The sequence below is a fragment of the Litorivivens lipolytica genome, from assembly GCF_014191715.1.
Lineage (GTDB): Bacteria > Pseudomonadota > Gammaproteobacteria > Pseudomonadales > Spongiibacteraceae > Litorivivens > Litorivivens lipolytica.
Map to the genome: position 1 here is coordinate 1 of NZ_JACHWY010000002.1, position 113719 is coordinate 113719.

The 113719-nt window shown below is 55.6% G+C and carries 116 protein-coding genes and 2 tRNA genes (1 of these 118 cut by a window edge); 89 read left to right on the forward strand and 29 right to left on the reverse strand.

Translation table 11 applies throughout. The features are described 5' to 3' along the window. The 31 genes from FHR99_RS08415 to FHR99_RS08565 all read left to right on the forward strand — a co-directional run. Positions 1-651: EF-Tu C-terminal domain-related protein (locus FHR99_RS08415; RefSeq protein WP_183410217.1), on the forward strand; the 651-nt coding region annotated here is incomplete at its 5' end. 228 nt (positions 652-879) lie between these two features. Further along, entirely contained in the window at positions 880-1191 is a 312-nt protein-coding gene (gene rpsJ, locus FHR99_RS08420) for a 30S ribosomal protein S10 (RefSeq protein ID WP_183410218.1), read from the forward strand. Between the two features lie 126 nt (positions 1192-1317). Next, positions 1318-1959, forward strand: a complete 642-nt coding sequence (gene rplC / locus FHR99_RS08425) for a 50S ribosomal protein L3 (protein WP_183410219.1) — start codon at positions 1318-1320, stop codon at positions 1957-1959. A gap of 11 nt (positions 1960-1970) precedes the next feature. Continuing rightward, the gene (gene rplD, locus FHR99_RS08430) at positions 1971-2591 is read left to right on the forward strand and encodes a 50S ribosomal protein L4 (RefSeq protein WP_183410220.1); all 621 of its coding nucleotides are present in this window, start codon (positions 1971-1973) and stop codon (positions 2589-2591) included. Next, complete coding sequence (gene rplW, locus FHR99_RS08435) at positions 2588-2884, forward strand: 50S ribosomal protein L23 (protein ID WP_183410221.1); 297 nt, start codon at positions 2588-2590, stop codon at positions 2882-2884. The genes rplD and rplW overlap by 4 nt, the downstream gene beginning before the upstream one ends. A gap of 15 nt (positions 2885-2899) precedes the next feature. Beyond that, a complete protein-coding gene (gene rplB, locus FHR99_RS08440) occupies positions 2900-3727 on the forward strand; it encodes a 50S ribosomal protein L2 (protein ID WP_183410222.1) in 828 nt (275 codons plus the stop codon). Between the two features lie 33 nt (positions 3728-3760). Further along, positions 3761-4036: a 30S ribosomal protein S19 gene (rpsS, locus tag FHR99_RS08445; RefSeq protein WP_183410223.1), complete on the forward strand. Its 276-nt coding sequence runs from the start codon at positions 3761-3763 to the stop codon at positions 4034-4036. A 25-nt stretch (positions 4037-4061) separates the two neighbouring features. Beyond that, positions 4062-4400, forward strand: a complete 339-nt coding sequence (rplV, locus tag FHR99_RS08450; protein WP_183410224.1) for a 50S ribosomal protein L22 — start codon at positions 4062-4064, stop codon at positions 4398-4400. 14 nt (positions 4401-4414) lie between these two features. Further along, the gene (rpsC, locus tag FHR99_RS08455) at positions 4415-5080 is read left to right on the forward strand and encodes a 30S ribosomal protein S3 (protein WP_183410225.1); all 666 of its coding nucleotides are present in this window, start codon (positions 4415-4417) and stop codon (positions 5078-5080) included. Between the two features lie 23 nt (positions 5081-5103). Further along, entirely contained in the window at positions 5104-5517 is a 414-nt protein-coding gene (gene rplP / locus FHR99_RS08460) for a 50S ribosomal protein L16 (protein WP_183410226.1), read from the forward strand. Next, positions 5517-5708, forward strand: coding sequence for a 50S ribosomal protein L29 (gene rpmC / locus FHR99_RS08465; RefSeq protein ID WP_183410227.1), 192 nt, complete (start codon positions 5517-5519; stop codon positions 5706-5708). Before rplP ends, rpmC begins: the two co-directional genes overlap by 1 nt. A 2-nt stretch (positions 5709-5710) precedes the next feature. Beyond that, positions 5711-5977, forward strand: coding sequence for a 30S ribosomal protein S17 (rpsQ, locus tag FHR99_RS08470; RefSeq protein WP_183410228.1), 267 nt, complete (start codon positions 5711-5713; stop codon positions 5975-5977). A 52-nt stretch (positions 5978-6029) separates the two neighbouring features. After that, on the forward strand, positions 6030-6398 hold the full coding sequence (gene rplN, locus FHR99_RS08475) for a 50S ribosomal protein L14 (protein WP_183410229.1): 369 nt from the start codon (positions 6030-6032) through the stop codon (positions 6396-6398). A 29-nt stretch (positions 6399-6427) separates the two neighbouring features. Beyond that, entirely contained in the window at positions 6428-6739 is a 312-nt protein-coding gene (gene rplX / locus FHR99_RS08480) for a 50S ribosomal protein L24 (RefSeq protein ID WP_183410230.1), read from the forward strand. A 17-nt stretch (positions 6740-6756) separates the two neighbouring features. Beyond that, a complete protein-coding gene (rplE, locus tag FHR99_RS08485) occupies positions 6757-7296 on the forward strand; it encodes a 50S ribosomal protein L5 (RefSeq protein WP_183410231.1) in 540 nt (179 codons plus the stop codon). Positions 7297-7308: 12 nt separating this feature from the next. Further along, positions 7309-7614: a 30S ribosomal protein S14 gene (rpsN, locus tag FHR99_RS08490; RefSeq protein WP_183410232.1), complete on the forward strand. Its 306-nt coding sequence runs from the start codon at positions 7309-7311 to the stop codon at positions 7612-7614. Between the two features lie 50 nt (positions 7615-7664). Then, the gene (gene rpsH, locus FHR99_RS08495; protein ID WP_183410233.1) at positions 7665-8060 is read left to right on the forward strand and encodes a 30S ribosomal protein S8; all 396 of its coding nucleotides are present in this window, start codon (positions 7665-7667) and stop codon (positions 8058-8060) included. Positions 8061-8085: 25 nt separating this feature from the next. Further along, the gene (gene rplF, locus FHR99_RS08500; RefSeq protein WP_183410234.1) at positions 8086-8616 is read left to right on the forward strand and encodes a 50S ribosomal protein L6; all 531 of its coding nucleotides are present in this window, start codon (positions 8086-8088) and stop codon (positions 8614-8616) included. Between the two features lie 11 nt (positions 8617-8627). Further along, positions 8628-8978: a 50S ribosomal protein L18 gene (gene rplR / locus FHR99_RS08505; RefSeq protein WP_183410235.1), complete on the forward strand. Its 351-nt coding sequence runs from the start codon at positions 8628-8630 to the stop codon at positions 8976-8978. Between the two features lie 10 nt (positions 8979-8988). Next, entirely contained in the window at positions 8989-9498 is a 510-nt protein-coding gene (rpsE, locus tag FHR99_RS08510) for a 30S ribosomal protein S5 (RefSeq protein WP_183410236.1), read from the forward strand. Positions 9499-9518: 20 nt separating this feature from the next. Next, the gene (gene rpmD, locus FHR99_RS08515) at positions 9519-9698 is read left to right on the forward strand and encodes a 50S ribosomal protein L30 (protein WP_183410237.1); all 180 of its coding nucleotides are present in this window, start codon (positions 9519-9521) and stop codon (positions 9696-9698) included. A gap of 15 nt (positions 9699-9713) precedes the next feature. Next, the gene (gene rplO, locus FHR99_RS08520) at positions 9714-10148 is read left to right on the forward strand and encodes a 50S ribosomal protein L15 (protein ID WP_183410935.1); all 435 of its coding nucleotides are present in this window, start codon (positions 9714-9716) and stop codon (positions 10146-10148) included. A gap of 12 nt (positions 10149-10160) precedes the next feature. Beyond that, positions 10161-11489, forward strand: coding sequence for a preprotein translocase subunit SecY (gene secY / locus FHR99_RS08525; RefSeq protein ID WP_183410238.1), 1329 nt, complete (start codon positions 10161-10163; stop codon positions 11487-11489). 30 nt (positions 11490-11519) lie between these two features. After that, a complete protein-coding gene (gene rpmJ, locus FHR99_RS08530) occupies positions 11520-11636 on the forward strand; it encodes a 50S ribosomal protein L36 (protein ID WP_183410239.1) in 117 nt (38 codons plus the stop codon). Positions 11637-11745: 109 nt separating this feature from the next. After that, positions 11746-12102: a 30S ribosomal protein S13 gene (gene rpsM, locus FHR99_RS08535; RefSeq protein ID WP_183410240.1), complete on the forward strand. Its 357-nt coding sequence runs from the start codon at positions 11746-11748 to the stop codon at positions 12100-12102. Between the two features lie 84 nt (positions 12103-12186). Next, positions 12187-12573 carry a 30S ribosomal protein S11 gene (gene rpsK / locus FHR99_RS08540; RefSeq protein ID WP_183410241.1) on the forward strand — a complete coding sequence of 129 codons (387 nt, stop codon included), beginning with the start codon at positions 12187-12189 and terminating at the stop codon, positions 12571-12573. A 26-nt stretch (positions 12574-12599) separates the two neighbouring features. Next, positions 12600-13220, forward strand: a complete 621-nt coding sequence (gene rpsD, locus FHR99_RS08545; protein WP_183410242.1) for a 30S ribosomal protein S4 — start codon at positions 12600-12602, stop codon at positions 13218-13220. Between the two features lie 36 nt (positions 13221-13256). Next, on the forward strand, positions 13257-14258 hold the full coding sequence (locus FHR99_RS08550; protein WP_183410243.1) for a DNA-directed RNA polymerase subunit alpha: 1002 nt from the start codon (positions 13257-13259) through the stop codon (positions 14256-14258). A gap of 56 nt (positions 14259-14314) precedes the next feature. Beyond that, entirely contained in the window at positions 14315-14707 is a 393-nt protein-coding gene (rplQ, locus tag FHR99_RS08555; protein WP_183410244.1) for a 50S ribosomal protein L17, read from the forward strand. 184 nt (positions 14708-14891) lie between these two features. After that, positions 14892-15899, forward strand: coding sequence for an LLM class F420-dependent oxidoreductase (locus FHR99_RS08560; protein ID WP_183410245.1), 1008 nt, complete (start codon positions 14892-14894; stop codon positions 15897-15899). 104 nt (positions 15900-16003) lie between these two features. Then, the gene (locus FHR99_RS08565) at positions 16004-17110 is read left to right on the forward strand and encodes a diguanylate cyclase (protein WP_183410246.1); all 1107 of its coding nucleotides are present in this window, start codon (positions 16004-16006) and stop codon (positions 17108-17110) included. 2 nt (positions 17111-17112) lie between these two features. On the opposite strand, the gene uvrA is transcribed toward FHR99_RS08565, so the two are convergent. Then, positions 17113-19965 carry an excinuclease ABC subunit UvrA gene (gene uvrA, locus FHR99_RS08570; RefSeq protein ID WP_183410247.1) on the reverse strand — a complete coding sequence of 951 codons (2853 nt, stop codon included), beginning with the start codon at positions 19963-19965 and terminating at the stop codon, positions 17113-17115. A 196-nt stretch (positions 19966-20161) separates the two neighbouring features. Between uvrA and FHR99_RS08575 the strand changes: the two genes are divergently transcribed. The 5 genes from FHR99_RS08575 (at position 20162) to FHR99_RS08595 (ending at position 25150) form a co-directional block, all read left to right on the forward strand. Then, positions 20162-21523, forward strand: coding sequence for an MFS transporter (locus tag FHR99_RS08575; RefSeq protein WP_246386683.1), 1362 nt, complete (start codon positions 20162-20164; stop codon positions 21521-21523). A gap of 81 nt (positions 21524-21604) precedes the next feature. Then, positions 21605-22114 carry a single-stranded DNA-binding protein gene (ssb, locus tag FHR99_RS08580; protein ID WP_183410248.1) on the forward strand — a complete coding sequence of 170 codons (510 nt, stop codon included), beginning with the start codon at positions 21605-21607 and terminating at the stop codon, positions 22112-22114. Between the two features lie 118 nt (positions 22115-22232). After that, entirely contained in the window at positions 22233-23498 is a 1266-nt protein-coding gene (locus FHR99_RS08585; RefSeq protein WP_183410249.1) for a sterol desaturase family protein, read from the forward strand. A 96-nt stretch (positions 23499-23594) separates the two neighbouring features. Beyond that, positions 23595-24353, forward strand: a complete 759-nt coding sequence (locus FHR99_RS08590; protein ID WP_183410250.1) for a glutathione S-transferase N-terminal domain-containing protein — start codon at positions 23595-23597, stop codon at positions 24351-24353. A gap of 401 nt (positions 24354-24754) precedes the next feature. Continuing rightward, positions 24755-25150, forward strand: coding sequence for a nuclear transport factor 2 family protein (locus FHR99_RS08595; RefSeq protein ID WP_183410251.1), 396 nt, complete (start codon positions 24755-24757; stop codon positions 25148-25150). A 1-nt stretch (position 25151) separates the two neighbouring features. Here the strand turns inward: FHR99_RS08595 and FHR99_RS08600 are convergent, their stop codons facing one another. Both FHR99_RS08600 and FHR99_RS08605 read right to left on the reverse strand, forming a co-directional pair. Further along, on the reverse strand, positions 25152-25907 hold the full coding sequence (locus FHR99_RS08600; protein WP_183410252.1) for a Crp/Fnr family transcriptional regulator: 756 nt from the start codon (positions 25905-25907) through the stop codon (positions 25152-25154). A 75-nt stretch (positions 25908-25982) separates the two neighbouring features. Then, complete coding sequence (locus tag FHR99_RS08605) at positions 25983-29024, reverse strand: chemotaxis protein CheB (protein WP_183410253.1); 3042 nt, start codon at positions 29022-29024, stop codon at positions 25983-25985. A 532-nt stretch (positions 29025-29556) separates the two neighbouring features. Between FHR99_RS08605 and FHR99_RS08610 the strand changes: the two genes are divergently transcribed. From FHR99_RS08610 to FHR99_RS08635, 6 genes are all read left to right on the forward strand, one after another. Beyond that, complete coding sequence (locus tag FHR99_RS08610; protein ID WP_183410254.1) at positions 29557-30936, forward strand: sensor domain-containing diguanylate cyclase; 1380 nt, start codon at positions 29557-29559, stop codon at positions 30934-30936. A gap of 307 nt (positions 30937-31243) precedes the next feature. Further along, positions 31244-32044, forward strand: a complete 801-nt coding sequence (locus tag FHR99_RS08615) for a hypothetical protein (protein WP_183410255.1) — start codon at positions 31244-31246, stop codon at positions 32042-32044. Between the two features lie 3 nt (positions 32045-32047). Continuing rightward, positions 32048-32491 carry a helix-turn-helix domain-containing protein gene (locus FHR99_RS08620; protein ID WP_183410256.1) on the forward strand — a complete coding sequence of 148 codons (444 nt, stop codon included), beginning with the start codon at positions 32048-32050 and terminating at the stop codon, positions 32489-32491. A gap of 316 nt (positions 32492-32807) precedes the next feature. Beyond that, the gene (locus tag FHR99_RS08625; RefSeq protein ID WP_183410257.1) at positions 32808-33656 is read left to right on the forward strand and encodes a sugar nucleotide-binding protein; all 849 of its coding nucleotides are present in this window, start codon (positions 32808-32810) and stop codon (positions 33654-33656) included. After that, positions 33653-34180 carry a molybdenum cofactor biosynthesis protein B gene (moaB, locus tag FHR99_RS08630; protein WP_183410258.1) on the forward strand — a complete coding sequence of 176 codons (528 nt, stop codon included), beginning with the start codon at positions 33653-33655 and terminating at the stop codon, positions 34178-34180. The genes FHR99_RS08625 and moaB overlap by 4 nt, the downstream gene beginning before the upstream one ends. After that, positions 34180-35382, forward strand: a complete 1203-nt coding sequence (locus tag FHR99_RS08635) for a molybdopterin molybdotransferase MoeA (RefSeq protein WP_183410259.1) — start codon at positions 34180-34182, stop codon at positions 35380-35382. The genes moaB and FHR99_RS08635 overlap by 1 nt, the downstream gene beginning before the upstream one ends. 112 nt (positions 35383-35494) lie before the next feature. On the opposite strand, the gene fabB is transcribed toward FHR99_RS08635, so the two are convergent. Continuing rightward, on the reverse strand, positions 35495-36715 hold the full coding sequence (gene fabB, locus FHR99_RS08640) for a beta-ketoacyl-ACP synthase I (RefSeq protein ID WP_183410260.1): 1221 nt from the start codon (positions 36713-36715) through the stop codon (positions 35495-35497). 18 nt (positions 36716-36733) lie between these two features. Then, positions 36734-37261, reverse strand: a complete 528-nt coding sequence (gene fabA, locus FHR99_RS08645; protein WP_183410261.1) for a 3-hydroxyacyl-[acyl-carrier-protein] dehydratase FabA — start codon at positions 37259-37261, stop codon at positions 36734-36736. 170 nt (positions 37262-37431) lie between these two features. Between fabA and FHR99_RS08650 the strand changes: the two genes are divergently transcribed. Genes FHR99_RS08650 through FHR99_RS08665 form a run of 4 tightly spaced genes read left to right on the forward strand, consistent with a single transcriptional unit; the run spans position 37432 to position 42448 of the window. Then, positions 37432-38805 (forward strand): UDP-glucose dehydrogenase family protein, encoded by a 1374-nt coding sequence (locus FHR99_RS08650; RefSeq protein ID WP_183410262.1) that lies wholly within the window; start codon positions 37432-37434, stop codon positions 38803-38805. 24 nt (positions 38806-38829) lie between these two features. After that, positions 38830-40242, forward strand: a complete 1413-nt coding sequence (locus FHR99_RS08655; RefSeq protein WP_183410263.1) for a mannose-1-phosphate guanylyltransferase/mannose-6-phosphate isomerase — start codon at positions 38830-38832, stop codon at positions 40240-40242. A gap of 13 nt (positions 40243-40255) precedes the next feature. Next, entirely contained in the window at positions 40256-41086 is an 831-nt protein-coding gene (gene galU / locus FHR99_RS08660) for a UTP--glucose-1-phosphate uridylyltransferase GalU (protein WP_183410937.1), read from the forward strand. A gap of 9 nt (positions 41087-41095) precedes the next feature. Then, positions 41096-42448, forward strand: coding sequence for a phosphohexomutase domain-containing protein (locus FHR99_RS08665; RefSeq protein WP_183410264.1), 1353 nt, complete (start codon positions 41096-41098; stop codon positions 42446-42448). A 356-nt stretch (positions 42449-42804) separates the two neighbouring features. Here the strand turns inward: FHR99_RS08665 and FHR99_RS08670 are convergent, their stop codons facing one another. Next, positions 42805-43764, reverse strand: a complete 960-nt coding sequence (locus FHR99_RS08670) for a polyprenyl synthetase family protein (protein ID WP_183410265.1) — start codon at positions 43762-43764, stop codon at positions 42805-42807. A 294-nt stretch (positions 43765-44058) separates the two neighbouring features. On the opposite strand from FHR99_RS08670, the gene rplU reads away from it, so the two are divergent. From rplU to proB, 4 genes are all read left to right on the forward strand, one after another. After that, the gene (gene rplU, locus FHR99_RS08675; RefSeq protein ID WP_183410266.1) at positions 44059-44370 is read left to right on the forward strand and encodes a 50S ribosomal protein L21; all 312 of its coding nucleotides are present in this window, start codon (positions 44059-44061) and stop codon (positions 44368-44370) included. A gap of 33 nt (positions 44371-44403) precedes the next feature. Then, the gene (gene rpmA / locus FHR99_RS08680; protein WP_183410267.1) at positions 44404-44661 is read left to right on the forward strand and encodes a 50S ribosomal protein L27; all 258 of its coding nucleotides are present in this window, start codon (positions 44404-44406) and stop codon (positions 44659-44661) included. A 113-nt stretch (positions 44662-44774) separates the two neighbouring features. After that, on the forward strand, positions 44775-45968 hold the full coding sequence (cgtA, locus tag FHR99_RS08685; RefSeq protein WP_183410268.1) for an Obg family GTPase CgtA: 1194 nt from the start codon (positions 44775-44777) through the stop codon (positions 45966-45968). 21 nt (positions 45969-45989) lie between these two features. Next, on the forward strand, positions 45990-47102 hold the full coding sequence (gene proB, locus FHR99_RS08690; RefSeq protein ID WP_183410269.1) for a glutamate 5-kinase: 1113 nt from the start codon (positions 45990-45992) through the stop codon (positions 47100-47102). A 74-nt stretch (positions 47103-47176) separates the two neighbouring features. Here the strand turns inward: proB and rpsT are convergent, their stop codons facing one another. The 3 genes from rpsT to FHR99_RS08705 all read right to left on the reverse strand — a co-directional run bounded on the left by rpsT (position 47177) and on the right by FHR99_RS08705 (position 48391). Further along, positions 47177-47443 (reverse strand): 30S ribosomal protein S20, encoded by a 267-nt coding sequence (rpsT, locus tag FHR99_RS08695; RefSeq protein WP_183410270.1) that lies wholly within the window; start codon positions 47441-47443, stop codon positions 47177-47179. A 109-nt stretch (positions 47444-47552) separates the two neighbouring features. Then, positions 47553-47933: a diacylglycerol kinase gene (locus FHR99_RS08700; RefSeq protein WP_183410271.1), complete on the reverse strand. Its 381-nt coding sequence runs from the start codon at positions 47931-47933 to the stop codon at positions 47553-47555. A gap of 14 nt (positions 47934-47947) precedes the next feature. Then, positions 47948-48391 carry a nuclear transport factor 2 family protein gene (locus FHR99_RS08705; RefSeq protein WP_183410272.1) on the reverse strand — a complete coding sequence of 148 codons (444 nt, stop codon included), beginning with the start codon at positions 48389-48391 and terminating at the stop codon, positions 47948-47950. A 145-nt stretch (positions 48392-48536) separates the two neighbouring features. Between FHR99_RS08705 and FHR99_RS16460 the strand changes: the two genes are divergently transcribed. Further along, a complete protein-coding gene (locus FHR99_RS16460) occupies positions 48537-49142 on the forward strand; it encodes a TetR/AcrR family transcriptional regulator (protein WP_183410273.1) in 606 nt (201 codons plus the stop codon). Positions 49143-49203: 61 nt separating this feature from the next. Here FHR99_RS16460 and FHR99_RS08715 read toward each other — a convergent pair whose 3' ends face one another. Next, positions 49204-49479 carry a hypothetical protein gene (locus FHR99_RS08715; protein WP_183410274.1) on the reverse strand — a complete coding sequence of 92 codons (276 nt, stop codon included), beginning with the start codon at positions 49477-49479 and terminating at the stop codon, positions 49204-49206. Between the two features lie 417 nt (positions 49480-49896). On the opposite strand from FHR99_RS08715, the gene FHR99_RS08720 reads away from it, so the two are divergent. The 20 genes from FHR99_RS08720 to FHR99_RS08815 all read left to right on the forward strand — a co-directional run bounded on the left by FHR99_RS08720 (position 49897) and on the right by FHR99_RS08815 (position 72019). After that, the gene (locus tag FHR99_RS08720; RefSeq protein WP_183410275.1) at positions 49897-51327 is read left to right on the forward strand and encodes a tetratricopeptide repeat protein; all 1431 of its coding nucleotides are present in this window, start codon (positions 49897-49899) and stop codon (positions 51325-51327) included. A 29-nt stretch (positions 51328-51356) separates the two neighbouring features. Continuing rightward, a complete protein-coding gene (locus tag FHR99_RS08725; protein ID WP_183410276.1) occupies positions 51357-52283 on the forward strand; it encodes a hypothetical protein in 927 nt (308 codons plus the stop codon). Then, a complete protein-coding gene (locus FHR99_RS08730) occupies positions 52258-53490 on the forward strand; it encodes a hypothetical protein (protein ID WP_183410277.1) in 1233 nt (410 codons plus the stop codon). Before FHR99_RS08725 ends, FHR99_RS08730 begins: the two co-directional genes overlap by 26 nt. Positions 53491-53493: 3 nt before the next feature. Then, complete coding sequence (locus tag FHR99_RS08735; protein ID WP_183410278.1) at positions 53494-55038, forward strand: tetratricopeptide repeat protein; 1545 nt, start codon at positions 53494-53496, stop codon at positions 55036-55038. 49 nt (positions 55039-55087) lie between these two features. Next, a complete protein-coding gene (locus tag FHR99_RS08740) occupies positions 55088-57160 on the forward strand; it encodes a PEGA domain-containing protein (RefSeq protein WP_183410279.1) in 2073 nt (690 codons plus the stop codon). After that, positions 57138-57374 carry a hypothetical protein gene (locus tag FHR99_RS08745; RefSeq protein ID WP_183410280.1) on the forward strand — a complete coding sequence of 79 codons (237 nt, stop codon included), beginning with the start codon at positions 57138-57140 and terminating at the stop codon, positions 57372-57374. The genes FHR99_RS08740 and FHR99_RS08745 overlap by 23 nt, the downstream gene beginning before the upstream one ends. Positions 57375-57410: 36 nt before the next feature. Beyond that, positions 57411-58208 (forward strand): MotA/TolQ/ExbB proton channel family protein, encoded by a 798-nt coding sequence (locus tag FHR99_RS08750; protein WP_183410281.1) that lies wholly within the window; start codon positions 57411-57413, stop codon positions 58206-58208. Further along, positions 58208-59488 (forward strand): hypothetical protein, encoded by a 1281-nt coding sequence (locus tag FHR99_RS08755; protein WP_183410282.1) that lies wholly within the window; start codon positions 58208-58210, stop codon positions 59486-59488. Before FHR99_RS08750 ends, FHR99_RS08755 begins: the two co-directional genes overlap by 1 nt. After that, entirely contained in the window at positions 59488-60558 is a 1071-nt protein-coding gene (locus FHR99_RS08760) for a vWA domain-containing protein (RefSeq protein ID WP_183410283.1), read from the forward strand. The genes FHR99_RS08755 and FHR99_RS08760 overlap by 1 nt, the downstream gene beginning before the upstream one ends. Next, on the forward strand, positions 60555-61556 hold the full coding sequence (locus tag FHR99_RS08765; RefSeq protein WP_183410284.1) for a vWA domain-containing protein: 1002 nt from the start codon (positions 60555-60557) through the stop codon (positions 61554-61556). Before FHR99_RS08760 ends, FHR99_RS08765 begins: the two co-directional genes overlap by 4 nt. Beyond that, the gene (locus FHR99_RS08770) at positions 61556-62164 is read left to right on the forward strand and encodes a hypothetical protein (protein ID WP_183410285.1); all 609 of its coding nucleotides are present in this window, start codon (positions 61556-61558) and stop codon (positions 62162-62164) included. Before FHR99_RS08765 ends, FHR99_RS08770 begins: the two co-directional genes overlap by 1 nt. Then, positions 62161-62823: a hypothetical protein gene (locus FHR99_RS08775; protein ID WP_183410286.1), complete on the forward strand. Its 663-nt coding sequence runs from the start codon at positions 62161-62163 to the stop codon at positions 62821-62823. Before FHR99_RS08770 ends, FHR99_RS08775 begins: the two co-directional genes overlap by 4 nt. 78 nt (positions 62824-62901) lie before the next feature. Beyond that, positions 62902-63369: a type IV pilin protein gene (locus FHR99_RS08780; protein ID WP_343067488.1), complete on the forward strand. Its 468-nt coding sequence runs from the start codon at positions 62902-62904 to the stop codon at positions 63367-63369. After that, positions 63357-63824, forward strand: coding sequence for a GspH/FimT family pseudopilin (locus FHR99_RS08785; RefSeq protein ID WP_183410287.1), 468 nt, complete (start codon positions 63357-63359; stop codon positions 63822-63824). The genes FHR99_RS08780 and FHR99_RS08785 overlap by 13 nt, the downstream gene beginning before the upstream one ends. Continuing rightward, entirely contained in the window at positions 63824-64396 is a 573-nt protein-coding gene (pilV, locus tag FHR99_RS08790) for a type IV pilus modification protein PilV (protein WP_246386686.1), read from the forward strand. Before FHR99_RS08785 ends, pilV begins: the two co-directional genes overlap by 1 nt. Continuing rightward, complete coding sequence (locus FHR99_RS08795; RefSeq protein WP_183410288.1) at positions 64393-65457, forward strand: PilW family protein; 1065 nt, start codon at positions 64393-64395, stop codon at positions 65455-65457. Before pilV ends, FHR99_RS08795 begins: the two co-directional genes overlap by 4 nt. Then, a complete protein-coding gene (locus FHR99_RS08800; RefSeq protein ID WP_183410289.1) occupies positions 65454-66002 on the forward strand; it encodes a pilus assembly PilX N-terminal domain-containing protein in 549 nt (182 codons plus the stop codon). The genes FHR99_RS08795 and FHR99_RS08800 overlap by 4 nt, the downstream gene beginning before the upstream one ends. 19 nt (positions 66003-66021) lie before the next feature. Next, positions 66022-70152, forward strand: coding sequence for a pilus assembly protein (locus tag FHR99_RS08805; RefSeq protein ID WP_183410290.1), 4131 nt, complete (start codon positions 66022-66024; stop codon positions 70150-70152). A gap of 65 nt (positions 70153-70217) precedes the next feature. Continuing rightward, entirely contained in the window at positions 70218-71282 is a 1065-nt protein-coding gene (locus FHR99_RS08810) for a sensor histidine kinase (protein WP_343067489.1), read from the forward strand. A gap of 8 nt (positions 71283-71290) precedes the next feature. Next, positions 71291-72019: a LytR/AlgR family response regulator transcription factor gene (locus tag FHR99_RS08815; RefSeq protein ID WP_183410291.1), complete on the forward strand. Its 729-nt coding sequence runs from the start codon at positions 71291-71293 to the stop codon at positions 72017-72019. A gap of 6 nt (positions 72020-72025) precedes the next feature. Here FHR99_RS08815 and FHR99_RS08820 read toward each other — a convergent pair whose 3' ends face one another. Beyond that, positions 72026-72451, reverse strand: a complete 426-nt coding sequence (locus FHR99_RS08820; RefSeq protein WP_183410292.1) for a type IV pilin protein — start codon at positions 72449-72451, stop codon at positions 72026-72028. A 251-nt stretch (positions 72452-72702) separates the two neighbouring features. On the opposite strand from FHR99_RS08820, the gene lon reads away from it, so the two are divergent. Beyond that, a complete protein-coding gene (lon, locus tag FHR99_RS08825; protein ID WP_183410293.1) occupies positions 72703-75096 on the forward strand; it encodes an endopeptidase La in 2394 nt (797 codons plus the stop codon). Positions 75097-75102: 6 nt separating this feature from the next. Here the strand turns inward: lon and FHR99_RS08830 are convergent, their stop codons facing one another. Then, on the reverse strand, positions 75103-75549 hold the full coding sequence (locus FHR99_RS08830; RefSeq protein ID WP_183410294.1) for a YchJ family protein: 447 nt from the start codon (positions 75547-75549) through the stop codon (positions 75103-75105). A gap of 263 nt (positions 75550-75812) precedes the next feature. Here FHR99_RS08830 and FHR99_RS08835 point away from each other — a divergent pair, with 263 nt between their 5' ends. Further along, positions 75813-76391, forward strand: a complete 579-nt coding sequence (locus FHR99_RS08835; protein ID WP_183410295.1) for a hypothetical protein — start codon at positions 75813-75815, stop codon at positions 76389-76391. 78 nt (positions 76392-76469) lie between these two features. Here the strand turns inward: FHR99_RS08835 and FHR99_RS08840 are convergent. Continuing rightward, positions 76470-76546: transfer RNA gene (locus FHR99_RS08840), tRNA-Arg, on the reverse strand. A gap of 244 nt (positions 76547-76790) precedes the next feature. Between FHR99_RS08840 and pomA the strand changes: the two genes are divergently transcribed. The 4 genes from pomA (at position 76791) to FHR99_RS08860 (ending at position 81866) form a co-directional block, all read left to right on the forward strand. Continuing rightward, positions 76791-77579: a flagellar motor protein PomA gene (gene pomA, locus FHR99_RS08845; RefSeq protein WP_183410296.1), complete on the forward strand. Its 789-nt coding sequence runs from the start codon at positions 76791-76793 to the stop codon at positions 77577-77579. Continuing rightward, entirely contained in the window at positions 77579-78442 is an 864-nt protein-coding gene (locus FHR99_RS08850) for a flagellar motor protein MotB (protein WP_183410297.1), read from the forward strand. The genes pomA and FHR99_RS08850 overlap by 1 nt, the downstream gene beginning before the upstream one ends. A gap of 120 nt (positions 78443-78562) precedes the next feature. After that, positions 78563-80032, forward strand: coding sequence for a flavin-containing monooxygenase (locus tag FHR99_RS08855; RefSeq protein ID WP_183410298.1), 1470 nt, complete (start codon positions 78563-78565; stop codon positions 80030-80032). Between the two features lie 25 nt (positions 80033-80057). Continuing rightward, positions 80058-81866 carry an SDR family NAD(P)-dependent oxidoreductase gene (locus tag FHR99_RS08860; protein ID WP_183410299.1) on the forward strand — a complete coding sequence of 603 codons (1809 nt, stop codon included), beginning with the start codon at positions 80058-80060 and terminating at the stop codon, positions 81864-81866. A gap of 24 nt (positions 81867-81890) precedes the next feature. On the opposite strand, the gene FHR99_RS08865 is transcribed toward FHR99_RS08860, so the two are convergent. From FHR99_RS08865 to FHR99_RS08885, 5 genes are all read right to left on the reverse strand, one after another. After that, positions 81891-82346, reverse strand: a complete 456-nt coding sequence (locus FHR99_RS08865) for a Csu type fimbrial protein (RefSeq protein WP_343067490.1) — start codon at positions 82344-82346, stop codon at positions 81891-81893. Continuing rightward, complete coding sequence (locus FHR99_RS08870; protein WP_183410300.1) at positions 82337-85228, reverse strand: fimbria/pilus outer membrane usher protein; 2892 nt, start codon at positions 85226-85228, stop codon at positions 82337-82339. The genes FHR99_RS08865 and FHR99_RS08870 overlap by 10 nt, the downstream gene beginning before the upstream one ends. An 18-nt stretch (positions 85229-85246) precedes the next feature. After that, positions 85247-85954, reverse strand: coding sequence for a fimbrial biogenesis chaperone (locus FHR99_RS08875; RefSeq protein ID WP_183410301.1), 708 nt, complete (start codon positions 85952-85954; stop codon positions 85247-85249). 13 nt (positions 85955-85967) lie between these two features. After that, on the reverse strand, positions 85968-86468 hold the full coding sequence (locus FHR99_RS08880) for a Csu type fimbrial protein (RefSeq protein ID WP_183410302.1): 501 nt from the start codon (positions 86466-86468) through the stop codon (positions 85968-85970). 412 nt (positions 86469-86880) lie between these two features. After that, a tRNA-Arg gene (locus FHR99_RS08885) sits at positions 86881-86957 on the reverse strand. 451 nt (positions 86958-87408) lie between these two features. Here FHR99_RS08885 and FHR99_RS08890 point away from each other — a divergent pair. Beyond that, positions 87409-90735, forward strand: coding sequence for an OmpA family protein (locus FHR99_RS08890; protein WP_183410303.1), 3327 nt, complete (start codon positions 87409-87411; stop codon positions 90733-90735). 45 nt (positions 90736-90780) lie between these two features. Further along, positions 90781-92445: a ShlB/FhaC/HecB family hemolysin secretion/activation protein gene (locus FHR99_RS08895; protein WP_183410304.1), complete on the forward strand. Its 1665-nt coding sequence runs from the start codon at positions 90781-90783 to the stop codon at positions 92443-92445. A 74-nt stretch (positions 92446-92519) separates the two neighbouring features. Here the strand turns inward: FHR99_RS08895 and FHR99_RS08900 are convergent, their stop codons facing one another. Further along, entirely contained in the window at positions 92520-93449 is a 930-nt protein-coding gene (locus tag FHR99_RS08900) for a mechanosensitive ion channel family protein (RefSeq protein WP_246386690.1), read from the reverse strand. A 145-nt stretch (positions 93450-93594) separates the two neighbouring features. Between FHR99_RS08900 and FHR99_RS08905 the strand changes: the two genes are divergently transcribed. Next, positions 93595-95043, forward strand: a complete 1449-nt coding sequence (locus FHR99_RS08905) for a transglutaminase-like domain-containing protein (protein ID WP_183410305.1) — start codon at positions 93595-93597, stop codon at positions 95041-95043. Next, positions 95040-95378, forward strand: a complete 339-nt coding sequence (locus FHR99_RS08910) for a DUF3301 domain-containing protein (RefSeq protein ID WP_183410306.1) — start codon at positions 95040-95042, stop codon at positions 95376-95378. The genes FHR99_RS08905 and FHR99_RS08910 overlap by 4 nt, the downstream gene beginning before the upstream one ends. Positions 95379-95385: 7 nt before the next feature. Here the strand turns inward: FHR99_RS08910 and FHR99_RS08915 are convergent, their stop codons facing one another. Beyond that, the gene (locus FHR99_RS08915) at positions 95386-96615 is read right to left on the reverse strand and encodes a saccharopine dehydrogenase family protein (protein ID WP_183410307.1); all 1230 of its coding nucleotides are present in this window, start codon (positions 96613-96615) and stop codon (positions 95386-95388) included. Between the two features lie 85 nt (positions 96616-96700). Here FHR99_RS08915 and FHR99_RS08920 point away from each other — a divergent pair, with 85 nt between their 5' ends. Genes FHR99_RS08920 through arfB form a run of 3 tightly spaced genes read left to right on the forward strand, consistent with a single transcriptional unit; the run spans position 96701 to position 98036 of the window. Beyond that, positions 96701-97135 (forward strand): hypothetical protein, encoded by a 435-nt coding sequence (locus FHR99_RS08920; RefSeq protein ID WP_183410308.1) that lies wholly within the window; start codon positions 96701-96703, stop codon positions 97133-97135. A 9-nt stretch (positions 97136-97144) separates the two neighbouring features. After that, the gene (locus tag FHR99_RS08925; RefSeq protein ID WP_183410309.1) at positions 97145-97615 is read left to right on the forward strand and encodes a hypothetical protein; all 471 of its coding nucleotides are present in this window, start codon (positions 97145-97147) and stop codon (positions 97613-97615) included. Then, the gene (gene arfB / locus FHR99_RS08930; RefSeq protein ID WP_183410310.1) at positions 97605-98036 is read left to right on the forward strand and encodes an alternative ribosome rescue aminoacyl-tRNA hydrolase ArfB; all 432 of its coding nucleotides are present in this window, start codon (positions 97605-97607) and stop codon (positions 98034-98036) included. The genes FHR99_RS08925 and arfB overlap by 11 nt, the downstream gene beginning before the upstream one ends. Here arfB and FHR99_RS08935 read toward each other — a convergent pair. Together FHR99_RS08935 and FHR99_RS08940 are read right to left on the reverse strand one after the other, a co-directional pair. Next, entirely contained in the window at positions 98030-99274 is a 1245-nt protein-coding gene (locus tag FHR99_RS08935) for an NADH:flavin oxidoreductase (protein WP_183410311.1), read from the reverse strand. The two genes, arfB and FHR99_RS08935, sit on opposite strands and share 7 nt — an antisense overlap. A gap of 77 nt (positions 99275-99351) precedes the next feature. Beyond that, on the reverse strand, positions 99352-100248 hold the full coding sequence (locus FHR99_RS08940; RefSeq protein WP_183410312.1) for a phosphatase PAP2 family protein: 897 nt from the start codon (positions 100246-100248) through the stop codon (positions 99352-99354). Positions 100249-100353: 105 nt separating this feature from the next. On the opposite strand from FHR99_RS08940, the gene FHR99_RS08945 reads away from it, so the two are divergent. Continuing rightward, positions 100354-101442, forward strand: a complete 1089-nt coding sequence (locus FHR99_RS08945) for a TauD/TfdA family dioxygenase (RefSeq protein ID WP_183410313.1) — start codon at positions 100354-100356, stop codon at positions 101440-101442. Positions 101443-101562: 120 nt separating this feature from the next. Then, on the forward strand, positions 101563-101685 hold the full coding sequence (locus FHR99_RS16465) for a hypothetical protein (RefSeq protein WP_281388647.1): 123 nt from the start codon (positions 101563-101565) through the stop codon (positions 101683-101685). Between the two features lie 212 nt (positions 101686-101897). Here FHR99_RS16465 and FHR99_RS08950 read toward each other — a convergent pair whose 3' ends face one another. The 3 genes from FHR99_RS08950 to FHR99_RS08960 all read right to left on the reverse strand — a co-directional run bounded on the left by FHR99_RS08950 (position 101898) and on the right by FHR99_RS08960 (position 105208). Further along, entirely contained in the window at positions 101898-102749 is an 852-nt protein-coding gene (locus FHR99_RS08950; protein WP_246386693.1) for a mechanosensitive ion channel family protein, read from the reverse strand. Positions 102750-102840: 91 nt separating this feature from the next. Continuing rightward, complete coding sequence (gene phrB / locus FHR99_RS08955; RefSeq protein WP_183410314.1) at positions 102841-104220, reverse strand: deoxyribodipyrimidine photo-lyase; 1380 nt, start codon at positions 104218-104220, stop codon at positions 102841-102843. Between the two features lie 31 nt (positions 104221-104251). Beyond that, positions 104252-105208, reverse strand: a complete 957-nt coding sequence (locus tag FHR99_RS08960) for a DUF523 and DUF1722 domain-containing protein (protein WP_183410315.1) — start codon at positions 105206-105208, stop codon at positions 104252-104254. Between the two features lie 119 nt (positions 105209-105327). Between FHR99_RS08960 and FHR99_RS08965 the strand changes: the two genes are divergently transcribed. Then, positions 105328-106599, forward strand: coding sequence for a spinster family MFS transporter (locus tag FHR99_RS08965; protein ID WP_183410316.1), 1272 nt, complete (start codon positions 105328-105330; stop codon positions 106597-106599). Between the two features lie 26 nt (positions 106600-106625). Here the strand turns inward: FHR99_RS08965 and FHR99_RS08970 are convergent, their stop codons facing one another. From FHR99_RS08970 to FHR99_RS08985, 4 genes are all read right to left on the reverse strand, one after another. Beyond that, a complete protein-coding gene (locus FHR99_RS08970; protein WP_183410317.1) occupies positions 106626-106892 on the reverse strand; it encodes a hypothetical protein in 267 nt (88 codons plus the stop codon). 132 nt (positions 106893-107024) lie between these two features. Further along, entirely contained in the window at positions 107025-108314 is a 1290-nt protein-coding gene (locus FHR99_RS08975; protein WP_183410318.1) for an alanine racemase, read from the reverse strand. Continuing rightward, entirely contained in the window at positions 108304-109665 is a 1362-nt protein-coding gene (locus FHR99_RS08980; RefSeq protein WP_183410319.1) for a D-arabinono-1,4-lactone oxidase, read from the reverse strand. Before FHR99_RS08980 ends, FHR99_RS08975 begins: the two co-directional genes overlap by 11 nt. A 2-nt stretch (positions 109666-109667) precedes the next feature. Further along, the gene (locus FHR99_RS08985) at positions 109668-110042 is read right to left on the reverse strand and encodes a c-type cytochrome (RefSeq protein WP_183410320.1); all 375 of its coding nucleotides are present in this window, start codon (positions 110040-110042) and stop codon (positions 109668-109670) included. 133 nt (positions 110043-110175) lie between these two features. Between FHR99_RS08985 and FHR99_RS08990 the strand changes: the two genes are divergently transcribed. Continuing rightward, positions 110176-112494, forward strand: coding sequence for a TonB-dependent receptor (locus FHR99_RS08990; protein ID WP_183410321.1), 2319 nt, complete (start codon positions 110176-110178; stop codon positions 112492-112494). Positions 112495-112582: 88 nt separating this feature from the next. Then, positions 112583-113719: the 5' portion of a vWA domain-containing protein gene (locus FHR99_RS08995; protein WP_183410322.1), read on the forward strand. It continues 528 nt past the right edge of the window; 1137 of the gene's 1665 nt are visible here — the first part of the coding sequence; the start codon lies at positions 112583-112585; its stop codon lies off the right edge, out of view.

The window sequence follows — 113719 nt, forward strand, 5'->3', positions numbered from 1 at the left end:
GAAGACGACAACGAAATGGGTACTTCTGCGGTTAAGAAGCTGGTAGAGACTCTGGATGAGTACATTCCTGAGCCCGAGCGTGCGATTGACCAGCCGTTCCTGATGCCGATTGAAGACGTTTTCTCAATCTCAGGTCGCGGTACCGTTGTAACTGGTCGTGTTGAGCGCGGTATTGTTAAGACTGGCGACGAAGTTGAAATCGTTGGTATCCGTGACACCACCAAGACCACCGTTACCGGTGTAGAAATGTTTCGCAAGCTGCTGGACGAAGGCCGTGCCGGTGAGAACGTTGGTGTTCTGCTGCGTGGTACCAAGCGTGATGAAGTTGAGCGTGGTCAGGTTCTGTCCAAGCCCGGTTCTATCACCCCGCACACTCGCTTCGAGGGTGAGGTTTACGTGCTGTCTAAAGAAGAAGGTGGTCGTCACACCCCGTTCTTCAAAGGCTACCGTCCGCAGTTCTACTTCCGTACCACGGACGTAACGGGTGCGTGTGAGCTGCCGGAAGGCGTAGAGATGGTAATGCCTGGCGACAACGTGAAGATGGACGTGACTCTGATCGCACCGATTGCGATGGAAGAAGGTCTGCGCTTCGCGATTCGCGAAGGTGGCCGTACCGTAGGTGCGGGTGTTGTTGCCAAGATCGTTGAGTAATCGGCGTCTGGCGGCGGCCTGAGAGGGTCGCTGAGAAAGGGAGGCTGCTGCCTCCCTTTTTAGTCTGTTTGTAATGAGCGGCAGTCCGGAAAAACCCTGTCAGCACGGCAAAATAGTTGTTGACACTTTTTCGGGCCATCTATAGAATGCCGCTTCCATTTTTCGGGTTAGTCCGCGCAACCAAATTGCCGGGATCCGAAGAATATTCGGGATGGGAGTGTTGGTCAGGTGCAAAATCAACGGATTCGAATTCGTTTAAAAGCTTTTGACCACCGTCTGATCGATGCGTCAACGCAAGAGATTGTAGACACTGCCAAGCGCACTGGCGCCCAGGTACGCGGACCCATTCCGCTGCCTACGCGCAAAGAGCGCTACACAGTGCTGGTCTCGCCGCACGTGAATAAGGATGCTCGTGATCAATACGAGATCCGCACTCACAAGCGGTTGCTGGATATCGTAGAGCCTACAGAAAAAACTGTAGATGCGTTGATGAAGTTGGATTTGGCGGCTGGTGTGGAAGTTCAGATTAGTCTCGGCTAATCGAGGTTTTAAACAAACAATTTAAAACCCGCCCGGGTTTTTGAAGGCAAGAACGCCGGGTTGTGTAACACGCTCACAAGCGTGGCCATAGAGGGTGCAAGCCCCGTACACTGAGAGGTTAAGGAAATGGCTATTGGATTGGTCGGCCGCAAGAGCGGTATGACCCGCGTTTTTACAGACGACGGCGTTTCAATTCCGGTTACTGTGATTGAGGTTTCTCCTAATCGCGTAACTCGAGTCAAAGATAGCGATAGCGATGGCTATCGTGCCATTCAGGTTACCGCAGGTACTCGCAAGGCCTCGCGTGTCAAAAAGTCCCAAGCTGGTGAGTTCGCAAAAGCGGGCGTCGAAGCCGGTCGGGGTTTCTGGGAATTTCGTCTTGAGGGTGAAGAAGCTCCGGAGCTTGGCTCTGAGCTGACTGTTGCCCTGTTCGAGGCGGGTCAAAAAGTTGATGTTACCGGGCAGTCTAAAGGTAAGGGCTTTCAGGGCGGTGTAAAGCGCTGGAACTTCCGCATGCAAGACGCTACCCACGGTAACTCTCTGTCGCACCGTGCGCCTGGCTCTATCGGTCAGTGTCAAACCCCCGGTCGCGTATTCAAGGGTAAGAAGATGGCTGGCCATATGGGTGCCGAGCGCGTAACCGTGCAGACGCTGGAAGTTGTTCGCGTCGATGCGGAGCGCAACCTGATTCTGGTTAAGGGTGCCGTACCTGGTGCGCCTGGTGGTGACGTGTTAGTGCGTCCCGCTGTCAAGGTTAAGAATTCCTAAGGGGGTAAGCAATGGAGCTTAGTATTGCGAAACCCGGTAACGGGGCGGCAGCAGGGACAGTTCAGGTATCTGACGTCGCTTTTGCTCGTGAGTTTAACGAAGATCTCGTTCATCAGGTTGTAACGGCCTATCTGGCCGGTGCCCGTCAGGGTACTCGTGCGCAGAAGACTCGCTCTGAAGTGAGTGGTGGCGGCAAGAAGCCCTGGCGTCAAAAGGGCACTGGTCGTGCACGTGCCGGTACTACTCGCTCGCCAATCTGGCGCAGCGGCGGTGTGACTTTTGCGGCCAAACCGCAGGATCACAGCCAGAAAGTTAACCGCAAGATGTATCGTGCCGCGCTGCGCTCAATTCTGTCTGAGCTGGCTCGTCAGGATCGTCTGGTGGTCGTTGAAGATTTCGAGTTGGAAGCACCGAAAACTAAGGCGCTGATCAAGTCTCTGGCCGACTACGGCATGAATGGTGGTCTGATCGTTTCTCACGAAGTCAGTGAGAATCTGTATCTGGCGGCCCGCAACCTGCACAAGGTTGATGTTCGTGACGTGCAGGGCGTTGATCCGGTAAGTCTGGTGGCTTTTGAGAAGGTTCTGGTCACTGTGCCGGCGCTGAAAAAGCTTGAGGAGATGTTGGCATGAATGCAGAGCGCATCTACAAGATTCTGAAAGGGCCGCACATCTCTGAGAAGGCGGCGATGAGCGCAGACAGCGGCAACCAGGTGGTATTCAAGGTTGCTACTGACGCGAACAAGCTGGAAATCAAGGCTGCAGTTGAAAAACTGTTCAAGGTCAAGGTTACCGACGTTCGCACGCTTAACGTGAAAGGCAAGGTCAAGCGCAACCGTTTTGGCCTGGCCAAGAAGCCGAACTGGAAAAAGGCTTATGTAAGCCTGGCGCAGGGTCACGACATCGACTTTGCGGTTGTGGAATAAGCTGGAGCAGGATAGATGGCAATCGTAAAAAGCAAACCGACATCGCCTGGTCGCCGCTTTGTAGTTCGGGTGGTTAACCCGGAACTGCACAAGGGCGCTCCGCACAAGGCGCTGATCGAGAAGCAAGGTAGAAATGGCGGCCGTAACAACAATGGTCGTATCACAACCCGTCACGTGGGTGGTGGTCACAAGCAGCACTACCGTCTGATCGACTTCAAGCGCAACAAAGACAACATTCTGGGTAAGGTAGAGCGCCTGGAATACGATCCGAACCGCACTGCGAATATTGCACTGGTTCTGTATGCGGATGGTGAGCGTCGCTACATCATCGCGCCGAAAGGCCTGAAAGCCGGTGACGAAGTGCTGTCTGGTCAGAGCGCGCCGATTAAAGTTGGCTCCGCACTGCCGCTGCGCAACATTCCGGTGGGTTCAACGGTTCACTGTATTGAAATGAAGCCCGGCAAGGGTGCTCAACTGGCGCGTAGCGCCGGCACCTCTGCTCAGCTGGTAGCGCGTGAAGGTCAATACGCAACGCTGCGTCTGCGCAGCGGTGAAACTCGCAAGGTTCTGTCCGAGTGTCGGGCAACCCTGGGCGAAGTTTCCAACAGCGAGCACAGTCTGCGCAAACTGGGTAAGGCTGGTGCCAAGCGCTGGCGTGGTGTGCGCCCGACCGTTCGCGGTGTGGCCATGAACCCGGTAGATCACCCGCACGGTGGTGGTGAAGGTCGTACCTCTGGTGGCCGTCATCCGGTTACCCCATGGGGTGTGCCCACCAAGGGTTACAAGACGCGCAAGAACAAGCGCACTAATGATCTGATTGTACGCCGTCGCGGTCGCAAGTAAGACTGCCGGTATTAGGATAGAGAGGAAAAGCTTGTGCCACGTTCTCTAAAAAAAGGTCCGTTTATCGATCTTCACCTGATGAAGAAGGTCGAGGCGGCTGCGGAAAAGAATGATCGTCGTCCGATCAAGACCTGGTCGCGTCGCTCGATGATTTCGCCGGAGATGGTTGGTTTGACGCTTGCCGTTCACAACGGTCGTCAACATGTGCCGGTGCTTGTCTCTGAGGACATGGTCGGGCACAAACTGGGTGAATTTGCTGCAACTCGTACCTACAAAGGTCACGTTGCAGACAAGAAAGCCAAGCGCTAAGCGCGGCTGAAAAGAGGCTAATACGATGGAAGTTGCAGCACGTTTAAGCGGTGCACGTATTTCTGCCCAGAAGGCACGACTGGTTGCTGACCAGATCCGCGGCAAGGGCGTTGAAGAAGCACTGGACATTTTGTCTTTCAGCACGAAGAAGGCTGCTGGCCTCGTCAAGAAAGTGCTGAACTCTGCGATTGCAAATGCAGAGCATAATGAAGGCGCTGATGTTGATGAGCTGAAGGTGTCGACGATCTTTGTGGACGAAGGCATGACGATGAAACGTCTGCGTCCCCGCGCGAAAGGCCGCGCAGATCGCATCCTGAAGAGAACTTGTCACATCACTGTAAAAGTCGCCGATAGCGAAGGCTAGGTAGGAGAGACCACATGGGTCAGAAAGTACACCCGACTGGAATTCGTCTGGGGATCGTAAAAGAGCATAACTCGATCTGGTATGCCGGTAACAAGAACTATGCAAAGCAGCTTGTTACTGACCTTCAGGTTCGCGAACTGATCGAGAAAAAACTGGCAAACGCATCGGTCAGCCGCGTGGTTATCGAGCGTCCTGCACAGACTGCTCGTATCACGATTCACACCGCTCGTCCCGGTATTGTTATCGGTAAGAAAGGTGAAGACGTTGAACTGCTGCGCAAGGAACTGACTGCGCGTATGGGTGTGCCCGTGCACATCAATATCGAAGAAGTGCGCAAGCCTGACCTGGACGCCAAACTGGTTGCTCAGAACGTTTGTCAGCAGCTGGAGCGTCGTGTCATGTTCCGCCGCGCCATGAAGCGTGTTGTGCAGAACGCCATGCGCCAAGGTGCTGAAGGCATCAAGATTCAGGTGAGTGGTCGTGTTGGCGGTGCTGAAATTGCTCGCACCGAGTGGTACCGCGAAGGCCGTGTACCGCTGCACACACTGCGCGCCGATATCGACTACGCCACTGCTGAAGCCGCGACTACTTACGGCATCATCGGTGTGAAAGTCTGGATCTTCAAAGGCGAGATCCTGGACGCCGGCACCGCTCAGGTTGCCGAGACTAAAGCGAAGTAAGAACAGTTTAAGGGTTACGCAAAATGTTACAGCCGAAGCGTACTAAATTTCGCAAGCAGATGAAAAACCGCAACCGCGGTTTGGCGCACCGTGGTAGCAAAGTCAGCTTCGGTGAGTTCGGCTTGAAAGCAACCGGTCGCGGCCGCATCACTGCGCGCCAGATCGAGGCTGCTCGTCGGGCCATGACTCGCCACATCAAGCGGGGCGGAAAAATCTGGATTCGGGTTTTCCCGGATAAGCCTATTACTCAGAAGCCTCTGGAAGTTCGTCAGGGTAAAGGTAAGGGTAATGTTGAATACTGGGTTGCCCAGATTCAGCCCGGCAAAGTGTTGTATGAAGTGCAGGGTGTTTCTGAAGAGCTGGCGCGTGAGGCCTTTACTCTGGCCGCAGCCAAGCTGCCAATTGCAACCACATTTGTTAAACGGTCGGTGATGTGATGAAAGCAGCAGAATTACGTGAAAAGTCTGTTGACGAGCTGAACGGCGAACTGCTGAAGCTGCTGGAAGAGCAGTTCAAGCTGCGCATTCAGAAATCAACAGGCCAACTGGCACAAACTCATCTGTTGACGCAGACTCGTAAAGATATTGCGCGAGTGAAGACAGTGCTGAAACAAAAGGCAGGTAACTGATAATGGCGGAAGCAGCAAGCAATGCACGTACTGCCACCGGTAAAGTGGTCAGTAACAAGATGGATAAAACCATCACTGTCCTCGTTGAGCGTCGAGTGAAGCACCCGGTGTATGGCAAGTACATCACCAAGTCTTCAAAGATTCATGCGCACGATGAAAACAACGAGTGCAAGAGTGGCGACACGGTAACCATCAGCGAGACTCGTCCGCTGTCCAAGACCAAGTCCTGGACACTGTTGCGAATTGATGAAAGTGCGGCCGAAGTTTGATCGGCGGTTGTGTAATCGCAAGTGATACACAGTTAAGGGTTTGGGGTAGGACATGATTCAGACACAAACGTATTTGGATGTAGCAGATAACAGCGGTGCCCGTCGCGTTATGTGTATCAAAGTGCTGGGCGGTTCGCACCGTCGTTACGCGCATGTTGGCGACCTGATCAAGGTTTCCGTCAAGGAAGCAATTCCGCGCGGTAAGGTCAAGAAAGGCCAGGTCATGACAGCAGTTGTTGTTCGTACCAAGAAAGGTGTTCGTCGTGGTGACGGTTCTCTGATCCGTTTCGACGATAACGCTGCGGTACTGTTGAATAACAACCTGGCGCCGATCGGCACCCGTATTTTTGGGCCGGTGACTCGCGAACTGCGTAGTGAGCGATTCATGAAAATTATCTCTCTGGCACCGGAAGTGCTGTAAAGCACGGTAACGGAAAGGGTTGAAGCAGAATGCGTAAGATCAAAAAAGATGACGAAGTAATCGTCATCACCGGTAAAGACAAAGGCAAGCGCGGCAAGGTACGTAAAGTACTGGGCGAGCGCGTACTGGTCGCTGGCGTGAACATGGTCAAAAAGCACCAGCGCGCCAATCCGCAGGCAGGCGTTGCCGGCGGTATCGTCGAGAAAGAAGCGGCGATCCAGATTTCTAATATCGCCATCTTCAATCCGAAGACCAGCAAGGCAGACCGTGTTGGCTTTAAGGTAGAAGAAGGCAAGAAAGTACGCATTTTTAAATCCAGCGGCGAAGTAATCGACGCGTAAGTTGGTTGGAAACGAACATGGCGAATCTGAAAGAGCTCTACGACACAGAATTGCGCGGCAAGCTGAAAGAAGAGCTGGGCTTGGCGAATGCAATGGAAGTCCCGCGCATCACTAAAATCACTCTGAACATGGGTGTTGGCGAAGCCGTTGGCGACAAGAAAGTCCTGGACAATGCTGTGGCCGATCTGGAGCGTATTGCCGGTCAGAAGCCTGTCGTCACCAAAGCGCGTAAGTCTATCGCTGGTTTCAAGATCCGCGACGGCTGGCCCATCGGTGCCAAGGTGACCCTGCGCGGTGAGCGTATGTACGACTTCCTGGAGCGCCTGATCGTTATTGCGATCCCGCGTATCCGCGACTTCCGTGGTATCAGTCCGAAGTCATTTGACGGCCGGGGCAACTTTGCCATGGGCGTTACAGAACAGATCATTTTTCCGGAAATTGAGTACGACAAGGTCGACAAGCTGCGTGGTCTGGATATCACCATTACCACCACAGCGCGCAACAACGACGAAGGTCGCGCCCTGTTGAAAGCATTCAATTTCCCGTTCAAGAACTAAAGGGTAGAGATTATGGCCAAGCAGTCAATGAAAGCCCGTGAAGCCAAGCGAGCTAAAACTGTAGCGAAATACGCGGCGAAGCGTGCTGAATTGAAAGCAATCATCGCAAGTCAGACTGCGTCTGACGATGAAAAGTGGGATGCGCAGATCGCTCTGCAAAAGCTGCCCCGCAATGCCAGCCCTATCCGCCAGCAGCGTCGCTGCCAGCTGACCGGTCGTCCGCACGCGGTTTACCGCAAGTTCGGTCTGTGCCGTAACCAGCTGCGCGAAGCAGCAATGCGCGGTGACGTTCCGGGTCTGGTTAAGGCCAGTTGGTAATTTAAGAGTATTGTGGTGCCGGGTGAGCCGGCCAGAGTTGGGAGCAGAACATGAGCATGCAAGACCCGTTGGCGGATATGTTGACCCGCATCCGCAACGCTCAGATGGCAGGTAAAGCCAGTGTGTCCATTCCGTCATCGAATTTGAAAAAGGCGGTTGCGGCGGTATTGCTGGAAGAAGGTTACATTGCCGGGCACCGCGTTGAGCAGCAAGGTGCGAAATCAGATCTGATCGTTGATCTGAAGTATTTCCAGGGTAAACCGGTTATCGCTGAAATTCAGCGTGCCAGCCGCCCTGGTCTGCGCACCTACGCAGGCAAAGACGAGCTGCCGCAAGTACGCGCAGGACTGGGTGTTGCCATCATCTCCACCAGCAAAGGTGTGATGACTGACCGTGCAGCACGTGCTGCCGGTGTAGGTGGCGAAGTACTCTGTACTGTCTTCTAAAGATTGATATTGGCGAGTTTACAAAATGTCTAGAGTAGCTAAAGACCCGGTAAGCATCCCCAAGGGCGTCGAGGTCAAGCTTAACGGCAGCGATATCGCGGTGAAGGGTTCCAATGGCAACCTGACCATGGTTATCAACGACGCTGTTGAAGTTAAGCAGGAAGACGACACGCTGGTGTTTGCTCCGCGTGACGAGAAAACCAGCTGGGCGATGGCGGGCACAACCCGTGCACTGGTCAACAACATGGTCGTTGGTGTGAGTCAGGGCTTCGAGCGCAAGCTGGAGCTGAACGGTGTTGGTTACCGTGCGAAAGCATCGGGTAAAACCGTTAACCTGACATTGGGTTTTTCACACCCGATTGATTATCAGCTGCCCGAAGGTGTCACTGCAGACACCCCGACTCAGACTGAAATCGTGCTGAAGTCAGCTGACAAGCAGTTGTTGGGTCAGGTCGCTTCAGAAATTCGCGCCTTCCGTCCGCCCGAGCCGTACAAGGGCAAAGGTGTGCGCTACGCGGATGAATACGTCCGTCGTAAAGAAGCGAAGAAGAAGTAAGGGCTGAGATTATGAGCGAAAAGAGAGATTCAAGATTACGTCGGGCCCGTCGCTCTCGCGTTAAAATGCGCGAACTGCGTGCTGTTCGCCTGACCGTACACCGCACTCCGCGTCACATGTACGCCCAGGTGATCACTGCCGAGGGTGACAAAGTTCTGGCCAGCGCTTCCACGCTGGACAAAGAGCTGCGCAGTGGTGCGACTGGCAATGCTGATGCAGCGGCCAGCGTAGGTAAACTGATTGCCGAGCGCGCCAAAGCTGCCGGTGTAACTGAGGTGGCGTTTGACCGTAGCGGTTTCCGCTACCACGGCCGTGTGAAAGCACTGGCAGACGCTGCACGTGAAGGCGGCTTGGAATTCTAAGAGGCGAGCAATGGCATACGATCAGAAAGGCAAAGACAACACCGAAGGCCTGCAGGAAAAGCTGGTTCAGGTTAACCGTGTAGCGAAAGTGGTCAAAGGTGGTCGCATCTTCGGCTTCACTGCACTGACTGTAGTTGGCGACGGCAATGGCAAAGTTGGCTTCGGTCGTGGCAAAGCGCGTGAAGTGCCTGTTGCGATCCAGAAAGCAATGGAAGCAGCACGTCGCAACATGATCCAGGTAGATCTGAACGGTCACACCATTCAGTACCCGGTCAAGGCTCGCCACGGTGCCTCCAAGGTATACATGCAGCCGGCCTCTGAAGGTACCGGTGTAATCGCCGGTGGTGCGATGCGTGCGGTTCTTGAAATCGCTGGCGTTCACAACGTACTGGCCAAGTGTTACGGGTCTACCAACCCGGTCAACGTGGTTCGCGCTACGATCAATGGCCTGAAAGCAATCTCTTCTCCGGAAGAAGTTGCCGCCAAGCGCGGTAAGACTGTTGAAGAAATTACAAGCTAAACGAGCTGGAATTTAGAGCCATGGCGAAAACGATTAAAGTTACCCAGACCCGGTCTACTGCGGGCCGTTTGCAAGCTCACAAAGCCTGCGTGGCTGGATTGGGTCTGCGCCGGATTGGTCACACCGTTGAAGTGGAAGATACACCTTCTGTTCGCGGCATGATCAATAAAGTTAATTACCTGGTTCGGGTAGAGGATTAAGTGATGAGCTCAGATATGCGTTTGAATACATTGAGCCCAGCGCCCGGTCGCACGAAAGATGCAAAACGTCGCGGTCGCGGCATTGGCAGCGGCTTGGGCAAGACCGGTGGTCGCGGCCACAAGGGTTTGAAATCCCGCTCCGGTGGTAAAGTGCGTCCAGGTTTCGAGGGTGGTCAAATGCCCTTGCAGAAACGTCTGCCCAAGTACGGTTTTACTTCCCGTCTGGCGCGCGTTACTGCCCAGATTCGCACCAGCGAACTGGCGAAAGTCGACGCAGACGTGATTGATCTGGAAGCGCTGAAGCGTGCCGATATCGTTGGCACCAACATTGAGCGCGCCAAGGTCTTCCTGTCTGGCGAGCTGAACAAAGCCGTTACCATTAAAGGTCTGGCGGTGACCAAGGGTGCGCGCGAGCTGATCGAAAAAGCTGGCGGCAAGGTCGAAGACTAATCGGGGTAAAACATGGCGAAGCCAGGACCGGGTTCCAATAATCAGGCGGGATTAGGCGAGCTGTTTGCTCGCCTTCGTTTTGTACTGCTGGCGATAATTGTTTATCGCATCGGTACCCATATTCCGGTGCCTGGAATTAACCCGGATCAGCTGGCGGCGCTGTTCAACCAGAACCAGGGTACGATCCTCGGTCTGTTTAACATGTTCTCCGGTGGTGCCCTTGAGCGCATGAGTATTCTGGCGCTGGGCATTATGCCTTACATCTCTGCATCGATCATCATGCAGCTGATGTCGGCGGTTAGCCCGCAGCTGGAAGCGCTGAAGAAAGAAGGTGAAGCGGGGCGTCGCAAGATTACCCAATACACGCGCTACCTTACGGTGGCACTGGCGACCCTGCAGGGTACCGGTATGGCCGTGGGTATGGGCAACCAGGGTTTGGCGTTTGATCCCGGGTTTTCGTTTTACTTTGTCGCGGTCGTGTCTCTGGTTACCGGCGCAGTCTTCATGATGTGGCTGGGCGAGCAGATCACTGAGCGCGGTATCGGCAACGGTATTTCACTGCTGATTTTCGCTGGTATCGTAGCCGGTCTGCCAGCGGCGGTTGTGCAGTCGCTGGAACAGGCGCGCCAGGGCGAGATCAACATTCTGGTGCTGCTGGGTATTCTGGCACTGGCGATTGCGGTGATTTATCTGGTGGTGTTTATCGAGCGCGGTCAGCGTCGCATCACTGTGAACTACGCCAAGCAACAGCGCGGCCGCAAGATGTATCAGGCGCAGAGCAGTCACCTGCCCCTGAAAGTGAACATGGCCGGTGTTATCCCGGCGATTTTCGCCAGCTCTATTCTGCTGTTCCCGGCGTCTATCGCCCAGTGGTTCGGTCAGAGCGGCGACGAAAGTATGGAATGGCTGCAGGAAGTCGCGCTGGCGATCGGTCCCGGCCAACCGCTGAACATCCTGTTGTTCACGGCATTGATTGTATTCTTCTGCTTCTTCTACACCGCGTTGATGTTCAACCCGAGTGAAGTGGCAGATAACCTGAAGAAGTCCGGCGCGTTTTTGCCGGGTATTCGCCCGGGTGCGCAGACTGCGAACTACATCGACGGCGTACTGACCCGCCTGACCATGTTCGGTTCTCTGTATATCGCGCTGGTGTGTTTGCTGCCTCAGTTTCTGGTAGTGATGTGGAACGTGCCCTTCTATCTGGGCGGTACCTCACTGCTGATTGTGGTGGTAGTGGTAATGGATTTCATGGCACAGGTTCAGTCTCATCTCATGTCTCATCAGTATGAGTCAGTGATGAAGAAAGCGAACCTCAAAAATTACGGTGGCGGCCTGCGGTAATAGCCGGCCCGGTTCTCAGGAGAGTTAGAGATGAAAGTGCGTGCATCAGTCAAAAAGATCTGCCGCAACTGCAAAATGGTTCGCCGCAAGGGTGTGGTACGGGTGATCTGCTCTGCCGAGCCGCGTCACAAGCAGCGTCAGGGTTGATTTGTCCTGGTCTTGCGTATAGACTATCGCGCCTTTCGCGTGCGGTAGCCTGATATAGCAAGGCTACGTGCCGGGTTCAGGCCCGGAAATTTAGTTTGGAGTGTTATAAATGGCTCGTATCGCTGGTGTAAACATACCAGATAACAAACATGCCGTGATTTCGTTGACTTACATCTACGGAATCGGTCGCACGACTGCCAAAAGTCTGTGTGCGACAACGGGTGTCGCGGAAGATGCCAAGATTGGTGATCTGAGCGAAGAGCAACTGGATTCGCTGCGTAATGAAATCGGCAAAATCCAGGTAGAAGGTGACCTTCGTCGTGAAGTGTCCATGAACATCAAGCGTCTTCTGGACCTGGGTTGCTACCGCGGCCTGCGTCACCGTAAGAGCTTGCCGGTTCGTGGTCAGCGCACCAAAACCAATGCCCGCACTCGTAAAGGCCCGCGTAAACCGATTCGCAAGTAAGCAGATCGTTTTCCGCTTTAGTGTAGCTACACCCCGCAGCCTCGCTGCACTGTGTAGTGTTGATATTAGAGATAGGATGTAAACATGGCTAAGCCCGGTTCTACCCGTAAAAAGGTAAAGAAAACCGTAGTGGATGGCGTTGCCCATATCCACGCTTCTTTCAATAACACGATCGTTACCATCACCGACCGTCAGGGCAACACCCTGAGCTGGGCGACTGCCGGTGGTAGCGGCTTCCGTGGTTCGCGTAAAAGCACCCCGTTCGCAGCCCAGGTTGCTGCCGAGCGCGCTGGTGAAGCCGCGAAAGACTACGGCCTGAAAAACCTGGACGTTGAAGTTAAAGGTCCTGGCCCGGGTCGTGAATCCGCTGTTCGAGCTCTGAACAACTGCGGATACAAGATCACCAACATTACCGACGTGACGCCCATCCCGCACAATGGATGCCGTCCGCCGAAAAAACGTCGCGTGTAATTAACAGATAAACAGGAATACTTGGTATGGCTCGTTACATAGGCCCTAGCTGCAAACTCTCCAGACGGGAAGGCACTGACCTGTTTCTCAAGAGCGGCGTTCGCCCCCTGGAATCAAAATGTAAAGCTGAAGCTGCTCCCGGCATGCACGGTGCACGTCGTGGCCGTCTGTCTGACTACGGTGTCCAGCTGCGTGAAAAGCAGAAGGTTCGTCGCATGTACGGCGTTCTGGAAAAGCAGTTCCGCAACTACTACAAAGAAGCTGCACGCCTGAAAGGTGCAACCGGTGAAAACCTGCTGTGCCTGCTGGAATCGCGTCTCGACAACGTGGTTTACCGCATTGGCTTCGGTGCTACTCGTGCGGAAGCACGTCAGCTGGTTTCGCACAAAGCGATTCAAGTTAACGGTCAGACTGTTAACATCGCTTCTTATCAGGTGAAGCCCGGTGACGTGATCACTGTCCGTGAAAAGGCCAAGAACCAGCTGCGCATCAAGTCTGCGATGGCTCTGGCTGCCCAGCGTGGCGACATCAGCTGGATCGACGTGAACACCGACAAGATGGAAGGCACTTACAAAGCCAACCCGGATCGTACTGACCTCTCTTCAGAGATCAACGAACATTTGATTGTTGAGCTTTACTCTAAGTAAGTTGTCAGTCCAGTTAATCTCACTACAGGTGAAACTATGCAGAGTGCAGTGAACGAATTTCTCACACCCCGCGTGATTCAGGTGGATGAGCAAAGCGAAACCCGCGCCAAGGTAACCCTTGAGCCGCTGGAGCGTGGTTTTGGCCACACTCTGGGCAATGCTCTGCGTCGCATCCTGCTGTCTTCCATGCCGGGTTGTGCCATCACAGAAGTAGAGATCGATGGCGTTCAGCACGAATACAGCGCAATGGAAGGTGTTCAGGAAGACGTTATCGAAGTCCTGCTGAACCTGAAAGGCGTTGCAGTAACCATGAACGGCAAAGATCAGGCCGTTCTGAACCTGAGCAAGAAAGGCCCCGGCATCGTTACCGCTGGCGACATTCAGGTTGATCATGACATCGAGATCAAAAATCCTGAGCATGTCATCGCGACTTTGAACGAAGCTGGTGAGCTGAACATGCGTCTGACCGTTGCCCGCGGTCGTGGCTATGTTCCTGCTGATGCCCGCGAAACTGGCGAAGAAGAGACCCGCAGCATCGGTCGTCTGAGCCTGGATGCGACCTTCAGCCCGATTGCTCGCGTAGCCTACGTGGTTGAGAGCGCTCGTGTTGAACAGCGCACTGATCTGGACAAGCTGGTTCTGGATCTGGAAACCAACGGCACCATCGACCCCGAAGAGGCGATCCGTCGTGCGGCGACCATCCTGCAACAGCAGCTGGCCGTGTTTGTTGATCTGGAAAGCGAAGGCGATGCCGAGCCTGCGCGCGAAGAAGATGAAGTTGATCCGATTCTGCTGCGCCCGGTAGACGACCTGGAGCTGACCGTACGCTCTGCGAACTGTCTGAAAGCCGAGAACATCTACTACATCGGTGATCTGGTACAGCGCACTGAGGTCGAGCTGCTGAAGACCCCGAACCTGGGTAAGAAGTCGCTGACTGAAATCAAGGACGTACTGGCGTCTCGCGGACTGTCTCTGGGCCTGCGCCTGGACAACTGGCCGCCTGCCAGCCTGAAGAATGACGACCGCGTTCTGGTTTAAGAACAGGTCTTGAAGTATTAGCTTGCTGAGATAGCACAACGTAAAGGAATCAAGCCATGCGTCACCGTCAAAGTGGACGTCAACTGAACCGGAACAGCTCTCACCGTAAAGCCATGTTCCGCAACATGACTGCGTCATTGGTTGAGCACGAACTTATCAAAACTACTGTGCCGAAAGCGAAAGAGCTGCGTCGTCACGCTGAGCCGCTGATCACTCTGGCTAAGCAAGACAGTGTTGCCAATCGCCGTCTGGCCTTCGACCGTCTGCGCAACAAGGCAGCCGTTGGTAAGCTCTTCAGCGAGCTGGGCCCGCGCTACCAGGAGCGTCCCGGTGGTTACATCCGCATCATGAAGTGTGGCTTCCGCGATGGCGACAGCGCGCCGATGGCCTATGTTGAACTGGTTGACCGCCCCGTTGCGGAAGAGCAGGACGACGACACTGAAGAGTAAGGTGTTGCGGTTTTAGCCGCAAAACGACTCGAAAAAGCCGGCTAAGTGTCGGCTTTTTTGTGTCTGCCCTTAGCGAAAGTATGATCAGAAAGGCCAGTATTTTGACTGATTCGCCCATGGCTGGTGTCGCGTACTTGAATTACTCTGTGGGTCTGTCAGAACACCACCAAAAGGGGATAGGGTCATGAAACTGGGTTTGCAGCTGGGTTATTGGGGTGCGCTTGCGCCGGGAAACTCACACGTTGAACTGGCTCAGGAAGCCGAGAAACTAGGCTACGACTCCGTTTGGACCGCCGAATCCTGGGGTAATGATGCCTTTACGCCATTGGCATGGATCGGCGCGCATACGTCAAAGATCCGGCTCGGCACCTCGGTCGCCCAGCTTTCTGCGCGCACGCCCACGGCCTGTGCAATGTCTGCTCTGGCGCTGGACCACCTGTCCGGCGGCCGCATGATTCTGGGTCTCGGTGTCTCGGGGCCGCAGGTTGTCGAGGGCTGGTATGGGCAACCCTTCAGCAAGCCGGTTTCTCGCACCCGCGAATATGTCAACATTATCCGGCAGGTGATGGCTCGTGAAGCTCCTGTGACCAACGATGGCGAGCACTATCCTCTGCCCTACAAGGGTCCCGGTGCTTGGGGTATGGGTAAGCCGCTTAAGCCCATCACTCACCCTTTGCGCAAAGACCTGCCCATCTTCCTCGGCGCAGAAGGTCCGAAGAATGTGGCGCAGACAGCAGAGATTGCCGACGGCTGGTTGCCCCTGTACTACTCTCCCTATCGTCAGGAGGTCTACGCCGATCAGCTGAAGGGGGCAAAGGAAGGCTTCGAAATTTCCGCTATGGCGATGGTCAATATCAACGACGATCTCGAGCAGGCGCTGTACCCGGTTAAGGCTATGCTGGCGTTCTATATCGGCGGCATGGGCTCGAAAAAGCGTAACTTCCACAAAGAGCTGATGTCCCGCATGGGCTTTGAAGCTGAGGCCGATCGCATTCAAGAACTATTTTTTGAAGGCAAACAGGAAGAAGCGATTCACGTGGTGCCGGATCAATTTGCCGATGAGATTTCGCTGTCCGGATCCAAAGCCCGGGTGAAAGAGCGCCTGGAAGCCTGGAAGGATTCACCCGTGACCTCCCTGCTCGTGATGGGCGATACCAGCCTACTGCGCGATATGGCGGAAATGGTGTTGTAGCGGGGCGCTGCAACTGCTGTTGAAAAAATAAACAGCGCGTGCTAGTTATAGTCGGATAATCAACTATAATGAGAAGCGGGTCACATTTTCCCGCGGACGCGCTAATGAAAGGATCTCTCAGCCGGGCTGTCGGGCACCTAGTGCCTGCCGAGCTGGCCAAGCAAAAGGCCGAACTCCACCGTTACCAACTGTTCGTGGCCGTCAACTTGTCCCTAGTTGTGGTCATATTGCTGGCGCAAATCTACAGTGTGTTGTTTAGCGGGATACCCAGCCATACCTATGGCTGGACCTTTGGTTTCACGATACCCCTGCAAATTGCGCTTATCGTCGGTGTGCTGATCTTTCGGCACGCCAAGCGTTTTGTGCTGGCGGTTAATCTGTCTCTGGCGGTGATGTTTATTACCGTCTCCGTGGTCGTCGGATTTTTAGGCGGGCCCTTGGGCAGTATTTCGGCCAGTATGATGGTCGCACCGCCGGTATTCGCCTTTGTTCTGCTGGGCTTAAAGCCCGGTATTATTTGGGCCGTGATTACCTACGCGGTGATATTTGGCGCGAGTTTATTACAGATCAGCGGCTTCGAATTCCCCAATATCGCGCAGGGCCCGATGGTTCAGGTTAACGAATTGGTTCATGCATCTGTTGCCTTCGGTGCCTTGATTCTGATGATCGTGTTTTACGAGCTCAACAATCAGCGCTACCGGAAACAATTGGTGGAAGTGGCGCGGCGGGATGATCTAACGCTGTTACCTAATCGCACCGCGTTTTATCGCGAGTTGCAGGGAGCCATTGATCGCTACGAGGCAAAGCGCGAGCGTTTTTCACTGGTCTATATCGATCTCGATAACTTCAAGCCGGTGAACGATGAGCACGGACACTCTGCGGGGGATCGGGTGTTACAGGCTTTTGCCGGCCGTCTGCGGCGGGCAGTGCGGTCCCAGGATTTTGTCTGTCGGCTGGCCGGGGATGAGTTTGCGATTCTGTTACATGGGACTGTCGATCATCGAATTACCCAGCTGGTGCTGGACCGCCTGCAGCGGCAACTGGAGCGGCCCATCAATCTGCGCAACGGCAACACTGTGCGCCTGTCTGCCAGCACCGGCCTCGCGCTCTATCCTGACGATGCGAGAACGCTGGAGGAGATACTGCACGCGGCCGACGAGCGCATGTATCGCAACAAGCGCAGCGCGCAGACCGAGTCTACCGTCAGCTAGATTCAGGCTGATTTCGCTTTCTTTCTCGCAGGTTTAACGATGTCGGCCAGGAATCGCCCGGTGTGAGATTCACGGCATTCGGCAACGTCTTCTGGCGTTCCTTCCGCAATGATCTCGCCGCCCCCGCTGCCGCCTTCCGGGCCGAGGTCAACAATCCAGTCCGCGGTTTTGATGACATCCAGATTGTGTTCTATGACAACCACGGTGTTGCCGTGATCGCGCAGACGGTGCAGCACGTTCAGTAGTTGTTGAATATCGTGGAAGTGCAAGCCTGTCGTCGGTTCGTCGAGAATGTATAGGGTTTTACCCGTGTCTCGCTTGGAGAGCTCACGAGCGAGTTTTACGCGCTGGGCTTCGCCCCCTGACAAGGTGGTTGCCGCCTGGCCCAGTCGGATGTACGACAGGCCGACATCCACCAGTGTATCCAATTTCTTTTTAATAGCGGGTACGTTCTGGAAGAACTCGGCGGCATCTTCTACCGTCATCTCCAGCACTTCGTGAATGTTTTTACCCTTGTAGTGTATCTCCAGCGTCTCGCGGTTATAGCGCTTGCCGGTGCAGACATCGCAGGGCACGTAGACGTCGGGTAGAAAGTGCATTTCCACCTTGGTGACACCATCGCCCTGACAGGCTTCGCAGCGTCCACCCTTCACGTTAAAGCTGAAGCGGCCCGCTTTATAGCCACGGGAGCGGGCTTCCTGCGTGCCGGCGAACAGTTCCCGCACCGGCGTGAAAATGCCGGTATAAGTGGCGGGGTTTGAACGGGGAGTGCGCCCAATCGGGCTTTGATCGATATCGATACATTTGTCGATCAGATTGAGCCCTTCAATGCTTTCATACGGGGCCGGCGTTAAGGTGCTTGCGCCGTTCAGGTCGGTGGCAGCAATCGGGTAGAGCGTGTGGTTGATCAGTGTCGATTTGCCAGATCCGGAAACGCCAGTAACACAGGTCATGAGGCCGAGCGGAATCCGCAGCGTGACATCCTGCAGGTTATTGCCACTGGCGCCATTCAGCACCAGCTGACGCTCAGGGTCAGGCGTGTGCCGTTTCTTGGGGATGGCGATGGTTTTCTTGCCGCTTAAGTATTGCCCGGTGAGGGACTGGGGGCTTTTCAAAATATCTTTCAGGGTGCCCTTGGCAACCACCTGGCCGCCGTGAACGCCTGCGCCGGGACCGATATCCAGCACAAAATCCGCCGCGCGAATCGCGTCTTCGTCGTGTTCTACCACAATCACCGTGTTGCCCAGATCGCGCAGGTGAATCAGAGTATTCAGCAGGCGCTCGTTATCGCGCTGGTGCAGGCCGATAGAGGGCTCATCGAGAATGTACATCACGCCGACCAGTCCGGCGCCAATCTGGCTGGCCAGGCGAATGCGCTGGGCCTCGCCGCCGGACAGGGTGTCTGCGCTGCGATCCAGCGTCAGATAGTTCAGGCCGACATCAACCAGAAAGGTGAGCCGCTCACGAAGTTCTTTCAGGATTTTCTCGGCGATCTTGCCACGCCGTCCGGACAGCTCCAGCGATTCAAAATATTCCCGTGCGTCTGCGACCGGCAGGGCTGCGATAGAGGGCAGGGTATGATCGTCGAGAAACACATTGCGCGCTTCGCGGCGCAGACGGGTGCCTTCGCAATCAGGGCAATGCTGGGTGCTGAGAAACTTCGCGAGCTCCTCGCGCACCGACATGGATTCGGTCTCGCGGTAACGGCGTTCCATATTCGGAATAACGCCTTCAAAGCGGTGTTTGCGTTTGAAGCTGTCGCCGCGATCGTTGATGTAGGTGAACTGAATTTCTTCGTCACCGCTGCCGTGTAGAATTTTTTTCTGATGGCTTTTTGACAGCTCCTCAAAAGGCGTATCAACGTCAAAGCCATAGTGTTCAGCGAGCGAGGTCAGCAGATGAAAGTAGTACACGCTGCGTCGATCCCAGCCGCGAATGGCGCCTTGTGAAAGGCTCGCTTCCGGGTGCTGAACGACGCGGCTTTCATCGAAGAACTGGCGCAAACCAAGACCGTCACAGCTGCTGCAGGCACCCATGGGGCTGTTAAAGGAGAACAGTCGCGGTTCCAGCTCCGACAGGGAGTAACCGCACTCGGTGCAAGCGAACAGTGACGAGAAAACAATATCGGCGCCGGACGGATCGTCCATCGGGCTGATCACAGCGATACCACCGGTCAGGTTCAGCGCCGTTTCAAAGGATTCGGCAAGACGCAGCTTCAGGTCGTCGCGCACCTTGAAGCGATCCACTACCACTTCAATGGTATGCTTCTTTTTCTTGTCCAGCTTGGGCGCTTCGTCCAGATCACAGACGATGCCATCCACTCGCACCCGTACAAAACCGTCTCGGCGAAGCTGTTCGAACACATGCAGGTGTTCGCCCTTGCGGTTGCTGATCATCGGCGCCAGCAGCATCAATTTGCTGCCTTCCGGTTGCGCCAGCACGGTGTCGACCATCTGGCTGATGGTCTGAGCTTCAAGCGCCTGACCGTGGGTGGGGCAGCGTGGCTCGCCCACGCGAGCAAACAAGAGGCGCAGATAATCGTAAATTTCGGTGATGGTGCCGACGGTCGAGCGCGGATTGTGGGAGGTGGATTTCTGCTCAATGGAGATGGCCGGCGACAGACCCTCGATATGGTCCACATCGGGCTTGTCCATCATCGACAGGAACTGGCGGGCGTAGGTGGACAGTGATTCCACGTAGCGGCGCTGCCCCTCGGCGTACAGGGTGTCAAAGGCCAGCGATGACTTGCCGGAACCGGACAGGCCGGTAATCACCACCAGCTTGTCGCGGGGAATATCCAGATCAATGTTTTTCAGGTTGTGGGTGCGGGCACCCCGGACAAGTATTCGATCCATGCTCTCTCTCGGTGGTTGCCGCCGCTATAATCGCAAATGCAGCAGGCTGAACCGGACAAGTATAAAGTTTCACCACCGTCGGGTGCAAAGTGGCGGCTTTCACCTGACAGCCTCGAGCTGCTAAAATTGCGCTCTTTACCGGATCGCCCTGTTACGCGGGCGGCCGCCATCTCAGATCAATCACGCAGGGTTTCCTTTGACTCACCCGGACAGAATGACCGGTATCGAGAAACGGGCTGTTTTCTCGCTGTCGCTGTTGTACATCTTCCGTATGCTCGGGCTCTTTCTGGTGTTGCCGGTTCTAGCCGTCTATGGTCCGGATTACGCCGGCAGTACCGGCACGCTGGTGGGCTTGGCGGTCGGCATTTATGGGCTAAGTCAGGCCGTTCTGCAAATTCCCCTCGGTCTGCTGTCGGATCGCTTTGGCCGTAAGCCGATAATTTTTGCGGGCCTCTTGCTGTTTGCGCTGGGTAGCATTGTTGCAGCCTCGGCAGATACGATCTGGGGGCTCATTGCCGGGCGCTTTTTGCAGGGCGCCGGTGCGATTGCCAGCACCCTCACGGCACTGATGGCCGATCTGACCCGCGAGCAGCATCGCAGCAAGGCCATGGCGGGTATCGGCGCCAGTATCGGTATGTCTTTCGCGGTGGCCTTGGTGTTGGGCCCGGTGATCAGCGCGCAAATGGGGCTGTCCGGGCTGTTCTGGCTGACGGGAGTCTTGGCCCTGATCGGCATGATCCTGCTGTGGACCACGGTGCCTACCGCAACGTGTGTCAGCAATAACGCCGAGGTGCGTTCGGTGCCGGATATGATGCGGCGCTGCCTGGCTGATGCGGATTTGATGCGCCTCAATGCCGGGGTATTTGCCCTCCATCTGATGATCACCGCTCAGTTTGTGGCGGTGCCCGCCTATCTGGAAAGCATGGGGCTGGATGTGGCCCGCCATTGGCAGATTTACCTGCCGATGCTGTTTCTGGCCTTTCTGATTATGGTGCCGGCGATGGTGGCGGCCGAGCGCCGAGGGAAGGTCAAGGCCATGATCTTGATTGCGGTAGCCTTGCTTGGTGGCTCGACCCTGAGTATGGCGCTGCTGGGACACAGCCTGGTGTTGTTTCTGGCTGGGCTGCTGGTGTTTTTTGTGGTGTTCAACCTGCTGGAAGCCAACTTGCCGTCCCTGCTTAGCCGGACGGTCTATCCCGGCGGTCGTGGCACGGCGATGGGGATTTTCTCCAGCTTTCAATTCTTTGGCGCCTTCTGTGGCGGTAGCCTCGGGGGTCTTTTGATGGCGAACTGGGGCGTGACCGGCGTGTTTGGTCTGTGTGCAGGGGTCGGATTGGTTTGGCTGCTGATCGCGCTGAAACTGCGGGTGCCGGCGCCGGCACCGAATCTGGCGGTGGAAATTGGCCGCGACGAGCAGCAGCGTAAAACGGTGTTGGAGCGCCTGCGCGAGTGGCCGGACGTGCTCGATATTACCGTGATTGCCGGTGAGCCGGTGATCTACATCAAGGTGGCTAGCGACTTCGACCGTCGCCGTCTGGACGAACTGATCTCCGCCTAGTGAGGTTGGGGTATTTTGGTTATAGTGGGCGTTTGGTGTCGGCCCACACAATAATTCAGGGAATCATTTAGGGAGTGCTGCATGGCGCGTGGAATCAATAAAGTCATTCTGATCGGAAACCTCGGTCAGGATCCGGAAACCCGCTATATGCCCTCGGGCGGCGCGGTCACCAATGTCACCCTGGCCACCAGTGAAAGCTGGAAGGACAAAAATACCGGTCAGCCGCAAGAGCGTACCGAGTGGCACCGGGTGGTTTTCTTCAATCGTCTGGGCGAAATCGCCGGTGAATACCTGAAGAAGGGCTCCAAGGTTTACGTGGAAGGCTCGCTGCGCACCCGCAAGTGGCAGGGGCAGGACGGTCAGGATCGCTACACGACCGAAATCGTCGCCAGCGAAATGCAAATGCTGGATTCCCGTGGTGGCTCCGGTATGGGTGGCGGCATGGGCGGTGGTATGGACGACTATAATCAAGCGCCGCCGCAACAGCAGCAACGCCGTCAGCCCCAGCAGTCAGCGCCGCCGCAGCAGAATCAACCTCCCCAGCAACCGGCTGGCAACTTCGATGATTTTGATGACGACATTCCGTTTTAGGTTTTCACTGTCGGTATGAGTAAGACATTGTGGAATGGAGGCCTGTATCAACAGGCCTTTTTCGTTTCTGACTTCTGTGAATCCGTGCGGATACCGCGGCGGGTGTTGGAGGAGCAACATGAGCGCCTTTGAGAATGCGGTGTTGTTCGCCATCCCGGGTTTTCTGCTGTTGATGCTGCTCGAGTTTGCGTGGAGCAAATGGAATGGGCCGGACACCTGGCACCACCACGCGGATGCGGTATCCAGTATCAGTTCCGGTCTCACCTATCTGGTATTGCGCACCCTGGGTTTTGGGGTGTTGGTCATCAGTTACGATTGGGTGGCTGAGCGTATTGCAGTGAGCGAACCCATCATCACCGGATTTTGGCTGTATGCGCTGGTGTTCCTATGGAAGGATTTTACCAGCTACTGGATGCACCGTTGGGCCCACGCCAACAGCTTTTTGTGGGCCATGCACCTGATTCATCACAGCAGCGAAGAATTTAATCTGGCCGTCGCGCTGCGTCAGAATGCCTTTAACTGGTTTTCTTATGGCGGGCTGATGCTGCTGCCTCTGGCCTTGCTTGGGGTGCCGACCGAAGTTGTCGCCGTTGTATTGCCCGTGCAATTCTTTATGCAATTCTGGTATCACACCCAGCACGTGGGCAAGCTCGGCCCGTTTGAATATTTTCTGGTAACGCCGTCCCAGCATCGGGTGCACCACGCGATTAACCCACAGTATATCGACAAAAATTTTGGTCAGATTTTTTGTTGGGATCGCCTGTTTGGCACCTTTCAGGAAGAGTTGCGCGACGAGCCGCCGGCCTATGGCATCACTACACCCGTGCGTCACTACAACCCGGTGATGATAGAACTGAACTACATGGGGCGCCTTCTGCGCGATGCCCTGACGACCAGAAAATGGCGCGATAAGGCGTCAGTATTTTTATCGCGCACGGGATGGCGGCCGGAGGATGTTAAGCGTCGTTGGCCCGATGAGAAGTTAGACTACCGAGATCCAGGTCAGAAGTTTCAACGGCCTCAGCCGCGGTGGTTGATTCTATGGGCTTGGGTGCAGTTTGCGGTTCTGTTATTGGCGACCGCTTATACGCTGGCGAATATCGGAGAGCTGTCCGTTCTGACCAAAACGGCATTGTTACTGTTTGTTCTCTCTGGTGTTGTAGCGAATAGTCAGCAGCTAATGCTCACGCCCTCGCTTGTCGCCGAGGCCTTGCGTTTCGTTATGCTGACGGCGGTTGCAGTGATAGAGGGGGCGGCGTTTGCTCATTGGGGCGTCTGGCTGCTTCCCCTGCTTGCGTTAGTATGCGGCCTCTCTGTCTGGGTTGGCGGGCGGGTTTGCGCGCCGAGCGGGCAACTTGCCGCGGATATAAGTCACGGAGGATAGATCTCATCGACACTTGAACCCTGCGCTGTTAGGTGCAATTGCGAGTAGCGGCCGGCGACCGTATGATGCGGGTTTTCCCGCGACAGGACAGCTACCATGCCGTCAAACTTGAACCTGCTCAATTCACTGGCCACGTCTTCGGCTGCTCTCTGGCGCGGCACTATGAGCCGCCCGGCAGTGCGGCAGCCCGCGAAAATGCTGGAGTTGTATGATATTGAGAACTGCCCTTACTGCCGGCTGGTTCGCGAGCTACTGACCGAGCTGGAGCTTGAGGTGTTGGTCTATCCCTGTCCGAAGCGGGGTGAGCGATACCGGGCTGAAGCCAAGCGGCTCGGCGGTAAGGCCCAGTTTCCGTTGCTGATCGACCCGAATACCGGTCAGCAGCTCTATGAATCGGCGGATATTATCCGCTATCTCTGCACCACCTACGGTGAGCGCAGTGCGCCCTCCACACTGCGCCTTAAGGTAATCAATACCGCTTCCTCCATGTTGGCTTCCGGCTTGCGCACGCGCCACGGCATGTTCGCGCGGCCTTCACACGCTGCCGCCAAGCCGCTGATTTTATGGGGTTTTGAATCCAGTCCTTATGCCCGTTTGGTGCGTGAGCGCCTGTGCGAGCTGGAACTCCCCTACATTTTGCGCCCCATCGGTAAAGCCCAGTGGCAAGACTTTGCTTTGACGCCCTTGCGCAACCGGCTCTGGCCGGAGTTGGAGCACAGTAGTGCACCACGGCGTGCGCTCAAAGCCAAAACGGGGCAGGTTATGGCGCCCTATCTGGAAGATCCCAATTCCGGAGTGGCCTTGTTTGAGTCTGAGGATATTCTCGACTACTTGCACGAGACCTATAGCCGTTAGATCTTTTATTTCTATAGAGTTTTTGCCTGCGATGTGATTGCTCGAGCGAGTAAGCCTCGTTTTGTATGACTTAAATCAACAAATTTTCGATTTCCCAGTTGATTATTTGCCGGGCGAAACGCTGCGGTGCATAGTAAATCTGCGGTAGAAGCCGTTGACGAGTTGGTGTTATTCCTACTCGCGTGTAGGGAGGCTCGGGCGATAGAATGGATGGTCTATCGCTGTTGCGCGCGCCGACACGGACATGGAGTCCGCAGGCGTGAAAGCAACTCGCTCTTGTTCCGTACAAGAGCAATGGAATTCTTGTGTTCCGGCTATTGTCTGAGCGCAAGGCGAATGGATTCCCTGTCTCGTGGTTGAAGTGAGCCCGGTGGCAGGAAAAGCTATACGGTGAGTTATTCATGGATAGAGAAAAGGCACTGGAGTTTGCCTGGGAATGGATTTTTGCAGTCAATTCCCACGATGTTGAGAAAATTTTAACGCTTTACAGCGATGATGTAGTACTTGATTCGCCAGTCATTGTTGGGCGCTTTGGAATTGAGGAGGGCATGCTTCAGGGTAAGCAGCATCTCCGGCATTATTGGGAGATGGCGATGGAGGTTCGCCCCTATATTTACTTCCGGCTTATCGACGTTTTTGTCGGTGTTAGAACAGTGATTGTCTACTACGAAAACCTAGGGCGTACCATGGTTTGCGAAACGTTCGATTTCGACCATGATGGCAAAGTCATTTGCTCAAGTTCCCTTCCCGGTGAGCCGCTCTCAGATGTGCCGTGCCTGTATTACGTCAACCGCTGAATCAGTCGGCTTCGCTTAGCATTTTGCTTAGCGCATCGTAGTTCATTAGCGTCACTCTACGGTTGAAAACTTTGATGAGGCGCTTTTTGCTCAGCGAGGTCAGGGTGCGGCTGAGTGATTCTGGAGAGACCCCCAAAAAGTTGCTGATGTCGGTTCTGCCCATGGGCAAAACCATATCAAGAAAGGCTTGGCCGCGACGCTTTTGCTGCTCGGAGATGAAAAGCAAAAAGGCCGCTACTCGCTGCTGCACGGAGCCAGAGCGAATAATGGCGAACAGGCGCAGGCTTTCCAGGTGTTGGAGGCTGATTGTTTCGATAAAGTGTTTTTTGACCTGATTTAAACGGTTGAGCAAATCCAACAGTTTGTCGTAGTCGACTGCGCATATGACGCTGCGCTCCAGCGCGATAATGCGTGAATCAAACTGTCTCTGGCCGATAGCTTCGAGTCCAATAAGATTGCCGGAGAAGTAAAAGGCCTGGATATTGGCTTCGTTGATCCGGTTGATCGCTTTAAAGGTGCCAGACTTCACTATGAACAATAGGCTGAATTTGGTCTCATCACTCAGCAGATCTTCGCCGGCATCAATAGCAAAATTTCCGCTTACCGCACTTTCGAAGATTGGTAGCAGGTTGGTGTCTGCAAGTGAACGCGGCAGACAGCGATTCAGCAGGGCGCATTCGGAACATTTGCTCTCGCCGCGCAAGCGCATCAGCGAGATATAGTTCTCTACCGGATCGGGGCTGTGTTTATCCGCCATGATTTTGCCTGCGAAGTGCGCCTTTCTGCCTCCCTGGCGTTCGGGGGCGGCTTGCCCCCGGGTCGCACTTCAGTCCTATTTTGGCTGTAAATTAATTAGAATTTTTTCAGCCTGTCCGTTTTTGTCGTTGACCTCTAGGACGGCGTGGTTTGCAACTACGTTTACAGCGTCTCCTTTTTGTGAGCAGATGGCATACTCGCCTTCCAGCGATGCGCCCAATTCAGAATGAGTCAGTTCGTTCAGTATGCCGCGCAGGATCTCACGGTCGCTAGCCGGTAGCAGGGTGTAGAGTTCATCGCCCATATAGTTACTGAGTTTGGATTCCTTTAGGCCGGTCAGGTCAAGGAAGGCTTTGTTCGCAGCATCAATTTCTTCCAGCTCAAGGTCGAGCAAAACACAGGGGGTTAAGCTGGCTTTCACGACCGCTTCCAGGCGTTTCTGGGATTGCTCTGCTTCGCGCTCAAAGCTCAGCTTTTCGGTCATATCGGTGATGCTGCCCATGACCTTGACGGCCTGTTTCAGGTCGTTGAATGAGACTACGGCTTCCATTGATACGATGATCGTGTTGCGATCACTGTCCTGTGCCTTGAAAACAAAAGGCTGGGAGGCTTTATTGACCAGCAAGTCAGTCAAGTGGCGTTCCAGTCGATTGCGGTCGTCGGGGTGGGCAACGCCTATAAAGGCTTCGTAGGACGGGTGAAATACTTTCTCGTCGAGACCAAATACACGGTAACACCCGCGGCTCCAGGTAAATTTGCGGGTCGCTACATCCCACATCCACGAGCCGGTCCGGCCGATACGTTCGGCTTCGTCGCGCAGTGTGTTGGCTTGCTCCAGTTCAGAGCGCAGTCGCAATAGTTCGCGTTGTTGTTGCTCTTTGTCTTCGTAGGCCACTTTCAGTTCGGAATAGGCAGTCTGTAATTCTTCGTTGGTCGACTGCAGCTCCTCGTTAGTGGTTTCCAGTTCCTCGTTTGAGCTCTGCAGTTCTTCATTTGAACTCTGCAGTTCCTCGTTCATGGATTGCATTTCTTCATTCGAGGCTTCTAATTCCTCGATAACATTTTGCAGTTGCTCTTTGGTGCGTGCCAATAAGCGGTGCTGTTCCAATACCACCGCCTCGGTGGTCGATTCGCTTTCGCCGCTATGCACGGGCATGCTGTCGGCGCGTTCTATCTGACAATAAATGATTGTCATGGTGCCGGCCGGTTTGGCGAGTACTGCCTTGGCGAAAATCAGCTTAACCCAGCAATCTTCGCCGTTGAGTTCAAGATTGATGTAGCCCGTGTCGGTAACGTTGTCCTGGCTTTCCAGCTGGTGCAGCGCCGAGCGCACATCGACAGCGAGACGCGGATGCAGGTTTTTATAGATATTGTTACTGGGTTTGCCTTCGGGGCGTACAAGAATCGGATTGGTGCCCTCGGTAAACATGATGTCCTGGTTGTCATTAATGACAATGGCGTTGGGCAGCAGAAGATCCTTCATCTTCGCTGTGATCAACTCCTGGTAGACCTCGTCCGAGCTTGATGCGGTGCGCGAGCTTTTTTCCAGTTTGCGATCGCCGACATCCTCGCGGTTGCGGTCGCTGTACTGACCGGCACGCACTTGACGCTCCGGTGGCAGCTGCTTGCCGATAAAGACACTCTCGTAAAGTTTTGCCGTTTTTGACAGCGGGCGGTAATGTTCCTGAAAAATACCGATGGATTCCGATTGCCCCAGCATTAACAGGCCGCGCGGGTTCAGCGCGTAGTGGAAGGTCGGTAGCAGTTGCCGCTGCAGTTCCATAGTGAAATAAATCATCAGGTTGCGGCAGCTCACCAGGTCGAGCCGCAAGAAGGGCGGATCGCGGTTAACGTCGTGCAGTGAGAAGATCAGTTTGGATTTGATGCTTTTAACAACTTCATACTGGTCGTTATTTATCGACAGGTATTTCTGCCGCATGGATTTCGGCAGATTCTGGATGGCAATTTCCGGGTAGATGCCGTTGCGTGCGTAGGTAATAGCACGCTTGTCGATGTCCGTTGCGAATATCTGCACCTTCCAATCGCTGATTTCGTCGCCGAGTATGTCGGAAACAATCATCGCCATGGAGTAGGCTTCTTCACCGGTGGAGCAGCCTACCGACCAGATGCGCAGTGTCTTGGTTTCTTTTTCCTGTATGTACTTCGCGAGTTCTCCGCGGAGTACCTCATAGGCGCGAGCATCCCTGAAGAACGACGTTACCCCGATCAGCATATCGTTGAACAGGAAGGAGGCTTCCTCCTTGTGATCGCGCATGTACTTTAGATATTGCTCGGGTGTGCTGATCTTGAGTGTTGCCATGCGGCGCTCAATGCGGCGCACAATGGTGTTCTCTTTGTAGAGCCGGAAGTCGACATCGCAGTTCACCCGTAACTGGTGAATGATGCCGTCGTACACCGGGCGGGAAATGACTTCCGCGTCGGAGTTGCGAACCCGCGGAAAGGACAGCAGGTTGATGAGCTCTTGGCCGATATTGGCGGGAGGGATGATCAGGTCGATATTCCCTGAATTGATCGCCGCGTTTGGCATACCGTCAAATTTGGCCGTTTCCGGGTCTTGCACCACGCCGATGCCATTCTCCGCTTTGATGGCGCGGATGCCTCGGGAGCCGTCACTGCCGGTGCCAGACAGGATGATACCAATACTGTGCTCGCCTTTTTCGGTGGCGATGGACTCCAGCAGCATATCCACAGACGGGCGCGGAGTATGTCGCATGTCAGGGTAGCTGGTAAGCCGGATGTGGTCGTTGGGGGCGAGCTCGATATTATGATTGGGTGGGCAGATATACAGCTCGTTGGGCTGGAGTACGGCACCGTCGATGGCGGCCCGCACAGGGATGGTTGAGTCCTTCTCTAGCAGGTCGACCATCATGCTTCGATACGAGGGCGATAAGTGCTGGGCAACTAGGAAGCTGAAACCTGAGTCTACCGGCAAATTCGATACCAGCGATTGCATGGCCTCAAGCCCGCCGGCGCTCGCACCAATACCAACAACGATCAATTCATCTTTATAGGGCTTTCCTGTCTTCTTTTTGCTTTCTGATGTGCTTTTTTCAGTGTTGTTTTCTTCGGCGGCTGAGCTGCCTTTCTCGTCTGCCATTGGCGGAGCCTCGTTGTGATCGCATCGTACTGAGTTGTGGGGCGGGCGCGCTAGGGCGCGCCGAAGCCTTATTAACTCAGAGTCTACACCATCCTTCGGGCGGCCGCTGAATCAACCCGTATTGTCAGATGTTATTTCTAAGTTTCTGTTTCATCAGCGAATATCAGAGCTGGTGATTATAAGTCAGTGCGAGGGTGCTTGTAGCGCAAGATTTTGACTTTTATCAAGCCAGCAGCCCGTGACGGCGAGGGTTTCTTGTGGCTCCTTTGTTGCTGGCTCAGTATGGCAATCGCCATATTGCCCCCTGTCGTCGTGCAGGAGTGGGTGGCAAGCAGAGCACAGATTCATCACAGGGAGTGTCGAGTCTGGTCTATAACCGGCTGGCGCGGAGTCGCCAGAATCGTGCAGTTGTTGTCCGTTGCGTCGGTATAGCGCCTCGGAACTGCGCTCTAATCGTTGCGGTTGGGGCCGTTAACGGAATGGAATTCCGCCGTGTGTTTGTTTGAAGCGCACGGAGCCAATCAGGTGATGAATGTTGGATAATGACAGGGCAGGTGTTGCGCGAGCATGTAAAACCTTGCCCGCGAAGCCACAAATCGACGATTCCAAACCCCAGCCGTTGCTGACCGGCGTCGCCGGGGGCGGTAACCGAGCTCTACTGAGCAACGCATTTCAGTCCAATCCGGTGCCCTCTCTGGTTATTGATGTTGGCTTGGGTATCCGCTACGCCAATGACGCGGCCGCGCGGGTATTCGGCTTTCAAGAGCGCAGTGGGCGCATGCACCTGCGCAGCACGTTTCGGCACTTTGTCGGCAGCCGGGCCCTGTTATTTTGTGACTGGCTGCGAGATAGCGAGTCAACCAAGGGGTTTGAGCTCCTTCTTTATGGCCGTGAGCTCGGTCGCTATATGCTTTTCAAGAATAATGTAACTATTGCCGGGGTGCCGCACTTTGTTCTCAATATGGTGCCGCGAGAAGAATTTGAACCCCTCGACCTCGATCAGCTTATTACCCAGACCATTTTTTGTTATTCTCAATTGCCAATCTATGTCACCGACGCATCGGGTGCAGTGGTCGAGGCTAGCACCGGTTTGATGAACCTGATTGGTCGCGAGGAATGGCAACTGTCGGATAGCAAGGATGTGATCCGCTTTGATGAGTTCCAGGGCCGATATCTGCCCGGTGCTGTGCTCGAGTCGATTCGTGGTGGTCAGCCTTGGAGTGGCGAGGTGACCGGGCGCGTCTTGTCCGGTCGTCGCTTCAAAGCACAGTTGACGGTGACAAGTGCTGAGAATGTTGCTGGCGGTGGCAACAACGCGGAGCTGTATGTCCATATTCTTGAAAAAGTGGAAGTCGAGTCCGAGGAGGGCCAGCCTCTGCAGTCGGTAGCGGAACAGGATCTCACGACCGGCATGTTGAATCGCGTTGGCTTTGCCAGAGCATTCGACACGGTGCTCGCGGAAGCCACCCGAACGGGTGAGCCGCTGCATGTGGTATTTGTCGATTTGGATCGGTTTCCTCAAATTGATCGGCAATTCGGTAGCGCGCTGAGTGATCGCGTGTTGACCAATGCCGCACTTCGTCTCAAAGGCGCAGTGCGCGAATCTGACATTCTGGCCCGGTTGGCACCCTTGGAGTTTGTTGTGGTGCTGCAGAGTGACAATGTGGGGGCGGTTGCCAGCAAGTTGGTAGAGTTGCTGGCCAAGCCCTACGGTATTGATGGGCAGATCATAGAGTCTGCAGCAAGTATCGGCGTTGCCAGTTACCCGGATGATGGGCTTAACGCCAAAGAGTTGATGGTGCGTGCAGACTGCGCTAAGTACGCCAGCAAGCGCAAAGGTGGAAACGGCTACACCTTCTATGCTGACTGTGATCAGCAATTGCGCGACATCTTTAGCCCGCTGAGCCCCTAACGCGGGCTGCACCCTCCGCAAACCGATAGCTAAGCCCTTGAAAGGCGGCTCGATTGCGGCGTTATTTCATCCCGAATGGGGCTGTCTTCCCGAAAATACGGTTACAAAGCAGTGGCTTAGCCCTAAAAACCGTAATATGTCAATTTTCCAATCGCTATTTTAAGCATTTCATCACACCTCCCCCGGTATTCACGTATTGTAAATGTGAATCGATGCCGCCCATGGCTTAAGGGGCGGCGCATCAAAATCCAATAACGGAGGCCTTATCAGGCCGACCTACCGCGGGGTGGTGACAATGGATAGGCCCATGCTGCAAAGCCCGTTTGCAACGGGAATCAACCTGACGCCGGACAAGGGCGTGCTGGTTGGCTTACTGCTAGACGGCGCACGCCGCAACACTGGTGGCGATGAATCCGGTATGGAGTGCCTTGCGCGTCTTTGCATTGAAGAGGCGGTGGACGAGGTTTGTGACAGTGCTGGTCTTGTTATCAAGCGCTGCCGCGTGCGCCACGAGCTGCTGGCGCTGCTTAACAATACGCTTAAACCCAAAGTTACCCGCTTGGCTCGGCACTATTTTGATGTGTCGGTGTATACCCTGGGTTTGAAAACCCGCAGTCACCTGAACTGGGAGTCCTTGTGGGCAAGCTCTTGGGAGAAGGTGGTGGGCCGCGTGGTTGCCATATGGCAACACGCTACCGGTGAAGGGGCTCAGATTGCTATCAGCGGGACTTTTCGACGCAAAGTTTACGACCGCGACGTGCTGCGTCTGTTTGATCGCTTGGTCGAACGCGGTGTACTGAAGGCTCATTCGCGACTGGATGGTTGGCTGGTTCTTAAAAGCGCGGTCGATGTGACGGTAGCGCGCAGTGTTACCCATGGCGAACGGGTTGATCTACTTAACATTCTTGATGCGTACAGCTGTGCGCGGTACTTCAACTGTCAGGGTGCGGCAATCATCACCGAATTGCCGCTGTCGGCGGAGGCTCACGGCCTTAGTCGACTGCTGGGCGTTGATGTGTATTCGCAAGGTGGATTGCTGGGGCTAGCTTACATGCAGCACCTCGGCGAGCAGGAAATGCATGCACCACTGGCCGCGATGGGGGGCTAAGCGATGGATGGGAATATTGAAAGCTTGATTGCTGAAGTGCGTAACACGGAGTCGCAGTACGGCGAAATTTCGCTGAGCGAGGTTCGTAGACTGCATCGTCAGACGGTTATGGCGATTTTGAAAAAGCACTCGAGCCTTAGCGGGTCAGAGGTGCGTTTTCTCCGCGAGCGGATGAGCTACTCTCGCCAGCGCGTGGCGGATGCAGTCGGCATTAGTCGTGACACGTTGGAGTCTTGGGAGCAGGATAGCGCTTTTATTATCCCGGCGATCGATATCCGTCTGCGGTTGCTGTGTGCTGAACACCTTGGTGTCATTCTGGACGTGCGTAGTGTGCTGTGTGCGCTGGTGCGTCAGAGTCGCCGTGAGGCCGAGATGGAGCGTATATCGAGAGCTTCCGCTTCCTCTACTAGGCAAGCACCAAGAGCCAGCGCGAGTTTGTCGCGCTGAATTGTCACACCGGCTCCGCATATGTGTCGTAGTGGGGCTTAATGCTGTATTTGGTGTCAAAATTTTGGCACATGAGCGTCAAATTACAGTATTTATATAACAATATCTTGGCGGTCGATATCGTGGAAAACCGCCATAGACTACGTAGATTCCCCTAGATTGCTGCCAATCCCAGTGCCCTGGGGCTGGCTCCGCCGCCTTATCTCGGGCAAGCCCCTTGCGTTATCTGGCCTCCGAATTTCTCGGCGGGTATCGCAGTTCGCGGTCAGCGCGCCTACAATAGCGGCCACGGTTAAGTTCCTGCGCGGAAAGGGTTTTGAACGTTCTGGTCATTGCCGAGCCTTCGGCACTTCAACAGGCTGTCTGTCACTGGTTCGAGGCGCGCGAGCGCGCCTTTCGGCTAGTTGCGCCTGCCGATATTCTGGGTTTGGGGCGAGCCGACGTATACAACACGGTCGTGCTGGATCTGGCGACACTCGAGGGCCTGCAGCGCGGGAATGAGTTGAGCCTCAGCGGCGAGAGTCGCCACCATCTCATCGAACTGCTTGAAGCCAGCGCTAGCCCCTTTATCTTTTTGAGTGATGGCCGGGTTTTTGACGGCGATTATGCGCCTATCAACCACCGAGAAACCGACAATGTGCAGCCGGGAAGCGTTGCGGGGGCTCGTCTGAGTGCGGTTGAGCACCTGCTGGAGCGACATATCGAGCGGCGGGTGATTCTGCGCACCGGGCCAGTCTTCAGTAACCAGCCCGATAACTTTTTTGTCCGCTTTTTCCAGCGCCTGCTGGATGGCGGCGATATTGCCTTGAATTCACAGCTCAAGACCTGCCCGACACATGTGGCCGACTTGGCGCGGGTGATTTCCGGGGTGATCGATCAAGTGGCTTGCGGCGCCAATAACTGGGGGGCTTACCACTACAACAGCTCCAGTCCGACCAGCGCCTACGAGTTTGCCGAGGTGATGTTTGCCTTTGCGTCTCAGCAGCTCGATCTCGATCAAAAGGCGACTAGCCTGGTGGTGCAGGAGTCTGCCCTGCGCATCGAACCTGCCGTGCCCGTGCTGCGCTGCGAAAAAATCCTTCACGACTTTGGTATCAAACAACTGCCCTGGCGCAGTTACCTGCCGCAACCGATCAAATTGCTTTGTGAGAAACAGAATCCATGACTGCGCTATCTGAATCCGTGGCCCTCAATGTGGCCGTTTTGACTGTCTCTGATACTCGCGACGACAGCAATGATACCTCGGGTGATTACCTACGAGAGGCAGCCGAGGCAGCCGGGCACCGGGTGGTAGAGAAGTGCATTGTCAAAGATGACGTTTATCAAATGCGGGCTGTGGTGTCCCGATGGATCGCCGATGCAGGCGTTGATGTGGTGCTGACCACCGGCGGTACGGGGTTCTCTGGCCGAGACTCGACGCCCGAGGCGCTGTCGGTGCTCTTCGACAAGCAGATTGAAGGCTTTGGCGAATTGTTCCGTCAGATTTCGTATCAGGAAATCGGGTCATCCACCATTCAGTCCCGCGCTTTGGCGGGGCTTGCCAATAACACCGTGATTTTCTGTGTGCCGGGGTCTACCGGCGCCTGTCGAACCGCTTGGGAAGCGATTATTCGTGAGCAGCTGACCAGTACCCACAAGCCCTGTAATTTTGTGGGTGTGCTCAATACTCGCAAGGCCGGTGGTCACTGATGGCGTTAACGCCCGTCGATGACGCACTACAACAGTTGCTCGCAGATGCGCGTCTGTTGCCCACTGAGCGCTGCCCGCTGGCGAGTTTGCGCGGGCGGGTGTTGCGCCAAAGTGTTGTGGCTGAGGTTAATGTGCCTCCGCTGGATAATTCAGCGATGGACGGTTATGCCCTGCGCGAGGCTGACGCGGCCTTGCCGGTGATTCCCGTCAGCCAGCGCATTGCTGCCGGTCAGGTAGGGCATGCACTGGGGCCTGGCACGGCCGCACGCATCTTTACCGGCGCGCCAATTCCGCCCGGTGCCGATACGGTCGTGATGCAGGAAGATTGCGAGGTGCTGGAAGACGGCATTCGTGTGCTCGAATCGCCTAAAAAAGCTCAGCATATTCGCCCTCAAGGACAGGATATTGCTGCCGGAGTTACTCAATACGAGGGCGGTGAAAAACTGGGTGCTGCCGATGTGGGATTGCTGGCGGCGCTGGGTTTGAATGAGGTCGAGGTGTCCCGCAGGCCACGGGTAGCCCTGTTGTCGACCGGTGACGAACTGGTTGAACCGGGTGAGCCCCTCGGTGAAGGGCAGATTTACAACTCCAATCGCGCCATGTTGACCGCGCTACTGGAAGGGTTGGGCTGCGAAGTGCGTGATTGCGGCATTGTTGAAGATACCGCAGAGGCTACCGCTGCCGCCTTGGCAGAAGCCGCTCGCGACTGTGACCTGATTATTTCGACGGGTGGCGTATCCGCGGGCGAAGAAGATCATGTGAAGGCTCAGGTCGAAAAGCTGGGTGAGCTGAAGCTCTGGAAGCTGGCGATCAAGCCCGGTAAGCCGCTGGCTTATGGCCGGATTGGTGAAGCAGCGTTTTTCGGTCTGCCCGGCAACCCGTCTTCAGGCTTTGTCACTTTTCTGATTTTGGTAAAACCCTACCTGCTGGCCATGCAGGGCGTGCGTAACCCTATGCCTCAGGCGTGGCCGGTTGTCGCCGATTTTGATTGGCCTAAAGCCGGTCGTCGACAGGAATATCTTCGCACTAAAGTTGAGGCGTCAGGTGGACAGTTGAAAGCAGCCTTGTACCCGAATCAAAGTTCCGGTGTGCTGGCGTCTGCGGCCTGGGCTAATGCGCTGGTGGTATTGCCGGTGGGTAAAACGGTGCAGAAGGGTGAGCAGGTTGAGGCCTTGATGCTCTCTGATTTGCAGGGTGTTTAACCGGACCGTCATTGCGAACAGCGTGAAGCAATCTCGTTCGGAAAATCTCGAGATCGCCGCGTCGCTGCGCTCTTCGCGATGACGGAGCGCAGCGAGCGGGGTTTACCGGAATTTAGTCAGCGTAACGCTTGAATACCAGTGTCGCGTTGGTGCCACCAAAGCCGAAGCTGTTGGACATGATGGTGTTCAGCGTCACCCCGTCCTTGCGCTCGCGCACGATCGGCATGCCGTCCGCTTCCGGATCGAGCGTTTCGATATTGGCAGAGGCCGCGACGAAGTTGTGCTGCATCATCAGCAGCGAGTAGATTGCCTCATGCACGCCAGTGGCGCCCAGGGTGTGGCCAGCGAGGGATTTGGTGGAGCCAACCAGCGGCATGTCTTTGCCGGCAAAGGCTTCACGCATGGCCTTCAGCTCCTGAATGTCACCGGCCGGCGTCGAGGTACCGTGGCTATTGACGTAGTCAATCGGCGAATCGACCGTCTGCAATGCCTGCTTCATGCAGCGCACGGCTCCTTCGCCTGAAGGGGCGACCATGTCGTAGCCATCCGATGTGGCGCCGTAGCCAATCACTTCACCGTAGATTTTCGCGCCGCGCGCCTTGGCGTGTTCCAGCTCTTCCAGTACCACCATGCCGGCACCACCGGCGATAACAAAACCGTCGCGATTGGCATCGTAGGGGCGAGAGGCTTTCTCGGGGGTGTCATTGTACTTGGTCGACAGTGCGCCCATAGCGTCAAACAGACAGCTCAGGGTCCAGTGCTCTTCTTCGCCACCGCCGGCAAAGACCACGTCCTGCTTGCCGAGCTGAATCAGCTCCATCGCGTTGCCAATACAGTGGGCACTGGTGGCGCAGGCGGAGGAGATGGAGTAGTTCACGCCCTTGATTTTGAAGGGTGTGGCCAAACAGGCCGAGACCGTGCTGCCCATAGTTTGGGTAACGCGGTAGGGTCCGAGACGCTTAACGCCTTTCTCGCGCAGAATGTCGGCAGATTCAATCAGGTTGGCAGAAGAGGCGCCGCCTGAGCCAGCGATAATGCCGGTGCGCTCGTTGGAAACGTCACTATCTTCCAGTCCCGCATCCTTGATCGCCTCCTGCATGGCGATATAGGTAAAGGCGGCTGCATCGCCCATAAAGCGTTTTACTTTGCGGTCAATGTGCTCGCTGGTGTCAAGCTCGATGCTGCCGGAAATGTGACTGCGAAACCCGAGCTCTTTGTAGGTCTCGTTGGTGGAGATACCTGACTTGCCCTGTTGCAGGGAGGCCAGTGCCTCACCCAGATTATTACCCAAGGGGGAGACTACGCCCATGCCGGTAATGACTACGCGTTTCATGTTTGCCTCTGTGTAAATTTAACCGAAATCTTTGCCGTCAGCCTGAAACAGACCGACGCGTAAATCCTTGGCGGTGTAGATCACTTCGCCGTCGACGGAAACCTGGCCGTCGGCGATACCCATCACCAGTTTGCGTTCAATCACGCGTTTAAGATCGAGCTGATAGCGCACGAGTTTGGCATCCGGCAGGATCTGGCCAGTGAACTTGATGTCACCCGAGCCGAGCGCTCGTCCTTTACCGTTATTGCCTTTCCAGCCGAGGAAAAAGCCGACCAGCTGCCACATGGCGTCGAGGCCGAGACAGCCGGGCATTACGGGGTCGCCGATAAAGTGGCAGTCGAAAAACCAGAGGTCCGGACGGATATCCAGCTCGGCAATAATCTGACCTTTCCCATATTCACCGCCTTCGTGACTGATGTGGGTGATGCGATCCACCATCAGCATATTATCGGTGGGGAGTTTCGGATTGCCGGGTCCAAACAGCTCGCCCCGGCCGCAGGCAATAAGGTCTTCTTTAGTAAAAGAATTCTGGTGAATCAATGACATCGGAGGGCACAGCTTCCTGAAAGTTTGGCGCATGGTAGCACAGAGATTTAAGGGCGGTCAGCGTGTTCGCTGTCAACACTGAGCCTGTCATACCAGTGTCAAATGAGCGCCATCAGCACGTCATGAAACTGCAGTAGTTATGTCACCGAGAACCCTTAGGAGAGCGTGATATGAAGATTGCAGTGATTGGTGCGGGTTACGTCGGGTTGGTAACGGCTGCCTGTCTGACCGAGATGGGAAATCGAGTGGTGTGTGTGGATGCGGCCGCGCAGAAAGTGGCCGCACTGAAGCGCGGCGAAATGCCCATTTACGAACCGGGTTTGGAAGACATTGTGGTTTCTGCCCTGAATGCCGGGCTACTGGATTTTACGACCTCGCTGGAATCCGCCGTGGCGTCTGCGGACTATGTTTTTATCGCCGTTGGTACGCCGATGCAAGACGATGGCCGCTGTGACACCTCGGCGGTGCTGAGCGTTGCCCGGGCGCTTGGTCAGTCGCTCACGGACGACGCCATCGTTATTACCAAATCCACCGTGCCGGTCGGCACCGGTGATCAGGTGGAGTCGATTATTCAGGAGCGTCTGCGTCTGCGAAATGCTGCCTTCAAGGTGGATGTTGTCAGCAACCCGGAGTTTTTGAAGGAAGGTGCGGCGGTCGCAGACTTTATGACCCCAGACCGCATAATTGTCGGCAGTGACAGTCAGCATGCCCGTGAAATGATGGGGGTGTTGTACGCGCCTTACCTGCGGCGCAATGACCGCATTTTGTATATGGGGCGCCGTGAAGCGGAGATGACCAAGTATGCCTCTAACGCGATGCTTGCTGCGCGTATTTCCTTTATGAACGAAATCGCGGAACTGTGTGAGCACTGTGATGTGGACGTAGAGGATGTGCGCCTTGGTATGGGGGCAGACAAACGTATCGGCAATGCCTTTCTCTTTCCCGGTGCTGGGTACGGCGGTTCCTGCTTACCTAAAGATGTGCGAGCTTTGATCGCGACAGGCGAAGATCGCGCACTGGATATGTGCATTCTGAAGTCTGTCGACGAGCGCAATCAGGCGCAGAAACGGGTGATGTTCGACAAGCTATACCGCTACTTTGACGGTCAGCTGGAAGGCAAGGCGATTGCCGTTTGGGGCTTGGCTTTCAAGCCGGGCACCGACGATATTCGCGAGGCACCCGCACTAAATTTGATTGAGAAGCTGGTTGAGGCCGGCGCCCGCATTGTGGCTTACGACCCGGTGGCCATGGCTAACACCCGGCGCTATTTTGCGAAATTCCCTTATGCCGCGCGGGTGCGCTTTGTGGATGAGCCCAATGCGGCGGTGGTGGGCGCCGATGCGCTGGTGGTGGTAACCGAGTGGAAACGCTTCCGTCAGCCGGATTTTCGGAGCCTGAAGTTAGCCATGCGCGGCCGCCTGATTGTGGACGGTAGGAATTTGTACCATAGTGGGCATCTGAGTCGCATAGGCTTTGACTACCGCGGCGTAGGCCGTGACAATAAAGGACTTAACCCGCCTCATCGCGATCGAATAACAACCTGATAAGTCCATTTTCAAGGGGAGTGCATGTTAGTACCTGTTCTGTTGTCCGGCGGCGTCGGAAGTCGGTTGTGGCCGCTGTCCCGGGAAAGCTTCCCGAAACAGTTTCAGGATCTGACCAGCGACCTTTCCATGCTCCAGGAAACCGCCGCCCGGGTTGATGGCCTCGACAATGTGGCTGATCCGCTGGTGGTCTGTAACGAAGAGCACCGCTTTCTGGTGGCCGAGCAGTTCCGTAACGAAAAACGCCGCGCTGCCGCCATTATTCTCGAGCCCGAAGGCAAGAACACCGCGCCGGCGGTGGCGCTGGCGGCACTGCGCGCCGTGCAGACTGACCCGGAAGCCGTGTTGCTGGTATTGCCTGCTGACCACGTTATTCAGCAGGTGGAGGCTTTCTGTGAGGCCGTTGGCCGTGGTTTGCCCTTCGCCCAAAAGGGGCAGCTCGTCACCTTCGGTATTGTGCCGACTTCACCCGAAACCGGTTACGGCTACCTCAAACGTGGCGACGAGTTGGCCGAGAGCACCTTTACCTTGGCCCAGTTTGTTGAAAAGCCCAATCGGGCCACGGCCGAAGCCTATCTCGATAGCGGTGAGTACTGCTGGAACAGCGGTATGTTCCTGTTTTCTGCTCGCGCCTACCTCGAGGAGCTCGGCAAGTATCAGCCCGCCATGCTTAAAGCCTGCGAGCAGGCGATGGCGTCGACCCAGACGGATATCGATTTCCTGCGTGTGGATGCGAAAGCTTTTGCCGCTTGCCCGGCTGACAGCATCGATTACGCTGTGATGGAACATACCGATCGCGCGGTGATGGTTGCCCTCGATTGTGGCTGGAGCGATGTGGGTTCCTGGTCAGCCCTGTGGGATGTGGCCGATAAGGACGAGCAGAATAACTATCTGCACGGTGATGTCTTGGTGGAAGACGTCAAGAACAGCTACCTGCGCAGTCAGGATCGGCTGCTGGCGGCTGTGGGCGTCGACAATCTGGTGATTGTTGAGACCCCTGATGCGGTGATGGTCGCCGACAAGAATCGCGTGCAGGATGTCAAAGCCATTGTCAGCAAGCTGAAAGCTGACGGTCGCGATGAGGCGAAATTTCAGCACCGCGTTTATCGCCCCTGGGGCAGTTACGAGTCCCTGGTGGTTGGTGATCTGTTTCAAGTGAAACGCATCATCGTCAAACCCGGTGAGCGCTTGTCATTGCAAATGCATCATCACCGCGCCGAACACTGGATAGTTGTTAAGGGCACCGCAGAGGTCGTGCGGGGCGAAGAAACCATGATTCTCTCGGAAGACCAGTCCACCTATATTCCGCTGGGTACAAAACATCGTCTCAGCAACCCCGGCGTGATTCCGCTGGAGTTGATCGAGGTGCAGACGGGTAGTTATCTGGGTGAAGATGACATCGTGCGGTTTGAGGACGTGTACGGCCGCAGCCAATAATGAAAAGGAGTTGATCTTGAAAAAGTGTCTGTTTCCTGTGGCGGGCTACGGTACCCGCTTCCTTCCGGCCACAAAATCCATGCCGAAAGAAATGCTGCCTATCGTCAACAAGCCGCTGGTGCAATACGGTGTTGAAGAAGCCATTGCTGCGGGTCTCACCGATATTGCGTTGGTGACCGGTCGCGGTAAGCGCGCTATCGCAGATCACTTTGATACCAGCTATGAGCTGGAACATCAGATTTCCGGTACAGCCAAGGAAAGCTATCTGGATTCGATTCGCCAGGTTATTAGCTCGGCGACGTTTTCTATGACGCGGCAGCACGAAATGAAAGGTCTGGGGCACGCGATTCTGACCGGTGAAGTGTTGGTCGGTAATCAGGATGCGTTTGGTGTGATCCTGTCAGATGACCTTTGTCTGAACAATGGCGGCGACAGTGTTATGGCCCAGATGGTCAAGCTCTACAAGCAGTTTCGCTGCAGCATTGTCGCCGTTATGGAAGTGCCCAAGGATGAAGTCGACAAGTACGGGGTGATTGTCGGCACCGAACTCAATAAGGGGCTTTATCGCGTTGAGAGCATGGTGGAAAAGCCGGCAGTTGAAGATGCGCCTTCCAACCTCGCGGTTATTGGTCGGTATATTCTGACACCGGATATTTTCGACATTATTCGTGACACCCCGGCCGGCAAAAATGGCGAGGTGCAGATTACCGATGCGCTGAACACGCAGGCGGCTCAAGGTTGTGTCATGGCCTACAAATTCCAGGGGCGCCGCTTTGATTGCGGTAGCGTGCCGGGCTTTGTTGAAGCCACCAATTTTGTTTACGAAAACTACTACCAGAAGTAACTACACAGTATGGAAATTACTTGTTTTAAAGCCTATGACGTACGCGGCCGTGTGCCCGATCAGCTGAACGAAGATGTCGCCTATCGCATTGGTCGCGCCTATGCAGAAGTGATTCAGCCGGGCTCGGTGGTGGTGGGGCATGATATCCGTCTGAGCAGCGAAGCTATTAAGATGGCGCTGGTGAAAGGTCTGCAAGAATCCGGCGTCGATGTGTTCGATATCGGTCAGTGTGGCACCGAAGAAATTTACTTTGCGACCAGCTACGGTAAATTTGGTGGCGGCATTGCGGTGACCGCCAGCCACAATCCGAAAGACTACAACGGCATGAAGTTTGTGCGCGAAGAGTCTAAGCCGATCAGTGGTGATTCGGGCTTGTTTGATATCAAGGCCTGCGCCGAGAGCGGTGAATTTTCAGCGCCGGAAAAAGCGGGAAGCTATCAGGCTTTCGCTTCACTCGATGCCTATATAGAACATCTGTTGGGTTATGTAGACCTGCCTTCGCTGAAGCCGCTGAAAATTGTGGTGAATGCAGGCAATGGCGGTGCCGGTGCAGTGATTGATGCCATAGAAGGCAAGCTACCCTTCAGTTTTGTGAAAGTGCATCACCAGGCCGACGGTAACTTCCCCAATGGTGTGCCCAATCCTTTGCTGGAAGAAAATCGCCAGCCGACCATCGATGCCGTTCTGTCAGAAAAGGCGGATATGGGGATTGCCTGGGATGGTGATTTTGATCGCTGTTTCTTCTTCGACGAAAATGGTCGGTTTATCGAAGGCTACTATGTGGTTGGCCTGCTGGCGGAAAGCTTCCTGCTGGATAACCCCGGTGAGAAAGTGGTGCACGACCCGCGGCTGGTTTGGAATACCCGTGAGTTGGTGGAGGCGAATGGTTCTACGGCGGTACAGAGTAAAACCGGGCACGCCTTTATCAAGGAAATCATGCGCAGCGAAAACGCTATTTACGGCGGCGAAATGAGCGCGCATCACTACTTCCGTGATTTTGCTTACTGCGATAGCGGCATGATTCCCTGGTTGCTGGTAGCGCAGCTGATTTCTCGTCGCGGCAAGACGCTTTCTCAGTTGGTTGACGAGCGCATGGAGCGCTTTCCCTGCAGCGGCGAAATCAACAGCACCATTGAAGATCCCAAGGCGGTTATTTCGGCGGTGGAAAAACAGTACGCCACGGATGCTGACAGCGTTGAGCATGTCGATGGGCTAAGTGTGGCCTTTGCAGACTGGCGCTTTAACCTGCGGATGTCTAATACTGAGCCTGTGGTTCGCTTGAATGTGGAATCTCGGGGTGATCAGGCCCTGATGCGTGCCAAGACGGATGAGCTTTTGGCATTTATGGCCAGCGTTAGTTAAGACTTATCGGCGTCTGTTCGGGCGCCGTTCATTTTTGTCGTCGGGTGTGGGGCCTTTTGGGGTTCTTGGAGCTTCGTAGCTCGGCCCGGCGACTCACCACCTTGCTCCAGACCGCCCGCAAGCCTTTCCCAATCGAGTTTGTCGCTGCGGAACTCGCTGTAAAGCGCTCAGACAGTCCTCGCGAAACACAAACCCGATTGGGAAAGGCTTAAACGCGGCCTGACTGGTCTGGAGCAAGGTGCTGATCCACCGGGCCTGTTTTAGCGGCAGTGTCTTGTGGCGTGGGATTGATGCGTCGCAATTGTGAGGGTGGAGGGGGATTGCGCTCCGCCCGGGTAGTGGCACCCAGCTAAACGTTATTTAGAGCGGGAAAGCGCCAGTTTCGAAAGATCCAGCAGCGCCTGATGGTATTTGCTAGCTTTCAAAGGCACCAATGCGGTCAACGCATCCCCGGAATATTCTCTAGCAACATTGCGGGTGTAATCCAAAGCGCCGGTTGAGCGAACAATCTCAACGACCTGATTCAGGTTTGCTGCGGACTTTTCGGTAATAGCCTGCCTGATAAGGTCGGATTCGGATTGGCTGCCATTTTCCATGGCATAAATCAGCGGCAGAGTGGCCTTGCCTTCGTTGAGGTCGTCGCCAATATTCTTGCCGGTTTCTTCCGGGTTGCCCTCGTAGTCCAGCACATCATCAATCAGCTGAAAGGCCATGCCCAGATTCATGCCGTACTCGTAGAGTGTATCGGCGTAATTGCGCTGGTCGCTAAGCAGGGCAGCGCCGCAGCAGGCGGCGGCGAACAGGACGGCGGTCTTGTTCTGGATGACGGAGAAATACTGCTCTCGATCACCGTCGGCATTGCCCGCCCGCACCAGCTGCAGCACCTCGCCCTCGGCAATGGTGTTGGTGGTGTCAGACAAGAGCCCCATCACGCCCATATCGCCGATGCTGACCAGCATCTGAAAGGCGCGGGAGTAGATGAAGTCGCCAACCAGCACGCTGGGCGCCGAGCCCCATTTGTCATTGGCGGTGGGGCGGCCCCGGCGGAGCGCCGAGACGTCTACGACATCGTCGTGGAGTAGGGTGGCGGTGTGGATAAATTCGATAACGGCGGCGAGTTGGATGTGTTTGTCGTTAATACCGCCGCAGGCGCCAGCGCTGAGCAGGGCCAGCAAGGGGCGGAGCCGCTTGCCGCCAGCATCAACAATGTAGTGGCCGATGTTCTCTACCAGGTCCACGTCCGAGTGGAGCTGTTCAATAATCAGAGTGTTGACCGCGTCGAATTCGCTGGCAACGACCTCTCGGATCTGCTGCATCTGTCAGGCCTGGTACAAAGGGGTTTGGAGGTGCCACTAAGGCGCGTTTGCGCGGGAATGCTAGGGGGCGGTGGCAGGGGTGTCAAGGCTGAGGGGCAGCCGGGAGCGGGCTTGGGCAAAAGCCTGCGTTCAAGCCATGTAGCGCTTGAGATTGCCAGTGCTTTTGCGTAGAATGCGCGACCCTGTAGCAAAACCGCTCACCCGAACGGGGCAGGGCGGTTGCCTGAACTTGCACATCGACAGGATGTCGACCCTTTACCATCAACCCGCAAGCAGGCCATTTGGAGAGAGACTATGTACGCTGTGATTGAAAGCGGTGGCAAACAGCACCGTGTTATTGAGGGTGAAACCCTCAAGCTGGAAAAACTGGAAGTTGCCACCGGCGAAACTCTGGAATTTGACAAGGTTCTGCTGGTAAACGACGGCAGCGCCGCCAAAGTGGGTACGCCGCTGGTAGCGGGCGCCAAAGTAACTGCTGAAGTGGTTGCCCACGGTCGTCACGACAAGGTTAAGATCGTGAAATTCCGTCGTCGTAAGCACTCGATGAAACAGGCCGGTCACCGTCAGTGGTACACCGAAGTTAAAATCACTGGTATCAGCGCTTAAGCGCCGGTACGAGTGCAGAAAGGAGATTAGTTCATGGCTCACAAGAAAGCTGGTGGTAGTACTCGCAACGGTCGCGATTCGGAAAGTAAACGCCTTGGCGTGAAGCGTTTCGGCGGCCAGACTGTGCCTGCAGGCAGCATCATCGTTCGTCAGCGCGGTACTCGTTTCCACGCTGGTGAAAACGTTGGTATTGGCAAGGATCACACCCTGTTCGCGAAAGCGGACGGCGTAGTGAAGTTCACCGTCAAAGGCCCGAACAAGCGCAAGTTTGTTAGCATCGAAGCGGCCTGACGCGCGAGCGCATTGCTTAAAAAGCCCCGTCAGGTTGACGGGGCTTTTTTGTATCTGCTACATGCATTTTATTATCAGCGCGGAAACTCAAGTCGAGTATTAGGTAAGTAATCATGAAATTTGTCGACGAAGCAGTCATCAAGGTTGCGGCCGGGAACGGCGGCAGTGGCTGCCTGAGCTTCCGCCGCGAAAAATATATTCCAAAAGGCGGCCCCGATGGGGGCGACGGCGGTGATGGCGGGAGTGTCTTTCTCAAGGCGGATCATTCCGTTAACACTTTGGTGGACTTCCGTTACGTGCGCAATTATCGCGCGAATAACGGCGAGCCCGGTCGCGGCGGTAATTGCCGTGGCAAGAGCGCCGAGGATCTCTACCTCGTAGTGCCGGTGGGCACCACCGTGCTCGATGAGGAGACCGGCGAGGTGCTGGGTGACCTGTCGACCGACGGCGAAGTGCTGAAAGTCGCTCAGGGCGGCTTTCACGGCCTCGGCAACACCCGCTTCAAGTCCAGTACCAACCGTGCACCCCGTCAGACCACACCCGGCTCTGAGGGCGAAAGCCGCACCCTGCGTCTGGAGCTGAAAGTGCTGGCCGATGTGGGTCTGTTGGGTCTCCCCAATGCCGGTAAATCGACCCTGATTCGGGCAATTTCTGCGGCCAAGCCAAAAGTGGCGGACTACCCCTTTACCACGCTGGTGCCCAACCTCGGCGTGGTGTCCATGCAGAAGCACCGCAGCTTTGTGGTGGCGGATATCCCCGGTCTGGTGGAAGGTGCCGCGGAGGGTGCCGGTCTCGGTATTCGTTTTCTCAAGCATCTGACCCGCAACCGCCTGTTGCTGCATCTGGTGGATGTGGCGCCGCTGGACGGCTCTGATCCGGTCGAGGCTGCCGAAATAATCATCAACGAGCTGGCCGAGTTCAGTGAGACCCTGTACCAGCGCCCGCGTTGGCTGGTGTTGAACAAGACCGACCTGATTCCTGAGGAGGAGCGTGAGGCGCACTGCCAGGACATTATTGATCGGCTTGGCTGGGAAGGTCCGGTGTATCAGCTCTCGGCCCTGACCAAGGACAATACGGAAGCCCTGTGCTGGGCGATTCTGGAGTATGTCGAGACCTGCAAGGCAGAGGAGTCGGCAGACGACGAACTGATGCAGCGCGAGATTGATACCCAGAAGGCCATGCAGGCCGAAGCCCGGGAGCGTATTCAGGGGCTGGCCGATGCCCGCCGTGCGGCTCGCAAAGCGGCTCAGGATGACGACGATGAAGATGATGACGACGGCGATGTGGAAGTTGTCTATCAGCCCTGAACCTGGTCTGAGTAAGGTGCAATGACAGAATTTGCTGAAACCCAGCGCTGGGTAATCAAGATTGGCAGCGCCCTGCTGACCGCCAATGGCCGGGGCCTGTGGGCTGACGGGCTGGATGCCTGGGTGAATCAGATGGTTGAGCTGCGCCGCGCCGGCCACGAGGTGGTGCTGGTGTCGTCGGGTGCGGTCGCCGAAGGGATGACGCGTTTAGGTTGGTCGCGCCGCCCGGAAGAAATTCATCGCCTGCAAGCGGCGGCTGCGGTGGGGCAGATGGGACTGGTGCAGGCCTACGAGTCGCGCTTTTCTATGCATGGGTTGCACACCGCCCAAATCCTCCTTGGTCACGACGATATTTCTGCTCGCGATCGTTATCTCAATGCCCGTGGCGCCCTGCAGACCCTGCTGGAGCTGGGCGTGATTCCTGTGGTCAATGAAAACGACACGGTCGTGACCGACGAGATCCGCTTTGGTGATAACGATACGCTGGCGGCACTGGTGGCGAACCTGGTGGATGCCGACGTGCTGGTCATTCTGACCGACCAGAAAGGTCTGTTTACCGGTGACCCGCGCAATAACCCCGATGCTGAGCTGATTACCGAGGCCGACGCCAGTGATAGCTCGCTGGACGGCATGGTGTCTGGTGCGGGCACGCTGGGCCGCGGTGGCATGATTACCAAGCTGCGGGCGGCGCGACTGGCGGCTCGCGCTGGTGCCGACACGATCATTGCCAGCGGTACCGAGGATCAGGTTTTGCCAAGGCTGCTGCGCGGTGAGTCAGTAGGTACTCGCTTGCTGGCAAAGCAGCAGAAGCTGGCGGCCCGCAAGCAATGGTTGGCCGGGCAATTGCAGTTAAAAGGCCAGCTGCAGCTGGATGCGGGGGCGGTGAAAGTGCTGACCGCTTCCGGTCGAAGCCTGTTGCCGGTAGGCGTTAAAGCGGTAAGTGGTAACTTTCGGCGCGGGGATCTGGTGAGCTGTGTGGACGCTGACGGTCGCGAAATTGCCCGTGGTCTGGTCAATTACAACGTCGATGAGGCGCGCTTGCTGGCGGGACAGCCCAGTGCGGAAATTACCCGTCTGCTCGGCTATCACGGTGATGAAGAGCTGATTCACCGGGATAATCTGGTCTTGAGCTGAAGCCTGAGATGCTTAACGAGCAGGCACAAAAAAACCCGCTAAAAAGCGGGTTTTTTATTATGCGACGAACGTGATCAGGCAGCCAGGGCCTTGATCTGGGCATTCAGACGGCTCTTGTGACGAGCAGCCTTGTTCTTGTGGATAATGCCCTTGTCGGCCATGCGGTCAACGACCGGAACAGCCTGCTCGAAAGCCGCTTTGGCTGCAGCAGCATCGCCAGCGTCGATCGCGTTAACAACCTTTTTCAAATACGTGCGCACCATGGAGCGCAGGCTGGCGTTGTGCTTGCGGCGCTTTTCCGCTTGCCGTGCGCGTTTACGTGCTTGTGGAGAGTTTGCCACCCGGTTACTCCTTGAAGCTGAGTTCAGTACCAAAAATTTAAGAGGGCGGATTATTCCTGTTCGCCCCGTCAGTGTCAAGGGGTTTGCGGGATATCTCTCCGCTTGCGCGTTACAGGGCTGGCCAAAAGCGATTGAAGGCGATGGTTCCCCAAACCAGCAAGACCATCATCATGCAGATAAACACGGCGGCGGAGCCCAGATCCTTGGCCTGACCTGACAGCGGGTGACGCTCTAGTCCGACCCGGTCCACGACCGCTTCAATGGCGGAATTGATGATTTCTGCCAGCATTACCATCAGGCAGGAGCAGATCAGCAGGATGAACTCGATGCCGGTTTGTGCCAGCAGTACGGCCGCGGGCGTCAGAAACAGCATGAGAATGCATTCGGTTCGAAAGCCTTCCTCGTGAGTCCAGGCGGCTCGAAAGCCGCGCATGGAATATTTGGTCGCATCCATCAGTCGCGGCAGGCCGCGACGTCCGGGCTTGTTCATTTGGGGTTCCGTGGTCATTGAATACCGGCTGCGTCAAAAAGAAGGTGTTGGGATAGATCGCCGAACAGGTCCGGGTGCATTTCGCGGCGCTTGAAGCACCATTCGCCGTCGATGCGGGCAAACTGGTCCCGGTAATAGCCGCTGATAATAACTTGCAATGGCAGCTCCGGCGTCTGTTGCACCACGGTGAAGTAAGCTCTGGCCTTGGCGGTCGCGTCGCTCACCTCAATATGCGTGTTAGTAATCAGATGTTTGGTGCGCGGTGTGCTGCAATCAAACAGGCGGGTAGACTGCTGATACATCTGTAGTACGGCGTCATAACCCTGCACCACCGAATCAGCTGCGGGAGCGACAATTTCACCGTGTCGAAACAGCTCGGCCACGCCGTTCAGGTCGCCGTCGTCCAGAAGAAAGGCGTAGCGGTACATCAGGTTTTCGATTGCGCGGTAATCATCCATTGGCTTGAACTATCCTTTTATTATCGTCTTGCGAACTTCGCTACCTGCGAGCTGGCTTCAGTGTAGCGGGCTCGCCGGAAATCGCGAGGGCAAAAGTTCGCTTGCGGGAATTTTGCTAGCATAGCGCGTCTTTGCGAAAAAAGTGATGAATCCATTGAAAGATACGCCGACACGCATCCTCGATGAGGCCGAACGCCTGTTTGCAGAAAAAGGCTACAAGGCCACCTCTTTAGGCGAGGTGGCCACGGGTGTAGGCATTCGTACGCCCAGTCTCTATAACCACTTTCGCAACAAAGAGGCCTTGTATCGCGCGGTGCTCGATCGCTTGATAGACCTGTTCAATGCGCCGCTGACGAATTTGCGGGAGCAAACGCTGAGCCGCGAACGGCTGATGGAGTGGTTGCAAACCATTGTTGATCTGCATTATCGCCACCCGAACTTTGCGCGCCTGTTGCAACATGCAGCCTTGGCGGATGGTCCGTTAAGTCGGGAGATTGTCGATCGCTTGTTTCGGCCGCTGATCGCAAAAGACGGTTCGCAGGAATCTGCGCTCGGTTTTTTCCGTGGCAACGATCTCGAGCCCTGGGCCGTGATGGCATTCAATAATATTGTGATGTCCTACATCACTATGGCGCCGATGTATCAGGCCATGTTGCCGGTGGAACCTATGTCGGACGAGGGGCTGAAGCGCCAGAAACAGTTAATCAGTCAGCTGGCAGATCTGGTGTTTTCGGTGGAAGAGTCGGGATGATGCAGTAGTGAGGGGGCGTGAAAAGAAAGGTGGGCGGGCTGTGGTGCCCGCCCCGGGAAGATCAGCCGGCTTTACAGGCTTTCTTCGCAGCTTTGATCTGCTTGCGGTGACACTCTTCCTGAGAAGCTTCGCCCACACACCACTTGCGGCGGTTGTCCCAAGCGGTCAGCGGGTGACGCTGGCCATCGGTACACTTGACGGAGTAGCTGGAGTATTCAGCGCCAGATTCGTCGGTGCCGGCACCGGTGTATACCAAGCTTGAAGGGCGAGCCGCAAAGGTTGCAGCGGAGGCAGTGGCCAGTGCGGCGACAACCAGAGTTTGAGTCAGTTTTTTCATGGTAGTGTTACCTGTTTCTGAGGATTCAATGCACACATTATCGCGTAAGTGTTACCGAATTGCCATATGTGTGAAGCATGGAAACAGGTTTTAAGTGTTCGAGTGGTTTGTATCTTGTTGTATTTAAATAATAAATAAGCATATCGCTTGATATGTGTTACCGAAGTTTAATCATCCGGCAGCAGGCTGCTGGGTCGGGGTGTTACTCCCCGTGGCGGATTGCTGGCGCGCAGTAATAACGGCGCTTTTTGGCTATGATTAGACTGGGCGGCTCGGCTCTTCGTCGGTGCCTGCTGGGTGATGAAGCGCAAGCGGCAGGCAGGTGATAAAGTGCTAGATTCGAGGCTGATCGAGTGCCGATCCGTCTTCGTACACACTGGTTACAGTCATGTTATATAACAGCAGGGGGGCGTCTGGATGCTAGGACTCGGACGTGACGTAAAGCGGCTGATTGCGCTGCTTTTGTGTATTCCCAGTGTATGGGCGGCCAGCGAGGTTGAGCTGCTTCCCGCTCCTGCCAGTCTTGTGCTCGCCGATAGTCAACTCGCGCGCTTGCAGCAGCAACTGGATCGCAGTGTCGCTGCGGGGCAGTACCCTCAGGCGCTGGATTCGGCTCGCCGCCTTGCACAGGCACTGGCCAGCGACCCGGTGAGCGGCACGGCGGCGCTGGAGAACCTCGGTCTGATTGAAATTCAATCCGGTGATGCGGCGGCGGGCATCTCCAGCCTCGAGCAAGTGCTGGAGCGACTGCGTGCCAGCGGCAATTTCCGTGATCCGCGACTGGCGCGGCCCCTGTACGCCATTGGGGTCGGGTATTACCAGCTCAAAGACTATCTGAAGGCTATCGACTATATCGAGCAGGCCAACTTTGTTACGCGAACGGATAAGGGGTTGGAGAGTCTGGAGCAGACCCGCCATGACGATCTTTTGCTCGACAGTCTGATTCGCGTCGGGCGCGTAGACGACGCCATGGATCGCCTTGATGTAAGTACCAACATACAGCGTATGGCCCTAAAGGAAGGGCCAGAGCTGGAACGGGCGCTGTATAAGGCCGCGCGCTGGTACAGTCTGCTGGAGGCGGCTTATCAGGAAAGCAGTCTGCACGAAGAGCGTCTCGAAATTCTGGCGAAAACCTATGGCGCTGACAGTCCTGAGTTGGTGCCGGTGTACTACGATCTGGCCAGCAGCTACTCGCGCCGGATGCATGACGATCTTGACCGGCTGCGGGGGATGAAATCTGCCGAGCGCAATGTCAGCTATTCCTTTGTGCGCAGTGATCAGGTGCGCCGGGCCATTGCCTATGATCAGGGCGCCCGCTCCGATGATCGGACACTACTGGACGCCGAGTGGAAGGCGGTGCGAGCGCTAAAAATTGCGCTTCGCATACTCGAAGATCAGGACGAGCCAGATCTGCAGGCTATTGCGGAAACCTATGTGCGGCTCGGTGACCACTATCAACTGATCGGCAATGATCGCAAAGCCCGGCGCTACTATCAGCGCGCCTATGACATGCTGCATGAAAACGGCGCCACCGAGTATCTGGCGCAAACCTTTGGCTCGCCGGTGCCGATTTATCAAAAGCCGCTCAAATTACCCTCGACGAATGATCCGGCGGTTTTGAGCGCCTATCAGGGCGAAGCGGAATTGCTGCTCGATGTGAACTCGCGCGGGCAGCCGCGTAATATTGAAGTGGTCGAGTTACGACCGCAGCAAGCCTCGGTGCTGGAAGACAAGGCGCTGCGCTACAGTCGCGATACCATCTTCCGGCCGCGAATCACCGAAGATGGCACGGTGAGCACCGAAAAAATGACTTACATCTATCAATTCAGGCCGGGTGCTCAGCCCTAGGTATAGTGCTCAATGTGGAAGGTAGTTTGATGTTCCCTGTATTTCGCAGCGCTCAAGGTTTCCGTCGCTGGCGTTTATCGATGACCGCCCTATTGAGCGGCGCACTGTTATTGAGCGCCTGTGCTACTCCGCCGACTACGCCGCCGAGTAGTCCGCAGCCGCCACCTCCGCCAACGTCGCCATCGCAGCCAACTGAGCAACAACAATCAGAGCAACAGCAAAGGGACGAACAGCAGGAGGCAGAAGAAAAGGCCAGCAGAGAACAGCAGCAAGCAGAGCAGGAAGCACAGGCTGCGGCCGAGCAGAGAGCGGCCGCTGAAGAGGCCGCCCGCCAACGCGAACAGGCCCGGCAGGGTGCGCCGGCAGACAATGAGCAGCAATGGCCACCGCCGCCGCCCGACGAGCCACCTCCAAGTCAGGCGGGCTCACCGGCAGATGCCGAGAGCGCTGAAGCCGCTGAGCGCGCTGCCCGATCTGCCCCAGCCGGTGGTGGTGGGCAGACAGATCGCGAGCGCAATGAGGAATTGAACAATGAGCTGTCGCGTTCTCTGTCCGGTTTTGATCGCCGGCTTGATCGGGAAAATCAATCACTGAGCGAGCGCGAGCGCGCACAGGCACTCGCCGCGGAACAACGTCGGCGTGAAAATGCTGGTGGAGGCGGTAGCAGCGGCAGTGGACAGGGGCCTGCGGGGCAGGACGGCGATCAGTACGGCTACTCAGCTCCGCCTCCGCCCGGTGCCACTGGCGGAGGCAATATGCCAAAGGGTGGTCAGCGGCGCCCCGGCAGCCCCGGCGACAAGGAAGCCTTGCCTCCGGCACCGGATGATGTGCCTAGCGGGCAAGATGACGATATTGTTGCCCGTCAGCTGCGCGAGGCGGCCGAGAATGAAACCGATCCCGAGCTGCGGGAAAAACTGTGGGAAGAGTATCGTGAGTACAAGCGCAACAATCGCTAAGGTGCTGTCGCTCAGCCTGCTGATTAGCCTGGCAGGTTTTATGAGTGGTTGTGTCAACCAATCGGTCAAGCATGTAAATGCCACCCGCGCGGTGCACGCGGAAAAAGAAATCCCGCAGGCCGAGCTGCTGGATGTGAATATCGCGGTCTTTGATCCGGGTTACACCGAGCCGGTTGAGGAAGACTCGGGGATTTTTCCGCAGGTGCGCAAGGCCGAGTCCGGTTTCATTCCCTATCGTCTGCGCGAAACCCTGCAGAGCACAGGGCATTGGGGGCCAGTGCGGGTTGTGCCCAGTCCGAACACCTCTTCCGAGTTGATGATTACCGGCAAAATCATTGAATCCAACGGTCGGGATCTGGAGTTGGCTGTGAAGGCTGTGGATGCCAGTGGCCGTGTTTGGCTGGACAAAACCTACGATGAAACGGCAGCGAGTTTGAGTTACAGCGATTCTGATCCATCCAATATCGACCCGTTTCAGGATCTCTATAACCGCATTGCTAACGACTTGCTTAAATCGCGAAAAGACTTGTCTTCAAAACAGCTGCGCGATATTCGCACCGTCGCCTTTTTGCGTTTTGCCGACGATCTGTCGCCGGATGCGTTTGAGCGCTACCTGAAAGAAAAAAATGGTCAGTACTCGGTGCGGGGTTTGCCTGCTGACGGCGACCCGAACGTACAGCGTGTTCAGGCTATTCGTGACCGCGACTATCGACTGGTAGATACCCTCGACCAACACTATTACCTGTTTGGCGAGCAGATACAGGGCCCGTACGACGAGTGGCGTGCGGCCAGCTATCAGGAAGCCAAAAACCTTGAGAAAGTGCGCAAGGAAGCCATTGGACGCATGGTGGCTGGCGCGGTTGGTGTTGCTGCGGGTATTTACGGCGCCGGACAAGCGAGCAACGGCGCTGAAGCGGCAGCTGCCTATTCCGGTGTGATTGGCGGCGGTTACCTGCTAAAAACCGGGATTGATAAATTCGGTGAAAAGAAACTGCATGTCGAAGCGTTGAAGGAGCTTGGCGAATCCCTGTCCAGTGATCTTAAACCCCGAGTGATTGAGCTCGAAGGGAAAACCATTACCCTGAGTGGTTCCGCCGAAGCCCAGTATCAGGAGTGGCGCGAATTGCTGAAGAAAATTTACGCTAACGAAACCGGATTGCCGCCGAAGGGAGCCGACGACGGTTCCGCTGCGGATAAGGATCGTTAACCCTTGTCGCAGAATTCCTCATCAGACGATGCCGGCGAACGTATTACGCCCGTCGCCCATCAGCCGCCGCAGAGTGTAGTTGCGGAGCCAACAGCGGCTTCCCCGGAGCGCCCTTTTTTCTGGGTTGCAGTGTCGCTAATTGTCTTGCTGCTGTGCCTGGTCATTCTCTGGTTGCCGTCGCAGCTGAATCAACGTGAATCCGCGGTTACAGCCGCAGCGGGTGGGCAGGGTTCGGCGCAATCAAGCGCAGAGCAAACGCCTGAGGAATCTCCCGATACTGCGCCGTCTGCCCGCGTTAGCGAGGCCGATGCCGAAGCGGTGCTGGCCAAACGTCAAACCGCGCAGCGCATCGCCGATGCTTTGCAATTGCGCCGTGCCGAACTGGAAAAATTGTCGGTAGAGCGCTGGGCGCCCGCTGACTATCAGCAGATCGAAGTCAACGCAGAGCGCGCCGTTAACTATTTTGAAAATCGGGAATTTGAAGCCGCAGCTACCTATTGGGGCAAGGCGCTGGAACAGGCCAACACGTTGTTGGGCCAAGTTGAGGCAGTACTCAAAACAGCTATTATCGACGGCTATCAGGCGCTGGAAAAACTGAATAGTGAAGAGGCGGTCAAAGCCTTCGATCTGGCCTTGGCCATTCATCCGGAAAATCCGCTGGCGCAAACTGGTATGCGGCGGGCAAAAAATCTGCCCCAGATTCTAACCCTGTTATCGGCGGCGGAAAATCACGAGCGTTCCGATCAGCTGGATCAGGCCATGATGCTCTACCGCGAAGTGTTAAAGCTTGATCCTCAGTCGCCGGTGGCCCGCGAGGGTGTGGTGCGAGTAGGCGAAGCGATGCAAGACTGGGAATTTCGTATAACACTTTCTACCGCCCAGCAGGCGCTGGCAGATGGTGATCTGGATGCGGCCGAGCGCGAATTTCGCAAGGCGGACAAACTCAAACCGAACGATGCTGTGGTGAAGGAAGGGCTGGCCGAGGTCAGGGCTGAGCGTTTGCAACGGCGTATTGCCGCCTTAAAGGCTAAGGCCGAACAGGCCGAGGCCAAGGAAAACTGGAGTGTAGCGGTCAGCGCTTACAAAACCGTGACGGAGCTGGATGGCACCTTGGGCTTTGCCCAGTCAGGGCTGGCCCGCAGCCAAACACGACTGGAACTTGATCAGCGCTTGCAGATTCTGGTGGAACAGCCGCAGCGGCTTTACAGTCAGGAGGTGTTGGCCAGTGCCTGGTATACCCTGCAAGATGCGAAAAAGATCGACAAGCCCGGGCTGCGCCTGCAGTCGCAGATGGACGCCGTGGATGCGGCTATTGCGCGGGCCAGACAGCCGGTCACCGTGCAACTGAACTCCGACAGCAGTACCGATGTGGTGGTTTATAAAGTGGGTGAAATGGGCATGTTTGACCAGAAAACCCTGCGGCTTACGCCCGGTGACTACACGGTGGTTGGACGTCGCGAAGGCTATCGCGACGTGCGCACCACGCTCTCGGTCAGGCCGGATGTCGGCGCAGTGAGTCTGGATATTCGCTGCACTGAAAAAATCTGAACCCGATAACAATCAACACTGAGATCGATAAAAAACAACAAGGTGGGTAATGAAGGAATCGGACAGCAACGCGCGCAATGAGGCGATCCGCCCGGCGGCTTTTCAGCCGCCGGATGCCAGTGCGGCAGCGGCGCCAGCGCGAACGGTGCGGCCCCTTTTCTGGGTGGTTGGCGCGCTGCTTGTCGTGTTGCTGGCGGGGCTCTGGTTTGTGCTTACCGCGAAAGCGGTGAAGGTGCAGACGGAACCGGCGGCTGACGGAATTTCTCTGAGCGGCGGCTTGGCAATAGAGCTTGGCGGGAATTACCTCGCTCGCCCCGGCGATTATCTGCTGCGAGTGGAGAAGGCCGGTTACCACACCCTGGAGAAGCCGATTACTGTCAGTGCCGAGGGCGACAATCTGTTTCGCTTTGAGCTGAAAAAATTACCGGGCCTGCTGACGGTCAGCTCGACCCCTGAGGGCGCCCGTTTTGAGCTGGAAGGCGAATCCAAGGGCTATACGCCGGTGGCTGACATCAAATTGGAACCGGGCTCCTATACCTATACCTTGAGTGCGCCGCGCTATCAGCCAAGCACCGGCGTGGTGGATATTGAAGGCATGGCGCGTGAGCAAGGGCTGCATCTGGCGCTGGAACCCGGCTGGGCCGAGATCAGCCTGCGCTCAAAACCCGAAGGTGCCCTGTTAACGGTCGATGGCGTCGAGCAGGGCGTAACGGGCCCGGACGGGATGGTGGTTGAGTTGATGCCCGGCAAGCACACCCTCAAGCTCTCGCTGGCCGGCTATCAGGATTGGGAATATTCGCTGATTACCGAGGCTAACATCGCCCAGCAATTACCGCCGGTGGTGCTGCAGCCCAGTTACGCAAGCGTGGAACTCAGCAGTCGCCCGAGCGGCGCGCGGGTGCAGGTCAACGGCGAGTATCAGGGGCAGACCCCCCTGACCATCGAGTTGCGCCCTCAATCGCGTACCGAGCTGACACTGAACAAGCCGGGCTACCAAACCTTGACCAAAACCTTGTCACTGGCCAGCGGCAGTCGCGAACAGCTAGAGCTTACACTTAAGCCGGTTGTGGGTGAGATCGAAGTCAGCGCCACGCCAAAAGATGCCCTGTTATACATTGATGGCATTTTGCGTGGACGCGCGAATCAAACCGTGCAGCTCACGGCGACCGCGCACAAACTGGAAATTCGTCGCGAGGGTTATGCGACTCATCGGCAGACCGTTACTCCGCGCTCTGGGTTCAAGCAGCGGGTGAATGTCAGACTGCTGACCGAGCGCGAAGCTTTTCTGGCGCAATTTCCGAAACGTATTCGTGCTGCGACAGGCGATGAGCTGGTATTGATCGAGCCGGGTGGACCCTTTGCAATGGGTTCGCCGCGTCGGGAGCAGGGGCGGCAGTCCAACGAGGTGCAGCGCGATGTCAAACTGACGCGTTTGTTTTACCTCGCGACCAAAGAAGTGACGAATGAGGCTTTTCGTCAGTTCCGCGCCCAGCATTCTTCGGGCATTGTGCAGCGCACAACGCTGGACAACGACAACTATCCGGTGGCGCGCGTGAGTTGGCAGGACGCCATTGCCTTCTGTAACTGGCTTAGTCGCCGCGATGGTCTCCCGGAGGCTTATCGCAATGGTCAGTTGGTTACTCCCGCGAACACGGGTTATCGTCTGCCCACCGAAGCCGAGTGGGTTTGGGCGGCGCGCTATACCGGCGGCAAGGGTGAGCGCCGCTACGCCTGGGGCAACGATATGCCGCCCACGGGCAAGGCCGGAAACTACGCAGATATCAGTGCGCAGGGTGTTGTGGATAAAACCCTCAGCACCTACCAGGACAATTATATCGCGGCTGCGCCAGTCGGAAAGTTTGATCCTAATCCTTTAGGTCTATTTGATCTGGGCGGTAATGTCAGTGAATGGATGAACGACGTTTACAGCGTTGAAATTTCGACGGCGGTGGAAACCGATCCGCTCGGCGCGGGCGCCGGCAAGCTGCATACCATTCGTGGTTCCAGCTGGCGACATGGGCGCATAACGGAACTGCGTTTGGTGTATCGGGATTCCGGTGAGGAAGGGCGTGATGATGTGGGCTTCAGGTTGGCGCGCTATGCACAGGCACAAAAAGATTAGTTTTGCTGCGGTGGTGATTCTCATGGGGCTGATGGTTGGGCCGCTCTGGGCGCAGTCTAATGAAGAGGCGGAATCGCCCGCTCAGCCAGTGGAAGAGTCGGCGCCTGCGGCAGAACAACCAGCGCAGCAGCCGGCACCTCCCGCGCCACGCGCTTTCAAGCCTTCGGAAGAAGTGCACGCGGATACCATACTCACGCTGCCTGCGGATTTCTGATGGCAGGCAACTCTCGATAACAGGCAAGAGCGACGAATGAAAATCCGACTGTCCAATGACTTTCTCTATCAACTGTTTGCGTTGTTGATTTCCATCATCGTGGTGCACACGGCTTACGTTACGGTAATCCGCCCCGAGGCTCGACTGATCGAGATGGAGCAGCAGCAGATGATTGCCAACAATCCGGACTATCAGCCGGAGCGCTCCCTGCTGGTGATCATTCGCGACTTTGAACAGGAAGCCTGTTTTATTCTGCTGTTCTGGGCGTTTGCTCTGCTGATCATGAAAGCCGTGGCGGTCAGTCGTCAGCGCGAGCAGCTTGAACAGAACCTGATTCAGGTGTCGGAAGGGGAAACGATATTGCCGGAAGATGCGCGGCATCATGCGCGCATTATCGAAGCCCTGCCCGAACCCGAGCGCAGTTATTTGTATCCGCGTACCTTGCTGACGGCACTGCGCCGTTTCCGCTCGACCCGCAATATCCAGAATGTGGCTGATGCCATCACTCAGAGCTGCGAAGCAGAAATTGAGCGGCTGGAATCCGAGCTGTCGATGATCCGCTATATCGCCTGGGCGATTCCCTCTATTGGGTTTATCGGTACCGTGCGCGGTATCGGTGAGGCGCTGGGGTTGGCGCATAAAGCGCTGGAAGGCGATATCAGTGGCGTAACCGCCAGCCTCGGTTTGGCCTTCAATTCAACACTGATTGCCCTGATTCTCTCGATCATTCTTATGTTTGCCTTATACCAGCTGCAATTGCTTCAGGAGCGCCTGGTGTTGGATACCCAAACCGCCTGTGATCGCGGGCTGATTCAGAATCTGCAGAGTCAATAATGCTGATACTCGATTTTAATGACAGCGCCCTGCGGCTGTTTGGCGACGACGGCCTGCTGGCAAGCTCGCCGGCCTGTGCAGTTTTAAATGGCGACAGTTTTCTGCTCGGCAGTGAAGCGCTGGCAAAATCCCGCCTCAATCCGCGTGCGACTTATCTGCATTTCTGGGAGCAGCTGGATCAGCAGCCGCTGAATCGTCTGGCAGGTAGCGCTCGCAGTCACGCTGATATTGCCTACTACCACCTGCGACATTTATTCCAGTCAGCCAATACGCGTGAAAAGGATATTCTCCTGTTGGTGCCCGCCCACTATGGCAGTGAGCGTCTGGCGTTGCTGCTTGGCATTGTACAGGCCTGTTCACTGAGGGTGGCAGGAATAGCAGAAAGCGCGGTGCTGGCCGCGGCCTCTGTGCCGCCGTCAACGAGCGGCACCTCCATACGTTATCTGGATATCAGCCAACACCGGAGCATGGTGACTGATATTGAGTGCGACACGCGCCTCAAAACGGGTGTCAGCCGCGAGCTCACCACGCCGGGATTGAACTGGTGTATCGAGCAATGCGTGCGCCAGATCAGTGAACAGTTTTTACAGGAAACGCGGTTTGACCCCTTGCACGAGGCGGCCAGCGAGCAGCGCCTGTTTGACCAGTTGCCGCGGTGGTGGCAAGCCTTGCAACAGTCGTCGCGGGTGACGCTGGAGCTGCCTGCGGGGCTGCGCCAGCATCGCATCGAATGGCGCCGGGAACAGGTCGAAGTGGCCTTGGATGGTTTGTATCGGGAGTTGCAGAAAGCGGTGCGTGACGCGTCGGGTGCAGTGCTGCTCAGTCACCGCCTCGCAGCCTTGCCGGGCCTGACCGATACACTGCGCGCGTGCGGTGAAGTTCATGTGCTGACAGAGACCGCCAGTGTTGATATTGCCCGCCAGAAGCAATCCCTGTTGTGTACTGAGGGCGATTCACCCTTGTGGGTTAAGCAGCTGCCCTTGCCAGAGGGTGAGCGCAGCGAGCCGGCTATGAGCGTGCCTGCGGCACCAACCCTTAAGGCGACGCACGTGCTGCATGAACATCGCGCGTTTCCTATTGGTGGTGGCTTGCAGTGGCCGGCCAGTGAGCCACAGTTTCAGCTCCAGTGTGAGGGTGAGACTCTGCGGGTTAAGCCGCTTAGTGAACGCGTCAGTCTGAATGGCGATTCCCTTGTCGGCGCACAGTCAGTCAGTTTGGGGGACTGCCTGCAGACACCGGCAGGCGATGTGCAATTGATACGGGTTGAAAGCGAGACCTGATGAGCCGGCGTCGCGGATTTGAACAGTTCAGCATGTCCTTTCTCGACGCCATGTCCTGCGGGCTGGGCGCGGTCATTCTGATTTTTATGATCATTAATCACTCCACCGAAATACGCGCAACCGATACCTACAAAGAGGTTGCCCGCAATCTCAGCTTGATCGAGCAGGAAGTTCTGGAAAAGCGCAGTGCCCTCGCAGCACTGGCCGCCGCCCTGCAGGAAACTGAAACCCAGCTTGAAGCGGCAAATCGCGAAGCTGCCAGCCTGAAAGAAATTATCGATCAGGAAGATGATTCCGATCAGGAAGTGCGCACTCGCGAAAAGAATATTCAGGCCTTGACCAAAGAACTCAAGGCCATTGAGAAACAGCTCGATACCCTGCGCGACAAACAGGGCGAGGGAGATGCTACCCGCGCCTTTGCCGGTGAGGGGCGGCGCCAGTATCTCACGGGCTTGAACGTAGGCGGCGAGCGCATTTTGATTCTGCTCGACAGCTCTACCAGTATGCTCGGCGAAAAGGTGGTTGAAGTTATTCGGCGCCGCAATATGAGCGATGCCCGCAAACAGGCTTCGCCGAAATGGCAGCGTGCGCTAAATGCAGTGGACTGGCTGACCACCCAGATCCCCGCCGACTCGCAATTTCAGATTTACAGCTTTAATACCGCTGTGAAACCCGCCATCAAGGGCAGTGAAGGCAAATGGCTTCGCACGGAAAAAGGCAAGCAGCTCACCGAGGCCATCGGCGCGCTGCGCAGTGTCGTACCGGAAAACGGCACCAGTCTGGAATTGGCCTTCAAGGCGCTGACCGAGCTTAGCCCGGCCCCGGACAATGTGTTTCTGATCACCGATGGCCTACCTACGCAGGATGTCAGCGCTTCGCAGAGCGGCGGGGTTTCCGGTCGTGAGCGCCTGCGACTGTTTGCCACGGCCGCGAGCCGGCTACCTAAATCCGTACCGGTTAATGTGATTCTGTTTCCTATGGAAGGCGACCCCTTTGCCGCCAGCACCTACTGGGCGCTGGCCCGTAACAGCGGAGGAGTCTTTCTCAGCCCGTCGGAGGATTGGCCGTGAAGCGTCGTCGCCGCGAAACCGAAACCTTCGGTCTGTCTTTTCTCGACGCCATCAGCTGTGGTTTTGGCGCTATTGTGCTCCTCTTGGTGCTGACCAAAATTGCCGAGCCGACCAAGCAGAAGGATGAAGGCATTGGCTTGCAGGCCATGGCCGAAAAGCTGGCCGCGGAATTGCCCGAGCTGGACGGGAAACTCGACAGTCTCGAGCAGAAACTGGCAGAGAAGGGCAAGCGTCTTGCGGAGGCAGAACAGGAGTTGGCCAGTATGCGGCCCGAGGCAAGGGCGCTGGAGGCCGAACGCGCAGACGCGCAACTGGAAGCCGAGGCTGCGGCGGCGATAGAAAATCGTCTCGCGATTGCCCGGCAGGAGCTCACCGAAGAGATGAAGCGTCTCTACGGCAGCGGCGTGCGCCCGCAGAATCAGTCAGTGGGCGGGATTCCGGTCGACAGCGAATACATTATTTTCGTGATCGATACCTCGGGCAGTATGCACGGCTACGCCTGGCCCACCGTGATTAAAAAACTGACCGAAACTCTGGACTTGTACCCCAAGGTCAAGGGCTTGCAGATCATGAACGATATGGGCGACTACATGTTCAGCCAGTACGCCGGCGACTGGATTCCTGATACGCCGGGGCGGCGCAAGGCCATTATCAGTCGTATGGCCAGTTGGCAGCCCTTTTCCAATTCGAGCCCGGTAGAAGGTATTACTCGCGCGATACGGGCCTTTTATTCCGACGACAAAAAGATCAGTATTTATGTGTTCGGCGATGAATTTACCGGGAACTCCATTCAGGCGGTGCTGGACACGGTGGAGCGGATTAATCCCCGTGGTGCCGATGGCAAGCCGTTGGTGCGCATTCATGCGGTGGGGTTTCCGGTGCAGTTCACCCGCAGCGGCATACGGCCAACGGGTGTGCAGTTTTCCATGCTTATGAGGGCCCTGTGCCAGCGGAATGGCGGTACGTTTGTGGGCCTGCAAACACTGGAGCCGCGGTGATGTTAAAGCTACGCTGGATCGCGCTGTTTCTAAGTCTATTGTTGGGCGCCTGCAGTCAGCATGTGGTGCTGAGTGATGACTTTCCGGAGCCAATCATCAGCCAGTTGCCGCAGCCGGTCGTGGTCTATATTTCCCCTGAGCTTCGCCGTTATGTTCATCGCCACGAGCCGGAGCAAGGCGCTGACTGGACCATTGTGTTCGGCAGTTCCCAGGAAAAGCTGTTCAAATCGGTCTTTGCAGGGATGTTTGAAGAGGTAAGCCTGGTGTTCGAAGAAAAAGCCATTCCCGATGACGCTCTGGTGCTGACGCCGGTCATGCGGGATTTTCAGTTTAGCACCCCTGGCATGAGTAAGAGTGACTACTATGAAGTGTGGATCAAGTATTCACTCAAGCTCGCTCGAGGAGGCGGCGAGCCAATGCTTAACTGGGCGTTCACGGCCTATGGGCGGGAAGAAAAATCCGGCCGTTCTGCTGCCGGTGCCATGCGTGAAGCCTCGCGGCGCGCGATGCGCGATGCCGCTGCCGCCATCGTATTGAACTTTATGAAGCAGCCCGCCGCGAAAAAACTCTTTTCCGTCGCGCCTGCCGCGAAAGCTGAGCGCACGTGATGAGGTGCTGGCCTGCCGCATTTGCGCTGCTACTGACCGCCATTCTCGGAGGCTGTGTCAGTTCGTCAGTGGAGCAGTTGCGACAGGCGCCGGTGGGCGTGCTGAAAGAGGGTGAAACCATTGTCGTGTTGGGGCGGCGTCAAAACTTTCGGCACCAGACCGAGGCGGACTTTACTCGCTGTGTGCAGAATACCCTCACCCGCAAAAAACTGCCGGTCAAAGCCGAGCAGGACTTTATGGACGAGATGTTTCCCTGGTTCCAGCCGCGTATGGCGCCTACTACCGCCGAGGCTCTGGCCAAGCGCCTGCAGGAGCCGGCTATTGCTGATCGTCTGAAGCAGACCGGCACCCGCTATATAGTGTGGCTCGACGGAATCACTCGCCGCGGCGAAGACGGCGGCAGTCTGTCCTGTAGTGTTGGTGCCGGCGGCGGCGCCTGTCTCGGCCTGTTGTGGTGGGAAGACGACGCCGAATACGAAGCCGTCATCTGGGACATGCAAACCCTGAAGTCCATGGGTAAGATCGCCGTTGAAGCCAGTGGAACCTCTTATGTGCCGGCGGTGATCATTCCCATCCCGCTGGTGGCGCCCACCCAGTCCGCTGCTTGTCGTGGCGTGGCCAATCAGATCGGCGAATTCCTGACCAAGGCAATCCAGTAGCCTTTAAGCCGCTTATGTGACCGGTTTCGCGCACCTTTTACCGTCTGTCAGAAAAAACGACCGTTCGTCGCATAGTCGGTGACCCTCGCATTTCTCGCTTCCATACTGCCCAATGACAAATTTCTTTGGCTGAAGACTATGCACGGTTTGCGCACGGAAAAAGGTTTCACATTAATTGAAGTGATGGTGGTCGTCGCGATGATCGCCATTATCGCGACCATCGCTATGGGCAGTTATCGCGACAGCACCGTGCGCGCCAATCGCACTGCTGCGGCCAGTTATTTGCTGGAAGTTGCGAACATGCAGGAGCGGTATTTGCTCGACAATCGAAGTTACGCGGCGGATATGGCGACACTGGGGGCCTCAGTGCCGCCAGAAGTCTCAGCTAATTATACGGTAACGACTGTAGGTGCGGCGGCAACCTATCAGGTCACCGCAACGCCCACGGGTGCGCAGGCTTCGGACGACACCGACTGCGGTTGGCTGCGGATAAATAACACTGGCGCAAAATCAACTCAGCACGGTGGCACGCGATGCTGGCGCTAAATCGTAAGCAGGGTGGTTACACCCTGTTGGAGATACTGATTACGCTGGCAGTGGTGGCGATTGTGGCCTCGCTGGCGGTTCCATCCTTTCAGAACATGATTGCGACCCAACGTGTGCGAAGCGCTGCGAATGATTTGGTTGCCACGTTAAATTTTGCACGCAGTGAAGCTGTTAAGAGAAATGCAACGGTCACTATTACGCCTGCTGCGGGCGGTTGGACAGATGGTTGGACAACCGCCAGCGGCGGCACAACATTGCGGGTGCAGGATGGCTACGAGGGCATCACGCTGACCGGAGATCCGGCATCTACTCCTCTGAGCTATGGTGGTGATGGTCGACGTAATGGCTCGGATGTGGAAATCGAGATCGAACCGCCTTCGGGTTCCGGTGCGCCTAGCTATTGCATTGAGATGTCGGCCACGGGCAAACCTTCGTCTAAGTCTGGGAGTTGCTGATGAATATGCGGAAAGAGCAGCTTGGCATAGGCATGATCGAATTGCTGATCGCCTTGTTGGTGTCTTTGGTTGCATTGATGGGGGCTGCAGGCTTGGTGGTGAGGACGGTGCAGCAGGAAGCTGAGTCCTATCAGCGGTTGCAGGCCTTGACCCTCGTTCAGGATATGGTGGACCGCATCAATGTAAATCGGCAGGTCGTGACTTGTTATAGCAATGGTGCGAACGGTGAAACTTTGGGAACCGGCGTTACATTCGCTACCGATGTGCAGGATTGCGGTGGCAGTGATCAGCAAAATCGTGCGGATGCGGATATGTTGGCCTGGCACAACGCCTTGTTGGGTGCATCTGAGAAGGATGCCGATGACGACACTATAAACCTCGGCAGTATGATTGGGGCCAGAGGATGTATTGAGCAGGTTGATGCCGCCAACAGATTATACCGCGTGACGGTCGCCTGGCAGGGGCTTAGTGAAACCGTTACACCCACTAGTGATTGTGGGCAGGGGCAATACGGTGCTGAGCCTAAACGCCGCGCTGTAAGCATACTTATCAGACTGGCGAACCTATCATGAGTAAACACAAGCTTGTTGCTAAACAACGCGGTCTGACGCTTCTGGAAATCATGATCGCATTGACCTTGGGTGCTTTCATGCTGGTGGGGATAATCAGCTTGATGGCCTCAGTCAGTGCGACGCGAACCGAGCTGAACAGAAGCTCAGAATTATCAGAAAATGGCCGCTATGCTATTCAGATTCTCACAGATGAAATCTCCCTGGCCGGTTATTTCGGTCCCTACTTTAATGCCAGTGTCGATAGGACATCTCCAGATCCGTGTGAAGATGGTACGACGCTGGCCAATTTAGGTATCAGTCTGCTGGATTCTGACGGTGATACCCTCGCTCCGGAATTGCCCACGGCGGTTGAAGGATTTGGCTATTCGGCATCAGCAGCAACGCCTTCCTGTTTTTCAACAACCGATGCGAACATTGTTACTAATGGCGAAGTTCTGGTGGTCCGGCGGGTAAATGCCAATTCTGTAGCGCAAGCGTCTGCGGTCGATGGTGATCCCTATCTGCAGATTTCATCCTGTGATACTGATGCCGATGCCTTCCGCTTTGGCACAGTCAAAGCCAACTTTACGTTGAATGACGATGACTGTAATACCGCCCAGGTTTGGCCCTATCGCGTCAGTTCCTTTTTTGTATCCAATTGCGACGAATGCGATCCCAGTGACAATATCCCTACACTCAAAGTGGCGGAATATGTAGATGGCGAATTCGAGATCAGTTCATTAGTCGAGGGAATACAAGATATACATTTTGAGTACGGTATCGATTTAGACAACAACGGAGCTCCCGACTGCTACGTTCCTGACCCTCGGGTGGATAATTTGACTACGGTCGGTTGCCCTGCAGCAGGTTCCGCGAGTGACACTGAAAACTTTTCCAATGTTGTATCGGTTGCGGTTTCAGTTCTGGTGCGCAGCGTAACAAGCTTCCCGGGCTGGAATGACGATAAAACCTATGATCTCGGTGAAGCAGCGCGAGTTGGCCCGTTCAATGATGCCTTCAAAAGGCGGGTATTTCGGTCGGTAGTGCTTATACAAAATGTGTCGGGGGTGCGCGAGTCATGATATCCCGCAATCAGCAACAGGGCGCGATACTGGTAATCGTCTTAGTTATGGTCGGTATCTTTATGATTATCGTGACCAGCCTGGTGTCGTCCAGCAATATCAATTTTCGAATAGCGGGTAATCAGCAGTATCGGATGGAGGCTAAGCTCGCGGCCAGAAACGGTATGGAAGCGTACATTAGCAACCCTGCCAACTTCACATTGCCTTTGCCGATAAATGCAGAAGAGATAGGAACAGACTTTGACGGCGACGGAACGGATGATCTTATAGCTTCTGTCGCGCCTCCGAATTGCACGCGTTCGACAATTATTACAATTCCGGAATTGGATGTAAGTAATCCTAGTGAAGCGCAGTGCCTTGGCAGTGGTTCGCTGGCGACCACAGGTATTTTTGGGGGTAGCGGCGGTGTCACATCGGGTAACTCCTGGTGTTCGCGTATGAATTGGGATGTTGCATCTACGGTAAATAACGCCAATACAGGGGCGGGGATCGAAATGCATCAAGGTGTTTACATGCTGGCCGTGGTTGGCACCAGTTGCCCATAACACTGGCGGAGAATAGACAATGAAGAAATGGATATGGGTTCTGGTCGCTTTCAGTGGATGGGTTTCCGCGGAAGATATTGATCTTTTTACTGGTAACAACCCTGCGGGCGGTAACGAACCAACAGTGCTTGTTGCGTGGCACACCTCTGCAAATGCGAATGCCAATGTTGTACATGGATGCACTTATAGTGATGGCAGTGGCGCTCCCAGTATGGGCAACACCGTTGCGGGGATGGAGCAGTGTGCACTTGTTAATACGGTGCTCGAGCTGAAGAATCTTCCCGACCTGCTGGGTAAGGTCAAGATTGGGCTGATGGTCTTCAACAAGAATGGTATTGAAAGCAATTACCCCAACGGGATAACAAAAGGTGGCGACGACTGTGGTTACCTCGTTCTTCCACCAAAGTTGATGCATGATGGCTTGACTGACCCCGATACCGGCGACGTTACGGAGTCCAGTGCGATCGATGCTTTTGTGACTACGGTTAAGTCGTTTCAAGACAGTACAAGTGCCAGCATCCTGGCCAACCAGTCTCAAACTGGTGACATGGTCGCGGAAACATGGGCTGCACTGAATGGTCTTAGCACCTCCTGTTCCGGAACGGATTACTCCACGGTCACCACGGTGTCTACGGAGTGTCGTGATGCTGTAGTTGTCTACCTTGGCAATGCGACAAAGGAAACCGCATCGGTAAAAGACGGTACGGGTAGCCCGGAAGATGTGCTGAGTGCACAGTTGAAGAACGCCTTTGGTTACGCTGAAGGTTCGGACGATTATGTCGATTTCATGACGCCGATACCGGTCACCAACCTTACCAACTCAGACAGTGTTAATGGTGGTTATTGGGCGGATGAGTGGACTCGTTTTATGAAGCGAGTGAACGTCAGCGATAGCGCTCAAGCTGATCGCAATATTGCTACCTATACCATCGCCGTGTATGACCCCGACCCAAATCTCGCCAGCAAGATTGACGAGGAAATTTTCTTTTATGGGAAAATGGCCAGTATGGGCGGCGGCGATGCTTATCAAGTAGAGTACGACGACCCCGGTAAGTTGAAGGAAGTTTTTATCCAGATATTTAACGAAGTCCAGGCCGTAAACAGCGTTTTCTCTTCGGCAACCTTGCCGGTTAGTGCCAATACACAGGGCACCTTCCTCAATCAGATCTATATCGCGATGTTTCGTCCAGATGGGGCGGCGGGTCCTCGCTGGCTTGGTAACCTCAAACAGTACCAGCTAGGTTTTGATGCCAGTGGTACGATTGTGCTTACCGATGCAACCCAAGATCCGAGTGCTGGACCGGTTACGTCGGCGACCAATATTAACACCGGTACGATAAAGGAGACGGCATCGAGTTTCTGGACAACAAATACACCGTCTAACTCTCCGGATTGGCCCACTGCAGCGGATGAAGGCTTTGGGTTCTGGGTTAACAGTCGCAGCGGAAGTGGCGGCACTTATGATATGCCTGATGGCGATCTGGTCGAAAAAGGCGGCGCTGGTCAGGTCACAAGAATTCAATACTTGACCAGCCAAGATGCACGTAAGATCTATACCTGCAATAGCGAGACCAGCTGTCCGATAGGGTCGGATTTGCCAGAGTTTTCGACCTCGAATACTACCTTAGCAAGTAATGCGGATACGCTGTTTGCGCTCTCATCAAGTGGGGCGGGCTCAGCGAGTATTCGGGCGGGCTCGAGCGCAAAGATGAACGTCACCTATTCATGTCAGTCTGAGAAAGTTAAAGGGTCGACGTCTATTTACTGTTATTTCTATGAGACCGTAGCCGGTACGTTGGAGGACGTACGTGCTGAGTCTGGTACAGGACAGAATAAAGTTGCGGCAGATCATGTCGATATTATTCCAACGGACGCTACTTTCCTCTCGCAAACCGATTGCAATAACGTGTCGTCCGATGCTGCCACCTGTGAGGTTCTGGAAACCGGTACAAACGCCGGACTCAAATACATCAAGGTGAAGATGCCTTCCATGACTGCAGGTGCAAATAATGGTGGGAATCCTCTCGAAGTTACCGTGTATCGCTATTCGACTACCGCGGTAGTGACCCAGAATAGCCATGGTTTCAGTACCGGCGAGCAAATCACGTTGAGCTCATGTGCCATTTCCACGAGTGAAACAGTTAATAGTGGGTCCGGTGTTGGACTTAGCCAAATGACGGGTGGCTCCTTTGTTACGGAAGCCAAAACGATACTTACAGCAAACTCCTATTCCATTGAATTAAACAGTGTTGCTCTGGGCAGCCACGATGTTACCTGTCGGGGTGAGACGCTGCTTACCGGCAGTAACTTGATCGATTGGGTGCGAGGGGAAGATATTGCGGGCAATGAAGCCTTGGAAGGACCCTGTCCCCTGAATAATGATGGGTCGCGCAATTATCCCGATGGGACCACTGCCTGTTCCATCTCTATTCGGCCCTCGGTTCACGGGGATGTTCTGCACTCACGCCCTGCGGTTATCAACTTTGGTGATATCAATAATGACAACCCTGAGGGTGAGACCGACGTCATCGTCTTCTACGGTGCAAACGATGGCTTATATCGTGCGGTAAATGGCAACCAAACGCGCTCTATTACACTCGATGGCGGTCGCGTTGTACCTCCGGGCGGGGAGCTCTGGGCCTTTATTGCACCGGAATTTTTTACCAAGTTACCGCGTCTGTTCAATGATGATCCGAAAATTAACTACACGGGGGTAGTGGATGATGAAGCCGAACCGCGTGATTACTTCTTTGATGGGATAACGGCGATTCTTCAGGATAAGCGAACAACAGGCGCAACGGCTGGAAAGTCATATATCTATTTGACCGCGCGACGGGGTGGTCCGATTCTCTATGCGCTGGATGTTACTGACCCGAAACTTCCACCGAAGATACTTTGGAAAGTTAACAAAACCCAGATTCCGGAACTGGCACAAACCTGGTCGCACCCAAAAGTTGTGGAGATCAAAGGGCATGCTAATCCTGTGTTGATATTTGCTGCGGGTTACGACGCTGATGTTGAAGACTGTGAGCCGGCTGGCCAGTGCGAAGATAGCAATGGTAATCCTGTGACAGTAACAACGGATGAAGGCCGCGGAATTATTATCCTGGATGCGACAGATGGCAGTCTCGTGTGGGCCGCACTCGCAGATTGTACTGGTGTAGCCGGTGCTACCAGCAGCAATTGCTTTGATAACAGCGACTTTACTACGGATTTTGACAAGTCCTTCGCTGCGGATGTGACCGTAGTGGATAGAAATTTTGATGGAGTCGCTGACCGCTTGTACGCGGCAGATGTTGGAGGCGGTATATGGCGAGTCGATCTCGAACCGAATGGCTATAGTACAACGCCGTCGCCGTCAGATTTTCAAGTAATGAAAATTGCTGATATCAGCGGTTCTGGAAACGATGCACGTAAATTTCTGTTTCCACCGGATGTTGTGCCTACCAACAACTTTGATGCGGTGGTCGCGGTTTCCGGGGATCGTGAGCACCCGTTGTATCCTAGCCCTGATGACGTCAATACGGCGGGTATTGCCTACAACGTCACCAACCGCTTTTATATGATCAAGGATACTGTGTCCTATAACGGTGATCCTAGTCGTACGGTAGCGAATGAACAGGCGCGCACAGTACTCACAGAAAGCGACCTATTTAATCGCACGGATGGCCGCTGTCTAGATGCTACGAACTCTCCGGTTGCCTGTACCTATGATTCATCGACAGGGACGTATAAAGATTCGAGCGGTACCGAAGTTACGCTGGTCGATTTTGACGGGAATGGTGACCTCTTCGACGGTTACTATTTCAGTTTCGGGAATCCGGGAGAAAAGGGTATCAATGCGCCGGTCGTGGTGGCGGGCAGCGTATTCTTCGCCACCAATCAGCCTGATGCGGTGCCCGAGGATTCCTGTACTGCTAATCTCGGTGTTGCTCGCGGTTATAAAGTAAACTTTTTAACAGGCGAAAAGACCATAAATGTATTTGTGGGGGGTGGTATGCCGCCTTCACCCATCGCGGGTTTGGTTACGATCGGAGACGAGACGGTACCCTTTATTATCGGTGGTGAAGGGCCTTCAGCGTTTGACCCGAGTACTCCGACATTGAATCTGGATCCAGGGCGCAAGCGCACCTATTGGTATTACAAGTAACACGGAGACGTTGATAAAGGCTGCTATACTGCCTGACACGAGCTTACGGTGAGAGTTTATCGGTCGTGTCAGTGCAAGTAAGGCAGTCTGAGCAGGAGAACGCATCTGATGATGCGTTTTTTCTACCGGATTTGTGCAATGCCCAAGCCCTGCTGGTGCTGGTGATTCTTGCCGAATTGCTGGCACTGGTGATAACCGGCCTGCAGCGGGGCTTGTTTCCTGTCGACTGGCAGCACTTCTCGCTGGTTTCCCTGTTCTGCCTCTTGGTCTTCCTTTCTTCGTCTGTGGTGCTGTGCGCATTGCGACACCGTCTAGCGCGTCTGCCGCTGGTCTGGTCGGCATCGCTCAGCTACGGCTTGGTGCTGACTGTACTGCTGCTATATGCCTTGGGCGCCCAATGGTTGCTGGCAACTACGGCGTTTCGCTCAGAAGGTATGCCGGGCGAGTCTCTATGGGTAACGCTGTTTGTCGGTGCAGTGATTGCGGGCATTGGTTTACGTTATCTATTTTTAAGTTGGCAGTTGCGCCGTCGAGAGCAGAGCGAAATGCAGGCTCGTATTCAGGCCCTGCAATCACGTATCCAGCCCCATTTTTTATTTAATAGCCTCAATACGATTGCCAGTCTGATTGCCGAGAACCCTGATCAGGCCGAGCGCGCGGTTGAGGATCTGTCGGCGCTGTTTCGCGCAAATCTTCAAGATAGCCGCGTTATGAGTACCTGGGGTCGCGAGCGTGAGTTGTGCGAGCGCTACTTACGTATTGAGTCGATCAGGCTGGGGAATCGATTGCGCGTCGACTGGCAGGTCGATGCGCTTGACGATAGTCAGGAGGTGCTGAGCCTGAGTCTGCAGCCCTTGCTGGAAAATGCGATTGTGCATGGGGTTCAACACTTGAGCGATGGTGGCACGATTCATATCCAGGCGGTTCGGGCCGGCGATGATTTTACGCTGTCCGTTGAAAATCCTTTGGCGTACGGGCGGGAGCGACCTATTGGCAACCATCTGGCGTGCGATAATCTTCACCACAGGCTGCAGAGCGTTTTTGGGGATCGCGGTAGTTTGACTTTGGAAGAACGAGACGCAAAATTTCGTGTTGAAATGCGTTTCCCGGCAAGCGTTCTTCCGCGGTAGTGCACGTTATGAAAGTGCTTATTGTTGATGATGAAAAACCGGCTCGCCAACGTTTGCGGCGACTGCTGCAGGATTTGACCGACGTAAGTATTGTCGCTGAAGCGGAAAACGGTGAGCAGGCGATTGCACAGGCTGAATTACAGAAGCCGGACCTGGTGCTGATGGATATTCAGATGCCGGGGATGGATGGCCTGACCGCCGCGCGAAAGCTGGCGGAATGGAAGGCGCCACCAGCCGTCGTATTCTGTACCGCCTATGATGAATACGCTCTGGCTGCCTTTGAGGCGGCGGCGGTGGATTATCTGCTGAAACCCGTAGAAAAAGCCAAGCTGCACAAGGCGCTGGAGCGCGCCCAGCGTTTCAGTTCGACGCTGTTGGATGATATTGCGGCTGCCAGCTCGCCGGGCCTATTGCTCACGACCGCACAAGGTTCTGAAAAACTGAGTTTGACTGAGGTTCTCTGTCTGCGTGCCGAACAGAAATATGTCGTTGCGGTGCATGCGGGCGGAGAGGGCTTATTGCGCGAAAGCTTGTCGCAGCTGGAGCAGGATTGGCCCGATTACTTTATCCGTATTCATAGAAACACCCTTGTGGCGCGCTCTCGCTTGCGGGGCATTGTCCGTGTCGGTACCGCCCAATGCGCTCTCATCGAAGGCTTGGCGGAAAAGCCCAAGATCAGCCGTCGCCACCTGCCGGATGTGAAGAACGCGCTGCAGGGTGAAGGCTCAGCGCGCTAGCCTTGATTAGTGGCGCCAACAGTCGGCTATCGTGACGCCGCTTGCAGCGCCATTCAGGCTCTTACCGCCGGCAGAACTCAACTCAAAATTCCCACATTTGTCACCAGCCATGCTGCCGGAGCGGGTCGCTCGCAGAGTAAAACTGTTGGCGGTTGAGGCTGTTGCCGCAATGGTATACAGCGTGACGCTGCCCGCATTCACTGCCGTTGGATATACGGCAGCGAGATTGTTGTTGGTGTCAAGGTATGATCCGTTGACGGAGTAGTGGCGTTCCAGTGCCTGGGCGCCCTCCAGCAAGACGGCAATCGCGTCGGCGCGTTTAGCCTTTGCCACATGCTCCACGTAGCTGGGGTAGGCAATACTCGCGAGTATGCCGATGATGGCTACGACTACGATCAGTTCTATTAGTGAAAATCCGCTTTTCGTGCTCATTGGTTTTCCTTAACCATAAGAAACAGGGGGTCTAGTACCTCGGCATAGTTTGTTATACCGGATGGTCGGCGTTTTACAAGTGATATGTCTGTAAAGCTGGAATTGCGGCGGTCTGGAGCAGTTGTTATACAAAAAGTTTCTATTGCGGTCGCAGCAGAACTTTGCCGGTCAATTTGAATGAATATCTAGACTTGAGGTCGGAGAGTTAGGCCCCATATAGTCCTTTATACCCCCGTGAACTAGGTTGGCTCATGAGTGATAACGCAAACAATGACAATGTACTGAATGGGGAAATGATTGATGGCGAGCACAGTCTGGTCATACCGGATTCCGTGCTGCCCTCGGTTCTGTACCTACTCCCCGTGCCGAAGCGCCCGTTCTTCCCGGCGCAGGTGCAACCGATCTTGCTGGAAATGAAGCTCTGGCAGGAAACTCTAGAGAAGGTGGGCAACAAGCAGAATCACGTGATGGGGCTGCTCTACTGTGGTGATGATACCCCGGCCAGTCTGGATACCGAGGCTGCGCCGAGTATTGGCACCGCCGTTCGAGTACATCACGCCCATCAGGAAGGTGATACCGCGCAGATCGTGGTGCAGGGCCTGAAGCGTTTTCGGATCCGACGCTGGATTAGTCGCAAGCCGCCCTACGCGGTTGAGGTGGATTATCCGGACAATATCGGCGAGCGCGACAGCGACGAGGTAAAAGCCTATGCGATGGCGATTATCCGCGCGATCAAAGAGTTGCTGGCGATCAACCCGCTCTACAGCGAGGAGTTGAAGCAATATCTATCGCGCTTTAGCCCCAATGAACCCTCCTTGCTGGTAGATTTCGCGGCGGCTATTACCAGCAGTGCTAAAGGCGACGAGCTGCAGGATATTATTGATACCCTGCCGCTGCTGCGGCGTATGGAAAAAGTTCTGCTGCTACTCAAGCATGAACGCGAGGTCGCCGAGCTGCAGGGTAAAATCAGCGAGCAGGTGAATGAAAAAATCAGCGCTAATCAACGCGAATTTTTCCTGAAAGAACAGCTGAAAGTTATTCAAAAAGAGCTGGGGATTTCCAAGGACGATCACACCGCAGACGCCGAAGAGTTTCAGGAGCGTCTCAAGGGTAAGACCCTACCCGACGCTGCGCGCAAAAAGATTGACGACGAATTGCACAAGCTGCAGGTGCTGGAGACTGGCTCACCCGAGTACGGGGTGACGCGGAATTATCTGGAGTGGGCGACGTCACTGCCCTGGGGCGTATTCTCCGAAGATCAGCTGGACCTTAAGCGTGCGCGCAAGGTGCTCAACGAACACCATCAGGGCCTGGAGGACGTCAAAGAGCGCATTGTCGAGTTTCTGGCGGTGGGTAAATTCAAAGGCACCGTCGCCGGCTCTATCATTCTGCTGGTGGGGCCGCCGGGTGTAGGCAAAACCTCTATTGGCCGCTCCATAGCCGATGCCTTGGGGCGCAAGTTCTATCGCTTTAGTCTGGGTGGTATGCGCGACGAGGCTGAGATTAAGGGCCATCGCCGAACCTACATCGGCGCCATGCCCGGCAAGCTGGTGCAGGCGCTCAAGGATGTAGAAACTGCCAACCCGGTGATAATGCTCGATGAGATCGACAAGGTTGGCGCGTCCTATCAGGGTGACCCGGCCTCAGCGCTGCTGGAAGTGCTTGATCCCGAGCAAAACGTCGAGTTGCTCGATCACTATCTGGATATGCGGCTGGACTTGTCCAAGGTGCTGTTTGTGTGCACGGCCAACCAGCTCGATACCATTCCCGGCCCCTTGCTCGATCGTATGGAAACCATTCGGCTGGCGGGCTATCTGGCGGAAGAAAAACTGGCCATTGCTCGCAAGCATTTATGGCCGCGCTTGCTGGAGCGCAGTGGTATTGCCAAGAAGCGTCTGAGTATCAACGCGGCAGCCCTGCGCCATGTAATCGATGGCTATGCCCGTGAGGCGGGTGTGAGAAATCTGGAAAAGCAGCTCGGTCGCATTGTTCGTAAAGCCGCGGTGAAATTGCTTGAAGATGATGATTTGATCCTGAAGCTCGGCGTGGACGATGTTGAAGATTTTCTCGGCAAGCCCGTCTTTAAAAAGGAAAAGCCCCAGCAGGGCGTGGGTGTGGTAAACGGTCTGGCCTGGACCGCCATGGGCGGTGCAACGCTGGGTGTTGAGTGCTCCCGCATTCATGGCCTCAATCGCACCTTCAAACTGTCGGGACAGCTGGGTGATGTTATGAAAGAGTCGGCGGATATTGCCTACAGCTATGTTATGTCGAACCTGGAAGCCTTTGGCGGTGATCCGAAGTATTTTGACGAGGCGACAGTCCATCTCCATGTGCCGGAAGGCGCTACTCCCAAAGACGGGCCCAGTGCCGGCGTCACCATGGCGAGCGCTTTGCTGTCGCTGGCTTTGAACAAGGCGCCCAAAACCGGTTTCGCGATGACCGGCGAGTTAACCTTAACCGGACAGGTCTTGCCGGTGGGAGGGATTCGCGAGAAAGTCATCGCGGCAAAACGGATCGGTATCAAAAAAGTGATTTTGCCGGAAGATAACCGCCGTGATTTTGACGAGTTGCCCGACTACGTGAAAAAAGGTGTAACGGCCTTCTTTGCCGAGCGTTTTGATCAGGTGCGTGAGCTGATGTTTTAAGCGGCATTAACCGCTGTGACACTTTTTATATTTTTTGCCACTGCTGCACCAGCAAGGATCATTGCGGCCAAAGGTCAGCGGTGGCAAAAATACGCCGCTGACATATATCCATTGATCGCCGCGCAGCTCAAAGCTTGAGCGTTCGTGTAACTGCTCAACTTCATCTTTCACCTCATAAAATGCCGAAAATTCGACGGTGTTTTCTTTTGCTTCAATGACCTTTAACGCAAGCCAGTGGGTATTGGCACAGCTTTGTTTAAGCAGCTCTCGCTCGTTGGGCGCGTGGTTTTCAGGGGCGCTGGTTTGTAACAGATAGTCGACCTTGCCCAGCACAAACGCACTGTATCGAGATCGCATCAGTGCTTCCGGTGACGGCGCTTTCTGTTTTCCCGTGACATAGGGTTCGCAGCATTCAGCAAATGGCTGGGCGCTGTTGCAGTGGCAGGGTGACATGAAACATTCACTTATTTTCAGCAAGAAAAATATTGTACGTGGCGGTGGTTTATAGGCCTAGTGTGTCGCTGTATTAAATTACCCACAGCGAGAGCCAATAGAGCGTCGCCGTTCTCCCACTGTTGCTGTTGGCGGACTAAAAAGTGCCCACATTTCTTCAGGCAATGCAGCGCGTTAACTGGAATAGTACCAGCGCACTGAACATGCTGCGCTTAGGTGCAGTCCACAGCTCAAACCTTGATGAAAATGATGGGAGGAACTCTATGGAACAAAAGAGCAATTGGATGCGGGCATTGGCGATGTGCGCCGCGCTGCCGCTGCTAATGGCGACTCATGCAAGTGCTCAGCCAGCGCTCGGCGTATCATCTCCGGACGGTGGAGGCTTGAATGCCATTAGCGGTGCCTTGCAGGGTGGCGCAATGTCGGCAGGGATGGGCGATAGCCCTGGCGATGCCAATACCGTGCCGCAGCCGTCATCGGACGCTGGCCCTTTTGGTGATAGCGAAGCCCCTGAATCGCCTCTACCGGGGCTGGCATCCGCCTCGGATGACGGCGCGGAGCCAGAGCCCTACCGTTTTGACGGCGGCCTGACCGTAAGGCAGGAAACACGGGGTGAACAGTTTACGCCCGGCTCGGGTGATATGGCTGAAGCTCGCAATCCGTCTTTCTTCGAGCGCCACACCGTCGCTGAGGATCACTCCAGCGTAAGAACCTGTCTGGCGGCGGGGGAGACCTGTCGCGCGGAGTTTGATGTGATTCTCGCTACCAGCGAGGAGAGCAATTACGACACGGCAGTATTGCTGAACGATGAGGTGGTGTTGCCGCCACCGCAGGATGAATAAGGAGGTAATCGGCCGGGGCAATTGCCTCGGCTGTCTTCGTGATAAGCGAGCTCTGTGGGAGGGCGTGAATCTAAAAAATGGCGCGCCCGGAGAGATTCGAACTCCCGACCAAGTGGTTCGAAGCCACCTACTCTATCCAGCTGAGCTACGGGCGCGCAGGCTGAGCAGTGTAACGCAAAGTGACTGTTTTCGCTAAAGTATTTTGCGTTTCCGTCGATATCGTTAGATCAATTCTTAGCGCGCAACTGTGGCAATCTCGTATAGAAAATTTCTCGCTGTCAGTAGAGGCTTGTACTTACTCAAGAAACCCTGAAATGTGTCGATGTCCTAAGTGCTCGGCATAGTAAAGAAAGCTGTTCAATTGAACAGTGGCAGGGTATATGAGCGGGGAGTACAACTGTGGATTTAGCGACATTACTGGGAATCTTGGGATCGCTTGGCGTCATCGTCGGTGCGATAGTCTTTGGTGGTAGTGCCAGCGGCTTTATTGACGTTCCCAGTATCATGATCGTTATCGGCGGGACTATTTTTGCGAACCTGATTAAATTCCCGCTGGAGCAGACGCTGGGCGCCTTTAAGGTGGCTTCGCGTGCCTTTGTGCACAAGCCGGTCAGCTCTGAGGCCCTGATCTCTGAGTGTATTGAACTGTCTAGCGTGGCGCGCAAGGAAGGCCTGCTGGGGCTGGAGTCTGTAGAGATCGGCAATCAGTTCCTTGAAAAAGGCGTGCAGATGGCGATTGATGGCCATGACGCAGACTTTGTTAAGCGGCTGCTCAGCAAGGAAATTAACCTCAATATCGAGCGCCAGGAAATGGGTGAAGCCATATTCCGGGGCTTTGGTGAATCGGCTCCCGCCATGGGGATGATCGGCACACTGGTGGGGCTGGTTCAGATGATGTCGAATATGTCCGACCCGAAGGCGATCGGCCCGGCCATGGCGATTGCACTATTGACGACCTTGTACGGCGCTATTCTGGCTAACGCCGTGGCAGTTCCCATGGCGGAGAAGCTGGCCTTCCGCACCGCTGAAGAACGCCGCAACAGACACCTGATTCTGGAGGCGGTCTACGGCATTCAGGAAGGCTTGAACCCCCGTGTACTCGAATCCCTGTTGTCGACCTACCTGCCGGAAGGTCAGCGCGACACTGGTGAAAAAGAAGCAGGCCAACCTGAAGCGGAAGCGGCATAATGGAAGAAGCCCCTCAGAAGAAGGAAGCGCCTGGCGCACCGGCGTGGGTAATGACCTTCGCCGACTTGATGTCGCTGCTGTTGGCTTTCTTCGTTCTGCTGTTTTCATTTTCCGAGATGGATAAGCAGAAGTTCAAGGAGCTCTCGGGCTCTATGAAAGATGCGTTTGGCGTGCAGCGCGACGTCCCGGCCTTTAACCCGCCTATTGGCAGTAGTTTTATAACCCGGGATTTTTCTCCGGGCATGCCCGTTCCTACCGAACAGGATGAGGTGCGGCAGCAGGCGCTGGATGAGCTGCGGAAAGTAACCCCCGACGGTGAAGAAGAGGTCGAAAAGGAGCTTTCCGAAGATCTGGAAAAGGTGCGACGGTATCTCGCCGTAGAGATCGCTCAGGGCATGGTGGAAGTCGATCACGATGGTGAACGCGTGATTACCATCCGCATCCGCGAGACTGGCTCGTTCCCGTCTGGCAGCGCCGAGCTCAGTAATGATTTCAACCCGGTGATCAAGAAGATCGCCAAGCTGACCAATGAAATAGGCGGGCGTATTGCCGTGGCCGGCCACACTGACCCCGTTCCTATCAGCACTAGCCGCTTTCGCTCTAACTGGGAGCTTTCATCGGCTCGCGCGGTGACAGTGCTGGAACAGATTGTTGCCGAGGGCAACATTGATCCCGCACGCTTTCAGGTGGCCGGCCACGGCTCGACGCGGCCGATCGACAGTAACGATACGGTTGAGGGGCGGGCGCGTAACCGTCGGGTTGAAGTTATCCTGCTGCGCGGCGGATCGCTGGACTCCAACTACTCCGGCGGCTTGAGCGGCCGCGAGGCCTCAGTGCTGGAATCACTTTTCCCCGACGGCTGAACTCTCAATCTCGCCAAGACTCCCCCTAGATTTGACCCCGCGCTTTGTCAGTCGTAATGTGTTGCTCGCATGTATTCGGTGTTAACACGACCATAATCATAATCAACTGCGAGCATTACCATGACGAACCCCTCTGCTTCCGTCGAGGTGGCAATTATAGGCAGCGGCTTTGGCGGGCTTTGCGCCGCCATCAATCTGCTCAAACGCGGTATCGACGACTTTGTCATTCTCGAACGTCGTCATTTTATGGGCGGTACCTGGTTTCAGAACCGCTATCCGGGGGCGGCGGTGGACGTGCAGTCTGCCCTGTATTCACTGGCCGATGAGCCCTACGACTGGCGCCAGCTTTTTGCCGAGGGCGATGAGCTGCGCAACTACACCCAGGCCGTTATCGACAAGTATCAGCTGGCAGCCAAAACCCGCCTGAACTGGGCGGTTGGTCAAGCGAGCTGGTGTGAAGAAAGTGAGCGCTGGCAGCTGGCTCGTGACAGCGGCGAACAACTTGACTGCCGTTTTCTGATTAATGCCACCGGGCCGCTTAGTACGCCGGTCATTCCGGAGTTTCCCGGTCGGGAAACCTTTCAGGGCGCCAGTTTTCACACCAACGATTGGGATACCGACTACGATCATCGCGGTAAACGCGTTGCGGTAATCGGCAGTGGAGCCAGTGCGGCCCAGGTAATTCCTGCCATTGCCGACGAGGTGTCCGAGCTGCATGTGTTCCAGCGTACGCCGCACTGGGTGATTCCCCGGCCGGACTATGTCTTTAAACCCTGGCAGAGAAAGCTGCTGCAAAAACGCGGCTGTTATCAGCTGCTGCGCAAGGTGATTTACTGGGCGCTGGAGGGTCGAGTACTGGGTTTCAAATATTCCAAGACTTTTCTGAATCTGGTGGCCCGCAGTCGCGCTATGAAACTTCTCAAGCGTCAGGTGCTCGACGATACGCTGCGGGCCAAACTGACACCCGATTACACCATCGGTTGCAAGCGCATCATTCTGTCTGACACCTTATATCCTGCACTTACCAAAGCGTCGACGCAGCTGCACGATAAAAATGACGGGATTGCTCGAATCACCGAGCAGGGTATTGTGACCACGCAGGGGCAGGAAATACCGCTGGACTTGATCGTGTATTCCACCGGTTTTGACGCGACGGATGGTTTGATTTCCTATCCGGTGCATGGTCGTGGTGGCGTTGCCCTGCGTGATAAATGGCAAACGTATCCGCGTGCCTATCTCGGCACTACCGTGCCAGACTTCCCCAACCTGTTTATTGTTACCGGCCCTAACACCGGCATCGGTCATACCTCGGCGCTGTTTATTATTGAATCTCAGATGAATTACATCATGAACTGCATTGAGCGAGTGCGATCCGGTGATTGTCGAACCATTGAGGTGAAAGCCGATGCGGAGTCGCGCTATACCCAGCATATTCACAGCGAAATGGAACGCACGGTCTGGAAGTCTGGCGGCTGCAACAGCTGGTACCAAAGCAAAAGCGGGCATGTGATTGCCATGTTCCCGGGCTTCAGTTTTACCTACCGACGCTGGACACGAAATTTTCGTGCCGCTGATCACCACCTTTCCTGAGGCGCGTTAGAGAGGGAGCGATTTCATGTTTCTTAATCCTCAGGATATTGTGGTCATAACGGGCGCCGCTTCGGGTATGGGGCGCGCCTACGCCATTGCGTTTGCTCGTTTGAATTGTCGGTTGGCACTGTGCGATATCGATGAAAACGGCTTGGATGAAACCTGTAATCAGGTCGCAGCTTTTTCTAAAGAGGCCTGTCTGCGTGCGGTGGTCAACATCGCTGAAGTCGATTCGGTTAATGCCTTTGCCCAGCGGGTAAACCGTGAACTGGGGCCAGCCCGGGTTGTTATAAACAATGCCGGGATAGAAGGTAGCGCCCAGCCCTCTTGGCAAACACCGTTGGCGATGTATGAAAAGGTCATGGCGGTGAATTATTTCGGCGTGGTGCATGGTTGCCGTTCCTTCCTGCCGCAACTGCTGACATACCAGCGCGCATGGCTGGTTAATATATCGAGCGTTTTTGGATTGATCGGCACGCCCAATCATACGGACTACTGCGGCAGTAAATTTGCGGTGCGCGGTTATACTGAAGCCCTGCGAGCAGAATTAAACGGTAGCGGTGTGCACGTCATGCTCGTGCATCCCGGGGGTGTGAATACCCGGATCGCGCGCCAGGATATAAGCCGCCCCTTTGCTGAACAATTTCTTAAATCTACGCCTGAGCAGGTCGTTAAGCAGGTGCTGCGCGCTATGGCAAACGGCAGGGCGCGAGTAGTGTGTGGTCATAACAGCTGGAAGACGGCGTTGGCTGCTCGCCTGCTACCACTTGGCTTGCTTAGCAGACTGATTTGGCGAGAACTGTCTGGCTTTATTGATAGCAAAAACTATCCCCCCCCGACAGGCGCTCTCCAACGAGATTCAAGCGGCGACGGCCCAAAGATTGAACAGGAAAAAACCATGAAAAAGATGCTAATACTCCTCGGCGGTTTGATTATTGCGGCGGTGATCTGGAGCATTGCAAGTTATCCGCGCATAGGATCGCTCGTTTATGAAGTAGGAGTAGCTACAGAGGCTGCGGTGTACGGCTTCGAGAAGAAACAGCAGCCACTGGGCGAACTCGATATGGTGTATTACGCTGGTGGTAATACGGATGGCCCAACCATCGTTATGCTCCACGGCTACAGTGCCGACAAAATGGTTTGGCTGCGTTTTGCTCGTCACCTAACCGATAGCTATCACATTTTGATCCCGGATTTGGCAGGTCATGGTGAGACCGGTTTTCAAGCTGATTGGGATTACACGATGGCGGCGCAGGCTGAGCGTGTGGTTGCACTGCTCGACGCCTTGAATATCGAGCAAGCACATATCATCGGCAACTCAATGGGCGGGTTTATCAGTGGCCAGTTTGCGTTGGATTATCCGCAGCGTACCCTCAGTATTGCTCCAGTTGACCCTGCCGGTGTCACTACTCCCGAGCCAAGCGACATGGAGAAAATGCTCGCTGAAGGCCGCAATCCCTTCCTGATCGAAAACGGTGAACAATTCGCCGAGTTTTATCAGATGACCATGGCCAAGCCGCCGTGGCTACCGGGCATGGTGCTTGATGCTATGGCCGAAGATTACCGTGTTCTTGCCCCACAACTGGAAGCCATTTTTGAGGATATTCAGCGCTCGCCACTGTTGGCGGATCGCCTAGGTGAGCTGCAGGTGCCGGCCCTTATTTTATGGGGCGATCAGGATGCGCTGATTCACGTCAGTGGTGCTGAGCGTTGGCATGCGCTTATACCCGATAGTCAGCTGACCGTGTGGGAAGGTATTGGGCATATGCCGATGCTGGAAATTCCTGAAGCGAGTGCGCAGCGCTATCGAGCGTTTTTAGCGCGCGGAGAGTAAGGGGCTAAGGCGTAGCGGGAGATTTTAGTAGGTGACGGTAACGGAGATCGTATCCGAATAATTGCCCGCTGCAGAATTTTGACCAGCAGGAATCCGGCCGTAAACCACATGGTCGATGGGTAGAAGTAAAACACCAATCGCACCCGGTACGGTTGCGGTGCCCCCGTTGCCATCTCCCCATACCGTGAGGTAGGTCGGATCCGTGTACAGGTTGTAGTTCAAGCTGTTTGCGCCACTACTCATCTTTCTCGGAGCGAAATTGCCTGCTCCACCAGCGGAAAGGGCAATGCTGTAGCCCATCGAAAGTGTGCAGCTTACCGATACGGAACCAACGCTATCCACTGACAGGCCAGATAGCGGGTCGTAGTCCCCAAACGCAACGCTATTTGCACTCGCGCTGCATTGGGCCGCGGCCGGCGCGGCAGAAAAGGCGATGCATAGACCGACCACAAGGGTGCGCCAAGATGTGACTACAGGCACGTGATGTCTCCGAGGTCAGGCAGCGGCTCGGATGCTGCGGGAACATTAAGTCTAAAGCGGCAGAATGTATCTTGCCACCACGCCTGCATTTCATGATCTCCGGGCGGGCTCTCAATATAGGCTTGACCCGCTATCCCGGTTTGTGACTTCTCGCCTGTGGCGGGATTCAGAAACTGAGTTCCAGAAGGGGCGGGGTTGCCTGAGTTGTCGAGTAAGCGAAAGCCTACCCAGCGAGCCTTTTTGATCGAAAAGCGTATTTTTACGCCCTGCCTGTAAGCGGGCACAGCGATTTGCTCTAGCGAGGCGACTTGGATGTCGAGCGGTAGTTTTGTATCACCCAAACGAATTCGGTTGCGTTGGTAATCTCTCAAACCGGGCACAATGGCTTTCCCGCTGGCGTTTGTTCTGGCGAGCAGCTGATTGTCTCTGTAGATGGAAGCATCTGGCAAGTCGGGTACTTCGACTAACGCAAAGCTCTGATTAAGACGTTGTGTTAGGTAAGGGCGGCTACCGAAGAAAGCCACGCCGCCGTCCACTGCGGTTCGGTACTCGGTTTGTGTGTCGAGATGGCTGGACTGTACCTGGATATGGCTGATAGGGTTTCGCCAGTTAACGCCAGCTTCGATGCGGTCGCTGTTGCCATCTTCATGAGCCAGCTGGTATCCAAATCCATTGCCGGCTGGCAAGTTCTTGCGTAACTGTGTTCTATACCGCGAGGTAGATGCTTGCCGTCGCGCGTTGCTGGTGATTGATGTGCTTCGGCCCAGGGGTATGGATATCGACGCACTGGCACTGCGTTCCAGAACATCGTCCAGTGGCTCTAAATAGCTTAGGCTGAAATGCGCGTTGTACGGTAGGCTGAGGGAATATTGCAGGGTTGCAAATTCATTGTCCGCCTCATTGCGTTTTCGGCGCTGAATATGACTCAGCGAAAGCCCACCATATTTACCCATGCCCACAGAAGCAAAGCCTGTAGATTCAAAAGCATCTAACTCGCTCTCAGGGCTCGTGCCAAGTTGCTGAAAGTGACGTGAGCGCCAGGTGCCTCTGGCACCGAAGCTAAATTGCCGGGCTTGGCGTCGCACGCCCACGGATGTGAGTGTCCCGGAAAGACTGTCTGCGTCTCGGCTACCCGCTAAAGCGAAATTAAACTCTGCGACAGCGGGCCACACCACCGTTGCCGCTGTACCGATCGAATTCACCTCGCTGCTGAGTTCTGCTCGGACTTCTCCTGTATACCAATGGCTAAAGCCGTAGCGGTGTGTTCCGCTGGCAAAATCGGTTGCATAGTCATTGCTTTCGCGGGTGAAGTTGTTGCGAATAACCCCGAGCTCATAGCTGTAGTCATGTAGCCCGGGTTTTAAGAGTTGGGAGCTGGCATAGAATGGTCGGGTAACGACGGACTCGCGTCCAAAAAGGTCTCGGGTGACGATGCGCATTTCACCGGCCCCTGTTACCGTGGGCACTTCATTGATCGTGAATGCTCCCGGCTCGATACTGGAGCTGGCGCGCCGCGAGTTATCAATAAAAATATCAACTGTGGATGGTACAACCGACTCGCCGGTGATTAGCTGCGTGGGGAAAGTGATAAATCCAGGCTGGGTTGAAAAGTTAGTTCCCCATCGTAGCCCGCCAAAGCGAGTTGGACGCCCCCAGGCACCCCCTTCGTTTAGCGTGTCGCCAATGATGAGTGAGCGCATTTTCTCGGGCCAGTCAACGCGCAGGTTCGTTTCAAGACGAATATTCTCGCGATCGTCATCCGTGATATTTCTGATGAGGTGTTGGCTTGAAAGAAACCCTCGGCCCCAAAATGCTCCCATTTCGAACTGGCCACTAACCTGATCTTTTTCATCGGTGTGAGAGCTGAACAAGGCGTAGTTCAATAGAGCGCCGCGTTGACTAAAGTCGGGTTCTACGAGGTAGTCCTCATTACCCGACAGTTCGCTGGGAATAAACGCATCGGAGCGCGCATAGAGCGCTAAGGCTTGCCGTTTGGAATCAAAAACGGGGATGACGTTGTTCAAATCATCAATGGCGTATAAGTCGGGAGATGAGCTTTGGGCCTCGGGTGTTTGGAGTTTGCTCTCTGCAAACGTTGTCTCATCCAGAAGGAATTGCTGCTCATCATCCGCAAAAACTTTTACCAGGCGAGGCTGCTGTGATTCGTTTACCTGCAACTCAACCCAGGTTTCTTCAGCTTGTTCTGTGTTGGGGCGCGCACGGGTATCAATGCTGAGTAAGCTCCATTGGGGGTCTATCGCGACTTTGTACGGCCAGAGGTTGTCAATTTCCAGATAGAGTGTGCCATCAATCACGAGTGGAGCAAGCTCAGGTAAGGGCAGCTCAAGGGCGAGCAGATCGTCGCGACTGATTAACCAGCGATCAAGATGTTGCAGCAGAGTCAGTTCTCGCTCGGCGTCCTGTTGGTTGAGGATGAGTCGGAGCTTTACGCTGTCAACGTCCCGGCTGCCTAGCGGTATGGACTTGCGAGGGCCTTGAAAAGGCGCAAATTCAGGCGTTTGAGGGCTGTTGGGCTTAGTGGCTTGCGTCGAAACGAGTGTGAGTGCTCCCTTCGACAGGCTGATGCGATAGCCGTTTATTGAGCGAAGCGGCAGGAAGGGATACCCGTCAACCTGCACTTGCCCGTCAAGGTCGATCGGTAGCCCTGCTGACAGCATATCAACCGCGCGAAGGTAGACGTCACTATCGCCGTGGAGTATTGCCCGAATATCCGTTCGGACCGTGCGGCCATCAATGATGAGATCAATTTTTTGCGGCGACAGAGTGCTCGTTTCTACCCAGGGCAGTTCGTTCCAATCGGCTTGAGCGCTGAAACCCAATAACAGCGAAGTAAAGATTAGGAGATTAAGCGAGCGGGCCATGCGTTGCCCCGAGCGCCACTATTGGACAAGCGCACGAGTGCGCCGCTCTAGTGGACCATTTGCGACGATAATTTCAACTTCCTTACCGACGCTCGGGGCCGTGTTTGACTCAATAAGCCAGGAGATCTGTGAGCCGGGTAGCACATACTGGAGATCGGATTCGCTGCCTATTTCCTTGGAGTTTTTTAGTAGCCGCCAAGAGGTGAGCTTATCGTGCCCGTTGCCCGTGTTTGCAACCGACAGTTTAACTTTTCCATCGCGTTGGCGCGTTACTGACCATTTCAAATCCGCGGCAGTAGGATATTCAGGGCGGACAAATACCGGGAGGCTCATATGGAGTGCAAACTTGAGTCCGCCGCGGGGTGTAGAGACGCCGGGAATTTCCTGTAGCAGGAGGCGATAGGCCTGCTCTTCGGGATGCGATTGATATGCGCGCAGGCCAACGCGCACGGTTTGTTCTTCGCCTGGCGCAATGGTGAATGTCGGTGGCACCGCGATGATATCGCGCGTTTCACGCAGTTCTTCTGCGCCTTTGTTTTGCACCCATTTTTTTGTCGCCACCTGCAATGTAACCGGGGTGGATTCTCTATTGCGCACGGTCAACGTTGTCGCGGGTGTGCTTTCCGAGAGCGCGATGGTTACGGGGCGAACTGAATACGAGCCAGAAAATGTCGTGGCTGAAACCAGCAGGGCGAAAGCAGTGACGATCCATGTCTTGCACGGCATAGCAGAACGTAGCTCAATAATTTAACGTGACATTTATCGTGTCGGAATAACTGCCGGTTTGCGTTTCCTGTTGCCCGGAAGGAATACGTCCATAGACAACAACCGGGACACCCAAACCCGTACCAATGCCGGTTACATCGTTTGTACCTGCGGTTTCGCCCCACACAGAGGTTCGCAAAGTATCGCTATACAGTTGATAGGATAGATAGTTGGAACTGCCGTCTGTCATACGTCGTGTGCTGACGGTGCCATCGCTGCTGCTGCCGCCATCATCGAGAAGTAGTGAGTAACTGGTGCCAAGTGAACAGGTGACGGTAATGGAGCCTACGGCATCGATATTCAAGTTGTTGACGGGTTCGACATTGCCAAAAGCTAGGTTATTGGCGCTGACATCGCATGAGTCCACCACCGTTGCAGTAACATTAAAAGTGGTCGTTGCTTGCGCCAGGGCATGACTGCTGTAGAACGCAGAAAGCAGACAAATAAAGGCGGCGAGTTTTGATGAGTAGCACATGGGTGACTCTCCTAGTTTGTTCGTTGTCAGGAACGATTACTCATTGAGGACCCGACGTAACTTAGCAATTTGAAGGTATTCACTTCGCCGCGCTATAAGAATAAGGGGATATACATATAGGTAGAGGTCCAGCCTCAGGGCTTGCTGCACTCGGCGCACATTGCTGTGCAATTTGTCGAACCTCGAGGTTCGAATCGGGGTGCTTTAGTAGTTGATTTGAGGCTGTTGATTCGAGGAAGGAGCTTAAAATGGCCCGCCCGAGAGGATGTGCTGGAAAAGCCTAGGGCTTTTCCACCCTGCGGGCTCGCTGCGCTCGGCGCAAATTGCTGTGCAATTTGTCGAACCTCGAGGTTCGAATCGGGGTGCTTTAGTAGTTGATTTGAGACTGTCGATTCGAGGAAGGTGCTTAAAGTGGCCCGCCCGAGAGGATTCGAACCTCTGACCTTTGCCTCCGGAGGGCAACGCTCTATCCAGCTGAGCTACGGGCGGTTTTTGGAGAGCGCGCACTATACCAGAGCCGCATTTTTGCCTCAATTCGCACTCAGAATAGCCAGCTACTTAACACTTGCGGGTGACTTTTGGAATATTCAGGAGCAAATAGTGGTTCGAGTGGTGGGTTGCGGGGCGTGGTTAGGCCGGTAAGTAGATACTTATAAATAAAGACAGTCTCGCTTCAAAATTCCAATCGCTTCGCATCTCCTTGATGTTAAATCATAGGAATGGCAAATCGCTATTTTTGCGTCCGTGGCGAGCTAAGTCATTGTGTGGTAGGGAGAATTACGGATCCGTGTAGTTGTTTCCCCTTAATGCCTCTAAGTAACAATTCCGCGAAAATGAGAACTTCTTCGCCAGTCTTATAAAATGTCAAGCTGCATATTTCGGTAGCTGGTAAAATTACCAAAGTGTAGTTATGGTCCTAGACAGGGCTTCAGGGGCATCCATGAAAAAACGCTTTCACTCCGCACCGTATAGGCTAACCGCACTCTGCGTATCGCTTTCTTTGGCTTCTCCATTTGTGATGGCTGGCCCCCTTGGCAACGCAGCTCGCTCTACGGGCTTGCTTCAACCGGTTGGTCGGGCTGTCGGGCTTGATCCGGTGCAGGTTATAGCGCCGGTTGATAATCTTTTAGAGGCGGGAGCGGAAAGTGCGGGGCTTTCCCCTGATGCGCTCCAAATGACGCCGGAACAGCTCGACTCGCTGAATGCCTTGGATGATGGCTTTGAGCGATCTCCGGTTGAGCCAATTACTCGCCCGCTGGGTGATAGTATTGATCCGCTTGTTGAAGCGCTTGATCGCACCCTTGATCCGGTCACTGATCCGGTCGATGACGCAGTGCTTGAGCCTGTATTGCAGGCTGTCTCTCCGGTGTCTGACCCACTGCTGAATGTTGTGCGGCCGGTTACCAATCCGGTCGACGGTATTACTGCTGACCTCACCGGTGGCAGCATCGAGGACTCACTGACAAACACCGATGATAACGACGCCGATGGCAATGGTGTGGTTAACGATCTGATTGGTGGTAATCGCAAGCAAAACAGCGGCCAGGAATCGGGAGAAGCGTCCCCGCTACCGGCAGTGTCTAACGGTGTGGGGAAAGCGCTGGGCCGTGTTACTCGCCCTCTGGATCGTGCTCTTGATCCGGTAACCGACCCCATTGACGAAACGGTAGTCGCTCCCATTCTGGACGCGCTTGCGCCAGTTACTGAACCCCTCTTGGAAGCGATTGAGCCGGCCACGGATCCGGTTGATGGCACGCTGGCAGATCTTACCGGCGGCAGCGTCGAGGACGCGTTAACTAATAGCGATGACAATACCGCTGACGGCGATGGTGCGATCAACGACCTTTTGGGTAGCAGCGAGGAGCCTGAAGGCGAAGATCCGACCGATTTGGGCCCCGTATTTGGTCCAGTCATTGAGTTGGTTGGAGATATCGCTAATCCGGTTAGCGAACAAACGGTTTTACTGCTTGATGGCGGTGTAGAACAGTCTCCCATCGCTCCACTGTCAGAGCCTCTGGGCGATATTCTATCGCCATTAGTGAGTACGCTTGATACCGCGCTGGATCCAGTGACTGACCCAGTTGATGATGTTGTTTTGGCCCCCGTTCTTGAAACCGTTTCTCCAATTTCTGATCCGTTGCTAGAAGTCTTTGAGCCAATTACCAACCCTGTTGATGGTCTGACTGCAGATTTGACGGGTGGCAGTGTTGAAGATGCCCTGACGAATAGCGATGACAATACTGGTGACGGTGATGGCCTGGTAAATGATCTGCTCAGTGGTAGCGATTCTGGTAACGGTTCCGACGGCGAAACTGGCAATGAAGGCGGTTTGATTGGCGATCTTGCTGATAGCCCCGTGTTTGGCCCCATCGTTGAGGTAGCGGATTTAACGGTCAACCCGGTACTTGAGCCGGTGATTGAAGTGGTCGATACAACCCTCGATCCGGTCACCGACCCGATTGATGATCAGGTAATCGCGCCGGTACTGGATGCCGTGGCTCCGGTTACTGATCCTGTGCTGGACGCGGCTGATCCGATTATCGAGCCAGTTGATGATGCACTTGCCGCTGTTGGTGCCGGTTCTCTGAGCGATGCCGTGACTAACGTGGATGAGAATCCGACTGATGGGGATGGTCTGGTAAATGATGCGCTGGGTGGTGCTGCGCCGGGTTCCGATGGCTCAGATGGCAGCGGCGGTGATGGTACGGTCATCGACGGCGTGACTGAAAACCCGCTTGTTAGCCCTATCGTTGAGGTTGTGGATTCGACGGTGAACCCAGTACTTGAGCCGGTGATTGAAGTGGTCGATACCACCCTCGATCCGGTCACCGACCCGATTGATGATCAGGTGATCGCGCCGGTACTGGATGCCGTGGCTCCGGTTACTGATCCTGTGCTGGACGCGGCTGATCCGATTATCGAGCCAGTTGATGATGCACTTGCCGCTGTTGGTGCCGGTTCTCTGAGCGATGCCGTGACTAACGTGGATGAGAATCCGACTGATGGGGATGGTCTGATAAATGATGCGCTGGGTGGTGCTGCGCCGGGTTCTGATGGAGCTGATGGCGGTTCGGAGGAAGGGGGCAGCTCAACACCGGGCGGCCTGCTGGACTCTGTTGTTGAAGTCGTCGACACCACTCTCGACCCGATTACCGATCCCATCGATGATCAATTGTTGGAGCCCATTCTCGATGTTGCCTCACCGGTTATTGAGCCGATACTGGATGCCGCTGATCCGGTTATCGAGCCTGTCGACGATGTGCTGGCTGATATTGGCGCAGGCTCGGTAGGCGATGCTCTCACCAATATTGATGAAAATACGGCTGACGGCGATGGTTTGGTGAATGACCTACTGGGCGGAAGTCCGGGGAGTGTCGTTGACGACACGGTGGAATCACCAATCGACGCGATTACTGATCCACTGGGTGAAATAACTCAACCGATTGTTGATGTGGTTGATAACCTGCTCGATCCCGTGACTGACATTGTGGATGAACAAGTGCTGGAGCCAGTGCTGGATGTGGTTGCGCCGGTCACTGACCCGGTTCTCGACGCGCTTGACCCGATTACTTCACCGGTCGATTCAATCGTTGGTGATGTAACCGGCGGCAGCCTGGATGATGCCTTGACCAACCTCGATCAGAATACGACCGATGGCAATGGCCTGGTGAATGATGTGCTGGGTGGCGACAGTGGCGCAGGTAGTGGTGGTAATGGCGGTAGTTCCAACGATGACGACATTGAGCCCGCGGATCAGCCGGCACTATTGGCACTGACCAATGCGCTGTTGGCGGGAGAGTTTGCGGACGATGATCGCGATGGTGTGGCCAATGCCTCGGACAAGTGTCCGCGCACCAGACCCGGAGCCAAGGTGCTGCGTAATGGCTGTGAAGTGACGGGCGTCGTCGCACTGATGCTCGAGGCGGTAAACTTCGATCACAATGAAGCTGTTTTGCTGCCGGAAGCTCGCGAGCGTTTGCTGCGAAATGTCGAAGTGCTGCAGAATCTGCCGTTCGCCAAGGTCGAAGTGGCTGGCCATACTGATGCAACCGGTGAGTCTGACTACAATGCCCGTTTGTCCCAGGCACGAGCAGAAGTCGTGGTTAATTTTTTGATCGCGCAAGGGATTGACGCATCGAAGCTAGTCATTCGCGGCTACGGTGAACAAAAGCCAGTTGCAGACAACGAGAGCGACAGCGGCCGCTATAAGAATCGTCGCGCGGAGCTGATCATTCGCGATGAGGTTGCGCTAAAAGAAGAAAACTGACAGTCGCGTTAACAGCGACGTCTATTCATAGTTTGGGGGCCATTGATGGCGATAGATCTACCACCCGCGCTGCCGCCACAAGCGGCGGACAGCGCATTAATACGTGAAACCAAAGCAGCTGACTCCAGTTATATTGGCGGCAAACTCGGTAATGTTGAGGTGCGGGTATTCGGCAACCGTTCGTTAGATCAGGAAACGATCCTGTCGGTAATCGCCAATGCCAGCGCGCCTTCAGAAGTCGTTAAAGACCTGACCCGTGCCTACTACGATGCGGGTTTTTTATGGGTGAAACTCTTCTACTACCGTGTTGAAGATATTGTCGGCGTCATCGTCAGTCAGTCGGTAGTCAGTGAGGTGCGCGGTGATGAGCGCATCACACCGCATTTCGAATCGCTGGTCGGCGATGCCGATCCCACGCTTGCAGAGTACGATACAGCGCGTGTATTGGCGGCACTGAAGTCTGAGCGCATTGGTGAGAATTACACAGTCACTTACGAAGATCTCGGCAATCAGCAGCTTGCGGTGGTCCTCGAATCGTCGGCTGATGAGGATTACGACAACACCGACTATATCTTTGAACTGAACAACAAGGGCAGCCGTTATCTCGGTCGCTACTTTGGGCTTGCAGGCCTACAACACCGTACCGATAGCGGTACTAAATGGTCTTTCGCCTATCAGCGAGCCTTTATTGAGTGGGGCGAATCGCTCGATGGTGAGAAGCTTAATCAGTACAGCCTGAGTGTTGATCACCCATTCAGTTTCGGGCTTTATGGGATTGATCTGTCCTATGTGGAGTACGAGCGCGATCCGGAAGGCCAGCTGGTTCAGCCGGGTTCGTGCAGCCTTCTTTTCTTTTGTACCGGGCCGACCGTTAGTAGTACAAGGCTCGATGTACAGGCGGAGATACAGCGCTTCGGTGTGCGCGGTCAGCAGGTGATCTACAGCGATACTCAACAGCGACTGCGGCTCAAAGAGCGGGTCGAGTATGTCGATTCCTACATTGAAGAAAATAATTCCGACACGATTTTGATCGACGAGCGTTACCCCGTTGCGGAAGTTGGTGTGTTGTACAACTCACGCTTTCAGAATGACAGGTCGTCGTTCAATGCCGGCTTGGATGCGCGCGTCGGCCTGTCGAGTTCCGGGACGCTGGACACTTACGATGAATATCGCCGCGCATTTCTGGCGCAGAACCCCTCTGCCAGTGAGGCTCCCGACGTTGCACCCGCGGCGCGCAGCGGTGAGTTTGTCACGCTGCAGCCCTCGGTGAACTATCAGTATGCGCTGTCACCGCGCACGGTATTTTCTGCAACGCTCAAAGGGCAATATGCCAATGAGCAGGTGCCTGAGCAGGAGCAGTTTGTGCTAGGTGGTATGGATTCGCTCGGCGCCTATCTGCCGGGTATCCTTATCGGTGATGAAGGTTTTCACCTGAAGCTGGAAGTCAGTCGCTCCCTCAGCTGGAAAGGGGTTACCTTCCGCCCCGCCTTATTTATTGAGCAGGGACAGACCTGGTACAACAACACCGATGGTGATCTTGGTGATGCTCAGAAAGTCGCGGATGCAGGTTTTGCTTTGAGCATGAATTTCGGTCATGGGCTGGAAAGCCACTGGGTGGTGGCCAGAAATGTATCGGATGATGTGATTGATGAAGCCTTGCTCGAAGCCAGCGAAGCGGATTTCTTCTGGCGATTGCGTTTAACGCTATAACGAGTAAAGCTAAGCCGGACAGCAACTAAAAAGCCGCCCCATAGGGCGGCTTTTTAGTTTATTAAGGAGTGAACTCAGGCGGCTTTGTCCTGCATCTGGATCGGCAGAACCGGCGCGTCGCCCCCTTTGCCTTCGCCTGCGTACAGGGTCATGTGCGGGAAGGGGATTTCGATATTCGCCGCGTCGAAACGTTTCTTCAGGCGACGGTTGAATTCGCGCAATACCATCCACTGGCTGCCAGGCAGTGTCTTCATGCGGCAACGAATGATGACGGCTGAGTCCGCAAAGCTGGTGATGCCGTGAACTTCCATGTCCTCGGTGATTTCGCTGGCAAACGTTGCGTCGTTGCGAAGTTCGGCGCCGACTTCTTCTATGATGTCGAACACTTGATCCGTGTCCTCGCGGTAGGCTACGCCGACATTGGCCAGAGCGTAACCGTAATCCTTGGTCATATTCGACACAGTCGTGACATTGCCATTGGGAATGATGTGCAGGGTGCCGTCGAGAGCGCGCATGCGGACTGTACGCAGACCCAGTGAAACAACTTCGCCTGACAGGCCGCCTGCTTCAACAATGTCGCCCACGCGAATCTGGTCTTCGGCCAGCAGGAAAAAACCCGTGATGACATCGCGTACCAGGTTTTGTGCACCGAAACCGATGGCTAGGCCACCGAGGCCGGCAACGGCAATGATGGGGGCGATATCTACACCTACCTCTTTGAGTACCATCATGCCGGCGGCAAGAAACAGGGCGGCCCAAATCAGTGTGCCGAGAATCCCGGTCAGGGTATCGGCGCGCTTAACGCGTTCAGCGTCTTGATCCTTGCCGGCAATGCCGCGATGAACACGATTCAGCAAGCGTCGGCTCACTGTCAGCGCGATCCAGGCGCCAAAAATGATCAGTATGATTTGCAGGCCGGATGTCGCGAGCCAGGTCATAGCGTTCTCTGTCAGCGAAATAAGCACTTCGCGACTGCGGGCCGTGAAGTTGACTAGACCTTCCATTATTTCCTCCAGTAATACGGTATCAGTCCATCACCCTACGTGCCTGTTTCTGCGTTCTCAGTTAAAGATTCACATTCGCCAGTCGATCACTGACAATGCCTGCACCGGTTGTGGCGGGAAATTGAGAACCCGATAAGCGAAGATCATGCGATTTATCACCCTTTTACTAACAGGTTTTTTTGCGCTGGTGTGTACGGCAGAGGCGGAAGAAAAGTCTGTTCGCTGGCAGGGCGCAGAACTTGGCGGCAACAAGATTGGTTATCGCCAGCTCAGTCGCGAGACGCAGGGCGACCGGGTTATAAGTACCGAAACGCTGGTGATCACGCTCCAGCAACCGGGTGAATCGTCCCGTACGTCTACCATCACATTGCGCTACGAAGACGACCTCAATGGGAAACCTCTCTCACTGCACAAAACGGTGCGGTCACAGGCGGTCAATCAGACGCTGACTGCCAAGGTTAGCGGTGATGTTTTACAGGTTCATCGCAGTGATGGAAGCCGTACCGAATCCTCACACATTGCCATACCGGAAAATTTTCTTCTGCCTGAGGGGGTTCGGCGGGCGCTTTCGGAAAAAAACGGGGAGCGGCGCCAGCTCACCTATAGTCTCTTCAACTTTTCAACGCTCGCTTTTGAAACGGTTCGTCTGGAAGGCGAACAAGGTGTCGGGCAATTTGCCTGGGTTTTTAGCTACCGTCAGGGTAAGGATGCGAAGCCGACGCAATGGTTTACCAATGAGGCGTTTGAGGTAGTGCGAGAAGAAAGTGTCACGGGTGGCGAAATACTGGTGCTCTACGATTGTAGCGAGGATTGCGCACTGGCACCGTTCTCGCCAACGACCCATGTTTATCGCCAATTACTGCGAGCGCCGGTGCGTATTCCTGCGGCGGCGCTGCGCGGTCATATCCGCTACCAGCTCGTCGGTGAAACCACGCTGATGCCGCCGGTGACTGCGGAGCAGCAAGTGCAGAAAAGCGAGCGCGGCTGGCAGTTGGATGTCTGTTCGTCGTGTGGTGATGATGCGAGTCCGACTGAAGAAATACTGACACAGGCGAAACAAGCCAATTACTGGATAGCAGCGGATGACCCGGAGATAAAACGTCTGGCGGCTGAACACGGCGCGGCAGAAGATATGACTGAGGCGATGGCACAGTTGACCCGTTTTGTGGGGCTGCATATGAAGGCGCAACCGGATTACGCGGGGTTTGCAACCGCGCGCGAGGCCTTGGCGTCGGGCACGGGCGATTGTACTGAGCATGCGCTGTTGCTGGCTGCGCTGGCGCGCGCTGCGGGTTTTCCTGCACGCATTGCGATTGGTCTCGCCTACAATACCGAGCGCTTTCTCGGTCGCAAATATGTGTTTGTGCCCCATGCCTGGGTGCAGGTGTGGGACGGCAATGCATGGCGCAGCTACGATAGTGGCTTGGGTGAGTTCCATGCGGGTTATCTGACGCTGGCCCTGAGCTACAGTGGCGAAGTTTCTCACTTCACCCGGGTCAACGCGCAACTGCATGCCTTGCAGATTGTGTCGGCCGCACTAGTGCAATCCAATACCGATAGAAGCAAAGCCAGCAACGAGGCAACAGCGCCATGATCAGTCTGTCAGATATTGCATTGCTGCTGTTGGTTGTCCTGCTGGGGTATTACTTCTGGCAGGCGCAAGGTGTGCGCGATATTGCGTTGCGGGCAACACGGCTCTACTGCCAGCGGGAAAACCTGCAATTGCTTGACGACAGTATTGCGCTGCGTGCGCTATGGGTGAAGCGCGACCCAAAAGGGCGATTTCGATTGTGGCGTGGCTACCAGTTTGAGTTTACGGTCAGCGGCGAAGAGCGCTATGTTGGCCGAACGGTCACGCTCGGCCGGTTTATTGAGGGGATTCAGGTGTCGCCACATCGGATGCCCGACGACGACCGCACCCTGCATTAAGCCTGACTCAGTTGCTCAGGCGTTCAAAGGTGAGGCCCGCGTGTTCGCGCAGGCGTTCGATCAGGGCGTTACCCATCGCTGTTGAGGGCGTCCAGAAACCGCCGGCGCGCTGATCGCGCGACGTTTCACCGAGGCAAATCGCTGCCTGCGACAGCATTTTGGCCGTGGAACCGTAACCTGGATCACGGTCACCGGTGACTTTGACGCTGAGGCTTTCGCCGCGTTCGGTCGTGCCGCGGAAGCGCAGATCAAAAAAGCCGTTGAGCTGTTCGTCTTTGCTCGGCCCTTCGCCGGGTTTGGGTAATACAAAGCGCTCAAGCACCCAACGGGTCGGCGCCAGTGCGCCCCCGATCATCAGGCCTCCCAAACCACCTGCCGTGGCCAGGGCCGCCAAGCGACCCTTCATGCCTTTACCGGTCAACATGGCCTCGTCGTAACGGAAGCCTTCACCCCAGGGTGCGCCGGCCAGCGCGTGCGAACGGTGCACCACGCGGGTATTGATGGCGGCCATCACAAAGGGGGCTGTCCAGGCATTGAAGTCCGCGTCGAACTCCGCACCGTTCACATTGTGCTGACGGGTTTTTGGTTGAAAGTGCTCGGGGCAAATGGCGTAGGGATTGGCCAGTGATTTGCGCAGCGAGGGATCTTTGCTGGCTTCGCGAATTACGTTCATCAAACTGGCGATGGTGCCACCGCTGAAACTGCCGCGCATGGCTTTGACCCGCATTGTGACCGTAGTGCAGGGACCATTGAAGTCGGCTTTGGCATTCTCTTGCAGAAAGTGTACGCCGAGATCCGAGGGAATGGAGTCGAAACCGCAGCAGTGCACAATGCGAGCGCCGGTTTGTTGGGCCTGTTTTTCATAGGCTTTTACCATGCGTGCAATCCACTGGGTCTCGCCGGTCAGATCGCAGTAGTCGGTGCCGGTCTCAACACAGGCTTTCACCATGGGCTCGCCGTACAGGGCATAGGGGCCAACGGTGGAAATCATTACGCGAGTCTGGCGGCAGAGCGCATTCAGGGCGGCGTCATCGCTGGCGTCAGCGATACGCAGCGGCATGGTGTCGTCGTTAGCGCCGAGGCGCTGCTGCAATTCGCGCAATTTACTCTCGGAACGACCTGCGGCGGCCCAGCGCAGCTTGCTGTCCTGATATTCACCGTGCAGGTACTCGCAGACGATCTGGCCGACAAAACTGGTGGCCCCAAAGACTATGACATCAAATTCGCTATCGCTCATCGTGTTCCTCGCTGGTTTGGGCTCGCGCCGGTGGGTGAAAACTCGGTATGATGACGCAAACATTCTGCATAATAACTGTGAGATTATGGCAATTCGACGACATTTGATGTCCTGTCACTGGCTGGCGCTAGTACTGCTGCTCAGCCCCCTGTTCGCGGCCGCCGAGCTGCGGCTTCACGTGGATCGCAACCGTATTGGCTTTGTTCAGGCCTATCTGGAAAACGCCGGCACCGAGCCGGTCACCGTGGTCACAGCCAATTTGAATTACGAACAGCAGGGTGATCGTGTCGAAATCCTGCCGGAGCAGCCGGTCTGGTCCCGCAAAAGCGGCGATGTGCTACTCAAGGGTAGTTTGCTGCCCTACGCTCCGGTGACGCTCAAGCCCGGTGAAATCACGTTTTTGCAGCAGCCCAATATCCGTGTTGTAACCAAGGAAGTGGTGTATACCCTTCCTGAAAACTGGGCTGCACTTCAGGGGACCTGGAGTGGCAGTATCAGCGTTAATCTGAAACCGCGCTGAGGACACCTTATGACAGCGTCTACCAAACTGAAGGTCAGCGAGAAGAGTCAGCTTGATGCGGAGGCTATCACAGCCTATTTACACGAGGCGCTAGTGCCACTGCGCTTGGCGGTGGTGGGTAGCGATGGCTGCCCGCTGGTTGCCTCTCACTGGTTTGAGTTTCGCCATCAGAAAATCTATTGCGTGCTGCATGAAGACGCCTTAGTGGCCAAGCGCCTGCAAGCCACCGGCTGCTGCGGCTTTGAGGTGGCTCACGAATCCATGCCTTACCGCGGTGTGCGCGGTCAGGCAGATGTTGCCCTGCTAGACGGCGATGCGGTGGCGCAACTGCGACAGCTGTTTGCGCGCTACGGTATTCGCGAGCAGAGCAAACTGGCGCAGTGGTTGTTGGGGCGTGGCGATGAAGAGCGACTGGTCTGCCTGACTCCGCGCTGGATTACCGGTTGGGATTATAGCCAGCGGATGTCTGATGCCCGCTGATCCCTTTGAAATTTCGCGGGCAGTCACACTGCTTGAGAGCGAAGTGGAATTGAATGCGGTGCGCTCCCAAGGGGCGGGTGGCCAGAATGTGAATAAAGTAGCGACGGCCATTCATCTGCGTTTTGATATCGCCGCGTCGAGTTTACCGGACTTTTACAAAAGCCGGCTGCTGCAACTCAAGGACAAGCGCATCAGCGGTGACGGTGTGGTAGTGATTAAAGCCCAGCGCTTTCGCACTCAGGAAAAGAATCGCGAGGACGCTATAGCGCGGCTGGTGGAGCTGATAAAAAGTGTTGCTCAGACCCAGAAAAAACGCATCCCCACCAGAGCCACCAAATCATCCCAGAAGAAGCGCATGGACAGCAAAACCAAGCGCGGCAATACCAAGGCCCTGCGCGGCAAGGTCGACTCCAGTTACTGAGACGCGCGGATTTCGTTCATCGCCGGGTCGAGCGGCTCATTCAACACGCAGTAGGTGCCGGCCTGATTGTAGATCTGCGGAATGCAGGCGTTGCAGCTGGTGCAGCCGGATTGGCGCACAGTGCCTTCCTGGAATTTATTCACCAGTGCGGGATCGTGTAACAGGATCCGCGCCATGGCCACTGCATCGAAGCCCTCGGCCATGGCCTTCTCCACATTATCCAGACTTTTTACGCCGCCCAGATAGGTGAGCGGCAGTTTCACCGCCGCGCGCACCTTGCGCGAGTATTCCTCGAAATACATTTCGCGGAATTTGAGATCCTTGGGGGTGCCGGCAGCGGCCGCTTTCATCAACAGGCGCTGCAGCGGCTGGTGCTTAAAGACCTTGGCAAACTCTGCCTGATTCATCGGGCTGCCAAACATAAACCAGGTGGACTCGACGTTGCGGCCGCCGGAGAGCACCAGCATGTCCGCCCCGGCTGCTTCCAGGGCCTTGGCGGTCACGACCGCATCTTCCGCCGTTGCGCCCCGTCGCACGCCGTCGGCAACGTTGATTTTGGCCAGTACCGCCATATCCACACCAACCGCCTCTTTCACCGCGCTCAAAACCCGGGCCGGAAAGCGCACGCGATTTTCGGCGCTGCCGCCATACTCATCGGTCCGGCGGTTGCTGAGGGGCGAGATAAACTGGTTCAGCAGGTAGCCGTGGCCCATGTGTATTTCGACGGCGTCAAAACCGGCTTCACGCGCCATGCGGGCGCCGTCCGCAAACTGCTGGATCACCAGCGACATGTCGTTTTCATTCATGGGGCGCTGCAGAATATTACCGTGAAACAGGCCCGCCACATTCAACCCGCCCGAGGCACTGATGGTGCGATGGGGTAGAAAAATGCTGGTGACGAAAGAGCCGCCGTGGGTAAGTTGAAGAGAAATTTTGCCGCCTTCTGCGTGGACTGCATCGGTGATGGCTTTCAGATCAGGCAGTACTTCCGGGCGCAGCCACAGTTGATCCGGCAGGGTGCGACCGACCTTTGCTACCGCGGCATAGGCCATTGTGGTCAGTGCAATGCCGCCAGCGGCCAGGTCTCGGTGGTGCTTGAGCAGGGCTTTGGTCGGGAAGCCCTTGCGATACATATTCTCGTTGGCACCCGATTTAAGAAAGCGGTTACGCAGGGTAATTGGACCCAGCGTCAGCGGGCTGAAAGGGTTGGGAACGTTGTCGAGAGTGGCCTGAGACATGGACGAACTTCCTAGTGTTTTGTCTCAGGCTAGCACGCGGTTTGAGTATCAGGCATGGGCCATTTGGATTACAGGAATTAGTCGTCAGAGTCACTGGGCTGAGTCTGTGCGCGGACGCTAAAGCTGGCGAGAAAGTCCAGCAAAGTCGGCACACCGCCCACCAGCCAGCCGCCTAGAATGGCCAGAGCGGCGCTGGACGCAAGTGTTTCGGACAGCACGAGTTGGCTTGAGAGACGTTGCAGCGCAGCCACCATCAGGATCACCAACAACATGCCGCTGATATAGCGCAGGCCTAAGCCAATCAGTGTGTTTGGGTGAATGGCGTCGTGAGGGTGGGCGATGGCGGCAAGGGCGCAGCCAATAAAAAATCCGATACTGCCGGTTAACAGTGGGTCATCCAGGTAGAAACCGGCCAGCAACCAGCACAACGTTGTGATGGCCAGTGCGACGCCTAGCTGCATCAGGGGGCCGTGTTCTACCAGAAAGGCCTCTACCGGCTGTTGATAGCGCCAGGTCAGTACCAAGGTGATCAGCCCCAGCGCCCAGCCGCCCAAGATATCGCCGGAGAAATGCAGTTTCAATAACAGCGGTGCCGCGGACGTTAGAAGCACCATGAGCAGCGCAAGCAGGCTAATCGACCAGCGGCGCCAGTGCAGGGCCAGCATCCCCCAGAACACCACGCCGAGGTGGGCATGGCTGCTGGGAAAGCCAAAGGTACCGTAGCTGTCGATCTCCATGGCCTGAGGCCGCGGCAGTTCCAGCAGATTTTTCAGCAGGCAGTTAATGACGGCGCTTAGGGCAAATACCAGTACCAGCCGTACGCCGAGCCGGCGATTCAGGGTAAATACCACCAGGGGCAGCAGGAACAGAAAACCATTGGCGCCCAGCCAGAGCAGGCCCTGCAGGACCGTATACAGAATGGGGGAGTCGGCGGCTTGTAGAGGTGGTAGTTGCGGCAACGGTAATGCGTCCATACCCTGAGGGCTGAACCCGGTTTCACAGGCGATTGGTCTGCTATTCTACGTGCGAGAGGCGTTTTTCACCAATCGACAACAACAATAATAATTTTGGGAGTATTTATGTCAGGCCCTTACCGTTCTATTACATCCCAGTCGCTGCACTACTACGCGCGGCCACACGAGCGGGTGCCCGATCGACCGCTTAGTGGAGCCGTGGCCTGGTACGGGGGAGATCTGCAGGAGCACGATGACTGGCGTTACTGCCTGACGGCTGCAGAGATCGAAGAAATCGAGCGCGCCCTGGTTCATGCCCGAGCCACCGGAAAACCCCGCGAACAGCTGAGCGCTGCTGATTTCCCGTTACCGACACTGGCGGCACGGATCGCTGACTGGCGGGTAACCTTGCAGCGGGGGCGCGGTTTCGTCGTGATTCGCGGATTACCGGTAACGGACTGGAGCGAAGCCGACAGCGAGCTGTTTTTCTGGTGTCTGGGTTGGCACCTCGGGCTGCCCGGCGCGCAAAACCGATTTGGCGAATTGCTGGGGCATGTACGTGATACCGGCGTCGATCCAGATGATCCAACGGTGCGGGAGTACCGCACCCGCCTACCGATCAGCTTTCACTGTGATGCGGCCGATGTAGTAGGGCTGCTGTGTCTGAAAACTGCGGCCAGCGGCGGTGCCAGCCGCATTGCCAGTTCGGTGACGCTGTTCAATGAGTTGCTGTCGAAGGGGGCTGATGTTGCGCGCCTGTTCCGGCCCTTTCTGCTAGATGCCAGGGCTGAGGCAGGCCTTCAGACCTTCCCGATTGAGCCCTGTCGCTATCATCGGGGTGTGCTGCGTACGTTTTATCACAGCGGGTATTTTCGCAGCGCCACGCGTTATGACGGTGTCGAGCCCCTGACGGCGGACGAATTGGCGCTGCTGGATGCCTATGATGCGCTGGCGGATGATCCGGATATTCATCTGGCCATGGAGCTGGAACCGGGGGATATCCAGCTCTGTTCCAACCACAGTATCGTGCATTCGCGGGCGGGCTATACCGATCATGAGGCACCGGATGAGCGCCGTCACCTGCTCAGGCTGTGGTTGTCGCTGCCGGAATCCATACCCTATCGAGTAGCCAAGATGCCGGTAACGGCGGGCCTTGCCGGGCGGCTGCTGCGTTGTCGTTGGCAGCAGCGAGGTCGTATCGTCAACCCGCTGTGAATCCCTTTCGCTGAGCCCGTCATGGCGTCCTGCCTATTTGCGTAAGTGTATTTCCCAATGTAAGGAAGCCACATTCTGTCTGACTATGTAGCTGCAAAGTCAGGATGGTCGGAGGTTGAGATGTCTGCTTTCAAAGCTGTTTCTCTGGCGGTATGTGTGTTGCTCCTGTTGGCAGTGGGTGCCCTGGTAGGGCTCGGTATGTCACTAGTGGGACGCAAGTCACAGGAACTGATCGAGAAGTAGGGGTTTTCCCCGATGTGGGGATATTCAGACCGGGTTAACCTGTTATCCGGTTATAACGAGTACGTTTAGAGGTGTTGAAATGGAACAGCTGTTTATGATGTCTGCTGCGACCGTTCTCAGTGGTATTGGCTATATTCTGATTTCCGGCCGACTGGCGGCCAGCCGGATCTTCTATCGATTCTAAGTTGCACCGATTCTAAGCCGCCAGGCTCTCAGCTCTCTTCGCTTAGCAGGCGCACTTCCCGCTGCGGGAAGGCGATCACAATGCCTGCTTCACGCAAGGCATCCAGAATCCCCTGATTTACCCTGAAACGCACGGCGTGAAACTGCCGTGTCGGAATCCAGAATCGTACACTGAGATTGATGCTGCTGTCGGCAAAAGCGTCCAGCCCGACTTGGGCAGTGCTTTCTTCAATTTCCGGGATGTCCGCCAGCACTTTTCGAATGACGGCAATCGCCTTGCCGATATCACTTTCATAGGCCACGCCCACAATCGTATCGGCCAGCCGGGTAGTATCCGAGTTGTGAATAATTTCGCCGATGATATGGCGGTTGGGAATCAGAATGCGCACACCGTCTTCGTCTTCGAGCAGGGTGTATGCGAGCCGAATTTCATCGACCACGCCGGTCACGCCTTGCACGCTGATCGTGTCGCCCACGACAAAGGGGCGGGTGATGACGATGTTCAGCCCCGCGCTGTAGTTGCTCAACAGGCCCTGTACCGCCAGACCGGCACCCAGTGAGACTGCACCCACAGCGGCCAGAAACGGCCCGACCGATATGCCGATTTTCCCTAGGCAGATAATCGCCACCACCATAGTGACGGCAACCTTTGCGACGTTGCCGAGAAAACGACTCAGGGTGACATCGATACGGTTGCGCTCGCACAGGCGCTGCACCATACGCCCGACTCTGCTGGCAATGAACAGGCCGATGATCAGGATGATCAGTGCGCCGACGAGCTGAAAGCTGTAGTTCACGAAAAACTCAGCGACTTGATCGTAGATCTTCTGAAAATCCTTCAGCTCTTGATTCATAAGAGAGGTCCAATCTTTTTCAGCCATGATGAAGGGGATCCTGTGCCGGGTAAAGTCTTAGCGCAGACTACGCCAGTCCCTGCAGCAAGGCGAGAAGGGCGCCTCGCTGAGTATGAATTTACAGATCCTTGAACAGGGCGATGGCGTGTTCGCGGGCAAGCTTGTGGTCAACGATGGGGGCTGGGTAGTTCGCGGTGCCGGGGCGATTATGTATGTCGCGGGCACTGAGATCTTTCAGCTCCGGCACAAAACGGCGGATGAAATGGCCCTCGGGGTCAAAGCGCTGGCCCTGAGTTGTTGGGTTAAACACGCGGAAGTAGGGCGCGGCGTCGGTGCCGGTAGACGCGGCCCACTGCCAGCCGCCGTTGTTAGCGGCGAACTCACCGTCAATCAGCTGGCTCATGAAGTATTCTTCGCCGCGGCGCCAGTCGATGTGCAGATCCTTCACCAGAAAAATCGCGGTAATCATGCGCAGGCGATTGTGCATCCAGCCGGTTTCTTTCAGTTGACGCATGCCCGCATCAACGATGGGAAAGCCGGTGCGGCCCTCGCACCAGGCCTGAAAATCTTCCTCGCTGTCACGCCAGCGAATGTTGTCAGTTTCCGGTTTGAAGGCGCGGCCCATGACCACGCGCGGATAGTGAAAGGCCACATGCTGGTAAAACTCGCGCCAGATCAATTCGCTGAGCCAGGTAAATTCGCCGCTGCCCTGCTCCTCTATTTTTGCCTGCTCGGCCAAGAGTCGAGCCAGACATTGACGCGGCGACAACAAGCCAATCGCCAATGCCGCCGACAATTTGGAGGTGCCGGGTTCGGCGGGCAGATCGCGCTTGTCTTTGTAATCCTGCACCTTTTCCTGACAAAAGGTGCGCAGCTGCTGCAAGGCGCTGTCTTCGTCGGCAGGCCAATCTTTGATATCGGCAGGCTCACAGAAAGGCTTTAGTTTTTTCGGCTTGAGGGCCTCACCCAATGCGCGCGGGCGCTGCCGGGGTGTCGGCCGACGTTCATCGCGGAGCGCGCGCCAGGCTTTGGCAAAGGGTGAGAAAACCTTATAGGGCTGGCCGCTGCCGTTGAGCAGGGCGCCAGGCTCGATAATTAGTTTATCGTGGTGCCAGTGGCAAGGGCAGGTTAATGCCGTCTCCACCGCCTCGTCGCGCCGTATTTCATTGACCAGATATTCGCGATTGGCAAACAGCGCCGAGGCTTTGTGTTTGTTGGCATAGGCAGAGAGTGCCTTGGGTATGTCGGCAAAGGTCTCCACTTCCAACAGATCAAAGGCAATGCCCTTTTCTGCCAAGGTTTTTTGCAGAGCATCTAGCGCTAAAAAAATCAGAAATTGCTGGCGCGCCGACATGACGTGCTGCTGCCACTGACCGGGTGTGGCAATAAACACGGCGCGTAACGGCTCGTTATTGTCGTGGGCGTGCTGCGCCGCAAAATGCAGCGCGGTGTTGTCGTGAGTGCGCAGATCAGTGCGAAACCAGATCAGGGTGGACATGCAAACTCCGGTGTTTCAATAGCGGCTTAAGTCAGAGCCCGTAGCGTAAACGCAGGTCTTCCGGATAAGGCTGGAAGTAAAACTGATCCAGCAGGTAGTCCACTTGATACTTCTGGGCATAGCGCTGCAGCAGGGCCAGTGGTACCAGCAGTGGCAGTAAGCCGGTGCGGTACTTCTCAATCTGGTCACTCAGGTCCTGCCGTTCTTCGCTTTCGAGGTGCTCTTTCAAAAAGCCCTGCATGTGCATCAGGGAATTGCTGTGATTGAAGCGGTCCGCAGGTTTCGCCAGCGCGCCCATAAAGCGCGTAAAGTATTCCTCAGCTGCGGCTTCCAGATCGTCGGAGGCGTTGGCCACCAGAGGGCCAAGTTCCCGATAGATAGACTGGTTGTGGGCTAGCAGCAGAAACTTATGGCGGCGATGGAAATCCTGCAGCGCGGCGGCACTCAAACCTTCTGCGTTCAGTTCTTGCCAGCGGCGGTAGGCGATCACCCGCAGCACAAAATTTTCCCGGAGCAGTGGGTCGTTCAAACGGCCGTTTTCTTCGATAGGCAGCAAGGGTTGCAGCTTCATCAGGCGAGCGGCAAAGGCGCCGGCGCCAATCTTGCCGAGGCTGTTCCCCTTCTCATTGAATACCGGCACGCGCTCCATGCCGCAGCTGGGCGATTTTGCGCACACCACATAGCCGCTGATATAGGGCCCGTTATTGACGGTTGCATCGGCAACGGCGATCAGCGCTTCGGTGACATCAACGGTATTGTCTTCGCTGCCTCTTACCCGCAGTTCGTCGTTGTCATCTTTCACAACGCGCAGTGTCGGGCGTGGGGTGCCGAGTCCAATCGCCATTTCCGGGCAGACCGGATAAAAATCAAAATGGCGGCTCAGCTCCTTTGAGGCGAAGGGCAGGTTTTTGTGGCCGCCATCGTACCGAACCTCTTGGCCCAGGAGGCAGCTGCTGATTCCGAGTGTGAGTTTTTCTGGCAGAGTCATAGTCGTCCCTTTTTAGAGCAATGATACGGTTCGAGGTGGACATCGGATGACGTGGCCTATCGCATTCAACAGGCCTTAAATGGTACAAACTCTACAAAACACCATAACAAGAGTAGAACATGACGACCTACCGTGCTGACCGCCGCGCCTGGTATGCACTCAGTGTGCTCACTGTAGTGTACGCCTTCAACTTTATTGACCGCCAATTGTTGGCCATATTGCAGGAGTCTATTAAGGCAGACCTAGGGCTGAGTGACAGTCAGCTCGGGCTGCTGACGGGCTTCGCCTTTGCCTTGTTTTATGTGACAGCGGGGATACCCATCGCCCGTTGGGCGGATCGCAGCAACCGCCGCAATATCGTGTCGCTGGCCCTGTTTGTGTGGAGTTTTATGACCGCCATCAGCGGGCTGGTGCAGAACTATTTCCAGTTACTGCTGGCGCGGGTCGGCGTCGGGGTAGGGGAGGCCGGCGGCAGCCCGCCATCCCACTCCATGATCTCTGATATGTTTCCCCCGGCCCAGCGTGCCGGTGCCTTGGGTTTTTATTCCACCGGGGTCAGCATCGGTATTTTGTTTGGTTTTCTGCTGGGCGGCTGGCTCAACGAATATTTTGGTTGGCGAATGGCCTTTCTGGTGGTGGGTGCGCCCGGGGTGATCTTGGCGTTGGTTGTGCGATTTACCGTGACTGAACCACAGCGGGGGCTGTCTGAGGCACGCACCGGTTCCGAGCAGAGCGCCAGTCTGAACGAGGTAATCAGTCTGCTCTGGCGGCAGCGTTCCTTTCGCCATCTGGCGTTTGCATCGTCCTTATATGCCTTTGTGGGGTACGCCACCGCCAACTGGACGGCTTCCTTCATGATTCGCAGTCACGGCATGAGTACCGGCGAGCTGGGCAGTTGGTTGGCGCTTATCATCGGCGTAGGCGGGGCTGTTGGGGTCTTGGGTGGTGGCATGCTGGCCGACCGGCTTGGCCGGCGGGACGATCGCTGGTATGTGTGGCTGTCGGCGCTGGTAACCCTGGTGGCATTGCCCTTTGCCATTGCGGTCTATCAAATGCCAAGCGCCGGCGGGGCGCTGGCGATGATGGTGGTGCCTGCCATTTTGTCGAATGTCTATCTCGGTAGCGCGATCGCTACCAGCCACCGTTTGGTGGGCTTGCAGATGCGGGCGACGGCCTCGGCGATTCTGTTTTTCGTAATCAATATCATTGGGCTGGGCGGAGGTCCGTGGATTGTGGGGGTGGTGAGCGATCTACTCGCCGATCAGCACGGGGTGGAATCACTGCGTCTGGCGATGCTCTATGTGCTGCCGCCTGTCATGGTGTGGTCGGGTTTTCACTTTCTGTGCGCGGCGCGCACCCTGCGGGAAGATATTGCAGCGGCGCCGGAGTAGCGCCGCTTGGGGTATGACGATAAACCTTACTGGGCGCTGACCATCCAGCGCATGCTTTCGCCTTGATAGCTGCCATCAACCCAGGTGGCTACATAGTCGCAGTGCAATTCCAGCGCGCCAAGATTCAATTCGGCGCCCTGAGGGTAGTGTTCGCCCCAGGCGGTGCTGCAGCCTCCGGGAGCGGCGCTGGCCTGCTGCGTAACGGGACTGTGGTGATATCCGGGCAGGAGACTGGTGGCGCCGTCGGTTGGCAGGTAGCTGAAGGCTAGGTAGGTCGCGAGTAATGCATTCACGGTGTCACCTGTGTCGTAGTGTCGGAGTTTGTGACTTTATACCGGAAAGGCATGACCTCCGCATTGCGGTAATTCCGGATTGCAAAATTTTTGCAAAGAAATTTTGCGGAAAACTGGAGCTAAGACAAAGCGTTAGGCGCCCTGCTGAAATATCGACCAGTTTTCGCTTATGTGAAGGCCATCAAATACCGCAATGTCGCCAAACTGAAGAAACACCGCTTCGCTCTGGGTTGGGCGCAGAAAGACAAAGTCATTAACTGCCAGTTGTACGCTGTCCGAGCCGTTCAGCATTTCCTGATTGGTGGAGCGTCCGTAGAGCCCGTTGGTGCTCAACCCCGGCGGAGATTCCGGGTTTGCTTTCCAATAGCCGCCGTAGGTAAAAAAGCTGCGAGAGCTGTTGGGGTTGAGCAGACCCATAACTCCAGCCAGATTTTCCAGCCCCGGCACCTCAACCGAATCCAGCGTTTTCAACACGGGCGTGGCAATAAAGGCCGCGGGTATATGGTCGTTGAGCGTGTGCACGTCAAAGTCGCTGGGTTTGACCAGCGCTGAACCGACCGCCAGTTCGTTGCAGGGGGCATCTCCCTGATACATCTGATAAGTCGAGCTGCCGCCGGCGTTGAGTGTTAATTGCTCCGGACGATACTGCTCACCGAGCACTTCCTGCGCGACCTGCAGGCAGTCCGAATAGAAGGCCATGGCTTTGCTCATGGCCTTGTCCGGCCCACCGACAATGCCCGGCATCTTGGAAATGTGAGCTTCGTAGCCCATAAAACCCGCAAATTCGAGGTTAGGGTCTTCCTTCAAACTCATGATGGCGAGTCCAACCTCGCCCGCATCGCGAAAGCCACCCCGGTGCAGACCCACATCCAGCTCCAGATTGATTTGCAGGGTCTGGCCCAGTGCGGCGGCGAGCTGGCTGTACTCACTCAAGCGCTGGGGGGTATCGATCAGCCATTGCAATTGCGTCGACGGATCAAAGGCGGCATTGCTGTGAAAGGCATAAAAGCGTTTAGCCGCATTGGCGGGCATCGGTTTACCCAGCAGCAAGTTGCTGTCGGGCATGTTCTCGGCCAGATAGTTGAGAAAGGGCTGGTGAAAGACCATCACCCGATCGGTGCCGGTCTGTTTGCGCACACTGTTGATCAAGGAAAGGCTGGGCAGGGATTTGCCGACAATGCGATAGGCATAGTCGCCGTTGATATGCTCGATCAAACGCTGGGTATTGTTGTACAGGCGCTCCGAATCGAGTACCAGTGTCGGCCGGTAGAGACCGGCTTCCTGTAGGGCCTGCTGCAGGCGAGCAAAGTAGGCATTGTGAGCGCCGCCCTTATCTTCCGGTCTGAGAAAAGGCGCCGCTATTACGGCGCCACCGAGTGCTGCGCCCGTCAGCAATTGGCGGCGACTGGGTTTAAACGGCACTGCCGAAAATCTCCCTCAGATGCGGGTTGAGCATGATGCCTTTCGGATCGAGCTCCTGACGCAATTCATTAAAGTCTTTCCAGCGCGGGTAGCGGCTGGCCAGCGTTTTATGACTCAGGGAATGCAGTTTGCCCCAGTGCGGGCGGCCTTCCATGGGCTGATAGATCGGTTCAATGGTTTTGAAGTAGGCCTCAAACGGCTCTTCATAGTAGCGGTGCACCGCCAGCGAGGCGGAGGGACGCTTGTAGAAGGGGCTGAGCCAGGCGTCGTCTTCCTGTACGACGCGGACTTCGATAGGGAAGAATACATCCGGGTTCTGCTGTTCGACGATATCGCGCACCTTGCGCAGAGCATCGACAATGTTTTCCCGCGGCAGGTGGTATTCCATTTCATTGAAGCGTACGGCGCGATCCGAAGGGTAGATATTCCACCACCAGTCCACGTGCTCCTCCGGTGGAATCGTATTGCTCACCCCGGTAATCACTTTCTTGCGCATCCACGGCCACCAGGAGGCGTAGTCGCGCAGCATTTTCAGCTCGCGTACCGCGTCGTTATCGCCGTCTTCACCGCGCGGTGAAATGGCTTCGTCGCTGAGGTCAGTAGTAATGATCAGCGCGTTCTCGCTGTGAGGAATGTAGTACATCTCAAAGTTGCGATGTTTTTCCGCCAGCGTATGGAATTCCTCGAAGGTTTGCTCCAGCGGCTGCATCCAGGTGCGGCGCTTGAGTTTGTAAGGCGCTGTGTTGCGCAAGGTGTATTGGGTGATCACGCCGAGACTGCCGAGCGATACGCGGGCGGCATCGAAAATATCCGGGTTCTGCTCGCGGCTGCAATCGAGCACCTCGCCGCGCGGTGTCACCAGCCGCAGCGCATCCACATAAGCATGCATTGCGCCAAAATTGGCGCCGGTGCCGTGGGTGCCGGTAGACAGGGCGCCGGCAACGGTCTGCTCGTCGATATCCGGCATGTTTGGCAGCGCCTGCCCCATTTTGTGCAGGGGCTCACCCAGCCGATTGAGCGGTACACCGGCACCGACATTGGCGCGATAACCTTCCAGCGGCTCTACCTGATTAAAGTGACGGGTCGAGAGGATCGTGCCTTCTGTCGGCACCAGCGGGCTGAAGGAGTGGCCGGCCCCGACGGGACGAATCGTATTTTCTGCGGCCTTCAAAAGGCTCGCCAATTCATCTTCCGTTTTGGGGCTGATCCGGCCGGCGGGGTTGGAGCGCTGCGAGCCTGACCAGTTCTGCCAGGGGATTTTGCGTGCCGCGAGACTGTTGAGCGGTGACGCGCTGAGGGCGGCGCCGAGAGGCAGCAGCGCCAGAGATCGATTAAAGTCGCGACGCTTCATGGTTATTGCTGGCCCGCCATAAACAGAATCAAGGCTTCAAACTCTTCCTCGCCACAGTCCATGCACATACCCAGCGGTGGCATGCCGTTGTAACCATTGATGGTGTTGTCGATCAGGGTGTCCATGCCTTTGGCCATGCGCGAATCCCATTCGCTGGTGCCGGTGCGCGGTGCGCCGCCAGCGCCGGTGCCGTGGCAGGAGAAACAACTTTGGGTATAGAGGGATTTCAAGTCCGGGTCTTCCGGCATGCTTTTCTTGCTGGCGCTCATGCTGTCGGGAGGATTGGATGCCTGAGACTGTTCGGGGGCTTCCCCGGAACAGGCGGCAAGCGTCAGCATAAGTGTGGTGATCAGTGCGGTCGGAAGCAGTTTGTTCATGCGAGTCGTCCAATTCGATACGAGGGTCAATGTGATAGTCGACTACACTGGGTTTGAAAACTCAAGCCTCAACGCTGTGCATTGACCTCTTCAGTCGGTATATTTCGAGCCAAACGCATTTCGGGAAGAATTCATGAACTATCGCAATTCACTGCTCTGGTCAGCCCTGCTGGCCGCCACCGCCATGCCCCTGCAGGCACAGCGGGTGCTGGAGGAGGTCGTGGTCACGGCCCAGAAAACCAAACAGAGCATTCAGGACGTGCCGATTTCGGTGACGGCGGTGGACGGCGAGTTTATGAAAGAGGCGGGCATCTCCGATCTGAAAGAGTTATCGGTTTACGTACCCAACGTGCGTATCGATGCCAACGATCCCGGCTCGCCACAGATTTTCGTGCGCGGTTTCGGCACCAATACCTTTAACCCCAGTTTCGAAAGCTCGGTGGGTTTTGTACAGGACGAAATGTTCTTCGGTCGTGCCGCCTACTTCACCGAGGCCATGTTTGATATCGACCGAGTAGAAGTTCTGCGAGGCCCTCAGGGTACGTTGTTTGGCAAGAACACCGTCTCGGGGGTATTCAGCGTGTCATCCCGTCCGGTCAGTGAAGACTTTTCTGGTGATGTCGAAATTCGCGGTGGTGAATACGGCGAGCAGCGCGTCGAGGCCGGTGTCGGCGGAATGTTTAACAGCTGGTTTGGCGCGCGGATTTCCGGCTTGTACTCGGAAAAAGACGGTCAGCTGGAAAACCAGTTTCTCAATCGCGATGAAGAAAACCCGGAGCAGGATGCCTACCGCATCAAGCTCAATATTCTGCCTACCGCGAATACGGATCTGGAGTTGATCGCGGTGGAATCGAATACCACAATCAATTACTGGCCCAAACAGCTCTCCAATCTCGATGCCGATACCCGAGACTACCTCGACGACTTTGATCCGCAGATCGAAGACGATCCGGAAGATTTTACCACCAGCTACAACGTCGACGGTGTGCTGGAAAAGGGTTCGCGTACCTATATCGGCAAGCTGACTCACAGCTTTGGCGAAACCGGTTCGCTCTACAATCTGGATACGGTGCTTGTACTTGGTAAAACGGATTTGTTTGTCGAGCAGTTTCAGGATCTCGATGTTTCTCCTGCGGATATTTCCACGCTGGTAAACCGGGAAGACTATCAGCAGGACACGATCGAATGGCGCTTTACTGGCGACAGTGATGGCCTGTTTGGTCTTGGTACATCCATGCAGTTTGTGGCCGGGCTGTACTACTTTGAATCGGACTACCAGCTTGATGCGGGCGTTGTGTTGGGCCGGGATATCGACAGCTGGCTGGGTACTGAAGACGCGCGCCAGTTGGCCGGCGATGATGCGCCGCTATTGCCCGCCTTGCAGGTTGCCGCTCAGGGCACCACCAATGACCGCTTTGATTTCGACTATGTGCAGAACACCAGGGCGCTCTCCCTGTTTGGTCAAATGACTCTGAATTTCGGGGAGAGCTGGGTGGTGACGCCCGGTTTGCGGATCAATCGCGAAACCAAAACCATCGATACCAAGGGCACTGAAAGCTGCGAAAGTACCACGGCCTTCCCACCAGCCAGTTGTGTGTCGGGTTTTCTGTTTGGCGCCAACAACTACGACTTCCGCGATCTTGAACGCAAGGAAAGTGATATCTCCCCCAAGCTGTCGGTTATGTATTACCTGACCGAAGACGTCAATGTCTTCGCGACCTGGAGTAAGGGTTTCAAGAGCGGCGGCTATAACTCCATTTCCTTTACCGGTGAAGATCTGGAATTTGAAGACGAGAACGCCGTGACACTGGAGATTGGTACCAAGGGCAGCTACTTCAATCGCAGCCTGAACGTTAACGCCACGATCTACCGTACCGAATATGACAACCTCCAGGTGCTGGCGTTTAACGGGGTATTCTTTGACGTAAGCAACGCTGCCACGGCGGTATCGCAGGGGCTGGAAGTGGACTGGCAGTGGCTGACGCCTTGGGAGCCGCTGGCGATTATAGGTTCGCTGGGCCTGCTCGATGCCTACTACGAGGAATACACGGGAGCACCGGCACCCGTCACTCAGGGCGTAAACACCCGGCAGGACCTGAGCGATGAAACCATTGCCTTCGCGCCCGAGAGCAGCCTGATGCTCAGCCCAACCTTCACCTTTAACGTCGGCGATCACTTACTCAATCTAAGTGTGGATGTGATTCATCAGGGCGAGCAGTTTACCGACACCGACCTCGACCCCGCTGCCCGCGTTCCCGCCAACACCAAACTTAACGCGCGCGCTGCGCTGCTCGACGGCGGTGAGCGCTGGACGTTAACGGTGGGTGTGAAAAACCTGACCGACAAGCTCACCCAGAATCAGGTGGTGGACTCAGTCTTCTTCCCCGGCACCTACTACGCTCAGCAGAATCCGGGACGGCAGATATATGGTGCGCTTCGTCTCAACTTTTAAAAGGCGAAGGGCGCTGACGGTTTAATTTTGTTCTAAAACCGAAGCTTGTCCGTCACAACCGGTATCAACCCCACGCGGAGATACCGGTATGAAAAACGTATTCACTGTAACGGCGCTGGCTTTGGCCATTGCCGCCTGTTCTGTCAGTCGTGACGAGGCGGTCGACAACACCATCCTGTCCCAAGCCTCACCGCCCCAGCGGCAGGAAGTTGTAGCGGAAGAAAAGCGGGTTCTAAAGGCTGAGCGGGAACAGCAGCTTCTTACCGCTAAGCAGCAGATGGCGCCGGTGGTCGACATGGCCAGCGGCAGTTACCGGATAATGCCTCAGCCTTCTTATGTCGTTGAAACCCGCGATACTTATTCGGCAACCGTCGACAATCCGGTCAAGCGCGTGAGCGATGATCCCTTCTCGACCTTTTCGGTGGATGTGGATACGGCCTCTTTCAGTGTGGTTCTCCGCTACCTGAATGAAGGGCGTCTGCCGCCGGTGGACGCGGTGCGTACGGAAGAGCTGATCAATGCGCTAACCTACGAACCGCTGCCGGGGTTAAGTGCGAGTCAGCCACTGGCCATGGAAACGCGGCTGATGAAAACGCCCTGGAATGCGAATACGCGCCTGCTACAGGTGCGGCTTAATGCGTGGGAGCCTGAGCAGGCGGAGCTGCCGGACAGCAACTACGTGTTCCTGATAGATGCCTCCGGTTCCATGCAGGGCGAGGATCGCATCGGTCTGCTCAAGCGCGCCTTCAGTGTGATGCTGGATCGGCTCAAGCCCAGTGATACGGTCGCGCTCGTTACCTACGCGTCCGGTTCACGCACGGTGCTTGAGCCCACTGAAGTGAAAGAAAAACACCGTATTTTGCAGGCTTTGCAGAGCCTCAGTGCCGGCGGTTCTACCAACGCCAGTGATGGTATTCAACGCGCCTATCAATTGGCGCGGCAGGCCTTTATCAAAGGCGGTAATAACCGGGTCATTCTGGCCACCGACGGTGATGTGAATGTGGGCCTGCGCGGCGAGGCCCTAGTCGAGATGATTGAGCGCCAGCGTGATGCGGGGATTTACCTGACGGTGTTAGGCGTCGGTCGTGGCAACTATATTGATGCCCAGCTGGAGCCGCTGGCAAACAATGGCGATGGCAATTACTACTACCTCGACAGTTTTCGCGAGGCCCGCCGGGTGTTGGTGAGTGGCTTGAAAGGTACCGCCTACACCTTGGCCAAAGAC

Excerpts from the sequence above, each read along its gene's own strand:
- lon (WP_183410293.1), top strand. The coding sequence starts at position 72,703 with ATGAGTGATAACGCAAACAATGACAATGTACTGAATGGGGAAATGATT.
- FHR99_RS08785 (WP_183410287.1), top strand. The coding sequence starts at position 63,357 with ATGCTGGCGCTAAATCGTAAGCAGGGTGGTTACACCCTGTTGGAGATA.
- FHR99_RS08670 (WP_183410265.1), bottom strand. The coding sequence starts at position 43,764 with ATGCAGCAGATCCGAGAGGTCGTTGCCAGCGAATTCGACGCGGTCAAC.
- FHR99_RS08595 (WP_183410251.1), top strand. The coding sequence starts at position 24,755 with ATGGATAGAGAAAAGGCACTGGAGTTTGCCTGGGAATGGATTTTTGCA.
- rpsN (WP_183410232.1), top strand. The coding sequence starts at position 7,309 with ATGGCCAAGCAGTCAATGAAAGCCCGTGAAGCCAAGCGAGCTAAAACT.
- FHR99_RS08960 (WP_183410315.1), bottom strand. The coding sequence starts at position 105,208 with ATGACTCTGCCAGAAAAACTCACACTCGGAATCAGCAGCTGCCTCCTG.
- FHR99_RS08700 (WP_183410271.1), bottom strand. The coding sequence starts at position 47,933 with ATGAACAAGCCCGGACGTCGCGGCCTGCCGCGACTGATGGATGCGACC.
- FHR99_RS08820 (WP_183410292.1), bottom strand. The coding sequence starts at position 72,451 with ATGAGCACGAAAAGCGGATTTTCACTAATAGAACTGATCGTAGTCGTA.
- rplQ (WP_183410244.1), top strand. The coding sequence starts at position 14,315 with ATGCGTCACCGTCAAAGTGGACGTCAACTGAACCGGAACAGCTCTCAC.
- FHR99_RS08600 (WP_183410252.1), bottom strand. The coding sequence starts at position 25,907 with ATGGCGGATAAACACAGCCCCGATCCGGTAGAGAACTATATCTCGCTG.
- FHR99_RS08560 (WP_183410245.1), top strand. The coding sequence starts at position 14,892 with ATGAAACTGGGTTTGCAGCTGGGTTATTGGGGTGCGCTTGCGCCGGGA.
- FHR99_RS08715 (WP_183410274.1), bottom strand. The coding sequence starts at position 49,479 with ATGAAAAAACTGACTCAAACTCTGGTTGTCGCCGCACTGGCCACTGCC.
- FHR99_RS08945 (WP_183410313.1), top strand. The coding sequence starts at position 100,354 with ATGTCAGGCCCTTACCGTTCTATTACATCCCAGTCGCTGCACTACTAC.
- FHR99_RS08880 (WP_183410302.1), bottom strand. The coding sequence starts at position 86,468 with ATGTGCTACTCATCAAAACTCGCCGCCTTTATTTGTCTGCTTTCTGCG.
- FHR99_RS08830 (WP_183410294.1), bottom strand. The coding sequence starts at position 75,549 with ATGTCACCCTGCCACTGCAACAGCGCCCAGCCATTTGCTGAATGCTGC.
- FHR99_RS08655 (WP_183410263.1), top strand. The coding sequence starts at position 38,830 with ATGTTAGTACCTGTTCTGTTGTCCGGCGGCGTCGGAAGTCGGTTGTGG.
- FHR99_RS08740 (WP_183410279.1), top strand. The coding sequence starts at position 55,088 with ATGAAGGAATCGGACAGCAACGCGCGCAATGAGGCGATCCGCCCGGCG.
- ssb (WP_183410248.1), top strand. The coding sequence starts at position 21,605 with ATGGCGCGTGGAATCAATAAAGTCATTCTGATCGGAAACCTCGGTCAG.
- FHR99_RS08725 (WP_183410276.1), top strand. The coding sequence starts at position 51,357 with ATGTTCCCTGTATTTCGCAGCGCTCAAGGTTTCCGTCGCTGGCGTTTA.
- rplF (WP_183410234.1), top strand. The coding sequence starts at position 8,086 with ATGTCTAGAGTAGCTAAAGACCCGGTAAGCATCCCCAAGGGCGTCGAG.
- FHR99_RS08585 (WP_183410249.1), top strand. The coding sequence starts at position 22,233 with ATGAGCGCCTTTGAGAATGCGGTGTTGTTCGCCATCCCGGGTTTTCTG.
- FHR99_RS08890 (WP_183410303.1), top strand. The coding sequence starts at position 87,409 with ATGAAAAAACGCTTTCACTCCGCACCGTATAGGCTAACCGCACTCTGC.
- FHR99_RS08905 (WP_183410305.1), top strand. The coding sequence starts at position 93,595 with ATGCGATTTATCACCCTTTTACTAACAGGTTTTTTTGCGCTGGTGTGT.
- FHR99_RS08800 (WP_183410289.1), top strand. The coding sequence starts at position 65,454 with ATGATATCCCGCAATCAGCAACAGGGCGCGATACTGGTAATCGTCTTA.
- FHR99_RS08950 (WP_246386693.1), bottom strand. The coding sequence starts at position 102,749 with ATGGCTGAAAAAGATTGGACCTCTCTTATGAATCAAGAGCTGAAGGAT.
- rpmC (WP_183410227.1), top strand. The coding sequence starts at position 5,517 with ATGAAAGCAGCAGAATTACGTGAAAAGTCTGTTGACGAGCTGAACGGC.
- FHR99_RS08665 (WP_183410264.1), top strand. The coding sequence starts at position 41,096 with ATGGAAATTACTTGTTTTAAAGCCTATGACGTACGCGGCCGTGTGCCC.
- rplB (WP_183410222.1), top strand. The coding sequence starts at position 2,900 with ATGGCAATCGTAAAAAGCAAACCGACATCGCCTGGTCGCCGCTTTGTA.
- FHR99_RS08990 (WP_183410321.1), top strand. The coding sequence starts at position 110,176 with ATGAACTATCGCAATTCACTGCTCTGGTCAGCCCTGCTGGCCGCCACC.
- FHR99_RS08875 (WP_183410301.1), bottom strand. The coding sequence starts at position 85,954 with ATGCCGTGCAAGACATGGATCGTCACTGCTTTCGCCCTGCTGGTTTCA.
- rpsE (WP_183410236.1), top strand. The coding sequence starts at position 8,989 with ATGGCATACGATCAGAAAGGCAAAGACAACACCGAAGGCCTGCAGGAA.
- FHR99_RS08565 (WP_183410246.1), top strand. The coding sequence starts at position 16,004 with ATGAAAGGATCTCTCAGCCGGGCTGTCGGGCACCTAGTGCCTGCCGAG.
- rplW (WP_183410221.1), top strand. The coding sequence starts at position 2,588 with ATGAATGCAGAGCGCATCTACAAGATTCTGAAAGGGCCGCACATCTCT.
- rplE (WP_183410231.1), top strand. The coding sequence starts at position 6,757 with ATGGCGAATCTGAAAGAGCTCTACGACACAGAATTGCGCGGCAAGCTG.
- FHR99_RS08795 (WP_183410288.1), top strand. The coding sequence starts at position 64,393 with ATGAGTAAACACAAGCTTGTTGCTAAACAACGCGGTCTGACGCTTCTG.
- rpsQ (WP_183410228.1), top strand. The coding sequence starts at position 5,711 with ATGGCGGAAGCAGCAAGCAATGCACGTACTGCCACCGGTAAAGTGGTC.
- rpmA (WP_183410267.1), top strand. The coding sequence starts at position 44,404 with ATGGCTCACAAGAAAGCTGGTGGTAGTACTCGCAACGGTCGCGATTCG.
- phrB (WP_183410314.1), bottom strand. The coding sequence starts at position 104,220 with ATGTCCACCCTGATCTGGTTTCGCACTGATCTGCGCACTCACGACAAC.
- FHR99_RS08760 (WP_183410283.1), top strand. The coding sequence starts at position 59,488 with ATGAGCCGGCGTCGCGGATTTGAACAGTTCAGCATGTCCTTTCTCGAC.
- rpsM (WP_183410240.1), top strand. The coding sequence starts at position 11,746 with ATGGCTCGTATCGCTGGTGTAAACATACCAGATAACAAACATGCCGTG.
- FHR99_RS08870 (WP_183410300.1), bottom strand. The coding sequence starts at position 85,228 with ATGGCCCGCTCGCTTAATCTCCTAATCTTTACTTCGCTGTTATTGGGT.
- moaB (WP_183410258.1), top strand. The coding sequence starts at position 33,653 with ATGACTGCGCTATCTGAATCCGTGGCCCTCAATGTGGCCGTTTTGACT.
- FHR99_RS08835 (WP_183410295.1), top strand. The coding sequence starts at position 75,813 with ATGGAACAAAAGAGCAATTGGATGCGGGCATTGGCGATGTGCGCCGCG.
- arfB (WP_183410310.1), top strand. The coding sequence starts at position 97,605 with ATGCCCGCTGATCCCTTTGAAATTTCGCGGGCAGTCACACTGCTTGAG.
- FHR99_RS08925 (WP_183410309.1), top strand. The coding sequence starts at position 97,145 with ATGACAGCGTCTACCAAACTGAAGGTCAGCGAGAAGAGTCAGCTTGAT.
- FHR99_RS08720 (WP_183410275.1), top strand. The coding sequence starts at position 49,897 with ATGCTAGGACTCGGACGTGACGTAAAGCGGCTGATTGCGCTGCTTTTG.
- FHR99_RS08855 (WP_183410298.1), top strand. The coding sequence starts at position 78,563 with ATGACGAACCCCTCTGCTTCCGTCGAGGTGGCAATTATAGGCAGCGGC.
- pilV (WP_246386686.1), top strand. The coding sequence starts at position 63,824 with ATGAATATGCGGAAAGAGCAGCTTGGCATAGGCATGATCGAATTGCTG.
- FHR99_RS08850 (WP_183410297.1), top strand. The coding sequence starts at position 77,579 with ATGGAAGAAGCCCCTCAGAAGAAGGAAGCGCCTGGCGCACCGGCGTGG.
- secY (WP_183410238.1), top strand. The coding sequence starts at position 10,161 with ATGGCGAAGCCAGGACCGGGTTCCAATAATCAGGCGGGATTAGGCGAG.
- proB (WP_183410269.1), top strand. The coding sequence starts at position 45,990 with ATGACAGAATTTGCTGAAACCCAGCGCTGGGTAATCAAGATTGGCAGC.
- rplO (WP_183410935.1), top strand. The coding sequence starts at position 9,714 with ATGCGTTTGAATACATTGAGCCCAGCGCCCGGTCGCACGAAAGATGCA.
- FHR99_RS08650 (WP_183410262.1), top strand. The coding sequence starts at position 37,432 with ATGAAGATTGCAGTGATTGGTGCGGGTTACGTCGGGTTGGTAACGGCT.
- FHR99_RS08860 (WP_183410299.1), top strand. The coding sequence starts at position 80,058 with ATGTTTCTTAATCCTCAGGATATTGTGGTCATAACGGGCGCCGCTTCG.
- rplR (WP_183410235.1), top strand. The coding sequence starts at position 8,628 with ATGAGCGAAAAGAGAGATTCAAGATTACGTCGGGCCCGTCGCTCTCGC.
- rpsC (WP_183410225.1), top strand. The coding sequence starts at position 4,415 with ATGGGTCAGAAAGTACACCCGACTGGAATTCGTCTGGGGATCGTAAAA.
- rplV (WP_183410224.1), top strand. The coding sequence starts at position 4,062 with ATGGAAGTTGCAGCACGTTTAAGCGGTGCACGTATTTCTGCCCAGAAG.
- FHR99_RS08805 (WP_183410290.1), top strand. The coding sequence starts at position 66,022 with ATGAAGAAATGGATATGGGTTCTGGTCGCTTTCAGTGGATGGGTTTCC.
- FHR99_RS08965 (WP_183410316.1), top strand. The coding sequence starts at position 105,328 with ATGACGACCTACCGTGCTGACCGCCGCGCCTGGTATGCACTCAGTGTG.
- uvrA (WP_183410247.1), bottom strand. The coding sequence starts at position 19,965 with ATGGATCGAATACTTGTCCGGGGTGCCCGCACCCACAACCTGAAAAAC.
- fabB (WP_183410260.1), bottom strand. The coding sequence starts at position 36,715 with ATGAAACGCGTAGTCATTACCGGCATGGGCGTAGTCTCCCCCTTGGGT.
- fabA (WP_183410261.1), bottom strand. The coding sequence starts at position 37,261 with ATGTCATTGATTCACCAGAATTCTTTTACTAAAGAAGACCTTATTGCC.
- rpsH (WP_183410233.1), top strand. The coding sequence starts at position 7,665 with ATGAGCATGCAAGACCCGTTGGCGGATATGTTGACCCGCATCCGCAAC.
- rpmD (WP_183410237.1), top strand. The coding sequence starts at position 9,519 with ATGGCGAAAACGATTAAAGTTACCCAGACCCGGTCTACTGCGGGCCGT.
- FHR99_RS08750 (WP_183410281.1), top strand. The coding sequence starts at position 57,411 with ATGAAAATCCGACTGTCCAATGACTTTCTCTATCAACTGTTTGCGTTG.
- FHR99_RS08915 (WP_183410307.1), bottom strand. The coding sequence starts at position 96,615 with ATGAGCGATAGCGAATTTGATGTCATAGTCTTTGGGGCCACCAGTTTT.
- FHR99_RS08980 (WP_183410319.1), bottom strand. The coding sequence starts at position 109,665 with ATGAAGCGTCGCGACTTTAATCGATCTCTGGCGCTGCTGCCTCTCGGC.
- FHR99_RS08620 (WP_183410256.1), top strand. The coding sequence starts at position 32,048 with ATGGATGGGAATATTGAAAGCTTGATTGCTGAAGTGCGTAACACGGAG.
- FHR99_RS08635 (WP_183410259.1), top strand. The coding sequence starts at position 34,180 with ATGGCGTTAACGCCCGTCGATGACGCACTACAACAGTTGCTCGCAGAT.
- FHR99_RS16465 (WP_281388647.1), top strand. The coding sequence starts at position 101,563 with ATGTCTGCTTTCAAAGCTGTTTCTCTGGCGGTATGTGTGTTGCTCCTG.
- FHR99_RS08705 (WP_183410272.1), bottom strand. The coding sequence starts at position 48,391 with ATGGATGATTACCGCGCAATCGAAAACCTGATGTACCGCTACGCCTTT.
- rplN (WP_183410229.1), top strand. The coding sequence starts at position 6,030 with ATGATTCAGACACAAACGTATTTGGATGTAGCAGATAACAGCGGTGCC.
- FHR99_RS08615 (WP_183410255.1), top strand. The coding sequence starts at position 31,244 with ATGCTGCAAAGCCCGTTTGCAACGGGAATCAACCTGACGCCGGACAAG.
- FHR99_RS08745 (WP_183410280.1), top strand. The coding sequence starts at position 57,138 with ATGCACAGGCACAAAAAGATTAGTTTTGCTGCGGTGGTGATTCTCATG.
- rplU (WP_183410266.1), top strand. The coding sequence starts at position 44,059 with ATGTACGCTGTGATTGAAAGCGGTGGCAAACAGCACCGTGTTATTGAG.
- FHR99_RS16460 (WP_183410273.1), top strand. The coding sequence starts at position 48,537 with ATGAATCCATTGAAAGATACGCCGACACGCATCCTCGATGAGGCCGAA.
- FHR99_RS08985 (WP_183410320.1), bottom strand. The coding sequence starts at position 110,042 with ATGAACAAACTGCTTCCGACCGCACTGATCACCACACTTATGCTGACG.
- rpmJ (WP_183410239.1), top strand. The coding sequence starts at position 11,520 with ATGAAAGTGCGTGCATCAGTCAAAAAGATCTGCCGCAACTGCAAAATG.
- FHR99_RS08895 (WP_183410304.1), top strand. The coding sequence starts at position 90,781 with ATGGCGATAGATCTACCACCCGCGCTGCCGCCACAAGCGGCGGACAGC.
- cgtA (WP_183410268.1), top strand. The coding sequence starts at position 44,775 with ATGAAATTTGTCGACGAAGCAGTCATCAAGGTTGCGGCCGGGAACGGC.
- rpsD (WP_183410242.1), top strand. The coding sequence starts at position 12,600 with ATGGCTCGTTACATAGGCCCTAGCTGCAAACTCTCCAGACGGGAAGGC.
- FHR99_RS08815 (WP_183410291.1), top strand. The coding sequence starts at position 71,291 with ATGAAAGTGCTTATTGTTGATGATGAAAAACCGGCTCGCCAACGTTTG.
- FHR99_RS08910 (WP_183410306.1), top strand. The coding sequence starts at position 95,040 with ATGATCAGTCTGTCAGATATTGCATTGCTGCTGTTGGTTGTCCTGCTG.
- rplP (WP_183410226.1), top strand. The coding sequence starts at position 5,104 with ATGTTACAGCCGAAGCGTACTAAATTTCGCAAGCAGATGAAAAACCGC.
- FHR99_RS08900 (WP_246386690.1), bottom strand. The coding sequence starts at position 93,449 with ATGGAAGGTCTAGTCAACTTCACGGCCCGCAGTCGCGAAGTGCTTATT.
- FHR99_RS08610 (WP_183410254.1), top strand. The coding sequence starts at position 29,557 with ATGTTGGATAATGACAGGGCAGGTGTTGCGCGAGCATGTAAAACCTTG.
- FHR99_RS08590 (WP_183410250.1), top strand. The coding sequence starts at position 23,595 with ATGCCGTCAAACTTGAACCTGCTCAATTCACTGGCCACGTCTTCGGCT.
- FHR99_RS08920 (WP_183410308.1), top strand. The coding sequence starts at position 96,701 with ATGGCAATTCGACGACATTTGATGTCCTGTCACTGGCTGGCGCTAGTA.
- FHR99_RS08940 (WP_183410312.1), bottom strand. The coding sequence starts at position 100,248 with ATGGACGCATTACCGTTGCCGCAACTACCACCTCTACAAGCCGCCGAC.
- rplX (WP_183410230.1), top strand. The coding sequence starts at position 6,428 with ATGCGTAAGATCAAAAAAGATGACGAAGTAATCGTCATCACCGGTAAA.
- rplC (WP_183410219.1), top strand. The coding sequence starts at position 1,318 with ATGGCTATTGGATTGGTCGGCCGCAAGAGCGGTATGACCCGCGTTTTT.
- rplD (WP_183410220.1), top strand. The coding sequence starts at position 1,971 with ATGGAGCTTAGTATTGCGAAACCCGGTAACGGGGCGGCAGCAGGGACA.
- FHR99_RS08770 (WP_183410285.1), top strand. The coding sequence starts at position 61,556 with ATGTTAAAGCTACGCTGGATCGCGCTGTTTCTAAGTCTATTGTTGGGC.
- FHR99_RS08550 (WP_183410243.1), top strand. The coding sequence starts at position 13,257 with ATGCAGAGTGCAGTGAACGAATTTCTCACACCCCGCGTGATTCAGGTG.
- FHR99_RS08605 (WP_183410253.1), bottom strand. The coding sequence starts at position 29,024 with ATGGCAGACGAGAAAGGCAGCTCAGCCGCCGAAGAAAACAACACTGAA.
- FHR99_RS08935 (WP_183410311.1), bottom strand. The coding sequence starts at position 99,274 with ATGTCTCAGGCCACTCTCGACAACGTTCCCAACCCTTTCAGCCCGCTG.
- FHR99_RS08755 (WP_183410282.1), top strand. The coding sequence starts at position 58,208 with ATGCTGATACTCGATTTTAATGACAGCGCCCTGCGGCTGTTTGGCGAC.
- rpsK (WP_183410241.1), top strand. The coding sequence starts at position 12,187 with ATGGCTAAGCCCGGTTCTACCCGTAAAAAGGTAAAGAAAACCGTAGTG.